Genomic DNA, 115,343 nt, shown 5'->3' on the forward strand with positions numbered 1-115,343 from the left:
TTCATCTTCGCTCAAATCTTGTCGCTGACTAACTAATTTCACCAAAGTATCGCGATCAAAGCGAGATAAACGCGCCCTAATTGCCGCCATTCCAGCTTGTGGATCTTCTAGAAGTCTCTTTAATTCGGCTCTAATGGCGTTGGGATTTAGCTCATCTTTGCCGGTATTACGCAGATATGACTCTAAATTTAACCACAGTGATTCTGCTTGATATTTTGCTTGATCTGCCAGTCCTTTCGATTCTACTAAGACGCGATCGCGCTGTCTTTCCAATTCGTCTAGAATTGCATCTGCTTCCTCTGGCTGAATATCATTGCGTGAAAGCAGTATCTCTCGCATCGATTGGCGATCAAATGCTGATAAGCGCCGGGAAAGAGTTTCATAATCTGCGTCAGCATCTTCCAATAAAGGTTTGAAACTCTGCGGAATTCCTTCTGGAGTTAATTCTGATTTGGGGGTGACGAGTAAATAGCTCTCTACGCGGCGTTGCAAGTCTAGTGTTATCTCTCTTTCTTCCTCGGCAGTAACTGTGACTAACACCGACTGGCGAACAGTTTCCAAATTATCAGCAATTCGCTGGATTTCTGCTTGAGTTAAAAGACCGCGTTGTTGCAGGATGTTAACAAAATCGCTACGAGAAAGCCTTTCTAACTCCCGCCGTACTGTTCCTGGATCGGCAGCAGGATCATAGATGACATCACGAAATTCTTGAGCAATTCTGTCCCCACTCAACTGCCAGGCATAGGTATTGAGCAGATAGTTTTCTACATCTGTACGAATAGGACTATAAGGTTGCTTTGGTGTAGGCAATCCTAGCTTATCTGCTTGTTCAGTGGCTTTGTCTTTAGCTGTAGTCAAAATACCTAAGATTTTTTCTACATCTAAATCTGACAAATCAGTGCGTCCTAAAACAATGCCAGTCAAAGCAGTTATCCCCTGTTGTAATGTCCGTTGGATCGGCCCTGGGGTTGCCTCCTGAGCTGCTTTTTCATCTGCTTGTTTTGCTGAACGCATTTCTGCCATCAACAAATCAACCTTACGGTTGAGTTCTTCTGTGTTTGTCTGTCCTGGCTGGAGAGACTTAATATAGTCAATCAATTCACCCATCCTGTCTTGGGGACGAGCCTGTCCTGCTACTGTCTGCTGCCAAACACTATATAAGGTATCAGCAATCCGCTTCACTTCTCGCTTAGAAAGGTCGGTACGGCTACTGACTAAGTTGATAAATGTTTCGCGATCAATGTTGCGAAGATCGCCGCTAGCAGCTATTTCCCTAACTTGAGGATCACTAAGTAGATTTTCAAAGTCTTTGCGAATTTTTGAAAAATCTAGCTCTGGAGGGCGCACCATTTCTAGATAATCTTCTATTTGATCGCGCACACTACCAGGGTCGATCGCACTACCTAGCTCTCGACGTACCGCAGCCGCAGCAGCTTCGGCGGTTGCTACAACTTGCTGGTTCACAGCTTTTGCACCTAATGCGGCGGTAGCTGTACCCATAATCGCCTGCAAGCCAGAAGTTGCAGTGTTAATAATGTTACCAAGAAAAGAGCCTACAGTTGTGGAACTTACCCACACTAGCAACAAAAAGTAAGCACCCCAAATTACCAAACCTAGAATTGCTCCTAGCCCTGGACTAAAGATCACTAAACTAAGCTTGACCGCCAAAAAACAAGCGATCGCTAAAGCAATAGTCACCGTTACTAATGTCCAAAGTCCCACAGCAGTGCCTATTTTGCGGATCGTTCCGCCAAAACTACCAACTTCTGAACTGTCTGAATCCGAGCCGGATGGACGTCCCAAGTAAGAAATACCTGCTGCAACGGAAAGGTTCGTTAATACTAGCTGAATCGCAAAAGCCAGGATCACGCCAGAGAGTAAAGCGGTAAAAAAGCGTGGCCCCGCAGTCAGAACAGATGTTTGTGCTGGCGATACTGGTGCTGGCGGGTCTACTATAACTTGTGCTAGCCAAAACAGTGGTTTATTAAGTCCTAGCGTTATTTCCATACTCTGAAACATTTTATTTCCTTCCTCTAAGCCTTATGCTAGGTATAAAAAGTTACTAATTTTGCCAATCAACTTTTACCTCTTTATCTGTAGCTATACCCAACTCTTTAGCTCAGAATCGTTGAAATTAGGCTCATAAGGCATCCATCGTAGGTCTGATACCTACATCCGGCATTGGATATAAGTTTTTCTCGCTAATGCACTAGCTTTGTATCTGCTGTATTTGCTCAGTAATTTCACTTAAAATATAGTTAAAATTAATATTTGTTTAGTATTTTATATTTTTATCACTCTCTTAAGGTACATTGTGGGGTTTAAAAAATACTTTGAGAATCGGCCATTAGAAGTGCCTATATTTTGTACCCATAGGAATACAGCAACACAGTTATGGCTAGCTAAATTTAAGTTATGTAAAGAGCAGTTCCAAATAATAAGGTTTAGTTATTAGCAAACTCAAACTGACTAATAACTAATAGCGACTAAAAAAGAGTCAGAAAATCTATTTTTGGGGGAACAATGGAATCTCGTCCTTCTACTAATTTGCCACCCATTGCTACAGAGTATAACGGCAAAGACCGCAATGCTTTTCTGTTTGGCTGGAATCCTCAAGCTGAATTGTGGAATGGCCGTTTAGCAATGATTGGTTTTCTTGCTTATTTGCTGTGGGATTTAGCTGGTTATAGCGTCCTACGTGATGTTTTGCACCTAATTGGTTATTAGATAACTTTTTTAGGTTAAACGTGAGGAAATTACACTCTTAACTCACATACATACAGACAAGATTAACTTTGCTTAGGTTGATCAATAAGAATTAGATTCTGGAGACAAAAATGCAATCTAAAGAAACTCGTCCTTCTACTGATATACCACCAGTTGCTCAGGCTTACAACGGTGTTGACCGCAATGCTTTTCTGTTTGGTTTGAATCCTCAAGCCGAGTTGTGGAATGGCCGTTTAGCAATGATTGGTTTTCTGGCTTATTTACTGTGGGATTTAGCTGGTTATAGTGTTCTGCGCGATGTATTACACATTGTTGGTTACTAACTCTCAGTAAATACAAGACAGTTGATTTTGAAGGAGAAAAACAATGCAATCTAATGAGACTCGTCCTTCTACTGATATACCACCAGTAGCAAAAGCTTACAACGGTGTTGACCGTAATGCATTTATCTTTGGCTTTAATCCCCAAGCCGAGTTATGGAATGGGCGTTTAGCAATGATTGGCTTCCTAGCTTATTTGCTATGGGATTTAGCTGGTTACAGTGTTTTGCGTGACGTACTGCACTTCATTGGGTATTAATTCTTAAATAATAAGTGAGGAATGGTGAGTTTAACTCATTGTTCTTCACTTTTTGTATCACTCTCGTTACCAGGTTAAACCTGGTAACGAAAATTAAGACAGATATCAGTAGTTTTTTAAGGTTAAGCGATCATATATCCAGCGTTGGCGATCGCATTCTTAATTTCTGTTTCTGGTGCATTAGTTTCCACTAACACAATTTTGGTTTTAGTATCTGCTTGCACAGTAGCGCTAGCATCTATTGCTTGAACTGCTTTAGTAATAGTATCAGCACAAGCAGAACAAGCCATATCAGGAACTTTTAGTTGCAGTGTCATAAGCTAAAATGATTTATCTATTACAGATTGAATTTTTAGCATTGCAGTTTTAAAATAATCATAAAATCTCCACTTAACTGGAGAGTCAAGAACAAATTTATAATTTGGTAGGGTGTATTAGGACGAAGTCCGTAACGCACCAAAATATTCTGAAGATGTGTTGCGCTTCGCTAACACATCCTACGCATATTTCAAAATATAAGATACAGAACCCCAACTTTTCTCAAAATTCAGGCTTCTTATAAGGCGCATATTAGGTTTAATTTGGTGTCTGTGCTTTTGGTTTTGGCAGACGAAACCAAAATGACGAACCCCCCTGTGGACGAGGTGAATAATGAATTTCACCACCCCAGCGTTCTAGAGTAATACGGCAAAAATAAAGCCCAAGACCAATCCTACCTGGTTTAGTTTTACCTTGAGAAAACTTTTCAAATAAAGTCTCAACCATTTGTGGAGGTACACCGCTACCTTCATCATCTACTCTCACGAAAATATACTCACCATCTTGTTGTAAATCAATAATCACTACAGATTCTGGGGGACTGTAACGAAAGGCATTTTCTACTAAATTAGTAATTACTCTGTCTAGGCGCGATTTGTCACCAACTACTCTCCAATCTGCTGTCCAATCAATATCAGGAGCGAGTCGCAGTTGCATTTTGTGAAGAGCAAAAGTGGGAGTTAAAAGTTGAATTACCTCCTGGGTACAAGTGAGTACATTTGGTGCTTGCTCGGCATCAACTGTAAAAGAATCTAGTGAATCTACTTCAGCAGAAAATGCATCCAATATTTCCCGAATCAGCATTTCTTGTTTAATAGTTTGTATTTTACCAATCTCTAAATGTTCTCTTCCTTTTGAAGTTAAGTTTTCAAAATCTAACAGTGCTAGACAGCAGTTTATCGCACTTAATTGTCCAGCTATATCATGTATAATACAGTGAATTAAAATTTCTTTTTTTTGATTTTCTTTTAATAGATATTGATAGTCTAATGTATTTTCTCTAGCTTTTTGGATAAGGCTATGTTTCTCTTCATATTCTTCATCTAATAACTCAATCAAAAGTATCTTTTTATTATTTACAGAAAGCACAGTAGCTTCAAAATGATATTCTTGATTCAATAAATCTTGCTGATGCCATATACCAGATTTTAATTTTTTACTGTCATTTTTTAACCATACTTCTTCAGCATCAATTAAAAAGTTTTCTAAAAAAGGAAAATCTTCTTGAGGTATTAGTACTTCCATGTCCGGATGAACAGGACGACGACAAAATTGTTGCAACCACTCTGGGGGAGTTCCAGTAAGTTTAAAACGTCCGGTATGTATCTGCTCTAATACCAGAATATTCAAGGTGGCAAAAAGATTTGACGTAATCAAGTCACTCATAATTTCTAGGCACCGTAATACTTGAGTCCATACTAAAAATTATTGATTTAAAACTCTCGTTACTTTTTCTGGATTCAAAATAAAATCATTTACTTGTTGTTGAATAATTGAGAGTTGCATTTCGTCTAAAGTTGCATCTAAAAGTAAAACCCAATCTCCTTCCTCTGAAGGGAAAATATGTACATCTGCACAAATTCCATATTCAGTTTTCATACGTGGTAAAAATAATGGGAAATCATCAAGTGGGAGCAGCCCTTCTAGAAAAAAAATCTGTTGGCCAACATCCTCACCTTTTTGAAGATTAGTAATACCGTATGCTGATAGTTTTCCGCCCCATGAGGACAAACAACCATCTTTTGTGACTAAAAGATAAGCTAGAGAACGAGTCTCTATCATTAAATTGATAAGATAATCATTAACAGATGCAGGGACATCTTGCATTTATCCCTCCAAGATTTTATGAGCAAGATTTTGAAAAGCTTCTTCTACACCTAAACCAGTTTTAGCACTAGTTTTAATTACATTCCAACCTTTTTGAAGTATTTTTTCAATTTCGGTATCTGTAATTTCCCATTCATGTGTTAAATCCCATTTATTTAGTACAAGAATAAAAGGTACTTTCCCAATAGCATCTTCTACTCTTTTTTGTAAATATAAAGCTTTTTCTAAGGTATCTTTTCTAGTTCCATCTACCACTAATAAATAACCAGATGAACCTCGCAGATATGATATTTTTATTTTTTGAAATTCATCTTCTCCATATAAATCCCATAAAATAAAGTTTATATTTTTATCTTGAATATTTATAAGTTTTTTATCAATTTTTACACCAACAGTAGTTTGATATTTTTCTGAAAATATACTGTAAACAAACCTCGACACTAAACTAGTTTTACCTGTAGCAAACGCACCCACCATACAAATTTTTTTCTGAAGCATATGTGAATAAGCCTTCAATTCCGAGTATCAGTCAAGTTTATATTAAATGATACCCTGGGTCGAACTTGTTTATCTTGTTGTGTAAATCCTTGTTTAAAAGGTTGACTAGAACCCACACCTACAGCAGTCAAATTGCTTGTATTTATTCCTTGGGAGACGAGATAAGATAATATTTTATTAGCTCTGTCTTGACTCAAGACTATATTTCTTGATTCTATACCAGTCGTATTGGCATGCCCTATAATTTCAATACGTACACTCTTGTCTAAATATTTAGCAGCCTCTAAAAGTTTTTGTATTTCTTTGGCTAAATTTGTAAGTTTATTGTTTTCACCTGGTATAAACTCTATAGTACCTTCTACAAAAAAGAGCATTTTTTGTTCTATTTGCTTTTTGTATGATTCCAACTCACTAAGTTCTAGCTCAACTAAATTTTTATCTACATATTGGGTAACACCAGGAATAAAGCGCCACAATTTTCTTGTTGAGATAATCCAGTTCCTGGGTGCAGTTCCTGTGGCATAAAGAATGCCATTTGCATCTAAGTTTAAAGATACGGTTTTTGGTACTTGTAGAAATTCTTCAGCCCTTTTTATAATAAATGGAGCATCAAAGGAAAGATAAGGCTCCCATTTAGCGATCGCTTGTTTCGGGTTCAGTTTTGCTTGTTTCATCAACATCTGGGGATCTGCTGCTAATGGATCGCGCATTCCAGTGATGAAATATTTCCCATGTCTCTTCTGTGCTTTGATCACGACTATTCCTGGCTGAGAGTTGAGTTTTTGCAAATATGCATTCCAACGTAGTTGTTCTCTAACTGCAAAAAAACCCAAAATTCCCAGGGCGATCGCACTCGTAGCCAACACACTCCATACATAAGTATAATTTTTTTTGATTGGAGATTTATATCGAGCCGACAAGCAAACTTGAAGATAAGGTTTACTAGCTACAAATGGCTCAGTCTCCCCTTCAAAAGTATTAAGTTCTTTGCCTAACCTTAAATGAATTTTTTCTAGTACTTCTTGAAATACTAATCTTAATTCTTGAGGAGCATTTCCCCGGATAATTCCTGCTAATATAGCTTGTGGCCCTTCTTCAACCCAAATAAATAGTTCTCCAAACTCTAAACTTTGCAACGTTTCACTTTTTTTTACATTAAAAGAATCTTTGATAAAATCTTGGATAGCTGTTAACATTGCGGAAATTAAATCTGGATCTTGAGCCGTCACCAACGGGGCAATGATATGTTGCAGCAACAATCCAGTTTTTTTGTGGATTAAAAAAACCTGTTCTACTCGATAAATCAGCGTGCGTAGCAGTACAACTTCAGCGAATGATTTTCCTGTTTGTCGCGCTTCCAATCTCCATTTAAAACTTTGTGGTGACAAACTATGTTCTAGAGTTTGATTCAAAGATTGAATCATCTCATCTAAAGCTGTGGCGATCGCCTTGCGAGTAGCAGGCCCTATAATAGGAAAAAATGCCTCAGAAAGTACATTTAAGTCTTTTTTTACCGAAGATTGAATAGCTTGCTCAATTGTAGGCACCATTGCTTCAGCCAGTAGTTTATCTTTGATTGTTCGTAAAATCACAGCTTCTGGAAGTAAGCTGCTGATATCTTCTGCCTGAATTTGTGGATTATTTAATCGCTCATATAATTTTTGTAATTGTGTTGGCTCTACACCTAAAAGCAAACTGCGGAGTTCGCTTAGTTCATCACTAGATATGTCATCATAGTTATTTGCAAAGTTCTGTGGACTACTCCCGCCATTAGAGAATTCGGGAGACTTTGGTGCAAATTCGTTTTGAGAATAGTCAGTCATTACCAATAATCCCCCATAATGAAGAGGAAACAGGGACACGGAGATACGGGTATAGGGCAGCAGGAAGGCCAAGGGGACGAGACAAGGTGAGTAAACGTGACTCACCTTTCTTCCTCCACTCTCCACTTTTCCAATGCCCAATTCCCCACTTTGCGTCTGATAAAACTAGTGTCACCGCATCTTTCCTTCTGGGCATCTTTATTTCCAGCAACTTTTTAGGATTTATGGTTTGGAGTTTAGACGCATTGCTAACTCTGTAAACATAGCTGCAAGGGCAGAGCGATCAGTTTTTTCTGCACGGATTTCTTGGGCTTCCCGTTGTAGCAGTGCCAATATTTCTTCGTACTTTTGTCGGATGTCGTCGTGTAGTGTTTGAGATTGATTCAGAATTTGTTGACGTAACTCCCGCGCTTTTGTGGTAGTTTGTTCCTCAAATTGAGCTAGTTTTTTATCTACAGAAGCGGTGAGATTTTTTTGTTCTTCACTTAATGCGTTCACTGCTTCATCACGTTTTGCTTGCTCGCCTGTTAGTTGTTCTGCTAATGCTTCAATTTCTGTTTTAATATAGTTCTCCAGGGAATCTAAACGTTTTTTTGTTTCATCCCGCAAGTTTCCACATTCTTTTACAAGTCGGTCTTCTAAACGCGCAAATCTTTTTTCAAATTCTCGTATTTGGTTACCAAAAAGAATAGTTCTAACTTTATCTAAACTGGTACTTTCACCAAAATGATTATTACTAAACGAGGTTGGATATCTTTCTTGCGCTGATAGACCGGAGGAGGTGTCTGTAAAGTTATTATTATGTTATTCTTCTGGCAAATTCATAAATTTAGTCCTCTGTAAACTTAAATTGACTTTATGTATTTTTTGCTATTTATTTAGTAAGATAAAATGTAAAACTGTCGGTTTAGAACTTTGATTAAGACAATACCTTACTAATTTGTGGTTTTGTTTTTAAATAGTATTAAATTCTAGCACTTTAGATCTATGAGCTTATCACTCTTTTGGTAGAATCAATGAATTAAACAGCAAATTGCATCTACCATAAGATAGAAATATATTTAAAGAATGAAAAATTTTTCGACATCCCACAAACGTGAGTTCGACCGATTGATTGACGTATAACAAAGGTACTCGTCTGTAATAGAAGCAAATGTCTGAGCAATGTCTAAGCTGAAAACATTTAGTCTGCATATTGAAATGAGACTCAACTCTAGTGGGGTAATCCAGAAAGCTTGTCCATGTTAGGCAAGTTAAATGCGGAACAACTTCAATTATCCCTGTGCTTCAATTTTTGGTGTAAACAATAGCGACTAATGCAATATCGAGGGTTAATAAAACAGGACTTGAGGCACTCAAAAATATTGATATATTCTAATGACAACTGCTAAATGTATAGACTTGACGAATGAAGGGCATAATGAACAAGCTGGAGTCTAATCATTACAGTTAGTCTAAATTTTGCCACACCTTAGCTGACTGCGAATAATGAGTTATAAAATCCATTCTGCTGCCCTTTCGCCCAAATCTAGAGGAATACTAACAGCTTTACCAAGGCGTGGGCGCTCTCGTGTTTCCCTAATGTATTTTTGTACTTGAGTTGTTCCACCCAAGTAATTCAGATAATTGGCGATGCTATCTAGATGTTCTTGGTATTCTGCCTCACTGAGGGGAAAAGAAGCTTGCTCCAGGTATTTCCACATAATTTGTACAAATATCTTGCCCTGTGTCCGGCGTAGTTGGACATCATATGAGCGTCCCCACTTCTCAAGCAGCAGCTGGCGTAATTCCTGTCCTGTCATAGCTCTTCTCAATTATATTTTACATTTGGTGATGATGTTAAGTTCGGTAACTCAAGTATGATAGGAATATAAAGAAATGTAATGCTATATAGATGAAAGATGCGAGACATTTCTTTGAAGAGATAATCTGGCATCTTCAGAAGAGGCATGGGCATCTCGCCTCAGACAAGAGTTTCTCAGATACTAGAACTCAAGTCAAAAAAAAGTTAACAAAATACCCAAGAACGCGTAGATTATGGCTCAATTTTCGGAATCAATGGACGTACCCGATATGGGGCGTCGTCAGTTCATGAATCTTCTCACTTTTGGGACTGTAACCGGAGTAGCCCTGGGGGCGTTGTATCCTGTTGTCAAATATTTCATTCCTCCTTCTGCTGGTGGAGTCGGCGGTGGTACAACTGCAAAAGACGAACTGGGTAACAATGTTAGCGTCAGCAAGTTTTTAGACAGCCATAATGTGGGCGATCGCGTTCTGGTTCAGGGACTTAAGGGCGATCCTACCTATATCGTGGTAGAAAGCAAAGAGGCAATAACTGATTACGGTATCAATGCCGTTTGCACTCACTTAGGTTGTGTTGTACCCTGGAACGCTGCTGAGAACAAATTCAAGTGTCCTTGTCACGGTTCCCAGTATGATGCAACAGGTAAAGTAGTTAGAGGCCCAGCGCCGCTTTCTTTGGCTTTGTCTCACGCAACAACACAAGATGACAATATTGTCCTCACCCCTTGGACTGAAACTGACTTCCGTACTGGTGAAGAACCTTGGTGGGCTTAAAAGTTTTGGTTTTTGAATTTTTACATTCACTCCAAAATCAGTAAATTTTGCTCCACTCTCTAGTAATATTTGACGTTGCTCCTAGAATCCTAGTCCTTAAGAGATGAGAAAATCTTGTACAACAGCGAGATTAAATCGCACTGCTAGAGCAATTGTAAGAACATTGCTCATAGCGATCGCTACGATGACATTTTTCTTCACTAGCGATGTAGCCGTTCCCCAGTCTGCAGCAGCTTATCCATTTTGGGCGCAGCAAACCTATCCAGAAACACCCCGCGAACCGACTGGAAGGATTGTGTGTGCTAACTGCCACCTAGCAGCAAAGCCTGCTGAAGTAGAAGTTCCCCAATCAGTTTTGCCTGACACGGTATTTAAGGCCGTGGTAAAAATTCCCTATGACACCAAAGTGCAGCAAGTAGGTGCTGATGGCTCCAAAGTTGGCTTGAATGTTGGTGCTGTGTTAATGCTGCCAGAAGGCTTCAAGATTGCTCCTGAGGATCGCATTCCTGAGGAACTTAAGGAAGAAGTTGGTGATGTTTATTTCCAACCCTACAAAGAAGGACAAGACAACGTCCTGCTTGTAGGGCCAATTCCTGGCGAACAGTATCAAGAAATAGTCTTCCCAGTTCTTTCTCCCAGCCCCGCCACCGACAAGAACATTCACTTCGGCAAATATGCTGTTCACTTAGGTGCGAACCGGGGACGCGGACAAGTTTATCCTACTGGTGAAAAGAGCAACAACGGTGTTTTTACCGCTTCTGCTGCTGGCACAATTACTAAAATTGCCAAAGAAGAAGACGAATACGGTAACGCCAAATATCAAGTCACTATCCAAAGCGACTCCGGGGAAACAGTTGTTGATACAATTCCAGCTGGGCCAGAGTTGATTGTTTCTGAAGGACAAACACTCAAAGCTGGTGACGCATTGACCGATAACCCCAACGTTGGTGGCTTTGGTCAAGATGATACAGAAATTGTGCTACAAGACCCTAACAGAGTTGTATGGATGATAGCATTCGTCTGTTTGGTGATGTTAGCTCAAGTGATGCTGATTCTGAAGAAGAAGCAAGTTGAGAAAGTCCAAGAAGCCGAGATGAATTTCTAAATTTTCTTTGGAATTATCAACTTATTTTGCGACAGGTATATTGCCTGTCTTTTTTTGTTATTGGCAACTTGCTTGGAAAATTTTAGATTTGTAGGGTGCGTTATGGATATGAGTCCTAACGTACCAGAAATTTTGGTGCGTTATGCTACGCAACAATACACCCTACAACTGCCAATGTTATCAAGTTTTTTATAAAAAAGTTACCAATAGTGATTTTCCTAAAAGTTTAGATCAACTGATTGCTGAAACTGAAGTAGAAGATGCTCACAAAAAACAACAAGATTAACTAGAGTGAATTTTAATTGCTATAAAATTATTAGTGAAGCTTATTTGATTCTGTCAAAATTCAGATGGTTATCAGGAGAATATAAATGCAAAAACTACTAACATTAGTATTAGTTATATTCTTGCTGTTAACAAGTATTTTGACTCCAAGTGCTAGTGCAGCAGATACAGCCAATGGCGCACAAGTTTTTAGTATTCATTGTGTTGGTTGTCATATCAATGGTGGCAACATCGTCAGGCGGGGTAAGACATTGAAAGCAAAAGCACTCAAGAAAAATGGTATGGATTCAATTGAGGCGATCGCATCTATTGTAACTAATGGTAAAAATAATATGTCAGCCTACAAAGACCGCCTAACTGTACAAGAAATTCAAGATGTTTCTGCTTACGTTCTCGAACAAGCTCAAAAAGACTGGCACTAAAAAATTAAAAATTAAAAATGGTTTTACCAACAACAAGTTACCTACAATTCACTCCTGAATTAAACATTTGCCGCATATTAAACGGAATGTGGCAGGTTTCTGGCGGACATGGGCGCATAGATCCTAAAGCCGCAATTCAGTCTATGTTCAAATATGTTGATGCAGGTTTTACTACTTGGGATTTAGCAGATCATTATGGTTCCGCCGAAGATTTGATTGGTGAATTTCGCCGTCAAATCATTGCCACCCGTGGAGAAGAAGGTTTATCTAACATTCGAGCCTTCACAAAATGGGTACCTCGTCCCGGTAAAATGACTAGAAAAATTGTTGAGGAAAATATTAATATTTCCCTGAGAAGAATGGATGTTGAATCTTTAGACTTGATGCAATTTCACTGGTGGGAATATCGAGATCAAAACTACCTAGACGCTCTCAAATATATGGCAGAACTTCAAACCGAGGGCAAAATTAAGCATTTAGCTTTGACAAATTTTGATACCGAACACTTAGAAATCATTATTAAAGCAGGTATTAATATAGTTTCTAACCAAGTGCAATTTTCTTTGGTTGATCGCCGTCCGGAAGTTAATATGATTCATTTTTGTCAGCAGCACAATATTAAGCTTTTTACTTATGGCACCCTTTGCGGTGGTTTTTTATCAGAAAAGTATTTGGGCAAGCCCGAACCACGAGGCTTTGATTTGGCTACCGTGAGTCTGAGAAAATATAAGAATATGATTGATGCTTGGGGTGGTTGGGGATTATTTCAACAGTTGCTTTCTACCCTCAAACAAATTGCCGATAAGCATGGGGCAAGTATCTCTAATGTCGCAGTTCGTTATATTTTAGATAAACCCGCCGTAGGTGGTGTAATTGTTGGTGCTAGACTTGGCATATCTGAACATCTAGAAGATAACGCCAAAGTATTTGATTTGACTCTAGATACTGAAGATTTGCAGTTGATAGATAGTGTATCTAGTCAAGAAAGGGATTTGTATCAGTTAATCGGCGATTGTGGTGACGAATATCGTCGATAACAGATAATTGCTCACGCTCCCAGGAGTAGCGATCGCATTTCTGGGTTATTATCTCTAAGCCCCCAAACTATCTAAAATTTTGTTAAATTGGTAAACTGAATTTTCTAGTTCATCTGTTTTTATTGCTCCTGTTTTTCTGGCTTTAGGAAAAGGTTGAAAGCATGAGTTGATCCCATCTCTTACTTCTGCTTCACACGTGGTTAAAGGCAGTCCAAAATATAGTTGTGCTGCTGCAAGCTGTGCCTGTTCTTCGTATATTTCTTTAATATCAAAGCTATTGTGCATTTTTCTTTCCCAATGGCTATACAGTTTTTACCAACCTAGTTGGGTGAAATGAGCTATTATTCGGCTAATTACCTTATTTTCAGATATAGAAAGAGTCCACTATGTAGTCTACTACACAAATTTTTGTCATCCTTGGTAATCTTCCCAAGTTAATTTTTCTTTACAATGATTAGCAAAGAAACTGCCGAATATTATGTCTGGGGTAACAACAGCAATGGTGATTTCTCAGCCTCCCAGTCACGGCGATCGGATTGAATCCATCGACTAGGATGATATTAGGCTGTTGACGAAAATACTCTGTCATTTCAAACTGAGAATTGGATAGTCGAGTTTCTTGTCTTCAATCCATTGGCAGATTGAGATTTAAGTCAAGAGTGACTGGTTATCAATTTTGATATTCTGGCTTGCTTCCTTTTAACTTTTGTTTCATTAGTTCCTGTAATTCAGTTGCTTTTTTCATAATTCAGGATCATCTATCTCATTTGCAACTTGCATAAGCTGATTAATGCATTCAAACAGGACTTAATGCACTAAAAATTCGGCGCGTTACGGCTAGTTCTCACCCTCTTATACCAAGTTCAGTTAATTACTTATAAATCTTTAAGCACCCCACCCACCTAACGGTACCCTCCCCTTACCAAGGGGAGGGTTAGGGAGGGGTAACACCAAGATGGTAATCATAACTAATCATGCGAACTGATATTAAACTCTCAAATCCTTACATAGCCGTAACACAACGGCAATAAAGCGGGAGGAACATCCACTCCGCTTTTTGCCTCCCCTACTTAATTTTTACTATGAATTGTGATACACCAATTTAGCTGTGTCACACCACTACTTACTTCTATTTGCCGACACTACTGGCGGATAATGCTGCAACACCTGCTTCAAATACTGTCCAGTATAAGACTTAGGATTCTCTGCTACTTCTTCTGGCGTACCTATAGCAATTATTTCTCCACCTTTATCGCCACCTTCTGGCCCCAAATCTATCACCCAATCGGCGCAACGAATTACATCTAAATTATGTTCAATTACCAAAATTGAATTACCTTTATCTACCAATCTTTGCAACACATCTAACAATTTATGGACATCATAAAAAGATAAACCTGTTGTTGGTTCATCAATTAAATAAAGTGTTTTTCCTGTGGCGCGGCGCGATAGTTCTGTTGCTAGTTTTACGCGCTGCGCTTCTCCACCAGATAACGTAGTCGCGGGTTGTCCGAGGTGAATATAACCCAATCCGACATCTACTAAAGTTTGCAAACGAGTGACAGCTTTAGGAATGTTTTGAAAAAATTCCAAAGCTTCTTCAACAGTCATATTGAGAACGTCAGCAATAGATTTATCTTTATACTTCACCTGCAAAGTTTCGCGGTTATATCTTGCACCTTTACAAACTTCACATTGCACATAAACATCAGGCAGAAAATTCATTTCAATGACGTTTACACCTTGCCCGCTACAAGCTTCACAACGCCCACCTTTGACATTAAAAGAAAATTGTCCCGGTTTGTAACCCCTGGCTTTTGCTTCAATGGTTGCAGAAAACACATCGCGAATTACATCAAAAACGCCTGTGTAAGTTGCTGGGTTAGAACGGGGTGTTCTACCGATAGGAGATTGATCGATGACAATTGCTTTATCAATCGTATTTAGTCCCTTAATCCCATCCATTTCTTTGGGAAAAGGCACTTTGCGGAAAAGGTGGTGTTGCAGTGCTGGATAGAGTAATTCGTTAATTAAGGTAGATTTACCAGAACCAGAAACACCGGTGACAGTGACGAGTTTACCTAGTGGGATTTCTACATCTATATTTCTTAAATTATTGCGATGGGCATTTTTAATCACTAAACTTAGCCCATTTCCTTCCCTTCTTTGAGCAGGTGTTTGAATTACCTGTCGCCCCGATAAATATGCACCTGTCAATGAAGCTTCAGCTTCTAATAACGCCTTTAAGTCGCCTTGAGCAATAATATTTCCACCGCGAACACCCGCACCAGGGCCAATATCAACTATATAATCGGCAGCACGAATTGTTTCTTCATCATGCTCCACCACAATTAATGTATTGCCCAAATCGCGCAATTTGGTTAAAGTTCGCAGCAAGCGCCCATTATCTCGTTGATGCAATCCAATACTTGGCTCATCTAAAACGTATAAAACTCCAGTCAAGCCAGAGCCAATCTGAGTTGCCAAACGAATACGCTGTGCCTCACCACCCGAAAGCGTCATTGCCGGGCGATCTAATGTTAAATAATCCAACCCCACATCTAAGAGAAATTGCAACCTAGCTCTAATCTCTCTCAATACCAAATCGGCAATGCGATAGGCACGATCGCTTAATTTTAAATTATCAATCCTCTCCCGACACTGGGCGATCGATACTCCTGTCAAATCTAAAATTCGATACTGCCCCAATCGTACCGCCAATGCTTCTGGTTTCAAGCGCTTTCCATTACACACTGGACATGGTTGATCTATTAAATACTGCTCTAACTTTTGCTTAACTAGTTCTGAACCACCCTCATATTGCCTTTGTAAAATTGGAATTACTCCTCTAAAAACCTGGTTTTTCTGTGTTTCTGACGTAGTTTCTTCTCCATGCAAAATTATCTGTTGTTGTTCCTTCGTTAGCTTATTCCAGGATGTCTGCAATTCAAATCCATAAGCTTGTGCCAAACTATAAAGCAATTCTAAATAATAAGAATTATCTTTTTCTGACCAAGGTGCGATCGCTGCATAGACTGGTGCTTCCGGATCGGGTACTACCAATTCCACAGAAAATCTTCTTAAACTGCCAATGCCATGACAATTAGGACAAGCACCATAGGGAGAGTTAAACGAGAACAATCGCGGCGATAATTCTTCCATCACCGCGCCGTGTTCTGGACAAGCAAAATTCTCTGAAAATACTAATTCTTGTTCCTCAGTTGATGGTTGGCTACTATCCGACGCAGGAGTAAATAAAATTACTGCTATTCCCTCTGATAATTTCAAACAAGTAGCGAGCGAATCGACTAAACGCTCTTGAATACCGTCTTTTTTCATTAAACGGTCAATTACTACTTCAATAGTGTGAGTAGTGTTTTTATCTAACTCAATCGAGTCTGATAATTCGCGCACCTCACCATCAATGCGGACGCGGACAAAACCACCAGATGCCAAACTCGATAATAACTTTTTATGAGTGCCTTTTTTACCCCGCACCACAGGCGCAAGAATTTGAAAGCGGGTACGATCGCCTAATTCCATAATGCGATCAACCATTTCATCAATAGTTTGTGGAGCAATACAGCGATCGCAAATCGGACAATGGGGTTCACCCGCCCGCCCAAACAATAAGCGCAAATAGTCGTAAATTTCTGTTACCGTCCCCACTGTGGAACGGGGGTTATGGGAAGTAGACTTTTGGTCGATGGAAATTGCCGGACTTAACCCTTCAATTGACTCTACATCTGGTTTGTCCATCTGACCTAAAAATTGCCGTGCATAAGCACTGAGAGATTCGACATAGCGGCGCTGTCCCTCGGCAAAGATTGTGTCAAAAGCTAAAGAAGACTTGCCCGAACCAGAAACACCTGTAAAGACGATCAAGCGATCGCGCGGTAAGTCCAAGTCAATATTTTTCAGGTTATGCTGCCTAGCACCCCGAATACGGATAGTGTTTTGGTGATTTTGATGGGGATAGGGAAGATGCCCATTTATAGATGCAGCTAATTGAGTTTCTGACATATCGGCAGGCTAATCAATGTAAGGCAGCACGTAACAGTCCTTAATAATACTACCGTTGTTATGGTAGAACAACAGTACTGTTATAGGTGTTAATTTCACTCCTATTTATAGAGCGATCGCCGTTTGTTTCACTCATTTTCTATTAGGCGAGGTGTAAAATATGAGCGCTCAAAGGACACAAGCACTATTACAGGCGCGCAAAGACAAAAAGTAAAGTCTTCTGTTTTCTTTCCTTCTGCCTCTGGGCAGTCGCCACCCTTACGGGAAGCCGCTGCGCGTCTACAACGGAGGGGAACCTTCCGAAGTCGCCACCCTACGGGAAGCCGCCCTCCGGGCGTCTACAACGGGGGGCTTTGGGGCCCCCACGGAGTGGGGTTGGGGGGAAACCCCCGCACGGCGCTGCTCTCTGCCCTCTGCCTTAATTATTGAGAGTTTGGCTTGACTATTGACCAATGACTAATAACTATTGACTAATGACCAAATCATTGTTGTTAGGCTAGAAATAGCTGGCTCAGAACAGCGATTGCGATCTAAAAAAGAGGGGAAATCTATGCCACACACTATTGTTACAGAGGTTTGTGAAGGCGTCGCAGATTGTGTAGACGCTTGTCCAGTTGCTTGTATTCACCCAGGGCCAGGTAAAAATGTCAAGGGAACCGATTGGTTTTGGATTGATTTTGCCACCTGTATTGACTGTGGTATATGTCTCCAAGTTTGCCCTGTAGAAGGAGCGATCGTCCCAGAAGAAAGGACTGATTTGCAAAAAACGCCATCATAGTTTATTCGGGACTGGGGGTTAGGGGCTAGAGGCTAGGAAGAGAACAAGGAGAGGAATTGTACAGACGCTTCGGTTCCGAAGCGTCTGTACCCAGTCGCCGATACCCTGTCCCCAATTTTTACTTGAGTAGGAAATATTGATTAATATTATTAACTACTAACTACTGTATGGGCGGGTTTATGTAAATTATGGGTTTGAGTCGAATACCATCAAAAAAACCACCCCTACTAACCACTATCTATTAGCTACTAATCACTAACCAATGACTAATGACTATTTACTAGAAGTTAAAAATGTTCATGCTGGATACATCAAAGATGTAGATATTTTGCAAGGTATAAATTTTTGCGTTCATTCTAGGGAAATGGTGACTGTAATTGGCCCTAATGGTGCAGGTAAATCAACCCTAGCGAAAACTATTTTTGGACTATTAACACCCCATAAAGGCACAATTACCTTCAAAGGTGAGGATATCACTGGGCTAAAGTCAAATCAAATTGTTCAAAAGGGAATGTGTTATGTACCACAAATTTCCAATGTTTTCTCTTCACTAAGTGTTGAAGAAAACTTAGAAATGGGTGCTTTTGTCCGTAATGTCAATTTAAAACCACTCAAAGATAAAATATTTACGATGTTTCCCAGGCTTGCCGATCGCTGTCGTCAACGTGCTGGTACTCTTTCAGGAGGAGAACGGCAGATGCTAGCGATGGGTAAAGCTTTGATGTTGGAACCCAACTTATTACTTTTGGATGAACCTTCGGCTGCTTTGTCTCCGATTTTAGTAACTCAAGTGTTTGAGCAAATTAAAGAAATAAACCGGGCAGGTACAGCGATCGTTTTGGTTGAACAAAACGCTCGTAAAGCTTTGGAGATGGCACACCGGGGTTATGTACTAGAATCGGGACGAGATGCAATTCAAGGCCCCGGTTTAGAATTGTTGAACGATCCCAAAGTGGGTGAACTATATTTAGGAGCTGGAAAGGCGCATTAATTTAGGCATGAGAACTGCCAGCCAAATTAGCAATGATGCCAATCAAATTCAAGTTACTCAAAATGTCTGTAGCTTGAATCATCTGAGTTTGAGTCACTTTACCAATACGTGCCACCATCACAATGCTATTACAAAAGGTCGCTAAAATTCTGGCATCAACCATAGTCAAAATAGCAGGAGCATCTATTAACACAAGATCATAGTTTTGCTCAAACAACTCTACCAATTCTTTCATTCGTCGAGAACTAAGCAACTTCACCGTGTTTTCGGTGGTAGATCCAGCAGTCAAAACATCTATGGAGGGGTGAATGGGTTGGATGTAATCCTCAAAAGAAGTATTTTCTTCATCGACTAATAATAGGGATAGTCCCCAATCATTAGAAAGTTCTAGGGTTTTATGCAAATTTGGTTGATGTAAGTTAGCATCTACTAGCAATACCCGTCGATGCATCCGGGCAGCACTCACCGCTAATTCCAAAGCTAAGGTTGTTTTGCCTTCTTTAGGTACTGCCGAAGTTACCATGAGAGACTTGAAGGAAAAGGGAGATTTGATGATTTGGATATTTTGATACGCCATATCCAGGGTTTGCTGGAAAGGCTTTTCGTCAAAAATTTCTGCTGCTTTGAAGTCAGCTTTGGTTTGCCCCCACTTCCAAGGTAAGCGCCATCCTTGCCTGTGGTGAAAGAATGGTTTTAGTTTTGGAACTGTAGCTAGTATCCGTAGATTGGTTAGCTTTTTTAATTCTTGTGGAGAATAAATAACTTTATTAGATAATCCCCCCATTAAGGCAGCAGCAAAACCTAAAATTGGTGCAGCGATCGCTCCTCCAATAATAAATAACAATCTGTTGCTACCCACATCGATTCCCCGTTGGGGTTCTTCTAAAACTTGCCAGTCAAAGTTTGTTTGAGACATTTTCAGCCCCAAAGATTGTTGTGCCTGGGTAAGTTGCTCAACTTGCTTGCGCTTCACTTCTACCTCTGGCAACAAGCGATTATACTCTGATATTAGTTTTGGATATTTACTTAACTCCGAGGAAATTTTTTGTTCTGACTCGGCTAAACTCTTTTCATTAGCACGCAGTCCCTTGGTAGTTGTTTCTACTTCAATTAATTGTTGCGCTAGCCTCAGTTCAACCTCTTTTAATTGCTCTTTTGTCAATAATGGTTGTCTTGCACCTTCTGGCACAGGTGTTTTTTCGGCTAGCCATCGCCTGAGTACTTCCCAGTTAATTGGCTGGGCTACTTTGGCGTTTGTTCTGTCAATAGCTTGCAGTAGGGAAGCTTGTATGTTTTTATCTAATGTTGGAAGTGATTGCTGAATCTCTTTCCTGAATAATTCAACTTGGCTTTGGCGCTGCTCGATCAGTTTTTGTACAGCAGGAAAATCATCTGTATAGCGTTGGCGTTCCTGTGCTAAAGCTAGTTCAGTTTTTTGAATGTCATCAATTAGCTCTTGAGAACGCAAGGATTGATTCAAGGGAGAAGAAAAGTCTGCGCTTCGAGAAGACGAAGCTAGCTCGTTCTCAATGTTTTTATGGCGAGCTTGTAAATCTTGTAGTTGAGCGCGAGTAGATTGTAGCTGTTTTTTAATATCTACCAGCGACTCTAGCAGAAATTTACCTTGGATCTCAGGATCGAATACATTGTATTTTTTGCGAAACTTTTCTAACTTTTCCTCAGAGACTTGTAATTGTCGTTGCATCGTCGGTAGGCGATCATTAACCAAAGTCAGTACTTTACCAACTCTGTATTTTTGTTGCTCAATGTTGTAGTCTCGAAATGCTTTTTGAAGAGCTTGCAATACTTTTTGGGCTTTCACTGGATCCCTACTTTCAAAGGAAAGCTCAAATACATGATCATAAGTAGGATCATTTACTGTGTCTTGCTCTACTTCCTTTACAACTAAAGGTTTGCGATAATAATTGTGACCTTTAACCTCTTCTACAGTAATATTGGGATATTCAGTACGAAGTGAATTTACAGCTTTTTGGATAATTTTAGAACTGACTATTAACCTCATTTGAGGAGTGTAGTTAAATGCTTCTAATTTAGGCTCAATTAAATCTTTTAATGCACCTTCTTGAGTATTAGTTAGCAGTTCTCTTTCATCAAAGTTGGAATTTACTAATAACTGCATAGAGCTTCGGTAAACAGGTTTTGCACTAAAAGCCATGAAACTCGCAGCTGACATGACTACGCAAGAAACACCCACAATCAAAAAGCGGCGTTGCCACAGAATTGAAGAGATTGGAGAGGCTTGAGAAATATTTCTAATATTAATAACCTCTTTTTGAGAGGTAGTAACCAGCTTACCTTGTTCCAGTTCAGTGTTAATCACTATTAAAATCCTCTAAATTGAAACACTATTTTTCCCTAGAAAAATCAATTAATTTGGTATATTAATATTGTTCTTATTGAAAAATAGGCAAAACGCCACACTTAATCGTTACTACATCAAATCACCATATCTAAATCTAAATTTTATAAAGCAACCAATAATTCATAGCTATACGGTTCTGATGTAATCGCGTATTTTAGTATTTATCAAATATCAACCTATCAATCAACTCTTATGCAACAATCAAGTTGATATTTACTAGCAGTTTTTGATATATACACAGATATACATTCAGCTTAGTTTTTCAAATAGATCACCAGGATAAATTTGTTCATACAAAGCTAAAGTGCCAATTTAGAAATGTCAATGCTCTGTGTTAATCTTTAATTTTTCTTACCAATAAAGATTAATAGACCTAAAAGTTAAATATTCAGGTTTTTATACATTATTATGTTTGACAATTTTTGTGTAATATTTTTAGCCAGTAATTTCTATTACCAAGTACGATAAGTGTATGTATATACTTGTTTTATATGTGTTAATAAAATCACTATATTTAGAATAAATTTAGGCATTATATTTTAACAACGTTGCTAAATAATCGATGCTATGGGCTATACAGGCAAAATTTAAATCAGAGTAATTAGTAAAAATAAGTAATTAAATTGTTAAATACTTATTCAGTACACTTTTTATACTCATCTTAAACTAACTACCTACTAGCAAAGTTGGTTTGTATAGTATAGCTACCAGTAAAGTTATAAAAATTTCATTACACTATACTAAAATGTGTTACATGTGTATAAAATTTTCAAAAAGTCTTAAATACTATTACTTAAAAATCTTGCTTGCTTTGCTAGCTTCAATTAAAGATTTGGTAAAGTGAGCGATATTTTAGCGATCGCAAATTGGTTTAATTTTACAACTAAATTGTCTATTGTCAGTCCAGTAGGGTGCTTGAAAGCAGTGCGTTACGCATCGCATGATTTTGGTGTACGGCTAATTTTCATTCTCTTCAACTCTCAAATCTTTGCATAGCCGTAACCCATTCAGAATTCTAAGTTCCCGCTCAACCTGATTTTGATAAAGTCATTTCATTTAACTCAACATCACGTCGTCTAGGAATTTCATAACTCATAAAATCGTAAGCCATATTTGTATTGGGAAAGATAGCACGGGCTTCCTGAAGTAGATCCCCTAACTCTATAGAATTTCCAGGAGCATAGCGGGGACTAAAATGAGTCATGAGCAAATGATGCGCTCCTGCGGCTAAAGCTGTTTGCGCTGCCATTGTAGATGTAGAGTGCAGACGCTGAAAAGCTAGTTCTGCGTCTTGATGAGAAAAAGTTGCTTCGTGAATTAATACATCTGCATCCTGTGCTAATTCCACTGCATTCTCACAATAAATTGTGTCTGTGCAATAAGCGATTTTACGTCCGATTTCGGTAGGCCCACAAAATTGAGCACCATGAAAAACCCGCCCATCAGGTAGCGTTACCGTTTCACCACGTTTGAGTTGACCGTAAACACGACCGGGTGGAATTTGCATTTCCTTGGCTTTTTCGATATCAAAGCGTCCTGGACGATCCTTTTCAGCCACACGATAACCGAAGGTTGTAACGCGGTGATGTAAAGGAGCGCAGGTAACAATAAATTCATCGTCTTCGTAAACTACCCCAGGACGAATAGCGTGAACTTTTACAGGGTAGGAGAAGTGGGTGTGAGAATAACGTAGAGATGACTGTAAGTATTCGTTTAGTCCAGGCGGCCCATAAATGTCAATGCGTTCCACATTACCTGCCAAGCCGCAACTTGCAAGCAAACCCATCAAGCCAAAGATGTGATCGCCGTGCATATGGGTGATAAAAATTCGGGAGAGTTGGCTACTTTTAAGATCGCTTCGTAAAAGCTGGTGCTGAGTACCTTCGCCACAATCAAATAACCACACCTCTGCTCGTTGTGGTAATCTCAGGGCGACACTAGAAACATTGCGTGATCGCGTTGGTACACCGGAACTCGTCCCTAAGAATGTTATCTGCACAGCGTTAAGTTTGCCTCCGTCTCACTTAAAAAATTGCGCTCTATTTTATATAGTGGCACGGAAGCTAGAAAAATACTCTCTCGGCGAATGGGGGAACAGGGAACGGGGAACAGTAATTTTCGCTAGTCTTTAGTGAAACCAACGATTTCATCACTCGGTTCATCAAGCATTTCTGGTACTACAGCCTGATTATTTTTAAGTTCATCTGGCGGCAAATCTCGTAATACATCATCCATTTTCGGAGGATGTTTAATCTTGTCCAGCATTTCGGGGCTAAGTTGAGTTTCATCACCCTGTGGATTAGTCTTTTCGGCTTGATTGGGAACAGTTTCCTTATTCATGGCTATTTCTCCAACTAACAAGCCAAGCTTAAAAAATACTATTCTTTGCTACACACTATCTTAGGACTGAGATAATCATCAAAGGCAGTAGACCAACTGGTGACACACTACTAATAATGAACAGCATGGAAGAATATTTGCAAGCAACTGAAGTGATTGACTGGCAACATCCTACTGTTTTGGAACTTGCGAAAAAAATTGCATTCAAACATCAAACATTGGAAGCGATCGCCAAAGCTTGTTTTGAGTGGGTGCGAGATGAAATTTACCATAGCTGCGACTACCAAATGAATCCTGTAACTTGTCGAGCGTCCGATGTACTCAAATACAAAACAGGTTATTGCTTCGCCAAAAGTCATTTGTTAGCGGCACTACTCAGAGCAAATAACATTCCAACAGGCTTTTGCTATCAGAGATTGAGCATCTATGATAACGGTGAACCCTATTGTTTACATGGTTTTAATGCAGTTTATTTACCTGAAATCGGTTGGTATCGTGTTGATGCTAGAGGGAATCGTAGCGGTATTGATGCTCAATTTATTCCCCCGAAAGAACAGCTTGCTTATAAAACTCAATTGCCAGGAGAAGCTGAATTTAAAAATATTTTATCAGAGCCACTCCCACTAGTTGTAGCGGCTTTAAAAGGTTCTGCTATCTGGGATGATTTGCTGTTAAATCTGCCAGATATTTCTGTGGAATTGTTTAAAACTATGGTCTAGTTTTGTAATTGTAGATATTTATTTATCCAAAATTTACTTAAGCAATAGTAGTTAGTAGTCAGCATATTTTACATTCTGTATTTTAGCTTCTGTATCTTGATGATTCTCTTTTTTGTAATATTCTGTATTCTCAATAATAAGTTCTTCAACAGAAATAATTTGTTTTTATTAACTTAATTTTTATAGTTATTTATGACCTCTTTAAAAACAACTTTTTTGAAGAGATTTATTAGTTATTCTTTTTCAGGCACTTGACAAAGTTTTAGACTTTTCAATGTCACCCAGAAAAAGACAAGATGTGCTAAAATCGTAACAAATTATGGCAATTATTCAGGATTATTTGGGAATAATTTTGCTTGTTTTCGCTTTAATTGCTGAAACTAATCGTTCTTGGAGTATTTTAGGTTATGGCAACCTCTCAGGAGAGGATTATCCCCACGGATATACGGAACGAAATGTCCAGGTCTTATCTGGAATACGCGATGAGCGTAATTGTGGGTCGGGCGCTGCCAGATGCCAGGGATGGTCTGAAACCTGTACATAGGCGGATTCTCTACGCTATGCACGAGTTGGGGTTGACCTCAGACCGCCCCTTCCGTAAATGCGCGCGTGTAGTAGGGGAAGTTCTTGGTAAATATCATCCTCACGGCGACACGGCTGTGTACGATGCCTTGGTGCGGATGGCGCAGAATTTTTCTATGCGATCGCCCTTAATCGCAGGACATGGCAACTTTGGCTCCGTAGATAACGATCCACCTGCGGCAATGCGTTACACCGAATGCCGCTTGGAAGCTTTGACTAGCGACGCTCTTCTGCAAGATATCGAGTCGGAAACCGTAGACTTTGTTAATAACTTCGACGGTTCTCAGCAAGAACCAACTGTCCTACCAGCAAGGGTTCCGCAGTTATTGTTAAACGGTTCTTCTGGAATTGCCGTGGGGATGGCAACCAACATTCCACCCCACAATTTAGGCGAATTGATAGATGGGTTGGTAGCACTGATTGGTAATCCGGAAATAACCGATACCCAATTAATGCAGTATGTTCACGGGCCAGACTTTCCCACCGGCGGACAAATTCTTGGTACTGCGGCAATTAGAGAAGCTTTCACCACAGGGCGCGGCTCCATCACCATGCGTGGTGTCGCAAACATTGAAACAATCCAACAGCGAGGACGCCCGGAACGAGAAGCGATCATAATTACCGAATTACCTTATCAAACTAACAAGGCAGCGTTGATTGAGAAAATTGCCGAGTTAGTAAATGAAAAGAGAATTGAAGGCATAGCAGATATTCGGGATGAAAGCGATCGCGATGGGATGCGAATAGTCATTGAACTCAAGCGCGATGCCTATCCCAAAGTAGTGCTCAACAACCTTTATAAACAAACACCACTACAAGCCAACTTTGGGGCGAATATGCTGGCGTTGGTAAATGGCGAACCCCAAATACTGACGCTGAAAAACTTTTTACAAGTGTTTCTGGATTTTCGGATCGAATCGATTACCAGACGCACGCAGTATGAGTTGCGCAAAGCTGAGGAACGCGATCATATTTTGCAAGGATTATTGATTGCCCTTGCCCATCTTGATGCAATTATTGCCCTCATTCGTCATGCCGCCGACACACCCTCGGCAAAGGGAGAGTTAATCACGACTTACGGACTTTCAGAAGCACAAGCTGATGCCATCTTACAGATGCAACTGCGACGGTTAACTGCCCTAGAAGCTGATAAAATTCGTCACGAACACGAAGAATTACAAGCGCAGATTGCTGACTTAAACGATATTTTGGCGCGGCGGGAACGGGTGCTGCATATTATCGAAACCGAAGTCAAGCAAATTAGAGAAAAACACGCTACTCCACGCCGCACCGTAATCATGCATGGCGAAGGAGAGTTAGAAGACACAGATTTAATTGCCAATGAAAAAGCTGTAATTTTGTTGACTGAGCAAGGTTACATTAAACGTATGCCAGTTAACACCTTTGAGGCACAAAGCCGTGCGACTAGAGGTAAAGCCGCAGCCAAGGTAAAAGAGGATGATGGTGTTGAGCATTTCTTGACTTGCTGCGATCACGACAGCCTACTATTTTTTAGTGAACGTGGCGTTGTCTACTGTCTGAAAGCTTATCAACTTCCCATTGGTTCCCGTACCAGTCGTGGTACGCCAATTGTACAGATGCTACCCATTCCTAAAGAGGAAAAAATCACTTCGATCGTACCCGTGAGTGAGTTTACTAGCGATGAATATCTAGTTATGCTCACCAAAGGCGGTAACATCAAGAAAACTGACTTAACAGCTTTTAGTCATATTCGTGCCAATGGGTTAATTGCCATTTCTCTAGAAGAAGGCGATCAACTGCGCTGGGTAAGGCGGGCAAGAGTGGAAGATAGTGTACTGATTGGTTCGCGGCAAGGTATGGCAATTCATTTTCGCTGCGATCATGAACAATTGCGTCCTTTAGGTCGCGCTACCCGTGGTGTAAAATCCATGAAACTACGGGCTGGTGATGAACTAGTGGGTATGGATATTCTCCCTGCTGCTGTTCTTGACAATTTAGCCCCAATTTCAGAAGCAGAAATCGAAGAAATCGAAACCGAAGAAATCGAAAATGAGGAATCCGCAGAAGTACCAGGCAATGGTTATCACGGCCCTTGGGTGCTAGTAATTACAATGGGAGGATACGGTAAGCGTGTACCAGTAGCTCAGTTCCGCTTGCAAAATCGTGCCGGTCAAGGTTTAATGGCAACCAAGTTCAAAAACAGGAAAATCAAAGACCAACTAGCTACATTACACATCGTCAATAACGATGATGAAATCATGATGGTCACTAGTCGCGGTATTATCATTCGGCAGGCAGTTAATGCCATTTCTGTCCAATCGCGTTCTGCGACTGGGGTACGCGTACAACGTTTAGACGAAGATGACGTAATTACAGGAGTTGCAATAGTTCCTCCTGATTCTGGTGATGCGGCAGAAGCAGAGTAAAAAAGGACAGGGGGAAATAAGAGGACGCGGAGACGCGGAGACAAACAGACGCGGAGAAAGAAGTCTCCGCGTTATGATTGTCTTTGCAAGCGGTATTTTAATGGGGCTTACCGTTGCACCTGTAAACGCCTGGTTTCTAGCTTGGTTTGCCCTTGCTCCCTTGTGGGTGTTAGTTGTTAGTTCTGCACAAAGAAAAAACCAATCTCCTCCCCTCTCCCCCTCTCCCCACGCCAGGTGCTACAACGGAGGGAACCTCCGCAACGCACTGGCTCCTCTCCCCCTCCTTTCCCTTGCCTGGGGTATTGCTTATCACGGTATGGCCTTATCTTGGATTACGGGCATTCACCCGATGACGTGGATGGGGGTTCCTTGGTTGGCAAGCCTGGGAATTGCCCTTTTCTGCTGGATATTTATTACTCTTTGGGGAGCAGTATTAGTTACACTATGGGCTACTTGTTTCTCATGGATTGTGTCACAAGAAGGCAGAAGGCAGAATGCAGAGAGAAGTTTGATCGGAGGAAACCTCCGTTCAAAGCTTCGGAGAGACAGAAGGAATATTCTAAATTTTCCTCTCATGCGCGTTCTCATTGGCACAGCCCTTTGGTGCGGTTTAGAAGCGCTTTGGAGTGCCGGGCCATTGTGGTGGAGTTCTATTTCTTACACACAAAGTCCGCATAATCTTGTAATTTTACATCTTGGTCAACTTGCCGGGCCTAGTGCTGTCACAGCAGCAATTGTCGCAGTGAATGGCTTGATTGCAGAAGCTTGGATAAACCGCAAAGACGCGAAGAATTCTTTGTGTTCTTCGTGTCCTTTGTGGTTCGTTTATTTAGGATCTGCCACTACACTACTAATTACCTTGCACCTCATTGGTTTTAGCTTATACACTCGCCCTCTGATTCAACCGCCACAAGCAGCATTGCAAGTGGGGATTATTCAAGGCAACATTCCCAACCAAATCAAGCTTTACCCAGAAGGATTGCGTCGCGCGATCGCAGGCTACACTAGCGGATATCTGACTTTAGCAGATAAGGGTGTGGATGCAGTGCTAACGCCAGAAGGAGCTTTGCCTTTTTTTCAGCGTGAGATTATGCGTGGCTCTTTGGTAGCAGCAGTGCAAGAAAAAGGTATTGTGGCTTGGATTGGTGGCTTTGGAGAACGGGGAAGTAGCTATACAAATAGTTTATTTACTGTCACAGGTGACGGTAAGATTTTTAGCCGTTATGACAAGTCAAAGTTAGTACCAATTGGCGAATATGTCCCGTTTGAGGAATTCTTAGGCAGTATAATTAGTCGATTATCACCCCTAGATGAACATCAGGTTCCAGGTTCACCAAATCAAGTATTTGACACGCCTTTTGGTAGAGCGATCGTTGGTATTTGTTACGAATCTGCTTTTTCTGATTTATTCCGTCGTCAAGCTGCTGCGGGTGGACAGTTTATACTCAGTCCTTCTAACGATGCTCACTACAGCGCCTCCATGCCAGCCCAACATCATGCTCAAGATATCATGCGGGCAATTGAAACTGATAGGTGGGCGGTTCGAGCGACAAATACAGGGTATTCGGCTTTTGTAGATCCCCACGGCAGAACTTTGTGGATATCTGGACATAATACCTATGAAATTCATGCCGAGACAATTTACCGACGACAAACACAAACTTTGTACGTGCGTTGGGGTGACTGGCTGACACCATTACTATTGGTATTGGCTGGAGGAATTTGGTTAGTCAATTTGCTAATTTGAGTTAATCATTAGCTATGGATCGTTTTGGATCTCTCACGCAAGAAGTAGGGCCACCAGAATCAGGGTAAATTGCTAAAGTGTGATATTCTGGAACACCATCACTGTAAAGAATTCGGAAGGTATACAATTTGTTTTGCCCTTGCTGTTCAGTAACTACTGTTAAAAGTGTATTTTCAGCGCTAGGGATGCCAGGAATTTTTAGTTTTTTAATCCGCCTGAGTTGAATAACATTTGCTCCTGAATTCTTGCAGTCTCCTACATTAGCGTTGGGTTGTGAACCGAACTGCATACACATCGGCCCATCAAAATCCATAATTACTTGTGTTGGATCGTTTAACCAAACTTTTTTAATTACTTCTCTAGCAGGAATAAAGCTTAAATTTGTTCCTTGCTGATAGGAAACAGTGATTGTAGGCACTGCTCCTCCCAAACCCTGTGCTTGGCAAGAAAACATCGAACGCAGAACGGCGTTATTAGCTAAAGCACGACTTGCCAGTAGTAAGATTGCTGCCGAGAAACTCAGGGAAGCTAAATGTAGAAAATAAGAGCTACCTGGAATACGAGCTATGAAGTTGATCTTATGTTTCATGGCGGCAGATTTTATAGCTGCATGGTTTGATTGATGTACACTTCAACTTCTGTGCCAGCTGGTAAAAACCAAACATTAGTACGTTGCATCATTTGGGACATTGCCTGTTGATTGCGCTGGGTAATTTGGGGAACTACTGTTCTCACACCACCTTCTAAAACTCCAGCCCAAAGGTTACGTCGAGGATTTCTGTTAGAAACAACAGTGCCTGTGGGAGTTGTGATCACTTCTGATTCTGTACGATTAAATAATTCTGCTGCTTTACCAATACCTCCCAAAACAAATTGTCCGGCATCCCTGCCCATCAGAGATCCTTTTTTGGAGAATTGATTGGCAACTAGAGGTTTACCTTGAGAACCGTTAATGAGCATTGCATTTTCTGGTAAGCTTCTCTCCGTCAGGTTGCCATTATTTTGAATAATTGCTTTAACGACATTTAGCTGCAATAAACCTTGATCGGAAAGAGAACGGATTTCAGTTAATAACTCAGTTTTTGCAGGTAATATAACAGAACCATCGGCGGCTTTTAATGGTTCTTTCAAGCGCACTACAAATACGTTTTTTCTGCTTTCGTTCCTGCTATTATTTCCTGCTCTGGAGGTTTCTCCAAATACACCTGTTGCCAAAACGGCTTTAGCACTAGTTCCTACTGGTATAGATTTCGAGCTTCCCGATGACGATGAGGCTTGGCTCACCACAGGAGTTTCTGGTTCCTCTGTTGGCTCGGTTCTGGGATTTATTCTTGGCTGCTGTCTTCTAGTATTTACTACAGGTTCTGGAGTATCATCTTGAACAGTACTAGTATTAACGCCATTCGGTTTAGCAGCAACTACTACTTGACCGTAGCTACCTAATTTTGCTAACCTTGCCCATTCTTGAAGTGGATCTGGTGTGGGGGTTGGGGTGGCTTGCGTATTCACCACTGGGGGTGGGGATGGTGGTAATTGGGGAATCACTGGTTGCTGTGGGGTTTGCGGTACTGGAACAGGGCGTTCTACTACCCTGCTGACGTAAACTGTTCGTTCGGGTGTTGGTGTTCGTAGCGCTACACTCTGTCTAGCTCTGGGAGTTGGTTGAGCTGCTACTGGTGTTGTTGATGCTAGTTTGGCATTTCTGAGTTGTTGTTGTGCTAACTTGACTGCCTGTGCTTGTTCAGCAAGAGCTAATTTAGTTTTGAGAGTTTCCACTTCTCCTTCTAGTTGTTCTAGCCGAGATTCTGTTGTAGGTAGCGATCGCGTTTGGGGAGCAACAATATTATTTTTGATTGGTTTTTTAGTACTACCATTCATTAACTGGGTTAAGAATATTCCGGCAAATAGCACCAAAACAAAGGTAGCAGTTCCTACTAAGGCTAACTTAGCAAAAGGATTGGATGAGAGGGGTTGCTCGGTAGGAGCGGCTTGTGCTGGTTTTACAGGAGCAGGAGGAGTTGGCTGTAAGTTAACTGGATCTTCTAATTGTTCGCGATCGCGAGCAGGAAGTTCTTCTTCAAAACCAACTAATCTTGCCATGCGTAATTCCCAATCAGAAAAATCTATTTCTGATTGATAATTTTCGGTGTTGGAAGTAACGAGATTTTCTGAGTGAGTGTCTGAAGGAATTGAATATCGAGTCATAGTCAAGTGCGCTTGGATTCAAGAACAATTTTGAGCTTTGATGTCACAGATATTGTAAATTTCTAGTCTAGCTTCGCCAAGACGATAAGTTGCTAGGTGCCAAGGAAGTGGTAAATCTGGAAGTGAAGTTGTTTGTGTTTCTGTTGATTGGACTAAAATTTGCTTATTAAAGGGAATTGATTTTCCTAGTCTGTCAGAATTACTAAAAATTACTTGATTAGCCAACATCTCAACTTTCCATTTCCCATCCGCAATTTTTGTTGGTTGAGAAATGCGTTGCACAATCAATACGCTCTCAGCACCTCTATTTTCAAATTGGTTACCTGAATTTAAATTGACAATTTCTGACTGAATTTTTTGTTTGGCATCAGCAGCTAATAATTCAGAACTAATTTCCCATACAGTTTCTGGTGGTTGTTGCTTTGACCAGGTTAACATTAAGGTCATGCTTTGACCGACAAAGCGCCGAATTGTTTCAGAATAACGCTCTAAATTCTGATTTGGATCTACTGTAATTGCTCGTCCGTCGGCAAGTTGTACTAAGCTTTGAGGTGTTAAACGCCGACTTAGCTGCTGCAATAGCGAGCCGTGGAACATCAGTAACAGTAAAGTCAAAATATGTAAACTAAAAGTTCCGACAGCAAACAGTGGCAAAATACTTTTCTGGTTATTTTCTCGTTTGAGTAACTGCATTAATAATTAACTCGATAAATTTATATAGATTTAAGTAACCGAGATTTTACCTTGTAAAGTTTTCTGTATTTTGGCTACTTATACACCCTTGTGATTGTTCGGAATTAAGCTTGCTATAGTCATCCAGTAAACATAAATTTCGCATTTCATAAATCTCTAGCCTCTCATTACGAACGCCATAAATTGCTTTTTGGAGAACGCTGCTATTGCTGTCTATGGGATAAGTAAAATAATCTACCGCACGAACAAGTAAATCTTTATTAAACGGAGTGATGATTTTTCTATTATCTGCTCTTTTTTGTTGAATTAGATCAGCGACTATCCCAACTCGCCATTTTCCATCCGCTATTTTTTGGGGAGGATAAACCCGTTTAATATTTATCTGTGCGGACATGGCTTGCTGAGAATTTCTGGCGAAGACTTCTGGTGGTGTCATCGCTGCGATTTCGCTTAGGAAACCTTTGCGAAAATCTTCTGAGAGAGCAAAGCTGGCTATCCAACTACTGGTGGTAACTCTTTGACTGTTGCCTTGTGGTGTTTTAATTAGTATTCCTAAATCTGGTTTGGGTTTTGTTACGTCTTCTATATTTTGTGCTGGCAGCGTTCCCGACCAGTTAAACATAGATGTAATTGTCTTACTGACAAATTGGCGAATAGCTTCTGGATCTCTTTCGGTATCATCTACCGCAGCTACTGGTTGACCATCTACTAATTGTACGAAGGAAGGGGATTTTCTCAAACTGAGTTGGCGAATGGTTAAACCTTGCCAGATCAAAAAAAACAAAGCCAATGCGTGCAAACTGAAGGTAGCGATCGCAAAGGTTGTCAAAAGACTGACTGTTCGTTGTTGTTTTTGTAATAAACGCACCATTTACCAATCTCTCCTGCTACTAGTTATATCCTCTCCCTTGTCCAGGAAGTCGTGTTACTGACTGCATTAAATACTGCAAATCCCCCCGCACCAGCTAAAAGCAAAGATACAATTGGTGCCAAAATTCCCATAAAAATCATGAACCACATTAAGTCGGGATCGGCACTCGCATTTTCTCCAGGCCCGTTTACAATCACTGTAGCTGTTAAGGAGGCAATGATGTTGAAGGAAATTTTGGCGATCGCCAGCGACAAAAACCCTGTCAGCCAAGCAAAAATTGGTTTTCCTGCGATCGGTAACAAAGAACCACCTACAGCCAAAGGTCCTAAAGCTGCTATTAGCAACATCGTAGCTTCAATTAAATTTTGAAATGCATATTGTAAGGAAACTAAAAAGTTTTTGATACTGGTTTGAACGGTAGAACCCAGTAAGGAGTTAAATGTATTTTCTGATATACTCCCAGTACCGTAAGCAATCTGATTTACCTTATTTTCTAATCTGTTAATCCAAGTTTTGTCTCCGTATAAATTTCTATACTCCTGCCAAAGAATTTCAGTTTTTTCCCTAGCTTTGACAAGGCATTGATTTTGCTGTTCACCTGTTAGTGATTGGCAAGGGCGCAGTGCAGAACCAGCTACTTCTTCGGCTACACCCATATTCAATGCTTGCTGATAATTTTGATTGGCATCTGCTGTAGTCACTACTTGTTGATTAACTGTATTGAGGAAATTTCGCACTCCCAGTGTTAGATTTGCCAATACACTGCCATTTCCTGTATTAGTTAATAGAAGGACTACTATAAAAGGCCAAATCAAAGCCGAGATGGGGCGAGAATAATCTTCGTGGATTACATCTCTTAGCCATTGCACCATAAAAAACAGCAGAGTTCCTACAGCAAAAAATATACCTAAATTTGTCAGCGCTGCATACAAATTTTCACTATTATTGTTTTGTAATAAATCTATCCATTGCTGATCCCAACTCTCGGTTATACTTTGAGCAGTAGTAACACCATTATCGAGAATATCGGTTATCCCAACTTGAGCGAAAATAATTAAATTATCAAGCTGCATTTTTCATCCACTGGCTTGATTGTATCTGGTGACAAAAAATTTTATAATTGATGGTTAATCATGCATTTTATTGAGCTTCATTTTCTTGCGATCGCCCAAATAAATCGACTTGAGAAGCATTTCGCAACAGCCGTGCTGCCTCTGTGGATGTATCTACTCTACGAGCGCGGTTTGCTTCTTCCATTTGTTGAGAAATGTTAGCTAAGTTTAAGTTAGAGTATTGCATAAATTGGTTCATCTGCATTGTTTGCCCTAGATTTTCACCTGTGATTTTTAATTGATCACGTTGAATTCTGATACTTTGTTGTTGTAGTGTAGATTGGTTGAGACCAAGAAGTGCTGATATTTGACCTAGAGGATTAGTATTAGCAATAGAAGTAGCAATACTTCTTGCTTGTTGGAGAAAGTCTTCACTTATTTTGTCAGTTTCCTCAGAAAAATCGTCAATCTCTTTGAGAGTTCTTTCTGTTTCTTCTAATTTGGTTTTTAACCTGATTTGTCCTTCTTCACCCATAACACTAGCAACTGCACCACGAGTAATTAAGCGATTCACTTCATTACTAGCTAAATTTGCTCTGACAGTCGCGTTATTATCAAACTTGTCTGAAATATAATACCAAACCATGCCATCGCGAACACTTTTTCCTGCCGCGATCGGATTAGGTACATTTAATGCTCCTGTGGCATTATTGATGGCACTTTGAGCTTCTGGTTCTATCGGTTTTAATGTGTCTGTAATATTATTTGTCAAATAAGTTTGTAAATCTCCCGCATAAGATTGAAAATCAGTCCAAACTGCTCCTAGTTGTGCCGTTGCTGGTAAGACAACCAAAAATGTTAGGGAAATAGTTAGAAAAGTTGTTTTGCGCATAATAGTTGTACCTTCAAAGGTAAACAATTTTCTTTATTAACCACGTAGCGAAGCAATTAACTGACGTGCAAACTTAGAAATTGCCTCATATTTATCGCTGTATTGCAACATGGCTTTTTGACGTGCAGTTTGTTCTTGGGGATTATTAGCAACTACTGCTAGTTGTTCGTAACCTGGATAATAGCGACAGAATGTGTAGATACCGTTGTCATCTAATAACCATTGGCTATAAATACCTTCTTTGCGGGGGAAAAAACTTTCTGAAGCGTTGCGAGCAATAATTTCGCGGGGATATTTTAAAATTTCTTCAAAACTATCGACTGCAACTGGTTGAATACGGCCGATTAAGCGTGTAGTTAAGTTCTGTAAAATCTTAGATGCTGCTTTGGATCTGGCGATTGTATCAGGGTCTTGTGCTGATAATATGACTCTAATTCCAGCTTTGGCACCGTTAGCACAAATTCTGCCAACTAAGTCAGAAATTTGGTCAAATTCAAATAAAATTGGTGCTTCATCAATAAAGAATATGGAAGCTGGGCTACTTAATGCACGTCGCAGTGCTGCTGAATAGGCACTTAAGGATAATACCGCAGCGTCTTCGTTATCTGAAAGGTTGCGCAGAGCAAATACTAAAAGCTGGGCATCGGTAGGAAAGCTTGAGGGAGCAGAAATAGCTTTACCTACTCGGCTAGAAAGCCAAAATCGCAAGCGTAGCTGAATTTGATTTAAGGCATCCTCAACTCTACCTCCGATAGATTCCAACTGCAAATGTTCTGATGAGCAGAAATAAAGGAAATCTTGTAAAGTAGGAGTTCTTTGCCAAGCGAGACTACCAAATCCTCCTGTCATGGCTTCTCGATATCGCTCTTTGATGCTTTCATCGCTAAAGAAAGCTCCTAAAGCTAAGTTGAGAAGCGATCGCACGGTTTGGGAGAGCAGTTGATTTTCGCTCGATGAGCCTAAAACCATTGTCATTAAGGCAGATTCGAGGAAAGAGACATAATCGAGCATCCGATCGCGCTGTTGTTCTGGGCTTAAAAAGCGCAAATCTGGCTGCTCAAACAAGTTATTCGATTGTTTAGAAATATCAAAATAGGCTCCATTACCTTCCATAAACTCTGTATAGTCGGTGAAGGTAGATGTGCCATCAGGTTTAGGAAAGTCCAACGCCACAACAGGAATTTTATGTGCTAAAGCTTGAGTTAAAATCCCCGATACCAATACTGATTTACCTGCACGAGTTGTGGCAAACAGTGCTAAATTTTTGTGCTGGTTAAATAAATCTAGGTGTATGGGTGTTCCACCTTCTTCAGCAATTAACTCAAACCCTTGGCGATCGCCTTCTCTAGTTAGTACCAAAGGCATCAATCCCGGCACTTCACTTGTCAAATACAATTGGCGGCGGTTGAAAGGCTTTGCTAACAAACCTTCCCAAACAATCGGCAGAGTTTGCAACCAAATTTTCCAAGCATATTCTGTTTCCCTAATTACACTTGCTGGGCGTTGAAAACAGTTTTCTATGTATCTTGTCGCTTCATCTAATTTCTCTACACTAGGACGATGTACCAGAATCACAATACCCGCATAAATAGGTACTGCTCCTTCATATATTTGCTCTTGTGCCGCTACTGATTTTTTCAGCTTCAATTGAGCACCGACATCTATCGTTCTACTTTTTTCTTGCGCCAACAAAGCTGTAACATTCGACTGCTTCAGTACTCGTTGCAGAGTAGTTTTCACTATCGCCGGATTCGCCGCACTCAGCTGACAAAAAATTTCTGTATCTACTACGCTTTCTCTTGCTAGCAGTTCCCATAAGTAACGCAACTGACTAGATTTATTTAGCCAACCACCGGGCTTCTCCAAAAATGTCAGCGCTCCAACATAGTTGTCATTAACGTTGATCCAACGGCGATCGGCACGAGGTACACCAGACTCCACTAATAAAGTCGTACTGTGGATATTTTCTACGAGTAATTTGGTACTCGCTAAATCTGAATAAACTTGTTCATGCAGCCCATTCTCATCTAAAGTCATTAATTGTGGGATTTCTATTGGCTGCGTATCATTAAATCTCCTCCAGACTTCCCCCCATAGTTCTTCCGCACCCAGAGGCTTAATATCTAATCCCATTTTGTTAGATAAAAGTTGCTCCCAACGACAAAAGCCATTTTTATATGCGTTGGCAACAATTGTTTCGATTCGCTGGTTTTCAATTTCTGCAAAATCACCTTTAAATTTTGACCACCACAACTCACCTTTAGACAACATTTTCTCGATCCAATCATCTGTGTTTGTGGTGTCTGGTTCAATGGTGTAAGTTACATAAATCCGCAGAAATTTTGGCTTGCGAATACCAGAACGAGTTAACTCTTGTGCTCTTGCTCGTTCTGACATTAATAGATATTTAATATCGGGAGAACCTGTGCTTTTTACTAAAGCAGCTAGTTCTTTTTGTCGCTGTCTATCCGAACTAAAAGACCCCAAATGTAACGTCATTCTTTCGCCGTTTGGGATATCTTTTAATCCAGCTTCAATATTATTAAAAATAGTGTTGATTTGTTCTGGTCTTAAAGTAGTATGGATACCTCGACAGTCAAAACCAAAGACAAAGCAGAACCTATCTTTTTGGGTTCCTTTTGTTAAAATGTAAGCGCCAATATCACGCCCGTTGAGCGAGACACGTAGCATTGTTGCTAAGTGTAAAGCATCTTCAAACGGTGTTAATCTAGTTTCACTTCCTGCGATACCGACGCTTTTTTTTCCGATTTTTTGTTTCATGGTTAACTTCCAGCAAGCTTTGATAACGAGCAAAGCCTCTAGTCCAAGTGGGTACTCCAATAAATTTACTTAAAAAGCGCCAACTCCTACCACCTGTTAATATCCACCAAGTTGCCATCCCCCAAGCAGCAATTAATAATGTCCAAAGCCATTTTTTAAACTCATCCGTGAAAAAACCGCCAAAAACCCCATTGATGATAAAGTAGGATGTTAAAGCAATTATCGTCCAAGGTAGAACTTGGTCGGCTGGTATTGGCCCTAATGAAGGTTGAGTTCCTAGAATTTGATTTACAGGCCTAAATTCTTTTTCTGGCTCTTGAGACATAACACAAATCTCGATTTTTCATCTTTCAATTAAGATGTTTAATTAGTACTACTATCACCAATAACAAAGCCTGTGAGTACATCAGCAATCGTGACAGCGACTACTACCAATAAGGGAGTCCGAGCTACACTTTGCCAATCTTCATCTTTACGAACTGCGTTAATTACACCAATTAGAGAAACAGCTATATAAAGTAAGTAAAGAGCGCGTAAAACATTAAATATTAAACTAACTGCTGCTTGAGTATTGCTATCTGCTGTCGATGCTTGTGTTAAATTATTTTTAAAAAAATCTTCAGCTTTCCTAAAAAATTGTGCTTGTGCTGGGTCTGCAAAATAATCTAACCAAAATGCACACAGAATAACAGCTGCTGCAAATACTTGTAACAAGATAAGATGGCGCTTCGGTAAATTCACTTGCTGCCCAATTTGCTGCATCACCACTGCTATCAAGCTGCCAAACAGCAAACAAAACAGCAGTATGGGGCTTTTCAAACAGATGGTACCTAAAAATACTGCACAAGCGATTAAAAATGGTGCCGTTGTTAACAGGCTACGCCACAAATACTCTAGTATGTTCATCAAGCTATAAGATACTTTCGCTACCTTGTTAGTTATAGACCATAACAAGCTCATTTGACAGGAAGAACGCCGAGACATTGGTAAAATTCCTTATAGTTTATTCCCACTTAGTTTAGTTGGCTAATGTATCATAAATTTAACACACGTTAACAATTAATTTTATAGATTAATAGTAAAACATATTACATATCATATCTAGGTCAGTCTCTTAGAAATATTGCTTTTTATTAAATGAGTTTTTGATAAAATTACCAATTTATACAAATGTATATATTTTCACACTAGCTATTGCTTGTTGTAACGCTACTTTACTACATCAATCGAGTGTAAATACAAGAATAATTTTTGAGATTTCAATTGCATCTGGTCAGAAACTTTATTCTTGATGACAATATATTGTTTTTATTGACTCCATGTGTCCAAAGAAAATTTTCTAGCAAGTATGTCTTCAAAGTCAAGTTAAAAGGATATGGACTGTAATCAAGCAATCCAAAATAGTGCCATATTCTTGTTCATGAATAAATCAAGAATCGCTCATGACAGTTTAACAGAATTCTGAACCACTACACCAAATTCCGTTAGATAGTAAGTAATTTACGAAATAATTTTAATCTCAATGATAAAAGTGAGATATTAGATAAAATCCTGGTTTTACAGTGATTTTTAGGCAATTAACGTATAAATCTTCATCTCAAAGTATAAGATTTATACCTGATTTATTCCTGTAATCTAACTTCTGATTTCTCAATTCTGCTGTATTTTATCAGGTTAAGGGTTTGACACATTTATCAATAAAGAACTCAAAACAAACAGGCTACTAAACAACTGGATAACAAGTTATATGAAATAAATGGAATGTATTACGCTTATTATTTAGTTTTTAAGAAATATAAATAGATATCTTTTTATAAAAAGGTCATTCTCAGAAAAAACAAATAAATATCTCAAAAAATAGTTTTTATTTAACTGCCTCTTCACCTGAAGTTAACCGTGTATTGATAGGTTCTGGGGGAACAGAGTGAATAGGATAAAAGCACGTGTCTTTTTCGCGACGTAAGTTTTTAACCATAGCTGGTGTCTCCGCTGCTAGTGTCACGATGGTTTCTCCTCTTGAAGCCTTTTACACAAGAGTTGCTCGCGGTCAAGCTGTAAGGAGTACTGGCTTTGGGCGACTAGAACCAAAACTACCTTTGAATGCACCTGAACTCACGAATACCTACGTGGGTGATTTAAGCCAAAAACCCTTGCTGGAGCTTCCTCCTGGCTTTAACTACCGTGCTTTCTCTATTACTGGTCAAACCATGAGCGATGGCTCCCTTGTTCCGGAAAGGCACGATGGGATGGCTGCATTTCCGGGGTCTCGAAACACGACAATCTTGGTTCGGAACCATGAAGCAGGAACCTCTTCTCCATATCCAGTTTCTGGCTCACCAAGATACTCAGCAGGTGCTCAAGGTGGAACAACCACATTGGTAATTGGGCCTAACCGCGAAGTCATTAAGGACTTTGCTTCTCTTGCCGGCACAATTCGTAACTGCGCAGGCGGGCCAACACCTTGGGGTAGCTGGATTAGCTGTGAAGAAACTTTTTCTGTTAGTACCAACGTTCTCAAAGATGACACTAAACATGGCTATAACTTTGAGGTGATTGCAAATCCTAACAGTGGTTTAGTGACTCCTGTCCCCCTCAAAGATATGGGACGTTTTAGTCATGAAGCGATTGCGGTAGACCCCAAAACGGGCTATGTCTATGAGACGGAAGACCGTACCGATAGCTGCTTTTATCGGTTTGTGCCTAATGTCAAGGGTGAATTAGCTGAAGGTGGTACTCTCTATGCTTTAAAGGTTAAGGGTACAGAAAACTTCGCCTTAAATACAACCAACAACCCAAACTTTGGTGGTCAGATCGAAAAAATAAAAGTTGGTCAGACCTTTGATGTAGAGTGGGTCAAGATTGATAACCCAGATCCAGAACAAGAGAGCATACAGAATCGTCTTGGAGTCCGCTACGAAGCACAATCAAAAGGAGCAGCAATTTTTTTCCGGGGTGAGGGAGCTTGGTATGGTAATGGTGTAATTTACTTTGTCGCTACCCAAGCTGGTGCTCCGGCTGTTGATGCTACTAATGGTAGGGGTAATGGTCAGGTTTGGATTTACGATCCTCGCAAAGAAAAACTGACATTGTATGTTGAGGCAGATTCTAGTGGAGAACTGCTAGATGAACCAGACAATGTTACAGTTACTCCCTTTGGAGACATCTTTTTGTGTGAAGACGGTGGCGGTGTTCAATATGTTGTAGGAGTTAACAAACAGGGTGAACTTTATCAGTTTGCAAAGAATGTTATTTCTGATGCTGAATTTGCTGGTGGCTGCTTCTCACCAGACGGTAGAACGTTCTTTGTGAATATTTATAATCCCGGTATCACGTGTGCCATCTGGGGCCCTTGGGAACGTCATCGCTCCTAGAGATAAATAAATTTTGATTTGGAAAGCTGGCGAGAATACTAATGGAAGTTCAAAGACAATTTAGACGCTTTCATTTAATCGCATGAATTCATTGCCAAGAATTAGAGTTCTCGTCATCTAGAATCCTTATTACCTGGAGGAAGAATATGAAAACTCGGTTAAGTAGGCGTTTATTTTTGGCTCTGAGTACGATTAGTGCCAGCTTAATTCTGGGATCTAAATGGCTTGAACCAGCTTTTGCAAGATTCTCTTCCGGGCAAAGTGATCCAGTTCAGTCGGGAGATGTGACTGACACCAGTGCTGTCATCTGGGCGCGGAACGATGACCAGAAAGATGCTCGTTTTGTAGTTAAAATTTCTAAATCGCCTAATTTCCAAGGAGCAGTGCAGATAATCAGAGGTTCTGTGATAAGTACAGCCACAGACTACACTGGCAAAGTCAATATTACAGGACTACGTCCACATCAAACCTACTATTATCAGGTGTTTTGGGAATACAATCTGTTTAGAATTCGCCCAGGTGGAACTGGTAGTTTTCGCACTGCACCTGCTCCAGAACAAGCACGTCCTGTTCGTTTTGTTTGGGGAGCAGATTTAGCTGGACAAGGCTGGGGTCGCAATCCTAATTTAGAGATTACTGCCTATGATGGTGATGTGATTCGGGGAGGATACGTCATCTTCGATGTGATGCGAAAGTTCAAGCCTGACTTTGCTATCTTTGCTGGAGACATTATCTATGCTGATAATGAGATTCCACCTGAAAAAGAAATCCCGGCAGAAGTAGGCGGTGGAAAGTGGATAAACAACCCAACAAAAGATTTTAAGGCAGTTACCATAGAAGAATTTCGGGAGAACTGGAAATATAACCTGGGAGACGACAAGTTCCGACGTTTTCTAGCAGATACTCCTATTTATTCTCAGTGGGACGATCATGAAGTGGTCAATAACTGGTATCCAGGCGAGATTTTAACAGAAGCACCTTACAATGGATTGTCTGCTGATGTTTTAGCAGCAACAGCCAAGCAAGCATTATTTGAATATAATCCAATTCGGGGAGATAAGATTTATCGCCGATATCAATACGGTAAGCATATAGATTTGTTTCTACTAGATGAGCGATCCTATAGAGGGCCAAATCCTGATAATAGTAATCCCAATGGTCTAGAAATGCTAGGTCACGAGCAGTTCGAGTGGCTGAAACGAAGTCTGAAAAATTCCCAAGCCACCTGGAAGGTAATTTCATCGCATGATCCCCTGTCTATAGTCACAGGAGGAGAAAGCGATCGCGATGCTTGGAGTCAGGGTTCACCAGAAGTCTTAGGTCGTGAAGTCCAACTTAGCCAATTGCTGCAATTTATCAAATATCAGGGTATCAAGAATGTCGTCATCATTACAGCAGACGTACACTATCCGGCGGCAATTTCTTATGAGCCAGAAAGGGCATTCTTTAAGGACTTCAATCCTTTTTGGGAATTTGTAATTGGGCCTATCCATGCGGGAGCTTTCGGCCCTAACGATCTCGATCCTAGCTTTGGCCCCAAGTATGAATTTATTCAGGCTCCAGGCACCCAAACACCAAAACTTCCCCAAAATTCACCACCGCCAAATATTCATTCCTTCGGCTCAGTAGAAGTGAATGCTCAAGGCGAATTGACAGTTTATATTCACGATATCACTGGAAAGGTTTTGTACAAGAAAGTATTGAATCCAGAAAAGTAAGTAGAAGGCAGGTGGCAGAAGGGAAAAGACTAGCAGTTTGAGTTGAATTGTGTTTACTTAACTTAGAAATAAAAAATCCTCTACCTGCTCGCTGAGGGAATCTATTCTTTCCCTCAGTTTTTCTTGTTTTTCAACTGGGTACACTAGGAACTAGGAACGAAGAAGAGGACAAGGGGGGGGAGACAAGGAGACAAGGGACAAGTGCCTGGGGCGGTTTTATTCTTCCATGACTCGTACATAAGTTCTATTTACGATCGCTCCTACTAATGTAATGATTTTCGTATAGTCAGATCTTGTATCTGTGCTCTTGTCCGCCAAGAAATAAATTTCTTGGCTTAAAGCTAAAGTCTGATAAAGCAGACTAAGTAAGATTTTCAGTCAGTTTTAACTGACTTGAACTATAAGAGAGAAACTTCAGTTCTAGGCGATTTGATGTATAGTCATTTCTAAAAAATTCCCAGTTATGAGTGTGATCGTCTTTGGCAGCATTAACATAGATTTGGTGACAACAGTATCTCGGTTACCACTTCCTGGAGAAACGTTGCTAGGACGTAATTTTTTTCAAGCACCAGGCGGTAAAGGTGCAAATCAAGCGGTAGCATTAGCACGACTGGGAATTCCTACCCAAATGGTGGGACGTGTTGGAGCAGATAGTTTTGGTGAAGAATTACTTAAAAGTTTGCAGGCATCTGGCGTACAAACTGAAAATGTGTTTGTGGATGAAACAATTAGTTCTGGTGTCGCCGCGATCGCTGTTGATGATGCTGGTGAAAATCAAATTATTGTTGTACCCGGTGCTAACGGACGCGTAAATCAAGACGATGTAGAACGCTTGTCACGTTTACTACCACAAGCTTCAGCCCTGCTTTTACAATTGGAAATTCCTATGTCTGCGGTTATTGCTGCTAGTGCAGCCGCAACAGAAGCGGGAGTCAGAGTAATTCTCGATCCCGCACCAGCACAATCTCATCTACCAGATGAACTTTATCAATTGGTTGACATTATTACTCCCAACGAACGAGAAGTAAGCCAATTAGTTGGTTTTTCTGTCAGTGGAGAAGAATCGGCAAAAAAAGCAGCTGGGCAATTGCGGCAAAAGGGAGTAAAAAATGCGATTGTTAAATTAGGCGCACAAGGAGTTGTTTGTGCCACCTCCAGCGAAACTTTCTTTGTGCCTGCATTTGCAGTAGATGCAGTTGACACAGTTGCTGCGGGAGATGCATTCAACGGTGGTTTAGCAGCTGCACTCTCAGAAGGACTTTCTTTAGAACAAGCAGCCAGATGGGGTGCGGCAGCTGGTGCTTTAGCAGCAACTAAACCAGGCGCTCAACCTTCACTACCAGATAGATTAACGTTCGATGCGTTTCTGAAAGAAAGGGGAGTGATGAGAAGGCTAAAGTATGAAAGATAAAGGATGAAATATTTTATTATTAATTCAGACTTTATTTCCCAATATCCTCGTTCCACAAATCAGGTTTTTCCTCGATAAATTGTGTCATCATTTGTTTACATTCATCTGAGTTTAAATCTATTACTTCTACGCCGTGAGACTCCATAAATTCTTTTGCGCCAGAGAAAGTTGCTGATTCTCCAGCAATAACTTTTTTAATACCGAATTGTACTACTGCCCCTGCGCACAAATAGCATGGCATTAAGGTTGAATAGAGTGTTGTACCTCTGTAGCTGCCGATTCTACCAGCATTGCGAAGGCAATCAATCTCGGCGTGAGTGACTGGATCGGCGTCTTGTACACGCTTGTTGTGTCCTCTGCCGATAATTTTGCCATCCTTAACAAGCACGGAACCAATGGGAATTCCACCTTCTTGTCTACCTTGTTTTGCTTCGTCTATAGCAGCCTGCATAAATTCGTCCATTTATTAAATCTCCTCTTATGTCTAAACAACTCGTATTAATGGATCACGACGGTGGTGTAGATGATTATCTTGCAACTATGCTGCTGGTGACGATGGATCATATCGAAATTCTCGGTGTCGTCGTCACTCCTGCTGATTGTTATGCACAACCTGCTGTTAGCGCTACACGCAAAATTCTCGACTTGATGGGAGTTTCACATATCCCTGTTGCCGAAAGTACAGTGCGTGGCATAAACCCGTTCCCCCGTCTTTATCGCCGTGATTCTTTTGTGGTGGATCATTTCCCCATTCTCAATCAAAGCGAAACTATTCGCACGCTTTTGGTTTCAGAACCTGGTCAAGATTTTATGGTTAAAGTGCTGCGAGAAGCCCCAGAACCAGTAACTTTGCTGGTAACTGGGCCATTAACAAACATTGCATATGCACTAGATAAAGCACCAGATATCGAAGCAAAAATTCAAAAAATTATCTGGATGGGAGGTGCATTGAATGTTCCCGGAAATGTTGAGAAAAATTGGGAACCAGGGCAAGATGGTTCGGCAGAATGGAATGCTTATTGGGATGCCATATCTGTAGCGCGGGTGTGGCAAAGTCAGATAGAGATAGTTATGTGTTCTTTAGATTTAACTAACAATGTTCCTGTGACATCTGAAATAGTAAGAAAAATGGGAAGACAACGCCACGATCCAATTTCTGATTTGGCTGGACAGTGTTATGCACTAGTTATTCCTCAAGATTATTATTTCTGGGATGTACTGGCAACAGCTTATCTCGCTCGTCCAGAATTATATCAATTACGGGAGTGGGAAACAGAAATTATTACTACTGGTTCCAGCCAGGGACGTACAAAAATAGTTTCTGGAGGTCGTAAGATTTACGCTATGGATCAGGTAGATAAAGAGGCTTTTTATACTTATATTTTGCAGCAATGGGCGAGATAGATTTTAGATTAAAGCTTTGAAAAACAAATCCCTGACGATGTGAAAAGTCGGGGATTTGTATAGAAGTAAGCGATCGCAAAAATTCTCTAACGCTACAAGTTTAAAAATGGATAGAACCCAATAGCAATTTGTAGCTTACCATTTGTAGTAGCACCGAATTGATAGAGAGATTGAAAATGCCTCTCCTCAAAGGAAATGATGACGCTATGCGTGAGGTGTTAGCTCAGTCTAAAGTCATAGCAGTTGTTGGTCATTCTAATAAACCAGAGCGCACCAGTTATCAAATCGCCCAATTTTTACGGAGTGTGGGCTATACCGTTTACCCGGTTAACCCAACTGTCAATAAAATCGACAGTCAACTCAGTTATTCTTCCCTGAAAGAGATTCCAGAAACGGTAGATATTGTCAATGTATTTCGTCGTTTTGAGTACTTAGATGAAGTTGTTGATGAGGTAATTGCCATCAAAGCTAAAACTGTATGGGCGCAACTGGGTATTTACAACCAACAAGCAGCACAAAAAGCTTTAGATGCAGGGCTTAATGTGATTATGGATGCTTGCATTAAAGTTGAGTATTTGCGATTGAGAATTGGTTAAATAGGTAGTACTAGCCAAAGAACGTGGACAATTTCAGCTTGTAGTTTTTCACAGGTACTCTAACTTGACGCCTGGTACTTCTAACATCACCGTAGTAATCGGCACCAGTTGTCCCACAGTCGTGTAGTGGTTGTTTCCCACTGGTGTTGTAGTAGAGCGTTCCCGGAAGCGCCGCATCGTAATCAAAAACCACTCCCGCGTTTTGGGCATGGGTAGTCTATACAACTGACGGGTGTTAACGAAATAGTAAAAGACAAAGTGCGCTTCCGTGTACATGAAGCAGCCAAGGGTGCCTTTCTCTAGGTTACTATGTGTTTCAAAAAAGAAATTTTTAGTTTGGTTCCACCTGTCATACCATTTCACTTTTTGAGTGATTCATATTCAACCCCTCCCAACCTCCCCTTAGTAAGGGGAGGTGCCGTAGGCGGTGGGGTACATCCATATCAGCCTTTTCATGAATGAGTATCACCCTTCAGCTCCACTAAAATTTCCCCTGCCTGCGTTGTCCAGATGAGATCAATATCTCTGCGTTGGTAGTCTAACTTATTCTCTACATTGGTGACACAGATAGTTTCTGGTTTTGCCCACAACCATGCCTCTATATCACAAGCTGTCTGTTTGGCTACTTGCACCACGTCATCCATGCTGTAGGCGTAAGTCATAGCTCCACATTACAATTATTAGTACACTTGTATTATAGATTAGATATAGAAAATAGAATTATGCACCTTCTATGGTTTCGGCGAGATTTAGAGTTAACTATAAGGAGCACACAAAATTCAAAAAATTAGAAGTACAACTGAAGTAGTCATATTGATGTCCGCCAAATCGCCCATAATAAACAGTTTGTAGTAAGGACTTCAGTCCTGGGTTGAGGGCTAAAGTCCTGACTACGAGCAAAAATTTTTATTCAGTTTAATTAACCGGACATGATATCAGAAAAATTCTCCCTAAATAGTTTCTCAAATAGAAAGATGCTTCTAGCTAAAAATAAGAAGCATCCTAATACATGAGTGTTTTGACTTTGGCGATTTCACCGTTTACAGTACAAGTGTACTATAAATTAATAGTTTCTGCTGAGTGAGATTAGAAGGTAAGTACATCTTAGTTAAGTACTTTTGAAGAGGCGTATGATAGCGGCTATATAGACTTGAGAGGCACATCTGTGTAGAAAGTATGATCGCCATTATGAACTTTGTACACCTGGACGACCATCCTCAACAACAAACGAAGCCAAAGTATAGACAGGGGCATCTGGACGACTTACTGTTGTGACGATACGTAAATCAGTCTGCCAGCGTTGGTGGTTAAGGTTAACCCGGAAGTAGCCACGGCGATCGCCATCGAAGAATTTAATGTGTGGATTCTCTGGAATCATCGGGCCATAATAAGGGCCGTAAACATTTGCATCACCATTGCTTGTCAGTGAGGGAGTGACGAATTCTGTGGCGACAGTAGGAGAGTTGGAGTCTTTGAAGTTCAGCTTTAAGTCATTGACAAACGTAGAGTGCCAATCTCCAGTAATCACAACTGGATTGCTTATTTGCTTACTTACAATGTGACTTAAGACGCGATCGCGTGCAAGAGGATATCCGTCCCAGGAGTCGTTCCAAAACACCTCCCCTGAACCGATTTTGTGATCTAGCTCTGCCATCAATACCTGTTGAGCAAGCACATTCCAACGTGTTTGGGAGCGATCAAGACCGTCGAGTAGCCAGCGCTCCTGCTGTTTGCCAAGCATAGTCTTTGATGGATCTAAAGCAGCCGAGCAACGGGGTGTCTCACCATCTCCACAGGGGTGATCGCTGCGGTACTGGCGTGTGTCAAGTACGCTGAACTCAGCCAAATTGCCAAAGGTCAGCCGCCGAAAGAGTTGCAAATTCGATCCTTGTGGTAAGGAAAAATCCCGCAAGGGCATATGTTCGTAGTAAGCCTTATAAGCTGCTGCACGTCTTTTGAGAAACAACTCAACGGGATCATTTTTTTCAGATATCTCGTTAGTGTAGTCGTTGTCCACTTCATGGTCGTCCCAAGTCACCACAAAAGGGAATAAGGCGTGAGCTTTTTGCAAGTCTGGGTCGGTTTTATATAAGGCGTAGCGAAGGCGATACTGTTCAAGCGTCTGCGTCTCTTGAGAGAACTGCTCTGGTAAAGACACATTACGCGCACCACCTGTGGCAGGAATGCCATATTCGTAAATGTAGTCGCCCAGGTGGAAGACCAAATCTAAATTTTCTTCGGCTAGGCGGCGGTAAGCACTATAGTAACCATCCTCCCACTTCTGACAGGTAACGAACGCAAAGTTAAGCTGATCAACTGGAGCGCCAATAGCAGGAGCAGTACGGGTGCGGCCAATTTGGCTAACTTCATTACCTACCTTGAACTGATACCAATACCAAGACTCAGGCTGTAAACCACGTACGTCTACATGAATAGAGTGTGCAAATTCGGGAGTTGCCATTGCCACGCCCCGCCGCACAACTTTTCTCATGTTTTCATCGGAAGCAACTTGCCACTGCACAGGCACATTCACCTGTGGCATACCACCGCTATTTAAAGGATCTGGAGCCAACCGCGTCCATAGCACTACACTATCTGGTAGAGGATCACCAGAAGCAACACCAAGGCTAAAAGGATTAGTAGAAAATCTTGGTTGTGCAACCACTTTATGAGTCCAACTGGCGATCGCAGTTGCTGTTACTGTCCCAGCACCAATTAGAAAGTGCCGCCGTTTTGCTTTGGTGGATAACAAGCGCTCGAAATGAAAACGCTCCATAAATATCCTTTTTGAAATTTTTAGAATAGAAGGAAAATAAAAAGCCAACTAAACAGTTGCTAAAATAATTGATTACCAAATTGGGTTTAAATAAAGTCTAAGAATTGATTAATAGTAGAGTTTGTGTCGGGCTAATAGACAATTCATGACAGGCAACCAAAATGACAGAAAATAAGGGAAGTGTTATTCAAACCTTGAGGAGTAAATTCAGAATGTCTCGTCTGCCAACAGCGATCGCCCAACGACTTCTGTGGAGTATCGCTCTGACAATATTTCTAACCCTAACAATACTTCCTGCTGCTAGTTGGGCTTCTGGCTTGGGAGTTAATAATGGTCATCTTAGTTCTTGCCCAGCTTCAAATAACTGTGTTATGAGTCAAGAGTCTGACCCTAAACATGCCATTGATCCGATTGCTTATCATGTAAACCGGGACACAGCACTCCAAACCTTACTCAAAGTTCTCAGCGTTGTTCCTCGTACAGAAGTTTTAGAACAGACTCCTAATTATATCCATGCTATTTCTAAAAGCCGCATCTTCAAATTTGTTGATGATGTAGAGTTTTATTTCCCTGCCAATGAGTCAGTAATTCATGTGCGATCGGCATCTCGCGTGGGAGAGTCGGATCTCGGTGTCAACCGCAGACGAGTTGAGCAAATTCGTCTGGCTTTACGTGATTTAAATATTTGATTTTACGCAATTAGTTGAATTCGTAGGGTGCGTTAACGCAGTGTAACGCACTACGTATAAGTTTTTTATAACAACAATATCTAACAAGTTAATTAGGTTTCGCTTTGTACCCCTACAAGGAAGCAACTACAACTCAATCTACCACTACAGAATAGGTAATTGCCAAGTGACAAGAGAGGAGATAGATTTTTTTATTGCTTTTAGCACTTACTTTATTCTACTTTCACATCATACTTCTGGTTCCAACCCATTTTGAGAATAGTAATTTGGGTTGAACTTTAATATAATTTTCTTTTCCAAATCATAATTACAATTAAGATATCTATCTTCATCCAAAAAATAAGCATTTTGTTTATAGCACTCAGCAACTATTAAAAGAAAATCTTTAATACTTTGACAGATTATAGTTATACCAGGCTCTCCTTTAAAAAGCAGTACAACTGATTGATTATCTGGTAAAGTTCTAACACAATAATAATCGCCTGCACTGTCTTCTAAAAAAGGAATCATATCTGGTTGCCAAGGGCATTCTTCTAAATATTTACTGTATATATCCTGCCAAGTTTTTATTACTTCTTCTATTTTGTCAATTTCAATAAAATAATATCCAGGAATAAAGTCATTATAATATGTAGGAATAAAGTCAATGGAATCATTAAAATCATTAAGAGATTCAAAATAGACTCCTCCTCTGATACAGGAATAGATAGCAATAAAACCTTCTGGAAGAAGATGAATGTTGATGTACTTTTGAATTTCTTCATCAGGTAAGCCTTTTCCAAGTATAGAAATAAAGCCTGGTCTTTCCTGTTCTATTATTTCCAATAATTTTCTGAAATCTTGCTTAATTTTTTCTCTCATTCATTTTACTCAACTTTCATTTGTATAGAAGGTGTATTACGATGAAAAAGATAAATATACTTGTTGATAAGTTCTAATTTTATGAATTAAACGCACCCTACCTCAGAAAATTTAATCCTAAAAAAAGAGCAGCAACAGTACCTGCAACAGAAATTTCTCCTTGGGTAACTTTATCTAAAACTGATTCTATAGGAATCAAAATAATTTCTATCTCTTCTGTAATATCTAGTTCTTGACCGCCTACCTTTACCACATTTTCTGCTAAGAATAAATGTATTTGATTAGTTTCTTTACTAGGCTTGTCATATAAAGTGGCAATTTTTGTGATTTGATCGGCAATATATCCTGTTTCTTCTTGCAATTCTCTTTTTGCTGCTGTCTCTGCGCTTTCTTGATTTGGATCGAAACTTCCGGCTGGTAGCTCTATGAAAAACTCTCCAATCGCATGGCGATATTGACGAACAAAAACAATTTCCCTGCTGCTAGTAATCGGTAAAACTAAGGCTACTTCTGGCTTAATATAAACGAAATAATCATCTATGATACTTCCATTTGGTAATTTGATTTCATCTTGCCTCACTTTGCACCAATGATGGTCTATAACTAACTTGGATTGCAGCAGTTGCCATTTTTCTAAGTTTCTCATAGATAAATTGGATGCTCCAGTCAGTGACAAAGCAATAATTAAAATTAAAGGGTGTGAAAAAGTATAACAAAGGAATAATCTCGACTCAACGTTGAGATTAAACTTAAACTTGCTTTAGACCATCTCAAGTATACTTATGCAAATTGAGGCGGAAATCTTTACAGTTAACAAGCGATTTCCCTTGACAATTAGTCGTGGCACGATCGCACAGACAAAAAATGTGTGGGTAAGGATCGTCCATGATGAGATTGAAGGCTGGGGAGAAGCTTCTCCGTTTAGTGTGGGTAGTTATCCGCAATCGACGGAGCTGATCAAAGATTCTTTGCAGCAAATCACACCTGCATTACAAGGATTCAGCCCGTTACAACGACAGCAGATAGAAGCCATTTTCACAAAAACCCAAATTCCATCTGCGGTAAAAGCAGCTTTGGATATGGCGATGTATGACTGGTTAGGAAAGCGTGTGGGGTTACCGTTATGGCAAATATGGGGGCTGGATAGAGACGCCATTGTGCCAACTTCGGTGACTATTGGGATTAATTCGCCAGAAGGGGCAAGGACAAGGACGCGAGATTGGTTAAAATTTATGGATGTCCGTGTATTAAAGGTGAAATTGGGTAGCCCAGATGGGATTGGGGCAGATCGAAAAATGTTAATGGCAGTGCGAGAAGAAGCACCAACGCAAGATATATATATTGATGCCAATGGGGGTTGGAGTTTGGAGGATGCAATCAACATGTGCAGTTGGCTGGCACAGTTGGGTGTGAAGTATGTAGAGCAACCGCTACTACGAGGCGAGGAAAAAAATTTAGCACAATTAAAGACGCGATCGCCTTTACCCATTTTTGTAGACGAAAGTTGTTTTACGAGCAGCGATATTCCTCAATTGGCAAACTTGGTTGATGGCATTAATATCAAGCTAATGAAATCAGGAGGGTTAACCGAGGCAATGCGGATGGTACATACAGCTCGTGCCTGTGGATTGCAAGTTATGTTCGGTTGCTATTCCGATAGCACGCTTTTGAATACAGCAGCAGCACAGCTTGCACCACTAGCTGACTATTTAGATTTAGATAGTCACTTGAATTTAATTGATGATCCCTTTACAGGAGCATTCGTGCAAGAGGGAAGAGTTTTGCCAAACAATTTACCAGGCTTGGGGGTACAACGCAGTGCGTTTGCTGCTTGATCGACGAATAGCGATTTTATTACACGAAGGTATTCGCGGAACTCATGGTAAAACTGGGTTGTCACTTCTACGTTACAGTGAATCTCCCATCGTAGCTGTAATTGATCGCGAGTGTGCAGGACAATCTTTGTCAGAATTAACAGGTATTAAGCGTGATGTGCCGATAGTTGCCTCAATGGCAGCAGCGTTAGACTACAAACCAGAAGTCTTGGTAATTGGTATTGCTACGAAGGGAGGTGTTGTACCAGATGATTATTGGCGTGACATCAAGGATGCCCTGACGGCAGGAATGTCGCTAGTCAACGGTTTGCACGTACCAATGTCAACAATGCCAGATTTAAAAGCATTGCTGAAATCAGGACAATTAATTTGGGATGTGCGCCAAGAACCACCAAATTTGGGAATTGGTACTGGCATGGCACATACTCTTTCCTGTCGGCGGGTGCTAACTGTGGGAACTGATATGTCAGTTGGCAAAATGTCTACTAGCCTGGAGTTGAATTCGGCTTCAAAATCACGGGGCTGGCGTTCTAAGTTTATCGCAACGGGACAAACAGGTTTGATGTTAAAAGGGGATGGTGTCGCATTGGATGCGGTACGAGTAGACTTTGCGGCTGGCGCTGTGGAAAAAATGGTTATGGAATATGGTCAAAACCACGATATTCTTCATATTGAAGGACAAGGTTCATTACTACATCCCGGTTCCACAGCAACCCTACCATTGATTCGTGGTTCCCAACCAACGCAGCTGATACTTGTACATCGTTTTGGGCAAACTGAAGTCATCGAGGGAGTACCTATTCCGCCCTTGCCTGATGTAGTCAAGCTTTATGAAATGGTTGCCAGTGCTGCTGGTGCTTTTGCACGAGTACCTGTTGTGGGTATTGCACTTAATACTTGGCATCTAGATGAGGAAGCTGCTAAAGGCGTGATCGCTCAAGTTGAGGACGAAACTGGCTTGCCCTGTACCGATGCAGTTCGTTTTGATGCTCAAAAGTTGTTAGATGCGATTATTCAGGGATAATACGGAAGTGCATGGCGTTGTCACTGCTGTAATCTACAAGTTGAAAATTCTCTAGCTATTTTTTAGAAAATCTAAACTGAGTTATTCTCTATTTTTTCCATCTTAGAGGAGGACTAAATTCACCTAAAGGAGTAGGAGGAATCTGTTCTCTAAGATGCTACTACACAGTAATCTCTGTTTCCCTGTTTCATCATCAGAAGTCATCTCAAAGAGAATCGTTATGATGCGTATTTTAAATATTATTTATGCAATAGTTGCATTTAATACAAGCAATGCGCGTGTAAACCGGGATATAGCTTCGGATTTGAAATATTTTTGTTACTTAATAATGGCGTGTATATTTTATTCGGCCATGTTTGAAGATTATACGGTTTCTACTTTGTAGAAAATAACTAATATTATTCTACTAAAAAGCACGCAGCTACTATTAGAGCAAAAGTAATAACTTATACATTTTTAAGTTGCATATGTTTTGAGTATTAGCAGTAAAAAATTGGATATTAATAGCTGTTTATATGTAATGCCTAGCTTTTACGAGCATATATACGTACGTAAACTGAAAGTATTGTATTTACATTAAGTCATGAATATATTACTTAAGTATCTTCAAATTATGCTAATTTCTTACGCAAACCAAAAGATTTTAGAGTTATCATATATACTCATATGCTGTATATATGATTTGTGTAGAACATATAGTAAATTCCTATCTGCTGTATATTTGATGTATATAAGCCATATAATTGCTTTAATTGAAAGTATATGGATACAGGTTGATGAAAAAATAGTAACTTAATTTATTTAAGTGTGATGTAAATTACATCATATCCTGAGCAGTCAAACTAAAATAAAACCACGGATTGGATTGCTTTGAGATATTTTGATACTAATTAAACATAGTTTCTGCAAGCCCAGTTGCATCTGTTGCAGCACTTATTTGCAAGGCTCAAATCAGTATAATTATTGTTATGAGGCTCTGGCAGTGAATTACATTAGACACGAATTAAATTGAAATGATGTGAGCATATATCAATCGTGTGGTTATGAAGGCTGAATTCTCAGATTCTTCTTTTGAACTTTTTCTGAAACTATTTGTGAGTTGCTCGATTGAAAGGAGAATTCAATACAATTAAATTCGACTATTTTGAATTGATGGAGTAGAGCTTTGATGGTCTTTTGATCTCAGTTCCTCCACCGTAACCATCTTTTGGACTGCTACGTACTTGTAGTTAGAGATGGTCGCACAGTAGAGAAATTGTCACTAAAATTCAGTATTTTTTCAAGCAAGCAACAATTAGTTTCTAAATATTCCTAAATAATATTATTACCACGTCTGTGACAAATCAAGATAGGTAAGGCTTAACAACTGTTGTGATTACAGATGTATTAAGCTTTCAAGCATTACCCGTATTTACTATTTATTAATTGGCTTAATCTTCGCATCCTCCTAAGGGATGAAACCTTGACCTGTAGGGGAGTCAGTGTATTACGTTAAAGCGGTGCTTATGGCTAATTCTGATTTTTTTAGGCTCTCAAATCCTGACATAGCCGGAACACATACTACTAAAAAAATATCAACTTTGACTCTAGTTGCTGTATTACCTGTGCATTTACTTATTTCAAAGGAGGTTTAATTGCAAAGAAGATGTGATAGAAATCGCAAACGTTCAAAGCGACGGGCTATCTACTGTCCGGTTCATGGATGCTATCTTGACAGCGTAAGTCAAAAATATCCGTTATTTGCAGATCGCCCAGGACAACTCCAGCAGCGAGGAATGGGACGGCAGAGTGCTTTACTTTTGTTAGCAAGCAAAACAGCAGTTTCTTTAGAAGGTGAATGGTTAGAAGCTTTTTGGTGTGACGAGTGTCAAGAAACGAAATGGTATTACGTCCAATGCCACATTAGTAAAGATACTCCTCAGCAGATTCGTACCTACAAAGCATCAGTAGCATCTCCAGAACTTTGGCAGCAGGCGATCGGAGTACTTCATCCTGACGGAAATCCTTCCGTGAGCGAATTTACTCGCAGACATGCAAGGATGGTTAGCCATAAAAGTAGCAAAGATTTTAGAGTTGTCACCTAAGTGACACCAAATAATTTGAATAATGATTCCAACAGATGCATTGATACAACTCAAATGCACCAAAGCGATTCTTAATCAAAAATCTAAAATCCAAAATTGTATGACTTGCGATCGCGCGTAGATATATGACGGCACCTCAGAATACATTCGCATTCATAAACTATGGACTCAATCAACAATACTCATCCTTTTGAAGAGATAGATTTCCAAAAGTACTGGCTAGTGTTGCAACGACGCTGGCTACCAGCAGTAGGAATTTTTGGAACTATCTTAACCTTGGCTTCAGTGTATGCATTTTCACTCAAACCTTACTATCAAGCACAAGCAAGCCTGTTAATTAAAACGAATCGTACTTCCTCTCTGACAGGATTGGGTGAAGATTTAGGAAGACTGGAAGCTTTAGTCAGTCAGAGCAGCCCAGTTGACACTCAAGTCAAAATCGTTACTTCTGTTCCTGTTTTGCAGGAAACCGTGAGATCTCTCGATCTCAGAGATAGTTTAGGCAATCCCTTGAGGATTGAAGATTTAGCTGCGGCATTAAGCGTAGTGAGTGTTAAAGGCACAGACCTTTTGGAAATTTATTATGCAGACTCCGATCCTTTAATGGCGGCACAAGTAGTTAATAAATTAGTTGAAATTTATATCAAGCAGAATATCCAAACGAACAGAGCAGAGGCAGTTTCAGCTCGGAAGTTTATGTGGGAACAAGTACCTAAAACCGAGCAAGCTGTCAAGCAAGCAGAGTCAAACCTACGCAAATTTAAAGAAGCAAACAAAATAGTGGTTCTGCAACAGGAAGCTGCAGAAGCAGTTAGTACTATTTCTAAGTTAGAAGATAATATTGCCACAGCACAAGCTCAATTAGTTAACGTCACAGCGCAATCGCAAAAGTTAAAAGAGCAGATAGATGTTGAATCCCAAAAAGCCATTACCTACGCTGAGTTGAGCCAAATACCTGGAACTCAGCAGTTACTCAGTCAGCTTCAAAAAACACAAGCAGATTTAGAGGTGGCACGAACTCGCTTTCAGCCTGAACATCCTCAAATTGTTAATTTAGAAGAACAAGCTTCTGCTCTAAGTCAGGTATTGCAACAACGGGTAGAGCAAGTAGCTGGCAAAAATCAGCAAGTTTCTCTCAAGAATTTGCAAATTGGAGGGGTGCGACAAGCCTTGATTCAAGATTTGGCTAATACAGAAAAAGCACGTCTCGGTTTAGAGAAACAAATTGCTAATCTAAGCAATACTCTGTCTGTATATAAAGAACGAGCAAATATTTTGCCTAAGTTAGAAGAAACTCAGCGAGAGTTAGAACGAAAGGTAAAAGCAGCGCAAACTACCTATGAAAATCTCTTAACAAGGATACAAGAGGTAGATGTAGCAGAAAATCAAAATGTAGGTAATGCCAGTATCATCTCCCCAGCATTGATACCAGATCAACCGAGTGGCCCTCGTAAGACATTGATTATTGCTGCTGGCGGCATTTTAGGTATCTTGTTAGGAGTAGTTGCTGCCTTTAGCTTAGAACTGGTAGACCAATCTGTGAAAACGCTTAAAGAAGCTAAAGAGTTATTTCAATATACTCTGTTGGGAGTTATTCCTAATTTGAGTCGGTATGGCAAAACTTTGACAGGAAAGCTAGATCGACCAATACCTAGAGTGGTAGGTAGGGATATCCATCTGTTTGCGATTCGCGATGCATATCAAATGCTGCAAGCAAACTTAAGGTTCCTTTCAGATAAGCAACTAAAAGCGATCGCCGTCACCAGTTCTGTTGCTAAGGAAGGAAAGTCTGAGGTTTCTGCTAATTTAGCCATTGTCATGGCACAAGTTGGACGTAGAGTGCTGTTAGTAGATGCTGATATGCGTCGTCCATGCCAGCATCACATCTGGGAATTAACAAACGCTCAAGGTTTAAGTAATGCGATCGTTGACGATCAAATTCCTTTGAATACAGTAGTACAGGAAGTGATGCCTAATCTTCATGTACTTCCCTCTGGAGTGATACCTCCTAATCCACTCGCGCTGCTAGATTCTCAACGCATGACGGCATTAGTCACTATCTTTGCGAGAAGCTATGATTGCGTCATTTTTGATACGCCTCCTCTAGCGGGAACAGCAGATGTTTCGGTTCTAGGTAAGCTAGTTGATGGTCTTTTACTGGTAGTACGTCCAGGCATTGTTAACGCTGCTAATGCGAATGCCGCGAAAGAATTCTTGACACAATCAGGTCAAAAAGTGTTGGGAATGGTAATTAATGGTGTGAATGTGAAAAACGAACCTGACAGCTACTTCTATTACACTCAAGAATCACCTGAGTCATTTAGTATTTCTCAAAATTCTGCACGTGTTCGGCAAAAACGAGAAAGGGGTACTGGGTACTAGGGGTTGGGTACAGAAGAGGACAAACCGGACACGGGGAAAAGACATGAGTCATAATACTTCCCTTTGTCCTAACGAAGGACGCCTCAACACCCTGCCTTCTACCTCAGTTTACGGTTATGGCTTTGACTCATTAAAACTTCCTCTCATGCAATCATCTAAAGAATCATCAAATTTGCGACAAAAGGCAGTAAAAGGTGTAGTTTGGTCTGCTATTCAGAGCTGGGGTAGCCAAGTAATTTCCTTTGCTGTCTTTTCTCTACTTGCTCGCCTACTTAGCCCTCAAGATTTTGGATTAGTAGCAACAGCTGGTGTTGTTGTTACTTTCATGCAGATTTTTCTAGAGCAGGGATTTAGTGAGGCGATCGTACAACGGGATAATCTAGAATCAGAACACCTAGACACTGCTTTTTGGACAATTCTTGGCATCGGCACATCACTAACAATTATTGGCTTTTCAGTCGCAGATATCGTAGCTAACTTCTTTAATCAACCACAGCTAACATTAATTGTTCGTTGTTTATCTTTTAACTTCTTATTTAGTGCTCTAAATAGTGTTCAAGCGGCAATTCTCTCACGTCAACTTTTTTTTAAAGCTTTGGCTATACGTTCCCTATTAGCTACATTAGCTAGTGGTACGGTTGGTATTGTAATGGCATTTCAAGGCTTTGGAGTATGGAGTCTTGTCTGTCAGCAATTAAGTTTTGGGTTAGTCGCAGTTATAACTTTATGGCGAGTTAGCGATTGGCGACCTGGGTTTAGATTTTCTAAAAAGCATTTTCTAGAAATGTTTTCCTTTGGTGTCAATATTGTAGGTTTTAATTTTCTCAATTTTTTTAGTCGTCATGGTGATGACTTATTAATTGGATATTTTCTCGGTGCGATCGCTCTAGGATACTACAATGTCGCCTACCGCATATTATTGGTAATGACACAGCTTTTGGTTCGTATCTTGACTCAGGTTGCATTACCTACCTTTTCAAGGTTGAAGCAAGAGCCAGAGAAATTAAGAAATGCATTTTATAGTGCTACTCAGCTATCAAGTTTAATCTCTTTTCCTATTTTTATTAGCGTAGCTGTGTTAGCACCTGAAATAGTCAGAGTTGTTTTTGGAAATAAATGGGAATCAAGTATTCCTGTTATGCAGGCTCTATCCCTTGTTGGCCCTCTTCATTGCATTTTTTTCTTCAACGGTTCGTTGATGATAGCTATGGGTAAACCCTCTTGGAGATTATGGGTAACTTTTATAAATAGTGTGAGTAACTTTATTGCTTTTTTTCTAGTAGTTAAATGGGGAATTTTAGCTGTGGCAATGGTATATTTAATTCGCAGTTACCTACTTGCACCGATACCATTACTGTTACTCCGTAAATTAATTAAACTTGATTTGCTTATTTATTTACGTCAATATTTCACACAAGTATGTGGTTGTCTGGCTATAGTTGCAATTGTCTTAACTTTTAAATACTTTTTTGCAGCATCAATAAGTGCAAATATCATGCTTACTATTTGTATACCACTGGCTGCTTTAACGTATATAGCTGTAATTGCTTTATTAGACAAACAACTTTTTAAGAAATTAAATGAATTAGCAAAGTTAGCTTTATATAAGCAACAAGGTATTCGGAAAAAAGGTGTGTAATGGGTACTGCTTATATAGGTACTAAGGCACGTTTTCAAACTCTTATATTCTTCTAGCCCTCTTCAAAATCGGGTAAACAATCATCTCAAAGTCCAAAATCGAAAACTTGGGAATAAATAACAGTAATTAAAATAGGGAAAAATATATGAAAATCGGAATCTTGACTTATCATCACACCCTTAATTATGGTGCAACACTTCAAGCCTATGCTTTGTATAAAGCACTTGAACAACTCGGACATGATGTTGAGATTATTGATTATCGTCCACGTGTAGCAATTAAGTTTTATGCAAAACAGTTATACCCCATTTGGCGCTCAAGATATAAATTTTGCTTCAATCAACACTTTATACAAAATATCATCAAATTTTGGAAAATGAGATATTTTTTATTTTCTAAAATGAAATTAAGTAGTAATAAATTCTATTCTAGAAAGGAATTAAAATCATTTCATAATCGATATAATGCCGTTATTTGTGGAAGTGATGAATTATGGAATCTCAACTCCTTTCGTGGTTTTGATCCATCATTCTTTCTAGACTTTGTTGATAATAAGAATACTTTGAAATTAAGTTATGCAGCTAGTTTTGGTAATACTGAGTCATTAATGGAACTCAAAAATGATATCTATAAATTGATTAATGATTTTGATGTAATTTCAGTTCGAGATTCAAATAGCTTACGTCTAGTCTCAGAATGCGATCGCCAAGCTGTAAAAGTCCTCGATCCAACTTTTCTTGCTAGATATAATGATATTCTCGTGCCTCCAAATATTAAGAAAAAATATTTACTTATTTATGCTACTAACCTTTCAGTTAAGCAAGAAAATTTTGTTAAATCAGTAGCTAATACTAAAAATTTAATACCAATTTCCATTGGTTATTACAACAAAGTGGCGCACTACAATTTCATAGGAGTTAGTCCAGAAGAATGGCTCGGTTATTTTTCTCAAGCAGAATATGTAGTTACAAGCTTTTATCATGGAACTATATTTTCTTTGATATTTAGAAAACCTTTTACTGTATTTACCAAAACATATAAGGCACATAAAGTTCAAGACTTACTCAGTCATCTAGGTTTGGAAAAGCGGATTTTTACAGATACAGATAATGCAGAATTTAGAAAAGAATATTTATTTTCTAACATTTACTCGGATACGTTTAACGATAAACTACAAAAAGCTATAGCAGCATCCAAAAAATATTTATTTGAAGTTCTAAGTAATCAATCAACTTTATCTGTATAGACTAGAAAATTATCAGTTCATGTTTACACAAACACAAAATCTTTTAGTCTCTGTGATAATTCCAGTTTTTAACGATTCTCAACGACTAAGACTTTGTTTAGATGCTTTGGAAAAACAAACATACCCAAAACATTGCTATGAAGTGATAGTAGTTGATAATGCTTCAGAAGAAAATACTGAGAATGTGACTAGTCAGTTCAGTCAAGTAATTGTCGCATATGAAAGTAATCCTGGTTCATATGCTGCCAGAAATAAAGGGATATCTCTTGCTAAGGGTGAAATTATTGCTTTTACAGATTCAGACTGTATTCCAGCCCAAGATTGGATTGAAAAAGGAGTAGCACATCTACTTGAAGCACCAGACTGTGGATTAATCGGTGGAAAAATACAGCTTTTTTTTAAAAGCCCAGATAAATTAACCCTTGTAGAACTGTATGAGAGTGTAGTTGCTTTTCCACAAAAGCAATATATTCAAGAACTTAGGTTTGCAGTTACAGCAAATCTCTTTACTTTTAAAAGTGTGCTGGAAAAAGTAGGCTATTTTGACAGCAATCTGAAATCTAGAGGAGACTTAGAGTGGGGGCAACGTGTTTTTCGTGCAGGTTATAAGCAAATTTATGCAGATGATGTTTGTGTTCTGCACCCTGCTAGACATACATTCTCTCAATTACATCAAAAAATTCAAAGAGTAGCTGGTGGAATTTATGATTTAAAAACAGAAAAGAGTTTGTTGAAAAATTTTAAAGAAGTTTATAGGGATTTAAGACCACCTATAGAATTCATTTTTAAATATTTACCAGATGATAAGCTTCGTAGAGTAAATAAAAAGATACAGTTTACTTTGGTGATTTTATTTATTCATTATCTTCGGGCTTGGGAGAATATGCAATTACGATTAGGTGCCAATTCTAAAAGATAATTGTTGAAAATAAATCATGCATTTATTTATGAAATATCCTGTAGTATTTATCATTTTTAAGCGACCTCATACAACAGAGAAAGTATTTGAAATTATTCGCCACGCAAAACCACCAAAGCTTTTTGTCGTTGCAGATGGGCCGCGTAGCGATCGCCCTGATGAAGCCGAAAAGTGTGAGGCTACTCGTGCAATTATTGAGCAAGTTGACTGGAACTGCGAGGTATTAAAGAACTACTCTCATACAAACTTAGGATGTGCAAAACGTGTATCTAGTGGTCTAGATTGGGTTTTCAGCAATGTTGAAGAAGCAATTATTTTAGAAGACGATTGTATTCCTCATTCTAGCTTTTTTCCGTTCTGTGAAGAATTACTAGAAAAATATAGATATGATACCAGAATTGGCTCAATATCTGGACAGAATGTGCAATTTGGACGGAGACGAACCAATTATAGTTACTACTTTTCACGCTACAACCACTGCTGGGGTTGGGCAACATGGAGAAGAGCTTGGCAGTACTTTGATTTTCAAATGCAATTATGGACTGAAGTAAAAAAGAACAACCTTTTAGAAGATATCTTACAAAGTACAGAGGCAGTTAACTATTGGCATAACATCCTACAATCGACATATGAAGGAAAGATAGATAGTTGGGCGTTAAGGTGGACACTTGCTTGCTGGTTACAAAGTAGTCTTTGCATAATTTCTAATCACAATTTAGTTTCAAACATTGGTTTTGGTGAAGAAGGAACTCATACTTTAAGCAAAAAAAGTAAGTTTGCTAACATACCAGCTCAGGAAATAAGTTTTCCTCTCCAACATCCTCCGTTTTTACTCCAGAATCGCCAAGCAGATATTTTTACACAGCGTACTTTGTACAGTAAACCTCTAATTGTGTCTTTAAAAAAGAAAGTTAAACAGATGATAAGTGTAGGGTAATTATGAATGTTCTACATATTAATATATCTGACATTAATGGTGGTGCGGCTCGTGCTACGTATCGCTTGCACAAAGGTTTAGAAAATATCGGTGTCAAATCACAGCTACTGGTGCAGGAAAAATACAGTGATGACACAATGGTAATTGCACCTACAATTAAATTATCTCAAGGCATAGTAAGAGCAAAGCAGACAATAGATGCTTTACCACTAAAGTTTTATCACAAACGAATTGGAAGTACGTTTTCGCTTCAATGGTTGCCAGATAAAGTAGTTCCCAAGGTTGCTCAAATTGCTCCAGATATTATCAATATGCACTGGACTAATGGAGCATTTATGCAAATAGAAACAATTGCCAAGCTAAAGCGCCCTTTGGTTTGGACACTTCATGATATGTGGGCGTTGACTGGAGGGTGTCACTATAGCGGAGATTGCGATCGCTACACTTTATCCTGTGGTGCCTGCCCTCAACTTGGTAGTCATAACAATTGGGATTTATCCCGTTGGATATGGCAGCGCAAAACCAAAGCATGGAAGAATCTCAATTTAACAATAGTTGCCCTCAGTTCCTGGATGGTTCAATGTATTAGCTCTAGTTCTTTATTTAAGGAATCACGAATTGAGCTAATTCCCAATGGACTTGATATCGAAAAATACAAACCAATTAATAAACAATTGGCACGAAAATTACTCCACTTACCTCAAGATAAGCAACTCATTCTATTTGGAGCATTAAAAGCAACTAGTGACAAAAGAAAAGGTTTTCATCTATTGCAAACAGCACTACAAGAGTTAAGTAAATCAGAGTGGCGAGATTGCTTAGAGCTAGTTGTTTTCGGAGCTTCTCAACCTACAAGCTCTGTTGATTTTGGTTTGAGAACTCATTATCTAGGGCATTTACACGACGATATTTCATTAGCACTTGTCTATTCATCGGCAGATGTCATGGTTATTCCCTCACTTCAAGAATCTTTTGGACAAACTGCTTCTGAATCTCTTGCTTGTGGTAAACCAGTCGTTGCCTTCAATATAACTGGATTAAAAGATATTGTTGAACATCAACGAAATGGCTACCTAGCTCAACCTTTTAAAATTGAAGATTTGGCTCAAGGAATAATTTGGGTGCTGGAAAATCAAAAGCGGTATCAAAAGTTGTCACATCGCGCCCGTGAAAAAGTAGAACAAGAATTCACTACAGAAATACAAGCCAATCGTTACTTATCTGTTTATAACGAAATTATTAGTAGAGGCGATCGCTAAAAATATGGCTCTTGAGTATAGTAGAGTGCGTTATAGCGAAGCACAACGCACCATTAATCAGAAATATGTTACAGCAAAAATATTATTGTCACTATTTTATGTTATTAGACACCGTAAAACATGAAAAATCAATCGTTTCTGCGTTTGGCAGTTTATGTGGAAATATGGCTCACTGGATTATTACTTTTTTATTTCGTCAGTCCTAGTTTTTTTCCTTACACTCTAGCCAAGCTGTTTGATGTATTCAGTTATTTAATAGTAGCACTTTTAATTCTTTTACACTGGAAAAAATTTATTTATGTAGCGACAACAGATATAACCATACTCATTTTATTGGGAATGATTGCAATCTCTGGTTTATGGTCTGTTCTTCCAGATATAACCTCAATCACTTCCAAAGCTATGTTACGCACAATCTTATTTGGAATGTATTTAGCAACACGCTATAGCATTAGAGAGCAGATGAGGTTATTCGGGTGGGTATTTGGGACTGTAGCTATTCTCAGCTTGATACTTCCTCTAGCTATCCCAGGTTTTGGTACATACAGTAATGGTGCATGGAGAGGCATCTTCCCTTACAAAAATTATCTAGCTATCTACATGATTCTAGCAGCCATGCTTTCTCTACTAGCTGCTCTCAACAGCCGCAGACAACATTGGATCGCTTGGATTAAATTCGCTATTGCAACTACTCTTGTTTTTCTTAGTCAAGGTAAAGGAGGTTATGTAATCTTTGTCGCTTCATTGTGTTTGCTTCCCCTCCATAAGTTTGTCAAGCAGAATTATAAGTTGCGTTCCGTGCTTCTTACAGGTGCATTAATAATCAGCTGTATTGTGGCTTTCCTAATTTTGATTAATGAAAAAACTATATTAGTTAATATCTTGGGAAAAGATACCACCTTTAACGGACGAGTACCAATCTGGACATTATGCATTGAGCAAGCATTAAAGCGACCTTGGCTGGGTTATGGTATTTCAGGATTTTGGGGTTCTAATGAATCTATTGTTATCCTGCGTACTACATGGGCGAAAAATTCTCTATCAATAGACAATTTCCAACTTTTCAATTCCCATAACAGCTACATAGAAGTTCTTCTACAATTAGGATTTTTGGGTCTTTTTGTATATACAGTTAACTTTTTATCTACCTTGAGTAGAATAATTTTTTTATGGATGTCAAATCCAGTAACAGAAAATTTTTGGATGTTACAAACCATAATAATTATGTTTTTATTTAATTTTACAGACAATGGTGGAATTATATCAAGAGGAACAATTTGGATAGCATATATTTCTATTTCCCTATCATCTGCTATATCGGTAAAAAGAATAAGAAGAAATCGCCAACTCAAGGTGAATTATAGTCAGGAAATTTTCAGCTCCATATGAATGAAATTTTTATGACATATCACTTGAGGATTTTAATTTCAATTTAGTTAATTTGAGGAAATGATAAAAATGCAAAATATTCAGTTAAATAAAAATAGTTTGTTAAAATCTGATCGCTCAACAGAACTTCCATCTATTTCCATTGTTGTACCCAACTACAATGGAGGTGCAACTATTGGAGCAACTCTACAAAGTCTAATCGAGCAAAATTATCCGAAACTCGAAATTATTGTCATTGATGGAGGTTCGACAGACAAAAGTATCGAGGTAATCAAGCAATTTGAGCCATATATTGCTTGCTGGGTGAGTGAAAAGGATAGTGGACAATCTAATGCTATTAATAAAGGTTTTGCTAAGTGCAATGGTGAGATAGTTAACTGGTTATGCAGCGATGATCTGCTCATACCAGGCGCTTTACATAAAGTTGGGAAAATATTTATAGATTCACCTGAAATTGATGTTCTTGTGGGTCGCTGCCACATGGAATTTATAACCGAGAATGTTAAGCAGCCACTAAAAGGAGTTAACTTTTGGATGGTTTTGTTTAATCAGTTCTTAAAGACAGGAGAGCGCTCAATTATTCAGGATGAAAGCAATAATCGAGTGTATGTTAAAGCTCCTACACTCAAACAAATTACCTTGATGCCTGCTCATAATCCAATCCCTCAACCGAGCTGCTTTTATCGACGCAGATTATTAGATAGAAATAAACCTATAGATGAAAGTTACAAGTATGCAATGGATTTCGAGCTATGGAATTATTTTCTATCTCGTGGAGTATGCTGGAAAGTTATCGACGAAGTTCTGAGTATCAATCCAATTAGCGGTGAAAACAAAACAAGTATCGCTGGTGTCGAAGCTACATATGAAATAGAAAGAATTTACAAAACCTATATTAAAGAATGGATTCCATTAACCTACTGGCACAGACATCTGCGTTACCCTCTAGAGCAATTTATCAAACTTCATCGCGGTGGTATTTGGCTATATATACTAGGGCCATTTTGGGTTGCAATCACATTGATTTTAGCTCCATTTTATGGATTGGAGAGAGTTTGGATTCTGAGGTGGACAAGGTAAACTCAAGTCAGAAAGTAAAAAAATTAATTAATAACAATAAAGGTAAGAAATGAAAAAAAACGTGAGAGAAGTTGGTATATACCGAAAACGATTTCCTCGTGTATCAGAGACATTTATAACAGAACCAGCTCTAAACTTATCTAAATACGACCCTATATTTATTGCGTGTACGCTTTTAAAAGAAGTAACCTTTCGTAATATTTCAATTAATCAAAGCGACTTTTTGAATATTAAACAATTAATTTATCTAATTACACGTTCTCCTCATCTATTTGGGCGTTCTGATTTATTCAAGAATTTAGACCTAATCCACGCTCATTTTGGCCCTGATGGAGTTTATGCAATGGCACTAGCTAAAAAGCTCAAAATACCTTTAATTGTTTCATTTTGGGGATATGATATTACAATTAACCGTAGCAAAATATGGAGCTATGGTGCTCCTTTGTACTATCAACTTATTTTGCATGAAAAAGAACTAAAAGAAAAAGCATCTGTATTTCTTGTTCTTTCTAACTTCTTGCGTAAAAAGCTGATTGAACAAGGATACCCTGAAAAAAAAATTATCTTATACAATCCTGGCATCAATATTAGAAAATTTTCACCTAGAACAGAAGAAACTGACGAACGTTTTATTCTCTGTGTAGGTAGGCATACAGAAAAGAAAGGAATTGATACACTTTTGCGAGCTTTTGCAAGGATTTGCAAAAAGCATCCAAATGTCTCACTTATCCAGGTAGGTGCAGGCGATTTGACAGCAGAACTTTATGCATTAAGTCAGAAACTTGGTATTTCTCAATACGTACGTTTTTTGGGAGCTAAACCTCACGATGAAGTACAAAAACTGATGCGGAATGCAGAAATATTCGCCTTACCTAGTCAGATGGCAGAAAATGGGGATTGTGAAGGTATGCCTTTTGCTATTCTGGAAGCTTGCGCTAGTGGTATTCCTGTTGTTTCTACATGGCATAGTGGTATTCCTGAAGCAGTTTTAGATGGTGAGACAGGATTTTTGGTGTCAGAGAAAGATGATGTTGCATTGGCTGAGAAGCTTGATATTTTGTTATCTGACCGTGCTTTAGGTAAGCAAATGGGACTACGGGGGCGAGAGTATGTTTGTGAGTTTTTTGATATTCATAAGCAAACTGTCAAATTGGAAGCTATTTATGATTCTGTGCTAGGAATAAAATAAAATCTTTACAGAAGTTTGTAATCTTTTGATTGATTGGTAGCTCACAGCAGAAAAAATAGGGATTATTAAATTTAAAAAATAGCTTCATATTCAGGGATTTCTTGACTATTAAATATACCATTAAGCAAGAATCAACATAGCTGAATTATTCTTTAATACTCCCATCCATAATTTTTGATTTGAACCTAATTTTCTATCACTCACGAGTACACTTACAAAAATTTACCCTGACACTTCATTTATCTGCAAAACACTGTAAAAAATAATAATGAACGCTCATAGTAAGTTAGATAAAATCCTCATCATTGTCGAAAATCTTCCCATTCCTTTTGACCGACGAGTATGGATGGAAGCTACTACTCTACAAAAAGCAGGATACCAAGTCTCTACTATATCTCCGAAAGGAAACGGCTTTGAAAAGGATTATGAAGAAATCGAAGGAATTCATATCTATCGCCATCCTCTTCCCACGGAAGAAAGTTCTGTTACTGGCTATCTTCGAGAATATGGCTGGGCTGTTTATTGGCAGTTTCGTCTAGCACAAAGAGTCTGGCAAGAACAGGGCTTTGATGTGATTCATATTTGCAATCCTCCAGACTTACTCTTCTTGGTAGCAGGATGGTACAAAATTTTCCATGGCATAAAAGTCATCTTCGATCACCACGATCTCAGTCCGGAAATGTATATAGCTAAATACAATCGCCGAGATGTTTTCTATTATGGTTTACGTTTGGCTGAACGTTTGACTTATGCCACAGCAGATTTAGCGATCGCAACGAACGAGTCACACCGAAAGATAGCTTTGACTAGGGGAGGTAAGAACCCAAAGCAAGTTTTTGTAGTTAGAAGTGCGCCTGACCTTTCACGCTTTCATTTCATATCTCCAAATCCCAGCTACCGCAAAGGTAAAAAATACTTGGTTGGTTACATGGGAGTGATGGGAGAACCAGAGGGAATTGACTATCTGCTGAGAATGGTACGTTATCTAGTCACAGAAAAGAAACGCAAAGATATTCACTTCATGCTGATTGGGAATGGCCCTGCTGCTGAAAAGCTTAAAGCTCTATCTAAGAAGTTAGAAGTGACTGAGTTTGTGGAGTTTACAGGATTTAAAACAGGTAAGGAACTTTTAGAACGGTTATCTAGCTGTGACGTTTGTGTAGAACCATCTCCAAAATCTGCTTACAACGAAAACTGTACCATGAACAAAATCCTAGAGTACATGGCACTAGGAAAACCTATTGTTCAGTTTGATCTGCGAGAGGGAAGACGTTCGGCAGAAGGAGCATCTTTGTATGCCAGACCTAATGATGAGATAGAGTTTGCCCATAAAATCATCGAACTTCTTGATTCTCCTCAACTTCGAGAAAAAATGGGAGCTGAAGGACGACACAGGATGGAAGACATTCTTGAATGGCGACATCAAGCCCCTAAATTACTGGAGGCTTATGCTGAAGTTTTGCAATTTTTGTAGGCTCTAGTAAGGAAGATTTTTGACTAATTAGGTAATTTAATTGAGGTTAAAACAATATATGCTCAGTCAAGTGATAGAAAAAATTTACGACAACCGTAGATCTGATTCATTAGCAAGTGATTTAAGAAGAAAGCGTTTTGCTTTGTTCAGCTCGCTAATTAAATCAACAAGAACTCCCTTGAAAATTCTCGATGTTGGAGGTAGACCTAGTTTTTGGGAAAATACAGGTCTTTTCAATCAAGAGGGTTTAGAGCTAGAAATTACCCTACTCAACATAGAGCAAATCAATCATCCAAAGTTTAAATGTGTTGTGGGTGATGCCAGAAATATGTATCAGTTTAAAGATTTAGAATTTGACATAGTTTTTTCTAATTCTGTTATTGAGCATGTGGGAGACTATAACGACCAACTTCAGATGGCTAATGAAGTCAAGAGAGTAGGAAAAAAATACTTTATTCAAACACCAAATCTCTATTTTCCTATTGAACCTCATTTTGTTTTTCCGTTCTTTCAGTTTCTTCCCATTGCAGTAAGAGTTTGGTTATTAACTCACTTTAATTTAGGATGGAGGGAAAAGACACCTGATAGGCAACAAGCTCTAAGTTCAGTGACTTCAATTAAATTGTTGAGTAAGCAAAAATTGATGAATCTCTTCCCCAAAGGTAAGCTTTACGAAGAAAAATTTGGGTACCTTACTAAGTCTTTTATAGTTTACGGTGGTTGGTAGAAATAATGTTATCAATTCTCAAAATTTTTATTCAACTACAGCTAAATATAATTTGTTTTAGTTTTAAAAATTGATATATTAATTACTTAAACTATGAAAATTCTATTTTTAACAACTATTCTTCTTAGTAAAAACTGTAATGGTGGTGAAGTTGCTTCACAGTGTTTTATTGATGCCCTCAAGAAACTTGGTCATCAGGTTACAGTTGTTGGTTATCTTCGCAAAGGTGATAGATTTGAACATAATTCCAAGGAAACATTCATAGTTGATGAGCGACATACAGAAACAAAAAAGTCAAAGTTTTATGCTTTGCTGTGGTTGGCTTTGAGCTTTTGGAAAGGTTTGCCATATTCATCAGCTAAATATTATTCTCATGTATACATTAATATACTTAATAAACTTCTCTTCAGTGAAAAGTATGACAGCATAATTATTGAACACGCTCAGATTGGTTGGATTGAAGCTTATATCCAAGAGAAAAGCCAAATAATTTTTATTAGTCAGAATGTTGAACATGAGATGTATGAGGAACAATTTAAAAGAGTTAAGAATTTGATAGCAAAATTGCTTTACAAGCGAGAAGCTAGATTAATGAAATTGCAAGAAGCAAGATTATCCAATTTATCTCAGCAAGTTTGGACTTTAACAGACCATGATAATAAATCTTTTTCTCGCCTTGCTAATGTAAATATAATTAGAACGTTTGGGATAGCACCTAGTTTTAAAAATTTACAAGAAAAAATAGTTAAGAAGCACTTTGATATTGGTATTTTAGGTAGTTGGACATGGAAGCCAAATATAGAGGGACTGAAATGGTTTATTGAAAATGTTTATCCTTATTTACCAGTTGAACTTTCAATTCATGTAGCTGGTAAAGATGCTGATTGGCTCAATGGTAAATATCCAAATATTTATTATTGTGGAGTTGTACCTGATGCTCAAGAATTCATGGCTCAAGCAAAGGTGGTTGCTATTCCGACATTAAGTGGAGGTGGCATACAAATCAAAACTTTGGATGCGATCGCTTCTGGTTCTTTGATAGTAGCAACTCCAGTTGCCTTGCGAGGAATTACTCACCCACCATCAACGGTTAGAGTTGCTGAAACACCACAGGAGTTTGCTAATCTAATAGTTTCAGTGGTGACTTCAACATTCACGTCAACTACTTTCGATGACGCTAAAAATTGGTATCGTAGCAGACATGAACAATTTCTCAATGATCTAGCTAGTGCAGTTTCAAGTCCGTAGGGAAAATAAAAAACGGTCAGATGTTCTGCCCACCGAACTTCAGAAGTTCCCTCCGGGATGTTGCATTAACACACCATGCCATTTAGAGTTTATTTAGTTGAGTTATTGAAGAATAATTTAATAATAAAGAGATGAAAATATCCATTATTACTCCGGTATATAATGCAGTTAGTTCAATTGAAAAAACAATACTAAGTGTTATTAAACAAGAAATAACGTCAGAATTAGAATACATCATTATTGATGGCGGCTCTAATGATGGAACTTTAGAGGTAATTCATCGTTATGCAGATAAAATCGGTATTTTAATTTCGGAAAAAGATAATGGTATTTATGATGCTATGAATAAAGGTATATCTCGTGCTACCGGAGATATTATTGGTATTATCAATGCTGATGACTGGTATAATGACAAAGCTTTACAAGTTATAGAAAATCTTTTTTTAAAAGAGTCAAAAGTTGATATTATTTATTCTTCTCTGCACAACTATTTCAATGGACAATATTTAAATACGTTTATTCCAGGAGATTTAGATAATTTATTATTTAAATTTACTTTAAATCATCCCGGCTGTTTTGTGAAAAAAACAGTTTATGAAAAAATAGGATTATTTGATTTAAACTACTTGATAGCAGCTGATTATGATTTTATCTTTCGAGCTTATATATATGGGTTTTGTTTCCATTATGTTGAAACACCTCTAGCTTCTTATTCACTCAACGGTTTTACCGGACAATCTTGGAATAAATTTATGGAAATTAGTGAAAGTTGGAGAGTAGCCTCTAGCTTTGCTAAAAAAACATCAAAGGATTTAGTTAGTAAACGGCAACGATTTTACTTAGTTTGGATTGCAAAAGAATTATTGACCTTCGTACCTAAACAATTTATTAAGCCATCAATAGCCAGATGTATAAAAGATAAATTTAGAAAAGCAATTGGAAATTTACCATCAGATCAGTATGGCGTATGGTAAATATTTATTAGAAAATACTGAGTAAGTCAACATCAATAAACTAAAAATTTAGATCCCCAACTTCTCTAAGAAGTCGGGGATCTAATAGAACGTATTTTACGTTTAATTTAGTTATTATAATTAACAATACCTAAAACTAAGGCATAAATAGAAGTCACTCATGGAATAGTCTATAGTAGTGACTAATTAAAAAATTATGAGTTTAATAAGCAGTAAACAAGAATTTGACGAAATTATATTATTAGGTATTAGATTCCATAAGTTAAAAGTCTACCAACTTATAGATTATATTATTAAGTCGGCAAAACTTAAAAAAAAACTGTTGTGGGAAATGTGAATATTCGAGCTATGAATTTTGCATATGATTTACCTTGGTATAGAAAATTTTTGAATGAATCAGATTTAGTATTTTGTGATGGTTTTGGTGTTTTATGGGGAGCAAAACTTTGTGGATATTGTCTTAAATCCGAATATCGGATGACTTGTCCAGATTATATAGAAACTTTGGCACTAGCTTGCGAAAGAGAAAATGTATCCTTATTTCTTCTTGCAGGCAAGCCAGGTACAGTAGACAAAGCGATCGCAAAACTCAAAGCGATCGCACCAAATTTAAAAGTTAAAGGGCATCACGGTTATTTTGAAAAACTCGGTGAAGAAAATGAAGCCATTATTAGTGAAATTAATAAATTTCGACCAGATATTTTGTATGTTGGTTTTGGTATGCCATTGCAAGAACGTTGGATACTTGACAATTTAACTCGAATAAATGCAAAAGTTTTTTTACCTTTAGGAGCCTGTCTTGATTATTATACTGATGCTGTATGCAGAGGGCCGCGTTGGATGACTGATCGCGGTTTTGAGTGGTTAACTAGATTAGTTATGGAACCTCAACGTTTATGGCAGCGCTATCTCCTTGGTAACCCGTTGTTTTTCTACCGTGTCTTTCGAGCATTGATAGCAAATTCTTCAAGAACTTTAGAATTTACCTACGAGTCACGGAAGAATAAAATCACAGAGGCACAGAGCGCACGGGGTAATAAGAGTTAGAGAGGTATTTTAAGTAAGTTCATGCAGTTTTGCTGAGTAAAGTGCCGATTTAAAATGTTTAATCACCAATCAATAGCTAGGCGGCATGCTATCAAACTGGGTTTGGCTGGTTTGCTAGGCATGACGACTGTGACAACAACAGAAGCAATCAATCGAGGAAAGCAAACTCCAGTACGTTCTCATCCAAAAAGAGACTTTACATTGGTTGGGCAAGCTTCTTTAAAACAGCGTGCCGCAGCTAAGGGGTTAATTTTTGGAGCTGCAACTGAGCAACGCATACTACTATCAAACACCCAATTCGCAAATACTTTTGCTAAAGATTGTGGAATGTTGGTGGCAGAAAATGATTTGAAGTGGTTTACTATTCGTTCCAATCCCCATACCTTTGACTTTACCAAAGGTGATTGGTTAGCAAAGTTTGCTCGCACTCACGGTATGTTATTTCGAGGAACTCCTTTAGTTTGGGAGTTGGGATTGCCTAGATGGTTTAAGAGAAAGGTTAACCATAAAAATGCAGAGCGATTCTTAGTAGAACATATTACGAAAGTTGCCAAGCATTACGCCGGAATTGTTCATTCATGGGATGTTGTCAATGAAGCGATCGCTGTTTCACGTAGCAAGCGTTCTGATGGTTTAAGCCGCTCACCTTGGTTGGAATTTCTTGGTGAGGGCTATATTGAGCTTGCTTTTCGCACGGCGGCAAAAGCAGATCCAAAGGCGATGCTTGTTTATAACGATCGCTGGCTCGACTATGACACTCCTGTTGGCAATGCTCAAAGAGCAGCTGTATTAAAGTTGCTAGAACGTTTAAAGTCCAAAAAAACTCCTGTACATGCTCTTGGGATTCAAGCCCATTTAAAAGCGAGGGAAACTCGCTTCAATGCTGAGAAAATGAGAGGCTTTCTCAAAGATGTTGCTAGCCTTGGCTTAAAAATTCTCATTACCGAGTTAGATGTGCAGGATGAAGGATTACCTGCTGATAGTATGGTACGCGATCGCATTATTGCTGCCGCTTATGAAGACTATCTTTCAGTAGTATTAGATGAAAAAGCAGTAATTGCAGTCTTAACTTGGGGATTAAGCGATCGCTATACCTGGCTTTCAAGAACTAGTAGACGTCCTTTGTTATATGACTCATATTTTCAACGTAAGTTGGCATGGAATGCTATTGCGAGAGCTTTTGAGCAAGCTCCTAAACGCTAAATCTAAGTAAATTAAGTAGATGGACATAATTAAATATAAAATGGCAAGTTCTAGAAAGCAGGTGAAAAAGCCTTTTACCTACCAACGGATACGCCGTACCTACGCTCTTGCGCGTTCGCCGTCAGGCGTTGCGTTAGCTAGCGACTTCTGTAGACGGGCTTTGCCCGGCTTCCCGTCGGGTAAGTAGCTGCTCCGCATCTACCGCGTCTACTGCCCTCTGCCATCTACCTTCTACTTATTATTTGAGTAAGTCATAGGAAATTACTTTATAAATAAATTTATTTCTATATCTTTCATTTTAGTTGTATCAGTCCAGTAGGGTGGGTTAGCGATAGCGTAACCCACCTTTCTTCGAGAGTTAATGATGCGTTACGGACTATCGTCATAACGCACCCTACAACTTGAAGTTTTTTTTTTAATTGGAAGTTCTTGACTCATAGAGAATTATTTGTCATGAAGTTTAGCAAATGTTCACTTTTATCTCGTGTGAATGAATCTACATAAATATCAGGAGCATCTAAATTATGACTGTTAAATCTATGCCCGTTGTCAGCTTAAAACCTGACTTAAGATCCGCTCAAGGTACAAGAGTACAAAAAGGAATAATTATCAGGTTCCTCAGGATAATCTCACTGATATTCTTAGATATTACTTGTCTTATTTTAGCATGGGATCTAGCAATCATATATGGCGAAGAATCAGATTATCCTTGGGTAGGAAAAAAATCATTATTAGCACTAACTATTGCTTTACAGATAGGAATAATTGCTATCAAAGGTTTATATAAGGGAGGAATTAATCGTCGTAATTATTCAAGTTTATTCAAAGCAATATCTACATCGCAAATCTTTCTATTAATCATTGCTTTCCTTTACGAATCAAATAGCTATATTTCTCGTTCAAGTTTTATAATTTTCTGGATATTATCTGTCATATTTCTATGTTTTCAGCGCTATATATTTGACGTTGTTACTAAACATTTACGTAGAAAAGGAGTAATGCGCCATTCTGTATTTTTGATTACCGATCCAGCAGAAAAAGAGAATCACATTAAAATCATAGAACAGGAAAATTGCTACACTGTACAAGGAATTGCCGATTCTAGTTGTTTGGATTTACGTAACCGAGATAAAACTTTTGAATATCTTCGTCGACAGGGAATTGTAGAGGCTTTTGTTTCTTGGAGTGCAATCAAAAATCGTCTGTATTTATGCTGGCATTTCTACACAGCTGGTATTACCTTGCGTATACTGCCAATAAAAAGTGAAAATTACCATCCAAAATCCACATTTTGGGTAATTGGTGGAGTTCCCTGTATGACAATTTCAGCACCATTTATTATTGGTACTGACTTTTTGGTAAAACGGTGTTTTGACCTTTTTTGTTCTATTATTTTGCTATTGCTATTGTCTCCCATTTATTTATTGATTGCTCTATTAATTAAGTTTGATTCTTCTGGCCCAATCTTCTTTAGACAAGAAAGAATTGGTTTACACGGTCGAAAGTTTAAAATTTGGAAATTTCGTACTATGGTTGCAAATGCAGAGAAATTACAAGCTTCCTTAGAAGCAAAAAATGAGATTAAAGATGGTGTTTTATTTAAAATGAAAGATGACCCTCGTGTCACTCGAATTGGCAAAATTTTACGTCTTTATAGTTTGGATGAATTACCACAATTATTTAATGTTTTTTTGGGAGAAATGAGTCTTGTCGGCCCACGTCCCCTCCCTCGCAGAGATGTAGAAAAGTTTACAACTCATCACTTTGTCAGACAAGAAGTTCTTCCGGGTATCACTGGATTATGGCAAGTTTCGGGACGCTCTAATATTGATAATTTTGAGGATGCTGTCAAACTAGATATTACTTACATTGAAAATTGGTCATTGTGGCTTGACCTAACAATCTTACTTAAAACTGTGAGGGTTGTTTTGCAAAAAACAGGTGCATACTAAAAATATAGATTCCCGACTTCTCTAAAAGGATGTCGCATATGCCCTATTGTTACTTTTTTCAAGGAGACTCTAATTCTATTTTCCCCCCTAAAAAAGGGGGGTTAGGGGGGATCTCATAGTTTAGCTATTATCTTGATTAAAACTGTTGTTCTTCTTCATAAAAGAAAAGTTCTGCTAGAAGTGCTAAACCAATAATCCAAAGAAAGCACAAAAATAACCAAAGTATTCCTATCATAGCGCTTACCTCTAACAAAATCTTGAGTTGACTTTGCGCGATCGCTTCAGAAAAACTTGTTAAATACAATAGCAATAACGGCAGCTAGTTCTATAGCCAATAGCACGCTTCATCTCAAAAAGAGATTAGCTCTGTTAATGTACTCCAATTATTCGTTGATACCCAGTTGCACTTGCAATCCGTCATTGCCATTAATAGATTGAGCAGGTTGAAGGATAATGGGTGAAGTATTAGTCGGTAATAGTGGCTCATCAACTCTTTGCACTCTAACTTTGTTGCTGATTTGCCATATACCTAAGTAAGGATCTACTACATTTTCTCTATTTTCTCTAATGTTAGTACCAGCTTGATTTACGAAATTGCTTTCTTTGATAAAAAAATTCGCAAAGTCTTCGTTGGCTGTCCTATTATTGATTCCCATTAGGGACTCACCAGATAAAGTATATTGTTGTCTTGGATTGGAGATTGGAACTGAGGGTGACTGAGCTTGAACCCTGCTACTTAAGCCAGCGATAACTGTCACGATAACCAGTGCAGCAACAGATTTGGCGTTCATTTTGATTATCCAAACTCTATATATACTTATAATGTAGCTATATTTACTATTGTTAAACTTTCAACTTCTTTTTAGCTTATTCTAATACACTCTTCTCTAAAAAAAGTCTTTTAATATACGTATCTTAATTAAGTATTGATTCTCTGACCAAAAATAATTATCTGTTATGGATGCAATTTCCACTGCCCAGACGCGACATATCTATCGTGTCTCTATATCTGGATTCATACCGCGATTCAGTCATACCCTTATTCATTATTTATTTGTCATTTAGATAACGAAAGAGAAAGGACAATTAACCAATGATGTTCATAAGGTAGACCAAGTTGTAGTTAGAAAAGAACTGCCATACTGAGCAATAAAGATTGCACTTAAGCATCTTAATAAAAATTTATGGCTATATCCAAATTCACTTTTGGCTATTAGCCAAACTGCTCAGAATGACATGATTAGTCTCGTACACGAGAAAATATCTTTTCAAGCTGCCCAGAGTTTGATTAAGGTACTTAATTCTGCGGTGCTTCTGGAGTGGTTTGTTCAGGTACAGCTGGGGTAGTCTGAGTATCTGGAGTGGTTTGTTCAGGTACAGCTGGGGTAGTCTGAGTATCTGGAGTGGTTTGCCCAGGTACAGTTGGGGTAGTCTGAGTATCTGGAGTGGTTTGCCCAGGTGCTGTTTGGGATGGCTGCTGTTCTAGTCGAGAGGCGATCGTTTGGCGCAACTCTGATGGAAGTAGTACACGATTGATTGCATGGATGACTCCGTTGCTAGCCTCGATATTGGGTTCAACGACGCTAGCGTCATTTATAATCACTCGTTGAGGAGTAACACGAACAGCTAAACCACCACCAAGGGTTTTCACTGTTCCAGTTTTTAGCTGGTTGGAAGTTACTTCACGGGGTACAACATGATAGGTGAGGACTTGACGTAACAGATCCTTATTTTCTGGTTGAAGGAGAAATTCCACCGCACCAGCAGGCAAGGAAGCATTGAAGGCTTGATCTGTGGGTGCAAAAAGGGTGTATTCTCCACTGGAGAGCTTTTCTGCTAATCCAGCCTCTTGTACTGCTTGTGTTAGGGTGCTAAAGGAACCGCTTGATTGTGCAACTTCTACCAAATTACCTGTAGTAGCAGCACCAGGAGATGGTGTCGCTTCTGGAGTTGGGGTAGTAGCTGGTGTTGTTGCGGGTTCTGTAGGAGATTCTGTTGTATTTTCGGGTGTTTGGTTAGACTGAGCCATGATTGGAGTGCCAACCAAAGCACTCACACCAATCATGCCAGCAATCACAGCCACTTTTTTAGTTAATCTATTAAGGTAGTTAATGTTCATGACAAAATGTTTGCGAGCAATTTTGAATTATTTTTTAGCCTATTGAAGTTTTGTAAATATTCCCTCTTGTCTAAGATATAGATATTTAGACATACAAAAAGTTTTTGTCTCACCAAGATTATCTAGCCAATGCAATTTGATACTCATTTACTACCCAGAAACTGTGGTAAATCATTACGGGAGCATAGTCAACAATATTACATAGATGATACAGGGAATCGCTTTCCTAGCGTTACCACAATACTTAACGCCACCAAATCACAAGTAGATCGTGAGAGATTATCAAATTGGAAAGCGCGTATTGGCACAGAAGAAGCGACTCGTATTTCCACAACTGCTAGTCGTAGGGGAACACAAACTCACAAACAAATTGAACGCTACTTACTTGGTGAAAATCCTGTTTGTTCTGAGGCGAGTCGTCCTTATTGGGAAAGTATCAAACCTATTTTAGAAAAAATGGATGCAGTCAGACTGGTTGAGGGTTCTGTTTTTCACTATGATTTGAGGTATTCAGGAAAAGTTGATTGTGTTGCTAGCTATAAAGGTATTCCCTGTATATGCGAGTGGAAAACAGCAGATCAACCTAAAGGTACGGTAGAGCGTTTATATGAATATCCATTACAGTTAACTGCCTACTTGGGCGCAGTGAATGAATACTATCGAGATTATAGTATTGATTTGAATCATGCTTTATTGGTGATAGCAATACCAGACACAAAAGCGGAGATATTTTGGTTTGAACCAGAAGCTATAAATTTATTTTGGCAAAAGTGGGAACAGAGAGTAACCGAGTATTGGAATAGACGCTATTGGAGTTGGTAATGGAAAATCAAAATTTCCAATTCTGTAGGCGATCGCTGTGATTAAGCATGAAGCTCTATCTCAAGGTAAACTAACGCAACGATGAAAAGAGTGTAATTTAATTTTGTATATTTTAAGAGTATTTGTCTGAAAAACAGTCTGGGGAAAGCTTTGACAGATGTTTAAATTCGATTTTCAAGAGTTTTTCTTGTCATTCTTCCAGTTTCTCAAAAAACTACTCCTTGCTCACTGGGGTTCTCTTGTGCTGTTATTAATTGGAGTATATTTACCTTTGCAAATCTTTGGACTACTTGCATTAGATCTCCGGGAAAATGAAGGCGGCTTTCCTTTTGATTTACCCATTTTGGTAACTATTCATACATCAGCCCAACCATATCTTGATGCGATCGCGCTCAGACTAACTAAGCTGGGATCGGTTTGGACTGCATCGCCCATTGTAGCGACAATTGGACTAATTTTATTATTCTTGAAACGATGGCGATCACTTATTTATTTACTCACTACTACAATTGGCAGTGCGATCATCAACTACACTGCGAAAGTCATTATGCATAGAGTTCGTCCTCAACTTTGGCTCTCACCAGCCCCAGAGTTTGATTATTCATTTCCGAGTGGTCATGCCATGACAAGTATGACGTTAGTGGCTGTTTTGGTAATTTTAATTTGGGGAAGTGTATGGAGTTGGATCGCAATAATTTTGGGAGGCATATTTGTGGTAGTTATTGCTTGGACACGATTATACTTAGGAGTTCACTTTCCTAGCGATATTATTGCTGGCTGGCTGGTTTCAATTGCTTGGGCAATAGGTGTGAGTTTGATTATTAAGCCTAATTTGACTAAGGTAATTCCCATTCCAGAAATTGCACCTGTGGAAGAAACTTCGCTTCTTCCTGAAGAAACACAGCTAGTAGGCGAAGATTAAAATTGCCCCTTCCCTGTATTCGGGAAAGGGCTTATTTAGGAATTGTGAGAATCAAACAGAATTTAGAGGCTAATAGCTAGCTGTTTTCATCCTACCTAAAGCGCGATCGCTATTTTTATGAAAAATTTAATCCTAAAGAGTTTGATCCCGCTTATCAATGCGCTTATCAACAACTTCGACTACATTGGGATCTGTAGTAGTAGTGGTTGTAGTTCTCTCTTGATACCTCTGTGTAGTGCGATCAACACCTGAAGTATTACTAGGTATATTACCAGAGACATCGTAAACAGCCCAATTACGAATACCTTGATTACTTAAAACAGATGCAGCACGCTGAATTTCACTGTCGGTGCCATCTACGATTACCAAGTATTCCCCTTGAGATACCCGCTCACTGTAACCTCTAGCTTCTTCTTCTGGAATACCTAAACCAGTCAATGCTCCTACCAATCCACCTGCTGCTGCACCAATACCTGCTCCAGCCAAAGTGGTTGCGATCGTTCCGGCTGCGAGAAAAGGGCCTACTCCTGGGATAATTAAGGCTTCTAAACCTACGAGTAAACCACCAACACCACCTAAAACAGTGCCTGTAACCGCACCAACTCCAGCACCTTCCTGAGCCTCGGTGTCACCGCGATCACTGAGATCGGATCTATCTGTGACATTAGCCCCACCAATTTGCTCGTTGCGATCTGCGTCTTTTGCCAATACAGAAACCCGATCCATGGGGAAACCCGAATCTCTAAGTCTATTTAGCGCATCTTCGGCTGCTTGGCGGTTGGAGAATGTACCAACTGCCCGCTTATATCCTTGAATTGCCATTTTTCCCTCCTGGATAAACAACAAATATGTTTGCACATATGTAACTCTAGTTTCTCTATTGGCATCTAGGTATTCATCAGCCCATAGGTTTAGCTGTTTATCCACCATAAGAGAGGAAAACTCTGTTGTGAATCTTCAAAATACACCACAAAACTGCCTATACAATACGGCTGTTTGATATCTTGCATCCTTCTTGATCACTGGCTTGGGCATTACCCACTTTGTCATACTATTTCACGAAAAGGCTGATATGGATCTACCCCACCGCCTACGGCACCTCCCCTTATTAAGGGGAGGTTGGGAGGGGTTGAATACGAATCACTCAAAAAGTGAAATGGTATCAGTTGTTTGAAAATTAGTTGGCTATGAGTTTTGGCAGGTATTGATTCCCCCTTGCCTCTCTTCAAAATGGCGAACTAGAATCAAAGCCCTATTTATTTAAGGGGAATGTAGGGGATCTAAGTAAAACGACTTGAAAAAACCAAACTATGTGAAGTAATGTGAAAATATTGGCAGCCATTTCGTAAGATGGACTTTAGTCCTTCCTACGGGAAGTCACTTTTAAGAGCGTCTACACTGCAAACCTTTAATTATTTACCTTGTTCTACTTAAAACTTTTCGCTACCCACAAGAGAACTTTCAAAACATTCTCTTACAAAAATCGCAATCAACAGCTAGTGCAAGAAGTGAGTTACTCAACTTTTGAGAGCAGATTTTGCAACTTTTGCACTAAACGTTCGGCTGGCATTAAATTCTCGCTTCGCTCTTCTTCAATTCGTCCTATAAGTTGACCATTTTTAAATAGTAACATTGTTGGTAAAGGATGAACTTGGAAGCGAGAAGCCAACTCAGAATCTTTTTCACTATCAATTCTAATAATCTCAAGTTGTTGTTTCAGTTGAGTATTTACTTGCTTCAAAATTGCATCCATAAGGTGAGAAGGGCCACACCAAGGAGCATTAAAAACTACTAATAATGGTAGCTCCGAGCTAGATAATAACTCTTCAAAGTTTTGAAAACGGTTTTTGACTAACATAAAGACTCCTATTAAATATTAATTAGTTGCTGGTGGCGGCATTATCGCTATGGTTAACTAATTTAAAATTCAAATCTAAGCTAATACTTTTTCTATACTTTGTTGCTAAATAAAATTATTCTGCTCACCTCTAAGCTTCAAGAACAGACAAGTAATCTTAAATCTAAATTAATTAATTTTTAATCCCAGTATATCTAAGGTAACAAATTATGATTTCCTACTGATAAATTAAGTATAACGCTTTCTCTATAGCGGGATAAAGTTTATATCTCACCTGAAAATAGGGTGCTTAGGCATTTAGATTCGGGAAGAGAAGTTTTTACCATTAAAATGTTAAATCTCAGAGAAATTTTTGTTCGTAGTTAGCGATATTATCACTGTGCATAAGACTTTTAAGCGGCTCAAGCCCTGACTACGAACTTTTTAGGTTGAGTCTTTCTACTTAGTCAATATTTAGTGGATGCGATCGCACTTCATCTTGCAGCCAAAAGTGAAGCCTGCCTATGTCATCTCTGACTTTTCTTCAAAAAACTGATTATTTTGTTGTGCTGCTTTGTCACCTAAGGTTGTTAAAACAGATGGTGAGACTGAAGATGTACTGTCTTTTCCTTGAGCATGATCGCTGCCAATACCACCCACCTCTGGCAAAAATCTGTTTACCCAACTGAGAATTATAGAGGTAAGTCCGGGAAATAGAGCGTGAAACTTAACACCAATCTGTGCTGGAATTGATAGCACAACTTCTGCATCTCCTCGTTTGATAGCTGAGATAATCTGATTTGCGGCACTTTCAGCACTCATAGAAAGTAAGGGCAGGGAATCACTAATGCTAAACCAGGCATATTCTTGACGGTTGTTGCCTTTAAAGTAAGCATTATATGCACTGCCTGTACGCATCAAGCCAGGACAAACAGTAGTGACAACAATCCCATCTTTTGCTAATTCTGCTCGCATTCCTTCCGACAGTCCTACTAAAGCAAACTTACTGGCACTGTAGGGTAATAGATGCGGTACACTCACCTTCCCGCCAATCGAAGAAATATTAACTATATGTCCTTCGCCGCGTTGACGCATTTGCGGCAAAACGGCAAAAGTTGTGTATAGCGGCGCCCAAAAATGAGTTTTAATAGCTTCTTCATAGTCATCAAGAGTCATCTCTGCGATCGGCCCTACCTGGATAATACCTGCATTATTAATCAGTACATCAATTTCACCAAAGCGATCGCGTACTATCCGGATCGTTTGCTTAACTTCAAATTCATCAGTCACATCGCAAGGTACAGCTAGTACTTCTCCACCACGCTGTTCCAAATCCATACGTGCTTTTTGCAATTCTTTTGCATCACGCGCACAAATCGCTAACCTTGCTCCTTGCTTTACCAACAGGCGTGCCATGACTAAACCTAGTCCCCGTGAGCCACCTGTAATTAGCACTGTTTTGCCGTTAAAACTATATTGCTGTTCACGCCACCATCGCCCAATTGCTTGGATACCCAAAAATATAGCTGTAGCAATGACAGCTAGAACAAGTGGATTTTGATATTTAATATCCATAGTTGCATCTCCTTTGATTAGTGATAAGGAACTAAAAACAGGAAGCATATGTCTGTGGTGCCTCAGTTCTACCCTTTGTCTATATTGATGACAAGGAAAGAAGTAGTGATTGAAAAGCTCTGTCAAATCTAAATTGGTAGCATAGCTATGGGCTTATATACCTTCGCCAAAGCTTTCAAAGCATGGGTAGTGATCGCGTTATTAGTATCCGAACTGGGCATGAATGTCTGATTCAAAACAGACACAAGCTATTCAATTTTGGATATGAGGTTGGGTAATTCTTGTGTATGAATATCTATCTCAAACATCAAGAAACCACAATCTAAAATTAGCAGCCAACTAAGATTAATCAAGGTTTATTAATAATGTTGACGATATTTAGGCTTAAGTTTTTACTATAGTTGGGGTCTCTAGCACAATGGTTTATACATAATTTCTTCAGTGTCTAAAAATTAGTTATGATATAAAGCTATGTTAAAAATTTAAAAGTCTTTTCTCCTCTTTCTATGGTGGTGTTACTTTAATTACTTCCCTATCAAAAGGTTGAAACCATTCATACCACGAATGGTAAGAACCCCAACTTCTTTAAAAAGTCAGGGTTCTGATTTATCGATTTTTACAAATCAAGTATTGTAGTGACTTTATTCACAATCAAGCGATCGCTGTGAAATGTCGTACATAATTCATTTTCATAGCTAAAAATTTTTGAATCTCAAATTGGTATAAGTTAGTCAACACAAATAAACTAAAAACACAGATCCTCGACTTCTCACCAGAAGTCGAGGATCTTAACAAGGCAAATTTTACGTTTCATTTCTCGTTACCAGGTTGAGCCTAGTAACGAGGATTAATCTTTATTTCTTCTGTCTGTTTGCAGTCGCGACAACGGGGGAACCCCACGCCAGTTGCTCTGTGCCTCCAGCAAAGCCGCCTTATTTTCAAGATATGCATTACCAAAGCACTGGCTATTGTGTCACTCGTTTAGCAGTTACAGGAGTTAGTAAGCCATTCGTTTCTCCTAAATGGGATTGAGCAACAACAACGCGATCGCGCCCAGCTTTTTTTGCAAGGTATAGTGCGGCGTCAGCAGCCTCTATCACTGCTGCACCAGTCGAGCCATGAGCTGGGAACATTGCTACTCCCACTGACAATGTGATGTTGCCAAGTTTCTGACGTTGATGATGAACATCTAGATGCTTAACACATTGCCGTATGCGCTCGGCTCTTTCTTGACAAACTTCTAAGCCAGCTTCCGGCAGAATCAACAATAATTCTTCTCCCCCATAGCGACAGGCAATATCAGCTTTACGAATATGTTTTCTTAAAAATATACCGAGTTCTCGCAACACGATATCACCCGCCTCATGACCGTAGGTATCATTGAAGCGTTTAAAGTGGTCTACGTCAATCATGATAATCCCTACAGATTGTTGATTGCGCTCGGCTCGGCTGACTTCTCGTTCTAAAGATTCTTCTAGATAGCGGCGATTGAATAAACTAGTTAGCGGATCGCGGATACTTTGCTGTTGTAAAGCTTCATTTAGTCTTAAGTTTGCCAATGCGAGGGCAATGCGTTCGGCAACGGCAGAGGCTAGCCTTTGTTTGGTAATTGTCAATTGTTCTTTATCTTGGGAATGCAAGTGCAGCATTCCTAAGGCTTCTCCTTGTGCCATCATCGGTACGCAAAGAGCTTCTCCTTTTTCCTCAATATGGCTACACTGCAAACCATGAGCATCAGCTACTGTAAAATGCGATCGCCCACGTCGTAATGCCCAGCATTGTTTAGGAGAAAAGACTGTCTTAAAACCAGCACTGGCATCACCCCAGGTTGTCACAGCTTCAACCAAGTGTTTTGATGCACTGATAATAAATACTCCACCAGATGTATTGGGAAACAGGGGTTGGACTAATTGAGCTATTACATTATATGCTTCTTCAACTGTTAAGCACGCTTGCAGAATATCGCTCATCTCACTCAGTAAGGCAATTTCACGATTGCGCTGTTCTAGTTCTTGTACCCAACCAGTTAGCTGCTGATTTGCTTGCTGTAAAGCGGCTTCTGCTTGCTTACGTTCTGTAATATTGCGGTTGACTCCAATCGTTGCACTAGGCTGGCCATGTTCATTGTACAAGGGTACAACTACTGTTTCGCATACACCTTCTGTTCCATCTTTGCGAATAAAGTTAATTTCCCCACTCCACCGACCATTATTAAGCAACTCATCTAATATTTGCTGGGTTAATACAGTAGCTTGTTGCGGTTTGTGCAAAATTCCTAATTTTTTACCCAATACCTCTGCTTTGCTATAGTAAAACATTTTTTCTGCGGCTTTGTTCCAGTCTAGGATTTGACCTAATAAATCCGTTACAATCACACCGTCAGAGATATTTTCAAAAATACAAGCTTGTTGTTGTAGGGTTGTTTCTACTTCTTTACGCTCGGTAATATCTTGAATTTGCGCGATCCAGTACAAGGGTTGACCGTGAACATTGCGTACTAGCGATATACTTAATAATATCCAGACAATATGTCCAAACTTGTGTATGTAGCGCTTCTCTATGTGGTAACAACGAATCTCACCATTGAGCAGTTGGGATATATAGCTAAGGTCTATATCTCGGTCGTCTGGATGGGTGATTTCTTCACAGGTTATAGATCGCAATTCTTGTTCTGAATAACCGACAATCTCGCACAAAGACTGGTTCACTTGCAACCATTTGCCATCTAATCCCACCAATGCCATGCCAATTGCAGCATAGTCAAAGGCATTATGGAAGCGTTCTTTACTTTCGCGTAATGCTTCTTCTGTAAAATGGCGTTCGGCAATTTCTATTTCTAGTTGTTGATTGGCTTTTTTCAGTTCTGTAAGATTAGGAGTTGTGAGAATTTGAGGAAGCGATCGCATCAGTAATACAGCCGTACCCAACGAGCCAAAAGCTGTGATGGCTTTAATAGTTCCCAATAACCAAGAAACTGGATGCCACAGCGTCCAAATTTCTACTATATGGAATGTTCCAGCAGCTATAATCCATACCGTAATTAACCGGAATATCCAGTTTAAGGGAAAATCCTGCCACTTACGAACAAAATAAACCAACACTATGGGAATTAAATAATAGGCGAGAGCGATCGCAGAGTCGGATAGAATATTTAACCACACCAATTCTGGCTGACATTGATAGCAATGTCCGTATTGCTGATACACCGAACGCACCTTTGTTTAGCTAGTAAGTGAAAACACGTAAATAATTATCTATTTCCTTGGATAGATGTGTAAATTTTATACCTGGTGTATCTACATAAACGAAATTTTAACTTTTTCTTTAGGCAGAATGTAGTACTTGCAACTTCAGAAACTAAAGGTTGGTGCTGATTTAGCGGATTGGGGATTGGGTATCGGGTATCGGAGATTGGGAGTCCCCTGTCACCTGTCCCCTGTCCCTTGTAACCTATAACCTATATACCCTATTCCCCGTATATTTAATAAACCATGAATCAGGGACAAAAAACGGCAATAGCAGGCATATATGAAGTGTGTATTGGCGTACCAGAGCCGCTTTATGCAATTCAATATTGGGAGCAATTTGGCTATCGCCTTGGTCAAGAGGGAGAATTACCACCAGCTACAGCCAGACAATTATATGGTGTAGACTCATCTTTACGCTCAATTCGCCTTTACCACCAAGATGCGGATCATGGTTTGATCAGACTGATGATTTGGCAAAATCCCACCAATCAGGGATTAGGCATGGAGTCAATGAAGGTGAGGGGAAATCGCTGGGCAACGACATTAACAACTGATATTTTAAATGTCCTCAACCATGTAGAAGAAGCAAAAGTTGCTGGTTGGGCGATCGCATATACTCATCCCCACTGGGAAATTATCTACAACAAGGAGAGAAAAAATCGTCCGTTTGTTGATCCCACAGTAGGGGTGCGAGAAATGCTGTTATTGCAACCACTGACGCGACAAGTTTTATTTCAAAGGTTTGGCTATACACTTGCCGATTATGGAAAGATTAATAGCAATTCTCTGCTCAAGACAAGCCAGTTTACCCATATGGGGATGGTAATTCAAGATGACAGCAAAGAAACACTGAAATTTTATGACGAAGTTATGGGTTTGTTGCGGGTGCGTGATGATGTAGAGACTAGCTACGAATCATCGCTTGCAGGGCGAGAAATTTTTGGACTTCAACCTGGTGAAAAATTTTTTGTCACTGCCTTTGACGATCCGCGTTCCTCCACAACCGATTTGATGGCGGCACGGAGTGGCAGACTTTATATTATTCGCTTTCCTAGTTCTATGAGTATAGAATCGCGATTTGAAGCAGCTAAACCAGGTAGTTTGGGAATGTGTTTGTACACCTACCGAGTGCAGCAACTTGAGCAATTTTGCGATCGCATCAAAGCCAGTGGAGTGCAAAAGTTTACAAATATCGTGGAGAATGAGTTTGGAGAACCGAGTTTCTCTTTTGTCGCACCTGATGGGTACTTCTGGACTTTAATTGGACAGTATTGATATAACTGCCATGATTAAAGTTGCCACTATCAACATCTTGTATGAAATGAAATTCTGGCAGCAGCGGCGCGAGTTGCTGGTAGAAGGTTTAGCCGCAGTTGGGGCAGATTTGATTGGATTGCAAGAAACCAATTTGCAAGCAAATACTGGTTTGTGGTTGGCTGAACAGCTTGATATGCCCTATGTCCACTTAGTTGCTGCTCAAGAGCGATCCTATGTATTGAGAACCGAGTACGGAACTGCAATTCTCAGCCGCCATCCGTTTATTCAACAAGCTGAACTCGATCTGCAATCCCAGGGGCGGATCGCACAATACGTACAGGTAAAAATAGGCGATCGCTCATTAGTATTTTGCAACGGACATTATTACTGCCAACCCGGTTCTTCTTCTTTGCGGATGAGACAAATACAGTCGTTAGTCAACTGGCTCAGTGCCTTAGCTCCAGATCTACCTGTAGTAGTTGTGGGAGATTTTAACGCTACACCTGAAACTCCAGAAATTGCATTTATGCAGGAGCAATTTACTTCCGCATACGCCGCCCAGCATGGTTGCGAACCAGAGTATACTTGTCCTACACCCTTATTGCAAGCCCACAGTAAGTTATGGCGTCCATTCGGGCTGCGATTGATGAACTTGTGGACTCACCGCAAATTCACACCTTGGCACGGTACACTTGACTACATATTTCTCAACAAGTACTTGAGCGTCCGTGATTGCCAGCTGATTCTGACTGAACCTGCACCTGATCGCAAAAATATTTATCCATCAGATCATTTCGGCATTGCTGCTGAACTAGATATAGTACAAGTATGAACCAAAGAGCGATCGCTCTGCCGAGAACTTTCCTTCAGTATTTGAGTAATTGTACTAACAGGAACGGGGTTACTAAAGTAATATCCTTGACCTTCGTCACATCCCCGTATTTGCAGATAGTCAAGCTGGTCTTGAGTTTCCAGGCCTTCTGCTGTAATATTCAACCGTAAGCTTTTCGCTTCCACACTATTTTTAGCGAACTTAATTCTGGTTTGCGTCTGGGAGTGGTATCGAAATTACTATCAAAATGGGTAGTTGCACCTCCTGTTCGTGAAGACACCTATCAAACCGATTGGGTGTGTGGAGCAGCGATGATTATCCGCCATCAGCGTACCTGCTTCATCAGTGAATTGGGTAGGTAGTTCGGGTAAGGTTTTGGTATTTAGATAGTTGTGTAATGCAGCAGATGTCAAAATCACTGGAGCGAGGAGATGGCGTAATGCATAGAGAGTGGCTGCCGTACCTGCCAATGTAGCCACCAGAGAAATAAGTAGAACTCGTACTGCTATCTCGAAAGAATAGGAATTTGAAATGACGAAGCTAAAGAGTAATGTCAACAGTGGTACATGAGTGCCTAAAAATGCCACTAACATGATTTTGGCGGTGTAACTTTTCTTGAGCAATCCAAAATGAGCTAGTGATGAGTACAGGGAAAGTTTGCGATCGAGGTTCATAAATTCTGTTAAAAATTGGCAATTTTAGTTATCAGGTATTTTGTACAGTCATGTTTTTAATTCATAATCCAAGAGAATGCATTCCATTAGGAAATGACATAAAGTAATATATTACACTTATCACTATTGCCATTCGCAGTATAGATATTTCTATGTAGTTTTTATAAAAATTTCTTTCCAGCCTGTTTAGCAAGCAAAAATTTTTATCGTATATTTATTGGTTTAAATGTAAAATTTGTATTAATTACTTACTCATTAGATAAACTTAGGTGAGGAAAGGCGATCGGAATTTCTCATTACCATGCTCTGCATAGTGATGAAAACTGAGGCTCCGCCTCATGAAGAGGAGACAGAGCCTCAATCAATGATTTCCTGGGCTGCCAGCCTGGGAAAGAGAAAATTAGCGGTTGCTGAAGCTAAAGATTTTTAGATATAAACGTAAAAAAGCTAACAGCAGCAACGCTATATATGACTAGAGAATTTTTAGGCGATCTCTGGCAAGAAGATGTTTTTCGTCTACGCTATAAAATACAGCAGTAATTAGGGAAAAAAGCAGGAAGACGAACACTTTTAGCTCGTGATTTGCAAGCTCAGGAATTAGTTGTAATCAAATTACTAACTTTTAACCATGACTTTGAATGGAGCGATCTGAAATTATTTGAACGTGAAGCTGAAACTTTAAAATCTTTATCTCATCCCTCCATCCCACGCTATTTGGATTACTTTGAGGTCAATTCACCACAACTAAAAGGATTTGCTCTAGTACAAACTTATCTGCCAGTAAAAACTTTAGAAGAATACGTAAAAGCAGGATGCTCTTTTACAGAAACAGAATTAAAAGATATAGCTAAAGCACTTTTAGAAATTCTGATTTACTTGCACAATCAAAAACCTCCTGTTATCCACCGCGATATTAAGCCCAGTAATATTTTATTAGGAGATAGGTCAGGTAATCATGTTGGAAAAGTTTATTTAGTTGATTTTGGTTCAGTACAAAATATCGCTGCCACTGAAGGTGGAACAATTACCATTGTGGGAACCTATGGTTATATGCCACCAGAACAATTTGTTGGACGTGGTGTGCCAGCGTCTGATATATACAGCTTGGGTGCGACATTGATTTACTTGGCGACAGGTACGCATCCAGCAGATTTACCGCAAAAAGATTTACGACTTGAATTTGAGTTATTAGTTAATTTCAATTCTGGCTTTACTAACTGGTTAAAATGGGCGACTGAACCTAGTTTAGAAAAGCGTTTGGCATCTAGTCATAAAGCATTACAAGTTTTGAAAGAAGAGCAGCCAACAGATGCAAGCAATTTTGTTACCGCCCAATTAATTGATAGCAAAATTAAACTCATTAAAGATACAAATTCTCTCAAAATTATATTTCCATCAATGGGATTTCGTAAATATACCAAAATTGCAAATTGGTCTGTTATTGGCTGGAATTCATTTGTGATTTTATTTTGTATAATCACTGCTATCTATTCTTCTTATCCTGTCAACATCAATTTTTTTGTATTAGCTCTTCCTTTTTTGGTGATTGGCTTGTTCATGTTATATGGATTTATCTATGCTTTATTTGGAAATATCAAACTAGAGATTAACTCCGAACAGATTACTTTAATGTGGCAATTATTTGGTTTAAAATTCCATTGCCAACATCCATCAGCAAGAAAAGATATAACTAAACTGATCTATATTCCACAACACTTGACTACTACTTCCAAAGGTCGCAGTTTTGACGTACCACCTCAAATCATCTTATGGGCGGGAGTGCGTAAGTATCAACTGACTGGTATTGGTGGCGCTATACAATCTGAAACAGAAGTTCAATGGCTAGCTCAAGAATTGAGTGAATGGCTGGGTTTGCCAATTAGGCGAGATCAATAAGGTAAGGTGGGCATTGTTCACCCTACTATGATTTAAGGAAGAGTTTTACAGGAGACACTAATGTTTGGACTGGGATGGACGGAAGTTGGTGTAATCGCGATCGTTGCGCTTCTGATTTTTGGCCCAAAAAAAATTCCCGAATTGGGAAGTTCACTGGGCAAAACCTTACGGGGTTTTAAAGAAGAATTGAATAAAAACTCTAGTGATGAGAACAGTTCAGAATCAGAAAAAGGAGAAGAAATTAATAGCTAGTGGCTCATGTCATTAATTTTGCTTATTAACAGAATCCCCACTTCTTGTAGACACCCAGAGGGTGACTGCCCAAAGGGTAGAAGTTGGGGATCTGAATCTCTTTGATTTACAACATAGTATTTACCGTATTTACTACAGAAGGAGTTACTCCTATCTGAGAGTCTACGGTGTTTGAGGTGGTAGTTTGTTGGGTGATCTCTTCTTTGACTACACCACGTCCCCTAATTAATTGGATAGCACGGCTGACACTTTCTGGCAAAATCACCACCAGACTGTTTTCAGGGGCAAGATCCAAGGCTTTATTAATCGCTTCTGTTTCATCCAGAATCGATTCATATTTATAATTAGGATTTACTTCCCTAATACCTTGAATAATCAAATCTGCTGCTGATCCCCGCATTCGTCCGCGAGTATCATCATCTTCTTTGACAATTACATAGTCAAAAATCTCCGCCGCTAGCTTGCCCAATGCGATAAAATCTTGATCGCGGCGATCGCCAGGTCCACCAACCACACCAATACGTTCTCCATTTGTCCAGTTGCGGACAAAAGAACCTAAAGCTTCGTAACTGTGGGGATTATGTGCATAGTCTACCAAAGCGTGGTAGTTGCCCAAATTAAACAAATTCATCCTTCCTGGCGTTTGGCTAACGGAAGCGCGGAATGTATTTAAGCCAATACGAATTTGTTCAATCGAAACGTTTTGGACAAAAGCCGCTAGTGAAGCTGCCAAAGCATTAGCAATCATAAATGGCGCACGTCCACCCATTGTCAAGGGAATGTTTTCGGCGCGTTCAATCCGGTGTGTCCAATCTCCCTTCAAAATAGACAGAAAGCCATTTTCATATACTGCCGCCACTCCTCCTTTTTGGATGTGGTTTCGCACCAATTCTGAATTTGGGTTCATGGTAAAGTAGGCAATATTAGCTTTTGTCCTCTCTGCCATCGCTGCCACGCGTAGATCGTCGGCATTGAGGACAGCGTAGCCATCAGGAAAAACCGCTTCAGCTACCACACTCTTGAGATGTGCCAATTGGTCTATTGTATCAATGTCACTAAGTCCCAAGTGATCGGCGGCAACATTTAATACTACACCAACATTTGCAGCTTCAAACGCTAATCCAGAACGGACAATTCCACCTCTAGCCGTTTCCAAAACTGCTACTTCTACAGTCGGATCTTGCAAGATTAATTGAGCACTTTGAGGGCCAGTGTTATCCCCTGCTTCTACTAAGTAATCTCCGATATAAGTTCCATCGGTAGTTGTATATCCTATTACTCTTCCTGTCTGTTTAAAAATATGTGCCAACAGGCGGGTAGTAGTAGTTTTACCGTTAGTGCCTGTCACCGACAAAATTGGAATGCGGCTAGATTGTTCACTGGGGAACATCATCTCAATCACGGCTCCGGCAACATTGCGCGAAGTACCTTGACTTGGGGCAACGTGCATCCGGAATCCTGGGGCTGCATTGACTTCTACAATTACACCATCAACTTCCCGTAAGGGACGACTAATATCCGATGTGACAACATCAATCCCTGCAATATCCAGACCTACGATTTTAACTATCCGTTGTGCTAACCAAACGTTTTCAGGGTGAATTTCGTCTGTGCGGTCTACAGCAATGCCTCCTGTACTTAAATTTGCCGTTGCCCGCAGGTAACAAATTTCATCCTTAGATAGCACACTATCGAGAGTGTAACCTTGCCTTTCCAATAATTGGTAGCTAGTGCGATCTAACTCAATTTTGGTCAGGATGTTATCATGTCCTTCACCACGATTAGGGTCTTTATTGGTTTCCTCAATCAGTTCGGCAATACTGGATCTACCATCACCAATCACATGAGCTGGCACGCGTTCTGCCACCGCTACGACTTTACCATCTACAACCAGTACCCGATGATCGCGCCCTTGATAATATCGCTCGACAATAATTGACCGAGAAACCTGTCTGGCTGCATCATAAGCTGCCTCTGCTTCTTCCCAGTTTTGGATGTCAATGGTGATGCCGCGTCCGTGATTGCCATCTAAGGGTTTAAGCACAATCGGATAGCCACCAACGTATTCTATTGCTTCTTCCAAATCATCCAAAAAGTTGATAACCGTACCCTTGGGAACTGGCACACCCGCATTAGCAAGGACGCGTTTTGTAGCTTCTTTATCACAAGCTAGTTCTACTCCCAAAATGCCGGTTCTGTCTGTCATCGTAGCTTGGATTCGCTTTTGGTTGACGCCATAGCCTAGCTGGATCAAGAAGCGTGCTCCTAGCTGCATCCAGGGGATACCTTTTTTTTCGGCTTCTTTGATAATCGACTCTGTAGAAGGGCCAAGCGCAGCATCACGCCATAAGTCTTTGAGGTCTTGTAAGTCTTGTTCTAATTCGGCTTTTGGATAACGACCCCGATCAACAATACTTTGGCACAATCGCACCGCCGCCCTGCCAGCATAGCGTCCCGCTTCCTCATTCAAATACTCGAACACTACTTGATAAACACCCGACGTAGAAGTTTCGCGGGTGCGCCCAAAGCCGACATGCATTCCGACCAATTCTTGCAGTTCTAAGGCTACGTGTTCCACAATGTGACCCATCATGGTGCCTTCACGCACACGCATTAGAAAACCACCACGACAGCCAGGCGAGCAATAATGACCCTCCAGACTAGGCAGAGCCTCAACTAATCCTTCATAAAAGCCAGGGATCTCGTTTGAAGGCGTCTCGGCGAGGTTTTCTAAATCGAGGCGCATGACGATCAGTTTGTGGCGTCGAATGCTCCAGTAGTTGGGGCCGCGTAAGGTCTGGATCTTGAGGATTCTCATGGGAATAGGTAGATGGAGATTCGGAACCAAAATACTAGTTTCTTACTGTAATTGACCGCTAAACTGTTCATTAGGAACAGTTTTTATTCTTAAGTTCGTATTAATCGTACTTTTTGTGCTGCAACTTTAAGTTTAGCGGCCAAATCAGTGTAACTCCAGATACTTGATTGCGTCAGCTGGAAACACGGTAAACAGAAGGTAAAACCGTGCGCTGATAGAGGTGAAAGCGATCGCCGTGGCTGAGAATATGCAGGCGTAAATTGTGAAGATTCAAAGGTTCTGTTGCTCCCACATGAGGTTCGTTGGTATGGGTAACTTCAGTCGGATCGACAATTGTCACGGAACCTTTACCTAAAACTTGCAGCCAACCATCGCGCTCAAACAAGGCACAAGTATCTTCATCAATGCCAATACCAAGGCGATCGGGATGAGAGGCGATCGCGCTCATCAGTCGCCCCATGCGATTGCGATTGTTAAAATGCTGATCTACAATCACCTCCGGTATAAATCCCAAACCTGTTGCCATATCTACAAGGGAACGATTCGGAGACTCGCCACTACCACCTCCTGCAATCATGTGATGTCCCATTACAGCCGCTCCCGCACTAGTACCTGCCAAGGTTAGTTGCCCTGTTCTGACTCGCTGCCGAATGATATCCATCGTTGGTGTGTCAGCTAACACACCACACAATCTCAATTGGTCGCCTCCCGTTAAAAAAACCCCTGTACAAGCTTCCAGGGTTTGTTGGTAATCGCGGTATTCACACTGTTCTCGTTCGCGAATATCTAAAATCTCAACCTTTTTAGCACCCATATCCTCAAAGATACGAATATACCGGCCACCAATAATTGAGGGTTCGCGAGAGGCAGAGGGGATAATGGCAATATGAGCATCGCTACCGCCAGCACGACCAAAAAAAGTCCGCAGAATTTCACGGCCGTGAACTTTGTCTTCTGCGCCTCCGATAACCAGAACAGCGGTTTTAGTTGCTTGGGGTGTCCTCATTTCCAGCGATTTAGCTTGTAATTCCGGCATTGTGTTTCTCCTGTCAACAACTTCAGGTGAAAATTACAAGGTCAGCAGCCTAATTGTTTTTGCGCTTCGCCTCTTTCAAGGACAGTGCTTAACGCCCAATATGCCTCAGTTTGTGGAGTATACATTGCCGTTTCTCGAAGCTAGTACCTTGTTTTTCATCTGTCCCATTTTTCTAAAGTGGCAAAATGTCAATTGGGAACCAGTGAAAGACACTTGCAAGGTTTTTGTGCTATCCCTAGCATTGTGTCCGTGGTACTCTTTGCTTTTAGGAAACAGAAGCAAGTATTGACACACTTTTGTTTTGAGGCTGGCTTGATGCATCCTGGAAGTTGTTAACTCAGTCAAAATAATAAATTTAAATGTAGATGTGACAATATTTAAACATAAATTAAGTAATTAGAAAAATTTTTGTCTCACCCATAAAATCTACAATTTTCAGTACTCTTAGATAATTTTGAACAAGGGTATATGTGTCTTATGCAACATCGGCTGATTGTCAGTTAAACATTTCAAATTTAAGATTAGTGTTCTTCAATACGAATTACTGTGCGCTTTGATATAGTTACGCTATTTCCTGATTGTTTTACCTCTGTTCTCAGTTCGGGGCTGATCGGCAAAGCTCTGGCAAAACAGATTGCCCAAGTGAATTTAGTGAATCCACGAGATTTTACCACCGACAAACACCGGAAAGTTGATGATGAACCATACGGTGGCGGTGTGGGAATGCTGATGAAGCCAGAACCTATCTTTGCTGCTGTAGAGTCACTGCCTGTATTGTCCAGAAGAGAAGTGATTTTGATGAGTCCTCAGGGGCAAACCATCAATCAGCCTCTCCTACGAGAATTGGCAAGCAATTATGACCAATTGGTAGTAATTTGCGGTCACTATGAAGGTGTGGATGAGCGAGTATTACATCTAGTTACTCGTGAAATATCTTTGGGTGACTTTATTCTGACTGGAGGAGAAATTCCGGCAATGGCTCTAATTAACGGTGTGGTACGGCTACTACCAGGAACTGTCGGAAAAGTCGAATCTCTGACCTTAGAAAGTTTTGAGGAAGGCTTGTTGGATTATCCTCAGTACACTCGTCCAGCTAATTTTCGCGGTTGGAAGGTGCCGGATGTGCTTTTGTCTGGCAATCATGCCGAAATTGCCAAGTGGCGGTTACAACAACAAATCAAAAGAACACGCGATCGCCGTCCGGATTTGCTCAAAGCCTGGGAAGAGGCAAAGGGAGGTGGGGATAAAAAGAAGGAGAGCAGAGGAGCAGAGGAACAGACGGGCAGAGGAGATTAATTAACCACTAACACATACCACTTGACTTTTGACCCTTAACCAATGACTAATGACTAATGACTAATGACTAATGACTAAAACATGAACTTTCGTATTGGTAACGGCTACGACATCCACCAACTAGTGAGCGATCGCCCTCTGATTTTGGGCGGAGTTAATATACCTCACTCTTTGGGTTTATTAGGGCATAGCGATGCTGATGTCATCACGCACGCGATTATGGATGCCATGCTTGGAGCGCTGTCTTTAGGGGACATTGGGCATTATTTTCCTCCTAGCGATCCACAATGGGCAGGGGCAGATAGTTTGGTGCTATTAAGTAAGGTAAACCAATTGATTCAACAACAAGGTTGGCAAATAGGGAATATTGACTCAGTAATAGTGGCAGAACGCCCAAAATTAAAACCCCATATTGGGAAAATGCGGGAAAATATAGCAACTGTTTTGCAATTATTGCCAAATCAGGTAGGAATAAAAGCCACGACCAATGAAAAATTAGGCCCCGTTGGCAGAGAAGAAGGTATTTGTGCTTATGCTGTTGTCTTATTAGTAGCTTCCTAGTAACTTTTGTTTACTTGAGCGGGAAGCAATTTCACAATAGCTAGTATGGGGTAATAGGGAACAGGCAACCAACCTTAACTGAGTTGAAAATGAGAGCCATGCAAACAACGAATTTAGAAGAGATAGACCGTCCAAATGTTGTTGTTTTAGATAAAGATGGTCAAGTTGTTCTTATTGCCGAAGTTAAAAGTTTTCCATTCAACTTTCAAGCTCATAGAAATCAAGAATATGCTATCTTGCGGCTAATTGACTGCTTAAAAGTAGCAAAATTTTTAATTCCCTTTGCGATGCTTGTAGACACACAAAATATTTTAATTTTTCGCTAGAAGGGTGAGAATTTATCAGAACTTATTCTCTGCCTTAATACTGCTGAAATACTAAGTTAGTATGAACCAAAATTTAGCAGTAAACAAATATTTATATTGATGGGAATACATAGCTACCCTCCGCCTACCTACTTCTGCCTTATTTAAAAGCTCAGTAAAATTAATTCACTATATACATTTTAAAATGATGATATTTGTTCGTACCTTTACCACAATTAAGCATTTTCGTTTACCAGTAATTTTGGCTTTAATCACAGCATTTACTGTTGCTGCTTGCAACCCAGCTAGTTTTCAAACCCAAGCTGCTTCAGTACCGCAATTGGTAACAAGCGTTCTTAGCGATCCCAAAACTTTTAACTATGCTCTCAATTCCGAGGCTCCCAATGTTTTTGGTCTTATTTATGAGGGGTTAATTACTGAAAATCCAATCACTGGTGAAGTCGAGCCTGCTTTAGCAGAATCTTGGCAAATTTCCGATGATAAGTTGGGAATTGTATTTACCCTGCGCAACGGCTTGAAATGGTCTGATGGTAAACCTTTAACTGTAGACGATATAGTGTTTACCTATAAAGACATCTACCTGAATGAAGCCATTCCTACAGATGCTAGAGATATTCTCCGAATAGGTGAAAGCAGACAATTACCTTCTGTACGAAAATTGGATGAGCGTCGAGTTGAGTTTACGACAGCTGAACCTTTTAGACCTTTTTTGCGTGTTCTAGGACTGCCTATTCTACCTGCTCATTCATTACAAGAATACGTGAAACAAAAAGATGGTGAGGGTAAACCAATCTTTTTACAAAAATTAGGTGTTGATACTCCTCCTGCACAAATTATTGTTAATGGCCCATATAAACTAGAACGCTACGATACTAGCCAACGTGTTATATTCCGGCGTAACCCTTATTACTGGCGTAAAGACGCTCAAGGTAATTCTCAACCTTATATTGATCGCATTATTTGGCAAATTGTAGAATCGACAGATACTGCTTTGTTGCAATTTCGTTCTGGCGGGTTGGATTCTATTAGCATATCCCCAGACTATTTTTCTTTATTAAAACGGCAAGAAAAACAAGGTAATTTCAATACTTATAATGGTGGCCCGGCGACAGGTACTTCGTTTGTTTTATTTAATCTTAATAAAGGTCAAAGAAATGGCAAGCCGCTCGTCAATCCAGTTAAATCACGTTGGTTTAATACAGTCGAATTTCGCCAAGCAGTAGCCTATGCAATTGACCGTCAAACAATGATTAACAACACTTTTCGTGGTTTAGGTCAACCGCAAGATTCACCTATTTCTGTGCAAAGTCCTTACTATCTTTCGGCGAAAGAAGGCTTAAAAGTTTACGATTATAATCCAGAAAAAGCCAGGCAATTGCTGATCAAAGCGGGATTTAAGTATAATGATAGAGGCTTGCTATTAGATGCTCAAGGCAATCACGTCCGCTTCACTTTACTTACTAATGCTGGTAATAAAATTCGCGAAGCAATGGGTTCTCAAATTAAAAGAGACTTAAGCAAAATTGGTATGACAGTAGATTTTACTCCCATTGCTTGGAATACTTATACGGATAAGCTGTCTAACACTTTAGACTGGGAAGCTGCTCTACTAGGTTTGACAGGTGGCGTAGAACCAAACGATGGCGCTAATGTTTGGTCTCCGGAAGGCGGGTTGCATATGTTTAATCAGAAACCCCAACCAGGACAAAAACCAATTGAAGGTTGGCAGGTGGCTCCTTGGGAGGCACAAATTGGCAAACTTTACATTAAAGGCGCACAGGAATTTGATGAAGCCAAGGTGAAGGAGATTTATGCTGAAACTCAACGTATAACTCAAGAATATTTACCTTTTATTTACCTAGTTAATCAATACTCAATGGCAGCAGTACGCGATCGCTTTGCAGGCATTCAATACTCTGCTCTTGGTGGTGCTTTCTGGAATATTCATGAAATTAAAGTCACGGATCAGTGATTAGTTAGTGGATAGTAGGGACGGGTTTTGTAGATTATCTTTGGGTTACAACCGATAATTTATCTTTGAAACCCGCATGGCAGTCGCTACAACGCTCTTCTTAACCCGACGCCAGGTGCTTTATGCCGGAGAACCCGTCCACCCTCCGGGTACCCAAAGGGAACGCCAAGGGCGTGCAGCAGTCCCCCATCGCCGGGAACCGCCAAGACGGGGGCTGCTTCACCGCACTGGCTCCGCAAGGGCGCGCTGCCTCCCGTACAGTAGTTAGTAGATAGTTAGGAAATGAAGTTAAAAATCAACAATTAATAAACAAAAATCTACCACTAACAACTAACGACTAACCCTTCTTAGCAATGACTGATGAAACTACTTTGCGATCGCTCTTAGAAAATGTTGCCAATGGTAATATTGCCCCAGATGCGGCACTAGACAAACTCAAGCATTTCGCATATGAACCTGTAGGTGAGTTTGCCAAAATTGATAATCATCGTGCTTTAAGAACTGGTTTCCCAGAAGTAATTTGGAGTCCAGGCAAAACTCCCGATCAGATTGCTCAAATTATGGAGGTGATGCGCCTCCAAAACCCAGTGGTGATGGCAACTCGCGTTGAAGGGGCAGTATATGCGGCACTACAATCTAGGGTTAGAGGTTTGCGGTATTACGAAGCGGCGCGAATTTGTGCGATTACACCTCCTGAAATCGAACCACGCTATCCAGGTGCAATAGGTATTATTTCTGCTGGTACTGCCGATTTACCTGTAGCTGAAGAAGCTGCTGTCACAGCAGAACTTTCTGGTTTTTACGTTCAGCGCCTCTGGGATGTGGGTGTTGCTGGCATTCACCGCTTGCTAAATAACCGTCATGTCCTTGCATCAGCATCGGTTTTAATTGTTGTAGCAGGTATGGAAGGCGCTCTACCTAGCGTGGTTGCCGGTTTGGCAGATTGTCCGGTGATTGCTGTTCCTACTAGCATTGGTTATGGTGCAAGCTTTGGAGGTTTAGCACCACTGTTGACAATGCTAAATTCTTGTGCAGCCGGAGTAGGCGTAGTAAATATTGATAATGGTTTTGGCGCGGCAATTTTAGCAGGACAAATTTTGCGAACAGCCGAGAAATTGCGGTTGGCATCTCCTAATTCTTAAGTTATGACGGTGATGTTAATTTAATACGTAAGTAAAAAATGAAATCCTGGGTAACATTGGCTGCATTTACCTTAAGCCTTTTACTGACAATTTGTATATCAACAAATGGTTAATAGCTAATTGTTCATACCCATTAGCCATTGGCTATTACCTAACTGCCTTCTAATTATTGAGATTTATTAAAAGATATGAACTTTTGTAGTGATATGGTATCTCAGTTAACTGGACATTTACCTATTGATTGGCCAGTTTTGGCTCAAAATATTACCGATCCAGATATATTAGGTCAAATGCAAAGAGCCTTTACTCATTTTCTAAAAACGGGCCAAGCTTGGGCGCTATTGATTGGATTAGCGATTGGTTATATGATTCGGAGTCTGACAAGCTACGGCTAAAAAATTATGAATGATTAATAATGAATTATGAAAAATTTTATCATTCATAATTCATAATTTAGAATTCATCATTTCCCGATTTATGACTAAACAGCAAACTTGGAGCCAGCGATTTGAATCAGCATTGCATCCTGCGATCGCTCGCTTTAATGCGAGTATCAATTTTGATATTGAATTAATAGAATATGATTTGACTGGCTCTGTTGCTCATGCCAAAATGCTGAGTAAGTGCGGCATCATTTCTCCAGAAGAAGAAGAGCAATTAGTTACTGGTTTAGAGCAAATTCGCCAAGAATATCGGCAAGGCAAATTTAATCCTGGTATCGATGCAGAAGATGTTCATTTTGCCGTCGAGCGCCGTCTTGTGGAGATTATCGGCGATGTGGGTAAAAAACTGCACACTGCTCGTTCCCGAAACGATCAAGTTGGCACAGATACTAGATTGTATTTGCGCGAGCAGATTAAACAAATTCAGAAGCAATTGCGAGAATTTCAAAGCGTTCTCCTAGATATTGCTGAAAATAACGTTGAAACCCTAATTCCTGGCTATACTCATCTACAACGCGCCCAACCCCTAAGTTTAGCCCATCACTTATTAGCATATTTTCAGATGGCACAACGCGACTGGGAACGCTTGAGCGATGTTTATCGCCGGGTAAATATTTCGCCTCTGGGTTGTGGTGCTTTAGCAGGAACTACTTTCCCGATTGACCGTCATTACACAGCCGAACTCTTGCATTTTGATGAAATTTATGCTAACAGTCTGGATGGAGTGAGCGATCGCGACTTTGCGATCGAATTTTTATGTGCTGCTAGTTTAATCATGGTTCACCTCAGCCGCCTTTCAGAAGAAATCATTCTTTGGGCATCGGAAGAATTTGCTTTTGTCACTCTTCAAGATAACTGTGCCACTGGCTCTAGCATCATGCCTCAAAAGAAAAACCCAGATGTACCAGAATTGGTGAGAGGCAAAACAGGTCGTGTCTTTGGTCATCTTCAAGCTTTATTGGTGATTATGAAGGGATTACCCTTGGCATACAATAAAGATCTACAAGAAGATAAAGAAGGCCTTTTTGACACTGTCAATACCGTCAAAGCCTGCTTAGAAGCAATGACCATTTTACTAGGAGAAGGCTTAAAGTTTCGCATTCAGCGTTTAGCACAAGCGGTGACAGAAGACTTTTCTAATGCTACAGATGTGGCAGATTATCTAGCAGCACGAGGTGTACCTTTTCGAGAAGCCTATAATCTTGTAGGTAAAGTAGTCAAAACCAGCCTTGCAGCTGGCAAACTACTGAAAGATTTGACTTTAGAGGAATGGAAACAACTTCATCCAGCTTTTGCAGCCGATATTTACGAAGCGATTTCACCCCAGCAAGTAGTAGCTGCCCGTAACAGCTATGGTGGTACGGGCTTTGAGCAAGTTAGAAAGGAACTACTTGCTGCCCGTAGCCAAATTAATCTCTAAACTGTTGAATCAAACATTCACAAGGACGATGAAGGCGTACTTTTTGTACGCCAACCTCATTAAAAAGCTTAAAGAGTGAGCATTCCAACAGGCAAACTATTCAGCATCAACAGCTGCTGCTCCCTCATCTTCTTCACTCTTCGGCGGTCTTTGTTGGAACCTTCTTTGGAAACGTCCTGTTGTAGTTCGTTTACGAAACTTTCTGGCATATGCCTGGTTCCGTAGCGCCTTTTCTTTTTTTGGATTGCGGCGCTTAGCCATGTTCACCTCATAAATAAACAACAAAGAGCTTTAGCTAGGCATAATATAGGCAATATCAGCTACCAATGTTTTTGATATGGTTTCAGCCTAGTTTTAGCTATGAAAATATTTTAAACAGCAATCTAGATTATCGCATTCTCGTTTATTGTGTCAACGACAATTTAGTATAATTACTTGATTCGCTATTGCGTAAGTATAAATTTTAGAATATATGTATTTATAGTTACTTGTATCCCAGATAAATATATTTTACATTTTGGGGTAACACTATTGTTGAATCTTACAATTGCAATTCAAAATACACATATTTCTTATTTAGCTATCAAAATTTAGCTATCAAAAATAAATCTAAGCTAGATTTTTAGGTAATTAACCTTTATTTATTAAGTATTAGGAAGTTTAAATCTTACTTAACAGGACACAAATACATAAGTTAGAATTAAACAGAAATACTTCTTCTGGTTGTTGACAAAAATCATATATACTTGTATCGAAAAACTAATTTTTGGAATAATTGAGGAGACCTAAATAGAAATCTGCTTTAAAGTAAAGTAAAACGTACATATTTACTAAGATTAAAAGATTGAATATTCTAGCTTTTTTTACTGTGGCTATCCAATCCACACGTAACTTATGGCGATATGGACAAACTGTACTGGGGATTATTTTCCGTCATCCAATCCCTGGCACAAGCATTATTCCGATTTTGCCTGATGGGCGGATTGTATTGATCCGACGGCGAGATAATGGTCGTTGGGCATTACCAGGAGGCATGGTGGATTGGGGGGAAGATATACCTAATGCAGTTCGACGGGAGTTGATGGAGGAAACAGGGCTGGAGTTAGCGAAGATAAAGCGTTTAGTTGGAGTTTACTCCGCTCCAGATCGCGATCCTAGAATCCATTCGATTTGTGTTGTTGTAGAAGCAGAAGTACAAGGAGAAATGGAAATTCAAGACACACTAGAAGTTCTGGAAATTAAGGCTTTTCATCTCAATTCTCTACCCCCAGAACAAATGTCTCACGATCATAGTCGCCAGTTAGAAGATTACTTGCAAGGCTTGACAACTTTGGCATAAATTATATTGAATTAATTGTTTATTGCTATTAGCTATTAACTCTTAACCATTACTAGATTTAAAAATTAATTACTCAACAGTATGAATAATTTATTTCGTAATTCCCGGAGAAAGACTTCTCAAGGGTTAATCTTCTGGTGTGAAGCAGGTGAGGGAATTCCCATAATTTTCCTACATGGTACTTGGAATGATAGTAGCCAATGGGTAGCAGCAATGGAATTACTCTCACAAGATTTTCATTGTTTGTCAGTAGATTTACTTGGATTTGGTGAATCAGATTATCCTAATATCCACTACTCAATAGATTTACAAGTCGAGTGTCTTGCTGAACTTCTGCAAGCTTTGAAGATAGGGAAAGTTTACTTAATAGGACATTCGCTCGGAGGTTGGATTGCTGCTAGCTATGCTTTGAAGTATCCAGAACAAATTTATGGCTTGGTACTTTTAGCACCAGAGGGTGTAGATGTTGAAGGATTAGAACAGTGTTGGCAGACAAAACAGGATTTGATGAAACGCCCTCTTTGGTTATTTAAAGTATTGCGGTTACTTCGCCCATTAACCAAGAAACTACGTTTAAATTCTAAATTAGAAGAAGAGTGGCAACAACGACAAATGATGTTGCGGTACACTACAAGTAGTCAGTTATTATTCCTGCGTCAACTGCCAGAAATTCGTGCCGAGTTACTGCAAGATAAATTAAATTTTCTTACAGTTCCAGTGTTAATTTTGCAAGGTGGAAAAGATTCGCCAGATGCTTTAGCTAAAAGCGAAATTTATGCTAGAGAAACTCCAAAGACTGAGTTAAAAATTATTGATCACGCCGGAAATAATTTACCAGAAAATTGTACTAAGGTCGTGGTTGAAGATATTAAGAATTTTGTCAAAAGAGTTAGTGGTTAGTGGTGAGCCAGTACTGGCTCCGCAACGCACTGCCCCCCCGTGCAGTGGTTAGTAGGTAGAGGCTTACCAATAACTAATGACCATTGACTAATGACTAATGACTATTTCCCGTATTCCCCAAAATATCAAATTTGGTTCTACCATCAAACGATTGGCAATCTCTGGAAATTGGGATTGAAGATAGTTTACTAACAAAGTGCGATCGCCCCCAGTAATCGCAATCTTACTTTCAGGATGTGAGCGCCACCATGCTTCTACAAAATCTTTGATTCCAGCTAATAGAGTGTAAATCACTCCACTTTGCATTGCCTCTGGAGTAGTTAAAGCAAATCGTTGCGGAAGTTGCTGGGGTAACTCCACATTTGGTAATTGCCCAGTTCTATTAGCAAGAGTTCCCAGCTGTAAAACTAATCCCGGAAGAATCGCACCCCCGACAAGATTTTGATTACCATTTGCACCAGTAAAAGTCAATGCTGTGCCTGCATCTATTATCAACATAGGAAAACCCCAAGTTTTCCCTGCACCCCACAGCCCTAAGGCACGGTCAATTCCAAGAGTCGGATACAATCCCTGGAGGGGTACTTGCTCTAAGGTGATAATCCGAACATTTGGATAAATTTGCCACAGTGCAGTTTGGCTGGGTACTACTGAGGCGAGGATTAGGGGAGGAAGGGGAGAGGGGGAGAGGGGGAGAGGGGGAGAGGGGGAGAGATTTTTTAGCAAGTCGTCAAGGGTTTGACATTTAGCTGGTTCCTGTACAGAAGATTCAGATAGATGATTTGTATCCCAAGTGTAGCAAAGAGTTTCGCCTTCAAACCAACCCCAGTGCAACCGGGAATTGCCAATCATTAAAGCTAACCACATTTTCGATATATTGACGCAGCCAATTTCCAAAGATGAGAAAGAAAACAATAGCAATACTATCGTTGCTGGCGACATTCAGAGTGTCGCTAAATCAATGCCAGAAGAATATAACGTATATAAAAGGCATTCGAGTCAATGCCGTGGCCCCCGGCCCTATTATGAAACTTGCTGTACTAGAAGAATATAGCATTGTCTCAATGGGGTGAAACAAACCAATCACCATTGATCATGGGTACAGCACCATTGCTTGGATACCAGAGGATGCTGGTATTTGGGCATTACCCAAATGCCTATCAAGCTAAATTAATCAAAGATTTGCAGATATAGCAGATATAACATTAAAATTTCGATAGAAAACTCGCCATTTATCTTGAGCGTGTAGCTGTTCCCACACTTCTTTTAAATGCTTACCTTGCCATTCCAAAGCAGGGTTATCAGTATCGGGATTTAGCCAAGGTAGATTTAATGGATTATCAATGACAATCCCGATATATTCTTCTTTACCCTCTGCATCAAATTCAATACCATCTTCATAGAGTATTGCATCCTGTTGAGGTATTAAGATAGATTTCTCTAATAGTTGATAACTAGGAGCAAAAGCCTGAGAAGGAGTAACTAAATATTTGGTAATATTTCCTTGCTTATCTTGTCCGCGATTAAACAATAGTAGATAACTTCCTGGACAATCGAGATTTATTTTCAAGCTTAACGGAGTATTAATCGGAATAGTTTCTTTAGGTAAGATTTGAGGAATTTTCATTCCTTTAGAAGTATATCCAGCAGGGCGATCGCAAAACTGTATCCACACTTGACTGCGTGAATGTATTGGTTCAGTGCGATCGCGCAAAAAGACACCACGACGCTTTGTCAATACAGCTTGAATTTCAGCAATGATCGATAAGGCGATCGCTTTTGGTGTCTCGGCTCCAATATCCATGCCCACAGGAGTATACAATTTTTACATCTGTTCTCTCTCAGCTTTCCGAATGAAGTGACGAACAACTGAAACGGAATATTTTAACTCTCTTCAGTGGACAGAACCTATTAATGTTGTCCTTAGTAGATGACGAAGCTCAAGCACGCCCTCCTGCCGATTCTGAACCAGCGTGCCTATAGAGTCTCAAATATGTTCAAATTTATACTTTGAGATTTTTTAACTAATCTATAAATTATTTAATAAATATTTACATTCTCGTCGTGTCACAATAGAAAGAGAGGAAGAAATACTCATTCGCTAGGGAGGGGAGTAATGGTAGCACTCGCCGAAAATCCAAAGAAAAGACTGACTGTTCAGGTTGCTGAAATTGCGCCGGAAACAACAACAATTCGTTCTCTAGATTGGGATCGCGATCGCTTCGACATTGAATTCGGTTTGCAAAACGGTACTACCTACAACTCGTTCATCATTCGCGGTGAGCAGACGGCATTAGTCGATACTTCCCACGAAAAGTTTCGTCAGTTATTTTTAGATACTCTCAAAAATCAGATTAATCCAGTAGATATAGATTATTTAATTATCAGCCACACCGAGCCAGACCACAGTGGCTTAGTTAAAGATGTCCTGCAACTTGCGCCTGATGTTACTGTTGTTGGTTCTAAGGTAGCAATCCAGTTTTTGGAGGACTTGGTACATCAGCCCTTCAAACGGCGAATTGTTAAAAATGGCGATCGCCTAGATTTGGGTAATGGACACGAACTAGAATTCGTGATTGCACCAAACTTACATTGGCCTGATACTATCTTTACCTACGACCACAAAACCCAAATCCTGTTTACCTGTGATGCTTTTGGGTTGCACTATTGCTCGGATGCTACTTTTGACGAAGATCTAGAAGCAATATCACCAGATTTTCAGTTCTACTATGAATGCCTGATGGCTCCTAATGCCCGCTCGGTGCTGTCTGCAATGAAGCGTATGGGTGAATTGGAAAAAATCGGCATGATTGCAACAGGTCACGGCCCTTTACTCTACCACAACGTTGAAGAACTGACCGGACGCTATCGCAAGTGGAGCCAATCTCAAACCAAAGCAGAAACTGTGGTTGGCATATTTTACGTTTCAGAATACGGCTTTAGCGATCGCCTTGCCCAAAGCATCACTAATGGCATTGCCAAAACTGGTGTGGCAGTAGAATGGGTGGATCTCAAGTCAGCAGATTTGCAAGAACTCCAAGAAATTGTCGGTAGGTGTACAGGAATTGTCGTGGGGACACCACCAACGTCTGATACTGCTGCTCAGACTGCTTTGAGTGCGGTTTTAGGCGCTGTCAAAGAAAAGCAAGCTGTAGGGATATTTGAGACAGGTGGTGGCGATGATGAGCCAATCGATCCACTTTTAAGTAAATTCCGGGATTTAGGTTTAACACCAGTCTTCCCGGCAATTCGGATCAAAGAAATGCCCACAGACAATATTTATAAGCTGTGTGAAGAGGCAGGAACAGACTTAGGACAGTGGGTGACACGCGATAAAAGCATCAAAGCGATGAAATCTCTTGGTGCTGATTTAGACAAAGCTTTAGGCAAACTTAGTGGTGGACTATATATCATTACTGCTAAAAAAGGCGATGTGAAAAGTGCAATGCTTGCATCTTGGGTAAGTCAAGCCAGCTTCAAGCCTATAGGAATATCAATTGCAGTGGCAAAAGACAGGGCGATTGAATCACTCATGCAAGTAGGTGATAAGTTTGTACTTAACGTCCTCGAAGAAGGAAATTACCAAGGCTTAATGAAGCATTTCCTCAAACGTTTTGCCCCTGGTGCTGATCGCTTTGAAGGAGTTAGAACCCAGGCAGCCGAAAACGGTGCGCCTATTCTTACTGATGCATTGGCTTACATGGAGTGTGAAGTTCTGAGCAGAATGGATGGTGGCGATCATTGGATTGTCTACAGTACTGTATATGCTGGACGGGTAAGTAAGCCAGATGCACTGACTGCCGTACATCATCGTAAAGTTGGAAATCATTATTAAGAGGGACTAGGGACTAGGGACTAGGGACTAGGAATAAAGAAATCTTAATACCCAATCCCCAGTCCCCAATCACCAATACCCAATACCCATAAGCCATGACATCTACAAAACCCCGTGACGTTCAAGTTCTCCCTATTGCTACCGATACGACAATACTGCGATCGCGCAGTTGGACAAGACTCCGATTTGAAATTGAATACGCCCTTGCTAAAGGTACAACTGCAAATTCTTATTTAATTCAAGGGGACAAAGTTGCCCTCATTGATCCTCCCGGAGAAACTTTTACGGAAATTTACTTAGATACATTACGACAAAGGTTTGATTTAAAACAAATTGATTATGTGATTCTTGGGCATGTCAATCCTAACCGCGCCGCAACTCTAAAAGTATTACTAGAACGTGCGCCACAGATAACTTTTGTTTGTTCTAATCCTGGGGCGATCAATTTGCGAGGGGCATTAGAGAACCCAGATTTGCCTATTCTTGTTAAACGTGGGGAAGAAACCCTAGATTTAGGCAAAGGTCATCACTTACAATTCATTCCAACCCCTAACCCACGCTATCCCGATCAGCTTTGCACTTACGATCCGCAAACAGAAATTTTATACACAGATAAACTCTTTGGAGCGCATATATGCAGTGATCAAGTATTTGATGAAGGTTGGCAAATTTTTCTCGAAGACCGACGCTATTATTTTGAGTGTCTAATGGCTCCCCATGCGCGTCAGGTCGAAACATCCCTAGAAAAGCTTGCTGATTTGCAAGTCAGAATGTATGCACCCAATCACGGGCCTCTGGTGCGTTATGGCTTAATTGAACTCACCAAAGCATATCGGGAGTGGAGCCAACAGCAAACCTCCCAAGATACTACAGTGGCATTAATTTATGCTTCGGCTTACGGGAATACCGCAACCTTAGCACAAGCGATCGCCCACGGTATTACTAAGGCTGGTATCAGCGTCGAATCTATTAACTGCGAAGTCGCCGCTCCTGAGGAAATTCAAACTGCTGTGGAAAAAGCAGCAGGTTTCATTATTGGTTCTCCAACTCTTGGCGGTCATGCACCCACACCAGTGCAAACTGCTTTAGGTATTGTACTTTCCAGTGCTGCCAAAAACAAACTCGCTGGTGTATTTGGTTCCTATGGTTGGAGTGGCGAGGCGGTTGATTTACTTGAAGGTAAACTCAAAGATGCTGGCTATCAGTTTGGTTTTGATACCATCAGAGTCAAATTTAAACCAAATGATGCCACCCTGCAAATGTGCGAAGAAGCAGGAACCGACTTTGCTCAAGCTCTGAAAAAAGCCAAAAAAGTACGCACTCCCAGCCAACCAGCGACTACAGTTGAACAAGCTGTTGGGCGAGTAGTTGGTTCTTTGTGCGTTCTCACTGCCAAACAGGGCGATATCTCTAGTGCAATGTTGGCTTCTTGGGTATCGCAAGCCAGTTTTAGTCCTCCTGGTTTTACTGTTGCCGTTGCGAAAGATCGTGCAGTAGAACCACTGACACATTCAGGTAATAAATTTGTCCTCAATATTCTTAAAGAAGGCGAGCACATAGGTTTGATGAAGCACTTCCTCAAGCCTTTTAGCCCGGCACAAGATCGTTTTGCTGGAGTAGCTACTCAAGAAGCCGAAAATGGTAACCCTGTCCTTGCAGATGCCTTAGCATACTTGGAATGCACCGTACAAAGCCGAATGGAAGCTGGCGATCATTGGCTTGTGTATGCAACTGTAGATGACGGCAAAGTGCTAAATCCTGATGGTGTAACTGCTGTGCATCATCGCAAATCAGGGAATCATTATTAAGTGGTTAGGCAAAATTAAAGTTACGGGTAGATTTTCAAACAAATCGACCACAGATAAACACAGATGACACAGATTTTATCAGTGTTTATCGGCGTCCATTTGTGGTCGTAATTAACTTAGATCCTAATTTTTGTAAGAAGTTTAATCTCTGTTTACCTATATATTCACTATCGGTTTTGACCACTTGTATGGCTGAAATTCCTTATCTAGAGGGGTTTGAGCAATGTGATTTGTATAGTTATGTATGATTTTGATGGCAATGCCCAAAATTACTTCCAGCACTTGTCTGTTGCTATAGCCAGCCGCGATAAACTCTTCAATCTTACTATCTTCAATCCAACCACGAGTTTGAATCATGCGCTGGGTAAAATGACGCAAAGTCTGTAGTTTGGGATTATTTAACGGTGTACCGTTGCGAAGCGCTTGAATATCACTGACTGGCATTCCAATCATTTTTGCCAAGCCAGAATGTGCCGCCATGCAATAATGACATTCATGCTCATAATTTGCAGTCAAATAAATCACTTGTTGTTCAATTGGGCTGAAACTTGTGGTTGCGAACAAATCCCATAGCGTTATTGAACCTTTAAGCAAAGCAGGAGCTTCAGCAAAAACACCTTCCAAATTTGGGATAAAACCAAACGTCTTTTGAGCGTGAACTAAAGCTTCTTTGGAGTCTTCTGGAGCTGTTTCAATTGTGTGAATCGTAAATTCCATTGGTGAAAACCTCCAACTATCACTATGTAGACAGACTTGTCTACCCAAGATAGGTGCTAGTATATCTCTAAGGAGACAAACTTGTCTACCCCAAAGTTTATGACTCACGAATCTAGTCACACTCGACAACAAATCTTAGAAACAGCTTCTGAACTTTTCTATCAGAAGGGTATTCAGTATGTAGGCATTAATGAAGTGATTGCCGCTTCAGGTGTTGCTAAACGAACGCTCTATCGTTGGTTTCCTTCCAAAGACAAGCTCATTGAAGAAGTGATGAAATATCGGGCATCTCAATGGTTGTGTTGGTTTGAAAATGCTGTCAAAGAACGAGGCAATACACCTAAAGAGCGTTTATTGGCAACCTTTGATGTGTTGCGTGACTGGTATGCTAGTCCTAATTTTCGTGGATGTCCTTTTATTAATGCTGTTCTAGAAATTGCTGATGCATCTCACAAAGCTCATCAGGTTTCCATTGACTTGCGTGAATCTATTCGACAAATCATTATGCGGTTAGCGGCTGAAGCTGGCGTGCAAAATCCAGAATTCTTTTCGCAACAGTATCTTCTTTTAATTGGTGGTGCAAGTCTGATGGCAACAATTGAAAAGTCGCCTAATGGAGCAACTTTTGCTCAAAGTGCGCTTTCGGTGTTAATTGATGCTAGCTTGTAGAAGGTTTGTAGTAAGCACTTTAGTCCTACAAAAAATTAAAAGATGAACTTTACAAAACTTGACTATTATCAGTATTGATTGAGTAGCCAAGTCTAATCATACTCTGACGAATTATTTGCTGATTGACAAAGGCTACGCCCCACCGTCACTTGTCATACTTGCGTAAGTCCTGGAGTATTATTTGAGTAATTTAGCGACTTGCCCAGATCAATAAATTATTAATCAGGTGATTTCATGTAATAGTTATCGATATAGTCAATTGTTGAATCTTTTTCAGCGTTTTCTAAATTTTTTTGTTCTTCATTGATTAAATCTATATAAAAGCGTTCATACATTTTGATATCCGAACCACCTTCATAATCTTTTTCATGTTGAGTATAAGCTGCAATAGAGTGGCCAAAATCTTCTAGCATTACACTTTCATAACCACCAACTTTACTCATCATATAAAGTAATTCTGATAACTCTATTTCAACTTTTACTTTCTTCATCTTTGCACCATATTGAATAAAATCTCTAAAATCTCTTATAGAAACAGCTTCTCTTGCGGTAATTTTATTTAGAAAGTTATCAGAGCAATTGTAGTGAATTCTCATTTTAATTATCCTTTGTACGATTAATAATATTTGCCTAGATTAAGTCTCTACTTGAGTTATTAGCTGGGATTTACTAACTTAACACCCAGTTTTTATAGATTATAAATATCTGTATAATATTATGACAAGTATTTTATTTAACAAGTAAAAATAAATTACGAGTATGTCTACTAGTTAATAGTTGTTAACTATTCTTAAACAATTATGTTGTAATGTAGATAAAAAATACAATCAAAAGTTCTATGACAGTAGAATTAATTAACAAAAAAGCTTGGAATAGCTAAGAATTTGGTGAATTATTTCAGTTCATTTAGAAGAAATTGAAAATGTTTCCTTAGGATCGAGTTGCCAACTTTAACTCTGAACTGATGACTTACTCTTATAAAATTTATGAAAAATAAAAAATAACCTAAGTGGATGGAATTTTCAAACTCAAGTTACTAAATACTAGATTTTGCAGATATAGAGCGTAGGTAAGCATTAGCTTCAGAGGAACGCAAAAAATTCTCACTACTGATGCCTGATTTGTGATTGAACTCCGTTGTGAATCTGATCGCCCCCAACATTTGTAAGAGAAAATGCAGGATTACCTAGAAAATGATTTGCGCTTGGGTTGGCTGATTAATTTTCAAGACGAACAAGTGGAGATTTACCGATCAGGGCAACCTGTAGAAGTTGTTCAAATCCCGGCTGTACTTTCTGGTAAAGAGGTTTTACCTGAGTTTGAGCTATAGTTGTAAATGGTTTGTAGTAAGTGCTTTAGCGCCAAAAACTAAAAATCGTGTTAACGATTGTTAGAATCATTTCTGTGCCTGCTTTCTAGCCTTGCGTTAGTTCTCGCACGGATGCTATTTAAACGTCTAAATTTTAGTTTAAAAACCTGTTTGATTTTGACTTTTAGCTCTTGCCTAATTTTTTGCCTTTCTGTTTCTAAGGCTATTAATTCCTGTGCGCGTTTCTCGATTTTTTCTTGGCGCTCTATCGGTAGTTCGTTTATTTTTTCTCTCAGACTTTTACCCATTATCTTTACCGTCTGTTTTTAATTTCGAGAGATGAGCTTCATACCGCATATCAGCAGTTTTTATGAGTCGCTTGTAAAAACGTTTTTGACTAACACTGGACTTATCACCTGCTACCAGTAAGATGGCTTGTCTTTTAGGATCAAAGGCAAATGCTACACGCCAAACTCCATCACAAGCATCAAAACGCAACTCTTTCATATTGCTGTACTTAGACCCATTAAGGGTATCAACATGAGGACGTTTTAGTGTTGGGCCAAATTCTTCTAGTAACTTTGCTGTAGCAAGTAACTCATCTTGTACATCTTTAGGCAAATCATTAAATTCTGGCTCAAAATCATCATGAAGTTCAACTGTCCATTCCACTAACTTATTATGCTAAAAAATTTGTATGTTTTCAAGTTTATGTCATCACATATATTTTCTTATTTCTGAATATATGCCATTACCTTACAATAAGCATGAGCGGTTGTGGCTCCTATAATTTATCTCCGCGTCTAGTTATCTCCATGTCCCCGCGTCCTCATTTTTTGCTTCACGGTGGTTCATTATGTGTCCTCCACTGATTAATTTCACCAGCTTGTTGATTATTCAATAGTTTGCAACTAATCGAAGGGTAAATATAAAGTATTGCGATCGCAACTACTACAAAGAACCAAGTAATACAAACCATCCAAGACTTTACGCGAGATGGCTTTGCTCCCATAACAATTACAATAGAACTATTTAAATCCTTTTTTCCAAATACTGGCCAATCATTAATTGTTCGCCTGCACGGGAGATAATTGACTGGCGCGTTCTATATTTACTACCAACAAGCTTTAATTCTTCCTCAAATACGGAACCATTATACTCAGTTCGCAAACAGAGAGTTGTAGGGTTGGGAAAGAAATACTGGGCAGTGACTGGTTTGGCTGTAGCGAAACCACGATCGCGATACAGTATGTTTCCCTTTGCCCCAAATAAGGTTTTTCCCTTAGATTCCTTCCTTCCGGAGATAGAATCAGTGCTTTCCCAGATCACTTCGGCACCACATACTAAACTCACCGCGTCAGGCAAATTGTGCATTTGAGCTAGCTGTTGCAATTCATCACACCTCTGCTCTAAGTACCGGATAGTAATGATACTAACCATTTCTTTTGTTTCTCCCTCCGGCAACGTATAGTAGCGCCGTTCTGAGCGCCACTTGCCCACTGATGCTTGGAAAAATTCTATAAGCAGGGATTCGTTAGTTGTTTGTACAAGTTGTTGCGGTGATGTCACTGGTAGCCTTCCTTGCGCAAAGTTAATTCACACTGAGTTTTGATCGGAAATACATGATGTGTATCCTTCATTTCTAAAACTTTATTTTTCTTAATATAAACTAAATACTTCAAGAATTACTGATAGTTTTGCTACAGTGCGGTAAATGGTTCTTGTTTATTAGATCTCATGCCACTGCGATCGCGTCACCCTATTCTTGAGATGTCGTCTAAAATATAGGCTTTTAATATTAGCCTCAAATTTGTCATAGTAAAAACATGACTTTAGTCACTGCTACATACGTGACTTTCTTGCCATGTGTCTTCCAAGCTTCAGTCTATAGGATAGTAATAGAGAAACAAGCTAGCGGTAAAAGGCTGATTTTGGTTGTTAAAAGCCTTATACCAACAAGCAGATGGAAAGTTAGTTAAAAACATTTATACTTTCTTTTTAGAATTACTAAGATTTCCATCGGTTACTCAGATTTTTCTGTATGTGACCAAATTCAATAGTATTGATCATTTTGTCTATTGATATAATTATATGTCTTTATTTATACAAGTATTTTGCATGAATATTGCTAGTATATTTTTCATTTTGCAGAGGATTCTCTAGTGTCTATGCCGCAGGTTACCTTAGTTGAAATTACTTGTTATATAGACGGGCTTTATAGCTA

At 39.6% G+C, this 115,343-nt stretch carries 104 protein-coding genes and 3 pseudogenes (1 of these 107 cut by a window edge); 60 read left to right on the forward strand and 47 right to left on the reverse strand.

The features are described from left to right. Positions 1-2,019 carry the 5' portion of an MFS transporter gene (locus QUB80_RS13525; protein WP_289790026.1) on the reverse strand. Its footprint begins 1,119 nt before the window's first position, so the window shows 2,019 of its 3,138 coding nt (coding positions 1-2,019); it begins with the start codon at positions 2,017-2,019; the stop codon falls past the left edge of the window. A 504-nt stretch (positions 2,020-2,523) separates the two neighbouring features. On the opposite strand from QUB80_RS13525, the gene QUB80_RS13530 reads away from it, so the two are divergent. The 3 genes from QUB80_RS13530 (at position 2,524) to QUB80_RS13540 (ending at position 3,306) form a co-directional block, all read left to right on the forward strand. Further along, on the forward strand, positions 2,524-2,727 hold the full coding sequence (locus tag QUB80_RS13530; protein ID WP_016875083.1) for a chlorophyll a/b-binding protein: 204 nt from the start codon (positions 2,524-2,526) through the stop codon (positions 2,725-2,727). 110 nt (positions 2,728-2,837) lie between these two features. Further along, entirely contained in the window at positions 2,838-3,050 is a 213-nt protein-coding gene (locus QUB80_RS13535; protein ID WP_289790027.1) for a chlorophyll a/b-binding protein, read from the forward strand. A 43-nt stretch (positions 3,051-3,093) separates the two neighbouring features. Beyond that, positions 3,094-3,306 carry a chlorophyll a/b-binding protein gene (locus tag QUB80_RS13540; RefSeq protein WP_289790028.1) on the forward strand — a complete coding sequence of 71 codons (213 nt, stop codon included), beginning with the start codon at positions 3,094-3,096 and terminating at the stop codon, positions 3,304-3,306. A 122-nt stretch (positions 3,307-3,428) separates the two neighbouring features. Here the strand turns inward: QUB80_RS13540 and QUB80_RS13545 are convergent, their stop codons facing one another. The 7 genes and pseudogenes from QUB80_RS13545 to QUB80_RS13575 form a co-directional block, all read right to left on the reverse strand. Continuing rightward, on the reverse strand, positions 3,429-3,623 hold the full coding sequence (locus QUB80_RS13545) for a heavy-metal-associated domain-containing protein (protein WP_289790029.1): 195 nt from the start codon (positions 3,621-3,623) through the stop codon (positions 3,429-3,431). Between the two features lie 259 nt (positions 3,624-3,882). Then, positions 3,883-5,010: a sensor histidine kinase gene (locus QUB80_RS13550; protein ID WP_289790030.1), complete on the reverse strand. Its 1,128-nt coding sequence runs from the start codon at positions 5,008-5,010 to the stop codon at positions 3,883-3,885. 39 nt (positions 5,011-5,049) lie between these two features. Continuing rightward, a complete protein-coding gene (locus tag QUB80_RS13555; RefSeq protein ID WP_289790031.1) occupies positions 5,050-5,451 on the reverse strand; it encodes a hypothetical protein in 402 nt (133 codons plus the stop codon). Continuing rightward, positions 5,452-5,949, reverse strand: a complete 498-nt coding sequence (locus QUB80_RS13560) for a Rab family GTPase (protein WP_289790032.1) — start codon at positions 5,947-5,949, stop codon at positions 5,452-5,454. Between the two features lie 14 nt (positions 5,950-5,963). Beyond that, positions 5,964-7,772 (reverse strand): OmpA family protein, encoded by a 1,809-nt coding sequence (locus QUB80_RS13565; RefSeq protein WP_289790033.1) that lies wholly within the window; start codon positions 7,770-7,772, stop codon positions 5,964-5,966. A 222-nt stretch (positions 7,773-7,994) separates the two neighbouring features. Next, a pseudogene (locus QUB80_RS13570) lies at positions 7,995-8,597 on the reverse strand (hypothetical protein). A gap of 668 nt (positions 8,598-9,265) precedes the next feature. Next, positions 9,266-9,574, reverse strand: a complete 309-nt coding sequence (locus QUB80_RS13575; protein WP_289790034.1) for a DUF3067 family protein — start codon at positions 9,572-9,574, stop codon at positions 9,266-9,268. Positions 9,575-9,809: 235 nt separating this feature from the next. On the opposite strand from QUB80_RS13575, the gene petC reads away from it, so the two are divergent. The 5 genes from petC (at position 9,810) to QUB80_RS13600 (ending at position 13,198) form a co-directional block, all read left to right on the forward strand. Next, entirely contained in the window at positions 9,810-10,349 is a 540-nt protein-coding gene (gene petC, locus QUB80_RS13580; RefSeq protein WP_289790035.1) for a cytochrome b6-f complex iron-sulfur subunit, read from the forward strand. A 103-nt stretch (positions 10,350-10,452) separates the two neighbouring features. Beyond that, the gene (gene petA, locus QUB80_RS13585; RefSeq protein ID WP_289790036.1) at positions 10,453-11,454 is read left to right on the forward strand and encodes a cytochrome f; all 1,002 of its coding nucleotides are present in this window, start codon (positions 10,453-10,455) and stop codon (positions 11,452-11,454) included. A gap of 142 nt (positions 11,455-11,596) precedes the next feature. Beyond that, a complete protein-coding gene (locus QUB80_RS13590) occupies positions 11,597-11,740 on the forward strand; it encodes a hypothetical protein (protein ID WP_289790037.1) in 144 nt (47 codons plus the stop codon). Between the two features lie 85 nt (positions 11,741-11,825). Then, a complete protein-coding gene (petJ, locus tag QUB80_RS13595) occupies positions 11,826-12,161 on the forward strand; it encodes a cytochrome c6 PetJ (protein ID WP_289790038.1) in 336 nt (111 codons plus the stop codon). A 17-nt stretch (positions 12,162-12,178) separates the two neighbouring features. Next, positions 12,179-13,198 (forward strand): aldo/keto reductase, encoded by a 1,020-nt coding sequence (locus QUB80_RS13600; protein WP_289790039.1) that lies wholly within the window; start codon positions 12,179-12,181, stop codon positions 13,196-13,198. A gap of 54 nt (positions 13,199-13,252) precedes the next feature. Here the strand turns inward: QUB80_RS13600 and QUB80_RS13605 are convergent, their stop codons facing one another. After that, entirely contained in the window at positions 13,253-13,483 is a 231-nt protein-coding gene (locus QUB80_RS13605; protein ID WP_289790040.1) for a hypothetical protein, read from the reverse strand. A gap of 834 nt (positions 13,484-14,317) precedes the next feature. Further along, entirely contained in the window at positions 14,318-17,221 is a 2,904-nt protein-coding gene (gene uvrA / locus QUB80_RS13610; protein ID WP_289790041.1) for an excinuclease ABC subunit UvrA, read from the reverse strand. Positions 17,222-17,771: 550 nt separating this feature from the next. Here uvrA and QUB80_RS13615 point away from each other — a divergent pair. Both QUB80_RS13615 and QUB80_RS13620 read left to right on the forward strand, forming a co-directional pair. Beyond that, positions 17,772-17,999 carry a ferredoxin family protein gene (locus QUB80_RS13615; protein ID WP_289790272.1) on the forward strand — a complete coding sequence of 76 codons (228 nt, stop codon included), beginning with the start codon at positions 17,772-17,774 and terminating at the stop codon, positions 17,997-17,999. 262 nt (positions 18,000-18,261) lie between these two features. After that, on the forward strand, positions 18,262-18,990 hold the full coding sequence (locus tag QUB80_RS13620; RefSeq protein WP_289790042.1) for an ABC transporter ATP-binding protein: 729 nt from the start codon (positions 18,262-18,264) through the stop codon (positions 18,988-18,990). Between the two features lies 1 nt (position 18,991). On the opposite strand, the gene QUB80_RS13625 is transcribed toward QUB80_RS13620, so the two are convergent. Then, positions 18,992-21,331 (reverse strand): GumC family protein, encoded by a 2,340-nt coding sequence (locus QUB80_RS13625; RefSeq protein WP_289790043.1) that lies wholly within the window; start codon positions 21,329-21,331, stop codon positions 18,992-18,994. A gap of 882 nt (positions 21,332-22,213) precedes the next feature. Between QUB80_RS13625 and QUB80_RS13630 the strand changes: the two genes are divergently transcribed. Beyond that, positions 22,214-22,369, forward strand: a complete 156-nt coding sequence (locus tag QUB80_RS13630; protein ID WP_289790044.1) for a hypothetical protein — start codon at positions 22,214-22,216, stop codon at positions 22,367-22,369. A 31-nt stretch (positions 22,370-22,400) separates the two neighbouring features. Here the strand turns inward: QUB80_RS13630 and QUB80_RS13635 are convergent, their stop codons facing one another. Continuing rightward, positions 22,401-23,372: a ribonuclease Z gene (locus QUB80_RS13635; RefSeq protein ID WP_289790045.1), complete on the reverse strand. Its 972-nt coding sequence runs from the start codon at positions 23,370-23,372 to the stop codon at positions 22,401-22,403. Between the two features lie 122 nt (positions 23,373-23,494). Then, complete coding sequence (locus tag QUB80_RS13640) at positions 23,495-23,713, reverse strand: hypothetical protein (protein WP_289790046.1); 219 nt, start codon at positions 23,711-23,713, stop codon at positions 23,495-23,497. 125 nt (positions 23,714-23,838) lie between these two features. On the opposite strand from QUB80_RS13640, the gene QUB80_RS13645 reads away from it, so the two are divergent. The 4 genes from QUB80_RS13645 (at position 23,839) to lnt (ending at position 29,169) form a co-directional block, all read left to right on the forward strand. Beyond that, a complete protein-coding gene (locus QUB80_RS13645; protein ID WP_289790273.1) occupies positions 23,839-24,432 on the forward strand; it encodes a transglutaminase-like domain-containing protein in 594 nt (197 codons plus the stop codon). A 319-nt stretch (positions 24,433-24,751) separates the two neighbouring features. Further along, positions 24,752-24,976, forward strand: a complete 225-nt coding sequence (locus QUB80_RS13650) for a hypothetical protein (RefSeq protein ID WP_289790047.1) — start codon at positions 24,752-24,754, stop codon at positions 24,974-24,976. Beyond that, a complete protein-coding gene (gene gyrA / locus QUB80_RS13655) occupies positions 24,915-27,422 on the forward strand; it encodes a DNA topoisomerase (ATP-hydrolyzing) subunit A (RefSeq protein ID WP_289790048.1) in 2,508 nt (835 codons plus the stop codon). The genes QUB80_RS13650 and gyrA overlap by 62 nt, the downstream gene beginning before the upstream one ends. A 73-nt stretch (positions 27,423-27,495) precedes the next feature. Next, positions 27,496-29,169 carry an apolipoprotein N-acyltransferase gene (gene lnt / locus QUB80_RS13660; RefSeq protein WP_502875297.1) on the forward strand — a complete coding sequence of 558 codons (1,674 nt, stop codon included), beginning with the start codon at positions 27,496-27,498 and terminating at the stop codon, positions 29,167-29,169. 1 nt (position 29,170) lies between these two features. Here lnt and QUB80_RS13665 read toward each other — a convergent pair whose 3' ends face one another. The 9 genes from QUB80_RS13665 to QUB80_RS13705 all read right to left on the reverse strand — a co-directional run bounded on the left by QUB80_RS13665 (position 29,171) and on the right by QUB80_RS13705 (position 38,569). Further along, positions 29,171-29,758: a hypothetical protein gene (locus QUB80_RS13665; RefSeq protein ID WP_289790050.1), complete on the reverse strand. Its 588-nt coding sequence runs from the start codon at positions 29,756-29,758 to the stop codon at positions 29,171-29,173. Positions 29,759-29,769: 11 nt separating this feature from the next. Beyond that, positions 29,770-31,374, reverse strand: coding sequence for a TrbI/VirB10 family protein (locus QUB80_RS13670; RefSeq protein WP_289790051.1), 1,605 nt, complete (start codon positions 31,372-31,374; stop codon positions 29,770-29,772). 18 nt (positions 31,375-31,392) lie between these two features. Then, positions 31,393-32,067, reverse strand: a complete 675-nt coding sequence (locus tag QUB80_RS13675; protein WP_289790052.1) for a hypothetical protein — start codon at positions 32,065-32,067, stop codon at positions 31,393-31,395. 46 nt (positions 32,068-32,113) lie between these two features. Then, positions 32,114-32,938 (reverse strand): hypothetical protein, encoded by an 825-nt coding sequence (locus QUB80_RS13680; protein ID WP_289790053.1) that lies wholly within the window; start codon positions 32,936-32,938, stop codon positions 32,114-32,116. Positions 32,939-32,961: 23 nt separating this feature from the next. Continuing rightward, positions 32,962-34,011 (reverse strand): hypothetical protein, encoded by a 1,050-nt coding sequence (locus tag QUB80_RS13685; protein WP_289790054.1) that lies wholly within the window; start codon positions 34,009-34,011, stop codon positions 32,962-32,964. Positions 34,012-34,078: 67 nt separating this feature from the next. Then, on the reverse strand, positions 34,079-34,882 hold the full coding sequence (locus QUB80_RS13690; protein ID WP_289790055.1) for a hypothetical protein: 804 nt from the start codon (positions 34,880-34,882) through the stop codon (positions 34,079-34,081). A gap of 36 nt (positions 34,883-34,918) precedes the next feature. Beyond that, positions 34,919-37,663, reverse strand: a complete 2,745-nt coding sequence (locus QUB80_RS13695; protein ID WP_289790056.1) for a putative type IV secretion/conjugal transfer ATPase — start codon at positions 37,661-37,663, stop codon at positions 34,919-34,921. Then, positions 37,617-37,988: a hypothetical protein gene (locus tag QUB80_RS13700; protein WP_289790057.1), complete on the reverse strand. Its 372-nt coding sequence runs from the start codon at positions 37,986-37,988 to the stop codon at positions 37,617-37,619. Before QUB80_RS13700 ends, QUB80_RS13695 begins: the two co-directional genes overlap by 47 nt. 38 nt (positions 37,989-38,026) lie before the next feature. Then, complete coding sequence (locus QUB80_RS13705; RefSeq protein ID WP_289790274.1) at positions 38,027-38,569, reverse strand: hypothetical protein; 543 nt, start codon at positions 38,567-38,569, stop codon at positions 38,027-38,029. A 1,037-nt stretch (positions 38,570-39,606) separates the two neighbouring features. Between QUB80_RS13705 and QUB80_RS13710 the strand changes: the two genes are divergently transcribed. From QUB80_RS13710 to rbsK, 3 genes are all read left to right on the forward strand, one after another. Then, on the forward strand, positions 39,607-41,034 hold the full coding sequence (locus QUB80_RS13710; protein WP_289790058.1) for an alkaline phosphatase PhoX: 1,428 nt from the start codon (positions 39,607-39,609) through the stop codon (positions 41,032-41,034). A 146-nt stretch (positions 41,035-41,180) separates the two neighbouring features. Beyond that, positions 41,181-42,752 carry an alkaline phosphatase D family protein gene (locus QUB80_RS13715; RefSeq protein ID WP_289790059.1) on the forward strand — a complete coding sequence of 524 codons (1,572 nt, stop codon included), beginning with the start codon at positions 41,181-41,183 and terminating at the stop codon, positions 42,750-42,752. Between the two features lie 463 nt (positions 42,753-43,215). Then, positions 43,216-44,163 (forward strand): ribokinase, encoded by a 948-nt coding sequence (gene rbsK, locus QUB80_RS13720; protein WP_289790060.1) that lies wholly within the window; start codon positions 43,216-43,218, stop codon positions 44,161-44,163. A gap of 31 nt (positions 44,164-44,194) precedes the next feature. Here the strand turns inward: rbsK and QUB80_RS13725 are convergent, their stop codons facing one another. Then, on the reverse strand, positions 44,195-44,626 hold the full coding sequence (locus QUB80_RS13725; protein WP_289790061.1) for a nucleoside deaminase: 432 nt from the start codon (positions 44,624-44,626) through the stop codon (positions 44,195-44,197). A gap of 17 nt (positions 44,627-44,643) precedes the next feature. Here QUB80_RS13725 and QUB80_RS13730 point away from each other — a divergent pair, with 17 nt between their 5' ends. Both QUB80_RS13730 and QUB80_RS13735 read left to right on the forward strand, forming a co-directional pair. Continuing rightward, positions 44,644-45,567, forward strand: a complete 924-nt coding sequence (locus tag QUB80_RS13730) for a nucleoside hydrolase (protein WP_289790062.1) — start codon at positions 44,644-44,646, stop codon at positions 45,565-45,567. Positions 45,568-45,743: 176 nt separating this feature from the next. After that, on the forward strand, positions 45,744-46,163 hold the full coding sequence (locus QUB80_RS13735; RefSeq protein ID WP_289790063.1) for a CoA-binding protein: 420 nt from the start codon (positions 45,744-45,746) through the stop codon (positions 46,161-46,163). A gap of 48 nt (positions 46,164-46,211) precedes the next feature. Here QUB80_RS13735 and QUB80_RS13740 read toward each other — a convergent pair whose 3' ends face one another. From QUB80_RS13740 to QUB80_RS13750, 3 genes are all read right to left on the reverse strand, one after another. Beyond that, entirely contained in the window at positions 46,212-46,373 is a 162-nt protein-coding gene (locus QUB80_RS13740) for a hypothetical protein (RefSeq protein ID WP_289790064.1), read from the reverse strand. Between the two features lie 242 nt (positions 46,374-46,615). Next, complete coding sequence (locus QUB80_RS13745) at positions 46,616-46,825, reverse strand: hypothetical protein (RefSeq protein WP_289790065.1); 210 nt, start codon at positions 46,823-46,825, stop codon at positions 46,616-46,618. Between the two features lie 524 nt (positions 46,826-47,349). Further along, a complete protein-coding gene (locus QUB80_RS13750; RefSeq protein WP_289790066.1) occupies positions 47,350-48,939 on the reverse strand; it encodes an alkaline phosphatase D family protein in 1,590 nt (529 codons plus the stop codon). A gap of 212 nt (positions 48,940-49,151) precedes the next feature. Here QUB80_RS13750 and QUB80_RS13755 point away from each other — a divergent pair, with 212 nt between their 5' ends. Further along, entirely contained in the window at positions 49,152-49,628 is a 477-nt protein-coding gene (locus QUB80_RS13755) for a DUF1499 domain-containing protein (protein ID WP_289790067.1), read from the forward strand. Between the two features lie 228 nt (positions 49,629-49,856). Here the strand turns inward: QUB80_RS13755 and QUB80_RS13760 are convergent, their stop codons facing one another. Together QUB80_RS13760 and QUB80_RS13765 are read right to left on the reverse strand one after the other, a co-directional pair. After that, entirely contained in the window at positions 49,857-50,489 is a 633-nt protein-coding gene (locus QUB80_RS13760) for an SMI1/KNR4 family protein (RefSeq protein ID WP_289790068.1), read from the reverse strand. A gap of 97 nt (positions 50,490-50,586) precedes the next feature. Then, complete coding sequence (locus QUB80_RS13765) at positions 50,587-51,135, reverse strand: NUDIX hydrolase (protein ID WP_289790069.1); 549 nt, start codon at positions 51,133-51,135, stop codon at positions 50,587-50,589. A 136-nt stretch (positions 51,136-51,271) separates the two neighbouring features. Between QUB80_RS13765 and QUB80_RS13770 the strand changes: the two genes are divergently transcribed. The 19 genes from QUB80_RS13770 to QUB80_RS13860 all read left to right on the forward strand — a co-directional run bounded on the left by QUB80_RS13770 (position 51,272) and on the right by QUB80_RS13860 (position 76,097). Then, positions 51,272-52,324: a dipeptide epimerase gene (locus tag QUB80_RS13770; RefSeq protein WP_289790070.1), complete on the forward strand. Its 1,053-nt coding sequence runs from the start codon at positions 51,272-51,274 to the stop codon at positions 52,322-52,324. Continuing rightward, positions 52,308-53,348 carry an N-acetyltransferase DgcN family protein gene (locus QUB80_RS13775; protein WP_289790071.1) on the forward strand — a complete coding sequence of 347 codons (1,041 nt, stop codon included), beginning with the start codon at positions 52,308-52,310 and terminating at the stop codon, positions 53,346-53,348. Before QUB80_RS13770 ends, QUB80_RS13775 begins: the two co-directional genes overlap by 17 nt. 1,634 nt (positions 53,349-54,982) lie before the next feature. After that, positions 54,983-55,432 (forward strand): hypothetical protein, encoded by a 450-nt coding sequence (locus tag QUB80_RS13780; RefSeq protein WP_289790072.1) that lies wholly within the window; start codon positions 54,983-54,985, stop codon positions 55,430-55,432. A 162-nt stretch (positions 55,433-55,594) separates the two neighbouring features. Further along, positions 55,595-57,814: a GumC family protein gene (locus QUB80_RS13785; protein ID WP_289790073.1), complete on the forward strand. Its 2,220-nt coding sequence runs from the start codon at positions 55,595-55,597 to the stop codon at positions 57,812-57,814. Between the two features lie 43 nt (positions 57,815-57,857). Continuing rightward, positions 57,858-59,453 carry an oligosaccharide flippase family protein gene (locus QUB80_RS13790; RefSeq protein ID WP_289790074.1) on the forward strand — a complete coding sequence of 532 codons (1,596 nt, stop codon included), beginning with the start codon at positions 57,858-57,860 and terminating at the stop codon, positions 59,451-59,453. Between the two features lie 145 nt (positions 59,454-59,598). Next, positions 59,599-60,699 carry a polysaccharide pyruvyl transferase family protein gene (locus QUB80_RS13795; RefSeq protein ID WP_289790075.1) on the forward strand — a complete coding sequence of 367 codons (1,101 nt, stop codon included), beginning with the start codon at positions 59,599-59,601 and terminating at the stop codon, positions 60,697-60,699. Positions 60,700-60,718: 19 nt separating this feature from the next. Further along, positions 60,719-61,618 carry a glycosyltransferase family 2 protein gene (locus tag QUB80_RS13800; protein WP_289790076.1) on the forward strand — a complete coding sequence of 300 codons (900 nt, stop codon included), beginning with the start codon at positions 60,719-60,721 and terminating at the stop codon, positions 61,616-61,618. Positions 61,619-61,646: 28 nt separating this feature from the next. Next, positions 61,647-62,555, forward strand: coding sequence for a glycosyltransferase family 2 protein (locus QUB80_RS13805; RefSeq protein ID WP_289790077.1), 909 nt, complete (start codon positions 61,647-61,649; stop codon positions 62,553-62,555). A gap of 2 nt (positions 62,556-62,557) precedes the next feature. Next, positions 62,558-63,814 carry a glycosyltransferase family 4 protein gene (locus tag QUB80_RS13810; protein WP_289790078.1) on the forward strand — a complete coding sequence of 419 codons (1,257 nt, stop codon included), beginning with the start codon at positions 62,558-62,560 and terminating at the stop codon, positions 63,812-63,814. Between the two features lie 120 nt (positions 63,815-63,934). Continuing rightward, complete coding sequence (locus QUB80_RS13815; protein ID WP_289790079.1) at positions 63,935-65,203, forward strand: O-antigen ligase family protein; 1,269 nt, start codon at positions 63,935-63,937, stop codon at positions 65,201-65,203. A gap of 69 nt (positions 65,204-65,272) precedes the next feature. Further along, positions 65,273-66,283, forward strand: a complete 1,011-nt coding sequence (locus tag QUB80_RS13820) for a glycosyltransferase family 2 protein (protein ID WP_289790080.1) — start codon at positions 65,273-65,275, stop codon at positions 66,281-66,283. A gap of 49 nt (positions 66,284-66,332) precedes the next feature. Beyond that, positions 66,333-67,472 carry a glycosyltransferase gene (locus QUB80_RS13825; RefSeq protein WP_289790081.1) on the forward strand — a complete coding sequence of 380 codons (1,140 nt, stop codon included), beginning with the start codon at positions 66,333-66,335 and terminating at the stop codon, positions 67,470-67,472. Between the two features lie 268 nt (positions 67,473-67,740). Then, positions 67,741-68,946: a glycosyltransferase family 4 protein gene (locus QUB80_RS13830; protein ID WP_289790082.1), complete on the forward strand. Its 1,206-nt coding sequence runs from the start codon at positions 67,741-67,743 to the stop codon at positions 68,944-68,946. 40 nt (positions 68,947-68,986) lie between these two features. Next, positions 68,987-69,673: a methyltransferase domain-containing protein gene (locus QUB80_RS13835; RefSeq protein ID WP_289790083.1), complete on the forward strand. Its 687-nt coding sequence runs from the start codon at positions 68,987-68,989 to the stop codon at positions 69,671-69,673. 93 nt (positions 69,674-69,766) lie between these two features. Beyond that, positions 69,767-70,921 (forward strand): glycosyltransferase, encoded by a 1,155-nt coding sequence (locus QUB80_RS13840; protein ID WP_289790084.1) that lies wholly within the window; start codon positions 69,767-69,769, stop codon positions 70,919-70,921. Between the two features lie 131 nt (positions 70,922-71,052). Next, positions 71,053-71,895: a glycosyltransferase family 2 protein gene (locus QUB80_RS13845; protein WP_289790085.1), complete on the forward strand. Its 843-nt coding sequence runs from the start codon at positions 71,053-71,055 to the stop codon at positions 71,893-71,895. A 348-nt stretch (positions 71,896-72,243) separates the two neighbouring features. After that, a complete protein-coding gene (locus tag QUB80_RS13850) occupies positions 72,244-72,942 on the forward strand; it encodes a WecB/TagA/CpsF family glycosyltransferase (RefSeq protein ID WP_289790086.1) in 699 nt (232 codons plus the stop codon). A 54-nt stretch (positions 72,943-72,996) separates the two neighbouring features. Beyond that, entirely contained in the window at positions 72,997-74,145 is a 1,149-nt protein-coding gene (locus QUB80_RS13855; protein WP_289790087.1) for an endo-1,4-beta-xylanase, read from the forward strand. A gap of 524 nt (positions 74,146-74,669) precedes the next feature. Continuing rightward, positions 74,670-76,097: a sugar transferase gene (locus tag QUB80_RS13860; protein WP_289790088.1), complete on the forward strand. Its 1,428-nt coding sequence runs from the start codon at positions 74,670-74,672 to the stop codon at positions 76,095-76,097. Between the two features lie 383 nt (positions 76,098-76,480). Here QUB80_RS13860 and QUB80_RS13865 read toward each other — a convergent pair whose 3' ends face one another. Then, on the reverse strand, positions 76,481-76,888 hold the full coding sequence (locus tag QUB80_RS13865) for a hypothetical protein (protein WP_289790089.1): 408 nt from the start codon (positions 76,886-76,888) through the stop codon (positions 76,481-76,483). A 506-nt stretch (positions 76,889-77,394) separates the two neighbouring features. After that, positions 77,395-78,216, reverse strand: a complete 822-nt coding sequence (locus tag QUB80_RS13870; protein WP_289790090.1) for a fasciclin domain-containing protein — start codon at positions 78,214-78,216, stop codon at positions 77,395-77,397. Between the two features lie 129 nt (positions 78,217-78,345). Here QUB80_RS13870 and QUB80_RS13875 point away from each other — a divergent pair, with 129 nt between their 5' ends. Together QUB80_RS13875 and QUB80_RS13880 are read left to right on the forward strand one after the other, a co-directional pair. Further along, the gene (locus QUB80_RS13875) at positions 78,346-79,038 is read left to right on the forward strand and encodes a PD-(D/E)XK nuclease family protein (protein WP_289790091.1); all 693 of its coding nucleotides are present in this window, start codon (positions 78,346-78,348) and stop codon (positions 79,036-79,038) included. A gap of 157 nt (positions 79,039-79,195) precedes the next feature. After that, positions 79,196-79,960, forward strand: coding sequence for a phosphatase PAP2 family protein (locus QUB80_RS13880; protein WP_289790092.1), 765 nt, complete (start codon positions 79,196-79,198; stop codon positions 79,958-79,960). 132 nt (positions 79,961-80,092) lie between these two features. Here the strand turns inward: QUB80_RS13880 and QUB80_RS13885 are convergent, their stop codons facing one another. The 4 genes from QUB80_RS13885 to QUB80_RS13900 form a co-directional block, all read right to left on the reverse strand. Beyond that, entirely contained in the window at positions 80,093-80,782 is a 690-nt protein-coding gene (locus tag QUB80_RS13885; RefSeq protein WP_289790275.1) for a general stress protein, read from the reverse strand. Between the two features lie 691 nt (positions 80,783-81,473). Next, positions 81,474-81,818, reverse strand: coding sequence for a thioredoxin family protein (locus QUB80_RS13890; protein ID WP_289790093.1), 345 nt, complete (start codon positions 81,816-81,818; stop codon positions 81,474-81,476). 501 nt (positions 81,819-82,319) lie between these two features. Continuing rightward, entirely contained in the window at positions 82,320-83,372 is a 1,053-nt protein-coding gene (locus tag QUB80_RS13895; RefSeq protein WP_289790094.1) for an SDR family NAD(P)-dependent oxidoreductase, read from the reverse strand. A 965-nt stretch (positions 83,373-84,337) separates the two neighbouring features. Further along, positions 84,338-86,578: a diguanylate cyclase gene (locus tag QUB80_RS13900; protein WP_289790095.1), complete on the reverse strand. Its 2,241-nt coding sequence runs from the start codon at positions 86,576-86,578 to the stop codon at positions 84,338-84,340. A 285-nt stretch (positions 86,579-86,863) separates the two neighbouring features. Here QUB80_RS13900 and QUB80_RS13905 point away from each other — a divergent pair, with 285 nt between their 5' ends. Together QUB80_RS13905 and QUB80_RS13910 are read left to right on the forward strand one after the other, a co-directional pair. Continuing rightward, positions 86,864-87,895 carry a VOC family protein gene (locus tag QUB80_RS13905; protein WP_289790096.1) on the forward strand — a complete coding sequence of 344 codons (1,032 nt, stop codon included), beginning with the start codon at positions 86,864-86,866 and terminating at the stop codon, positions 87,893-87,895. A gap of 10 nt (positions 87,896-87,905) precedes the next feature. After that, complete coding sequence (locus tag QUB80_RS13910; protein WP_289790097.1) at positions 87,906-88,709, forward strand: endonuclease/exonuclease/phosphatase family protein; 804 nt, start codon at positions 87,906-87,908, stop codon at positions 88,707-88,709. Here QUB80_RS13910 and QUB80_RS13915 read toward each other — a convergent pair. After that, positions 88,667-88,894, reverse strand: a complete 228-nt coding sequence (locus tag QUB80_RS13915; RefSeq protein WP_289790098.1) for an EAL domain-containing protein — start codon at positions 88,892-88,894, stop codon at positions 88,667-88,669. The two genes, QUB80_RS13910 and QUB80_RS13915, sit on opposite strands and share 43 nt — an antisense overlap. A 132-nt stretch (positions 88,895-89,026) precedes the next feature. Continuing rightward, positions 89,027-89,383 (reverse strand): annotated as a pseudogene (locus tag QUB80_RS13920) (GGDEF-domain containing protein); the annotation flags it as partial. Positions 89,384-89,965: 582 nt separating this feature from the next. Between QUB80_RS13920 and QUB80_RS13925 the strand changes: the two are divergent. Both QUB80_RS13925 and tatA read left to right on the forward strand, forming a co-directional pair. Then, the gene (locus QUB80_RS13925) at positions 89,966-91,279 is read left to right on the forward strand and encodes a serine/threonine protein kinase (RefSeq protein ID WP_336622323.1); all 1,314 of its coding nucleotides are present in this window, start codon (positions 89,966-89,968) and stop codon (positions 91,277-91,279) included. 60 nt (positions 91,280-91,339) lie between these two features. Then, entirely contained in the window at positions 91,340-91,531 is a 192-nt protein-coding gene (gene tatA / locus QUB80_RS13930) for a twin-arginine translocase TatA/TatE family subunit (protein ID WP_289790099.1), read from the forward strand. Between the two features lie 106 nt (positions 91,532-91,637). On the opposite strand, the gene cphA is transcribed toward tatA, so the two are convergent. Continuing rightward, positions 91,638-94,349, reverse strand: a complete 2,712-nt coding sequence (gene cphA / locus QUB80_RS13935; protein ID WP_289790100.1) for a cyanophycin synthetase — start codon at positions 94,347-94,349, stop codon at positions 91,638-91,640. A 172-nt stretch (positions 94,350-94,521) separates the two neighbouring features. Beyond that, entirely contained in the window at positions 94,522-95,385 is an 864-nt protein-coding gene (locus QUB80_RS13940; protein ID WP_289790101.1) for a cyanophycinase, read from the reverse strand. A gap of 546 nt (positions 95,386-95,931) precedes the next feature. On the opposite strand from QUB80_RS13940, the gene trmD reads away from it, so the two are divergent. The 8 genes from trmD (at position 95,932) to argH (ending at position 102,545) form a co-directional block, all read left to right on the forward strand. Further along, positions 95,932-96,681: a tRNA (guanosine(37)-N1)-methyltransferase TrmD gene (gene trmD, locus QUB80_RS13945; protein ID WP_289790102.1), complete on the forward strand. Its 750-nt coding sequence runs from the start codon at positions 95,932-95,934 to the stop codon at positions 96,679-96,681. An 81-nt stretch (positions 96,682-96,762) separates the two neighbouring features. Continuing rightward, positions 96,763-97,242 carry a 2-C-methyl-D-erythritol 2,4-cyclodiphosphate synthase gene (gene ispF, locus QUB80_RS13950; RefSeq protein ID WP_289790103.1) on the forward strand — a complete coding sequence of 160 codons (480 nt, stop codon included), beginning with the start codon at positions 96,763-96,765 and terminating at the stop codon, positions 97,240-97,242. 98 nt (positions 97,243-97,340) lie between these two features. Further along, positions 97,341-97,568 carry a hypothetical protein gene (locus QUB80_RS13955; RefSeq protein ID WP_289790104.1) on the forward strand — a complete coding sequence of 76 codons (228 nt, stop codon included), beginning with the start codon at positions 97,341-97,343 and terminating at the stop codon, positions 97,566-97,568. Positions 97,569-97,755: 187 nt separating this feature from the next. Beyond that, entirely contained in the window at positions 97,756-99,540 is a 1,785-nt protein-coding gene (locus tag QUB80_RS13960; RefSeq protein WP_289790276.1) for an ABC transporter substrate-binding protein, read from the forward strand. A 76-nt stretch (positions 99,541-99,616) separates the two neighbouring features. Further along, positions 99,617-99,808 carry a hypothetical protein gene (locus QUB80_RS13965; protein WP_289790105.1) on the forward strand — a complete coding sequence of 64 codons (192 nt, stop codon included), beginning with the start codon at positions 99,617-99,619 and terminating at the stop codon, positions 99,806-99,808. An 85-nt stretch (positions 99,809-99,893) separates the two neighbouring features. Then, the gene (gene larB / locus QUB80_RS13970) at positions 99,894-100,682 is read left to right on the forward strand and encodes a nickel pincer cofactor biosynthesis protein LarB (protein ID WP_289790106.1); all 789 of its coding nucleotides are present in this window, start codon (positions 99,894-99,896) and stop codon (positions 100,680-100,682) included. 188 nt (positions 100,683-100,870) lie between these two features. Beyond that, a complete protein-coding gene (locus tag QUB80_RS13975; protein WP_289790107.1) occupies positions 100,871-101,077 on the forward strand; it encodes a hypothetical protein in 207 nt (68 codons plus the stop codon). 82 nt (positions 101,078-101,159) lie between these two features. Further along, on the forward strand, positions 101,160-102,545 hold the full coding sequence (gene argH / locus QUB80_RS13980) for an argininosuccinate lyase (RefSeq protein ID WP_289790108.1): 1,386 nt from the start codon (positions 101,160-101,162) through the stop codon (positions 102,543-102,545). A gap of 96 nt (positions 102,546-102,641) precedes the next feature. Here argH and QUB80_RS13985 read toward each other — a convergent pair whose 3' ends face one another. After that, a complete protein-coding gene (locus QUB80_RS13985) occupies positions 102,642-102,806 on the reverse strand; it encodes an Asl3888 family RNA-binding protein (protein WP_016875490.1) in 165 nt (54 codons plus the stop codon). A 583-nt stretch (positions 102,807-103,389) separates the two neighbouring features. On the opposite strand from QUB80_RS13985, the gene QUB80_RS13990 reads away from it, so the two are divergent. Beyond that, positions 103,390-103,884 carry an NUDIX hydrolase gene (locus tag QUB80_RS13990; RefSeq protein WP_289790109.1) on the forward strand — a complete coding sequence of 165 codons (495 nt, stop codon included), beginning with the start codon at positions 103,390-103,392 and terminating at the stop codon, positions 103,882-103,884. 81 nt (positions 103,885-103,965) lie between these two features. Next, on the forward strand, positions 103,966-104,784 hold the full coding sequence (locus QUB80_RS13995; RefSeq protein ID WP_289790110.1) for an alpha/beta fold hydrolase: 819 nt from the start codon (positions 103,966-103,968) through the stop codon (positions 104,782-104,784). Positions 104,785-104,871: 87 nt separating this feature from the next. Here QUB80_RS13995 and QUB80_RS14000 read toward each other — a convergent pair whose 3' ends face one another. Together QUB80_RS14000 and QUB80_RS35235 are read right to left on the reverse strand one after the other, a co-directional pair. Further along, positions 104,872-105,648, reverse strand: coding sequence for a pantothenate kinase (locus tag QUB80_RS14000; protein WP_289790277.1), 777 nt, complete (start codon positions 105,646-105,648; stop codon positions 104,872-104,874). Between the two features lie 817 nt (positions 105,649-106,465). Beyond that, positions 106,466-106,606: pseudogene (locus tag QUB80_RS35235) on the reverse strand (XdhC family protein); the annotation flags it as partial. Between the two features lie 291 nt (positions 106,607-106,897). Here QUB80_RS35235 and QUB80_RS14010 point away from each other — a divergent pair. Together QUB80_RS14010 and QUB80_RS14015 are read left to right on the forward strand one after the other, a co-directional pair. Beyond that, positions 106,898-108,616 carry a diflavin flavoprotein gene (locus QUB80_RS14010; RefSeq protein WP_289790111.1) on the forward strand — a complete coding sequence of 573 codons (1,719 nt, stop codon included), beginning with the start codon at positions 106,898-106,900 and terminating at the stop codon, positions 108,614-108,616. A 95-nt stretch (positions 108,617-108,711) separates the two neighbouring features. Next, positions 108,712-110,424, forward strand: a complete 1,713-nt coding sequence (locus QUB80_RS14015; RefSeq protein WP_289790112.1) for a diflavin flavoprotein — start codon at positions 108,712-108,714, stop codon at positions 110,422-110,424. A 156-nt stretch (positions 110,425-110,580) separates the two neighbouring features. Here the strand turns inward: QUB80_RS14015 and QUB80_RS14020 are convergent, their stop codons facing one another. Beyond that, positions 110,581-111,141 (reverse strand): carboxymuconolactone decarboxylase family protein, encoded by a 561-nt coding sequence (locus tag QUB80_RS14020; protein ID WP_289790113.1) that lies wholly within the window; start codon positions 111,139-111,141, stop codon positions 110,581-110,583. A gap of 99 nt (positions 111,142-111,240) precedes the next feature. On the opposite strand from QUB80_RS14020, the gene QUB80_RS14025 reads away from it, so the two are divergent. Then, complete coding sequence (locus QUB80_RS14025; RefSeq protein ID WP_289790114.1) at positions 111,241-111,810, forward strand: TetR/AcrR family transcriptional regulator; 570 nt, start codon at positions 111,241-111,243, stop codon at positions 111,808-111,810. Positions 111,811-112,028: 218 nt separating this feature from the next. Here the strand turns inward: QUB80_RS14025 and QUB80_RS14030 are convergent, their stop codons facing one another. Further along, the gene (locus QUB80_RS14030) at positions 112,029-112,406 is read right to left on the reverse strand and encodes a hypothetical protein (RefSeq protein ID WP_289790115.1); all 378 of its coding nucleotides are present in this window, start codon (positions 112,404-112,406) and stop codon (positions 112,029-112,031) included. Between the two features lie 578 nt (positions 112,407-112,984). Between QUB80_RS14030 and QUB80_RS34905 the strand changes: the two genes are divergently transcribed. Continuing rightward, positions 112,985-113,140 (forward strand): Uma2 family endonuclease, encoded by a 156-nt coding sequence (locus QUB80_RS34905; protein ID WP_336622325.1) that lies wholly within the window; start codon positions 112,985-112,987, stop codon positions 113,138-113,140. Between the two features lie 50 nt (positions 113,141-113,190). Here the strand turns inward: QUB80_RS34905 and QUB80_RS14040 are convergent, their stop codons facing one another. From QUB80_RS14040 to QUB80_RS14055, 4 genes are all read right to left on the reverse strand, one after another. After that, positions 113,191-113,427, reverse strand: a complete 237-nt coding sequence (locus tag QUB80_RS14040) for a hypothetical protein (protein WP_289790116.1) — start codon at positions 113,425-113,427, stop codon at positions 113,191-113,193. Beyond that, positions 113,420-113,791, reverse strand: a complete 372-nt coding sequence (locus tag QUB80_RS14045) for a type II toxin-antitoxin system RelE/ParE family toxin (RefSeq protein ID WP_289790117.1) — start codon at positions 113,789-113,791, stop codon at positions 113,420-113,422. The genes QUB80_RS14040 and QUB80_RS14045 overlap by 8 nt, the downstream gene beginning before the upstream one ends. A 169-nt stretch (positions 113,792-113,960) precedes the next feature. Further along, complete coding sequence (locus QUB80_RS14050; RefSeq protein ID WP_289790118.1) at positions 113,961-114,131, reverse strand: hypothetical protein; 171 nt, start codon at positions 114,129-114,131, stop codon at positions 113,961-113,963. A gap of 20 nt (positions 114,132-114,151) precedes the next feature. Beyond that, positions 114,152-114,688 carry a phycobiliprotein lyase gene (locus QUB80_RS14055; RefSeq protein ID WP_289790119.1) on the reverse strand — a complete coding sequence of 179 codons (537 nt, stop codon included), beginning with the start codon at positions 114,686-114,688 and terminating at the stop codon, positions 114,152-114,154. Positions 114,689-115,343: the final 655 nt, after the last annotated feature.

It is taken from the genome of Chlorogloeopsis sp. ULAP01 (genome assembly GCF_030381805.1).
GTDB lineage: Bacteria > Cyanobacteriota > Cyanobacteriia > Cyanobacteriales > Nostocaceae > Chlorogloeopsis.

Bases quoted from the DNA above. Each gene is read 5' to 3' on its own strand.
- QUB80_RS13575 (WP_289790034.1), bottom strand. From the start codon at position 9,574: ATGACAGGACAGGAATTACGCCAGCTGCTGCTTGAGAAGTGGGGACGC.
- QUB80_RS14010 (WP_289790111.1), top strand. From the start codon at position 106,898: ATGGTAGCACTCGCCGAAAATCCAAAGAAAAGACTGACTGTTCAGGTT.
- QUB80_RS13590 (WP_289790037.1), top strand. From the start codon at position 11,597: ATGCTACGCAACAATACACCCTACAACTGCCAATGTTATCAAGTTTTT.
- QUB80_RS13675 (WP_289790052.1), bottom strand. From the start codon at position 32,067: ATGCAGTTACTCAAACGAGAAAATAACCAGAAAAGTATTTTGCCACTG.
- QUB80_RS13725 (WP_289790061.1), bottom strand. From the start codon at position 44,626: ATGGACGAATTTATGCAGGCTGCTATAGACGAAGCAAAACAAGGTAGA.
- QUB80_RS13890 (WP_289790093.1), bottom strand. From the start codon at position 81,818: ATGTTAGTCAAAAACCGTTTTCAAAACTTTGAAGAGTTATTATCTAGC.
- QUB80_RS13650 (WP_289790047.1), top strand. From the start codon at position 24,752: ATGGCAATTATTCAGGATTATTTGGGAATAATTTTGCTTGTTTTCGCT.
- ispF (WP_289790103.1), top strand. From the start codon at position 96,763: ATGAACTTTCGTATTGGTAACGGCTACGACATCCACCAACTAGTGAGC.
- QUB80_RS13695 (WP_289790056.1), bottom strand. From the start codon at position 37,663: ATGAAACAAAAAATCGGAAAAAAAAGCGTCGGTATCGCAGGAAGTGAA.
- QUB80_RS13795 (WP_289790075.1), top strand. From the start codon at position 59,599: ATGAAAATCGGAATCTTGACTTATCATCACACCCTTAATTATGGTGCA.
- QUB80_RS13600 (WP_289790039.1), top strand. From the start codon at position 12,179: ATGGTTTTACCAACAACAAGTTACCTACAATTCACTCCTGAATTAAAC.
- QUB80_RS14020 (WP_289790113.1), bottom strand. From the start codon at position 111,141: ATGGAATTTACGATTCACACAATTGAAACAGCTCCAGAAGACTCCAAA.
- QUB80_RS13785 (WP_289790073.1), top strand. From the start codon at position 55,595: ATGGACTCAATCAACAATACTCATCCTTTTGAAGAGATAGATTTCCAA.
- QUB80_RS13825 (WP_289790081.1), top strand. From the start codon at position 66,333: ATGAAAAAAAACGTGAGAGAAGTTGGTATATACCGAAAACGATTTCCT.
- cphA (WP_289790100.1), bottom strand. From the start codon at position 94,349: ATGAGAATCCTCAAGATCCAGACCTTACGCGGCCCCAACTACTGGAGC.
- QUB80_RS13535 (WP_289790027.1), top strand. From the start codon at position 2,838: ATGCAATCTAAAGAAACTCGTCCTTCTACTGATATACCACCAGTTGCT.
- petA (WP_289790036.1), top strand. From the start codon at position 10,453: ATGAGAAAATCTTGTACAACAGCGAGATTAAATCGCACTGCTAGAGCA.
- QUB80_RS13815 (WP_289790079.1), top strand. From the start codon at position 63,935: ATGAAAAATCAATCGTTTCTGCGTTTGGCAGTTTATGTGGAAATATGG.
- QUB80_RS13820 (WP_289790080.1), top strand. From the start codon at position 65,273: ATGCAAAATATTCAGTTAAATAAAAATAGTTTGTTAAAATCTGATCGC.
- QUB80_RS13975 (WP_289790107.1), top strand. From the start codon at position 100,871: ATGAACTTTTGTAGTGATATGGTATCTCAGTTAACTGGACATTTACCT.
- QUB80_RS13755 (WP_289790067.1), top strand. From the start codon at position 49,152: ATGTCTCGTCTGCCAACAGCGATCGCCCAACGACTTCTGTGGAGTATC.
- QUB80_RS13955 (WP_289790104.1), top strand. From the start codon at position 97,341: ATGCAAACAACGAATTTAGAAGAGATAGACCGTCCAAATGTTGTTGTT.
- QUB80_RS13740 (WP_289790064.1), bottom strand. From the start codon at position 46,373: ATGCCCAAAACGCGGGAGTGGTTTTTGATTACGATGCGGCGCTTCCGG.
- QUB80_RS13845 (WP_289790085.1), top strand. From the start codon at position 71,053: ATGAAAATATCCATTATTACTCCGGTATATAATGCAGTTAGTTCAATT.
- QUB80_RS13810 (WP_289790078.1), top strand. From the start codon at position 62,558: ATGAATGTTCTACATATTAATATATCTGACATTAATGGTGGTGCGGCT.
- QUB80_RS13840 (WP_289790084.1), top strand. From the start codon at position 69,767: ATGAAAATTCTATTTTTAACAACTATTCTTCTTAGTAAAAACTGTAAT.
- QUB80_RS13565 (WP_289790033.1), bottom strand. From the start codon at position 7,772: ATGACTGACTATTCTCAAAACGAATTTGCACCAAAGTCTCCCGAATTC.
- QUB80_RS14025 (WP_289790114.1), top strand. From the start codon at position 111,241: ATGACTCACGAATCTAGTCACACTCGACAACAAATCTTAGAAACAGCT.
- QUB80_RS14040 (WP_289790116.1), bottom strand. From the start codon at position 113,427: ATGGGTAAAAGTCTGAGAGAAAAAATAAACGAACTACCGATAGAGCGC.
- QUB80_RS13910 (WP_289790097.1), top strand. From the start codon at position 87,906: ATGATTAAAGTTGCCACTATCAACATCTTGTATGAAATGAAATTCTGG.
- argH (WP_289790108.1), top strand. From the start codon at position 101,160: ATGACTAAACAGCAAACTTGGAGCCAGCGATTTGAATCAGCATTGCAT.
- QUB80_RS13995 (WP_289790110.1), top strand. From the start codon at position 103,966: ATGAATAATTTATTTCGTAATTCCCGGAGAAAGACTTCTCAAGGGTTA.
- QUB80_RS13705 (WP_289790274.1), bottom strand. From the start codon at position 38,569: ATGAACATACTAGAGTATTTGTGGCGTAGCCTGTTAACAACGGCACCA.
- QUB80_RS13805 (WP_289790077.1), top strand. From the start codon at position 61,647: ATGAAATATCCTGTAGTATTTATCATTTTTAAGCGACCTCATACAACA.
- QUB80_RS13940 (WP_289790101.1), bottom strand. From the start codon at position 95,385: ATGCCGGAATTACAAGCTAAATCGCTGGAAATGAGGACACCCCAAGCA.
- gyrA (WP_289790048.1), top strand. From the start codon at position 24,915: ATGAGCGTAATTGTGGGTCGGGCGCTGCCAGATGCCAGGGATGGTCTG.
- QUB80_RS13605 (WP_289790040.1), bottom strand. From the start codon at position 13,483: ATGCACAATAGCTTTGATATTAAAGAAATATACGAAGAACAGGCACAG.
- QUB80_RS13885 (WP_289790275.1), bottom strand. From the start codon at position 80,782: ATGGCAATTCAAGGATATAAGCGGGCAGTTGGTACATTCTCCAACCGC.
- QUB80_RS13615 (WP_289790272.1), top strand. From the start codon at position 17,772: ATGCCACACACTATTGTTACAGAGGTTTGTGAAGGCGTCGCAGATTGT.
- QUB80_RS13730 (WP_289790062.1), top strand. From the start codon at position 44,644: ATGTCTAAACAACTCGTATTAATGGATCACGACGGTGGTGTAGATGAT.
- petC (WP_289790035.1), top strand. From the start codon at position 9,810: ATGGCTCAATTTTCGGAATCAATGGACGTACCCGATATGGGGCGTCGT.
- QUB80_RS13620 (WP_289790042.1), top strand. From the start codon at position 18,262: ATGACTAATGACTATTTACTAGAAGTTAAAAATGTTCATGCTGGATAC.
- uvrA (WP_289790041.1), bottom strand. From the start codon at position 17,221: ATGTCAGAAACTCAATTAGCTGCATCTATAAATGGGCATCTTCCCTAT.
- QUB80_RS13750 (WP_289790066.1), bottom strand. From the start codon at position 48,939: ATGGAGCGTTTTCATTTCGAGCGCTTGTTATCCACCAAAGCAAAACGG.
- QUB80_RS13790 (WP_289790074.1), top strand. From the start codon at position 57,858: ATGAGTCATAATACTTCCCTTTGTCCTAACGAAGGACGCCTCAACACC.
- QUB80_RS13560 (WP_289790032.1), bottom strand. From the start codon at position 5,949: ATGCTTCAGAAAAAAATTTGTATGGTGGGTGCGTTTGCTACAGGTAAA.
- QUB80_RS14015 (WP_289790112.1), top strand. From the start codon at position 108,712: ATGACATCTACAAAACCCCGTGACGTTCAAGTTCTCCCTATTGCTACC.
- QUB80_RS13645 (WP_289790273.1), top strand. From the start codon at position 23,839: ATGGAAGAATATTTGCAAGCAACTGAAGTGATTGACTGGCAACATCCT.
- QUB80_RS13905 (WP_289790096.1), top strand. From the start codon at position 86,864: ATGAATCAGGGACAAAAAACGGCAATAGCAGGCATATATGAAGTGTGT.
- QUB80_RS13700 (WP_289790057.1), bottom strand. From the start codon at position 37,988: ATGTCTCAAGAGCCAGAAAAAGAATTTAGGCCTGTAAATCAAATTCTA.
- QUB80_RS13735 (WP_289790063.1), top strand. From the start codon at position 45,744: ATGCCTCTCCTCAAAGGAAATGATGACGCTATGCGTGAGGTGTTAGCT.
- QUB80_RS13690 (WP_289790055.1), bottom strand. From the start codon at position 34,882: ATGCGCAAAACAACTTTTCTAACTATTTCCCTAACATTTTTGGTTGTC.
- QUB80_RS13855 (WP_289790087.1), top strand. From the start codon at position 72,997: ATGTTTAATCACCAATCAATAGCTAGGCGGCATGCTATCAAACTGGGT.
- QUB80_RS13540 (WP_289790028.1), top strand. From the start codon at position 3,094: ATGCAATCTAATGAGACTCGTCCTTCTACTGATATACCACCAGTAGCA.
- QUB80_RS13800 (WP_289790076.1), top strand. From the start codon at position 60,719: ATGTTTACACAAACACAAAATCTTTTAGTCTCTGTGATAATTCCAGTT.
- QUB80_RS13965 (WP_289790105.1), top strand. From the start codon at position 99,617: ATGGCAGTCGCTACAACGCTCTTCTTAACCCGACGCCAGGTGCTTTAT.
- QUB80_RS13765 (WP_289790069.1), bottom strand. From the start codon at position 51,135: ATGAGAAACTTAGAAAAATGGCAACTGCTGCAATCCAAGTTAGTTATA.
- QUB80_RS14030 (WP_289790115.1), bottom strand. From the start codon at position 112,406: ATGAGAATTCACTACAATTGCTCTGATAACTTTCTAAATAAAATTACC.
- QUB80_RS13760 (WP_289790068.1), bottom strand. From the start codon at position 50,489: ATGAGAGAAAAAATTAAGCAAGATTTCAGAAAATTATTGGAAATAATA.
- QUB80_RS13715 (WP_289790059.1), top strand. From the start codon at position 41,181: ATGAAAACTCGGTTAAGTAGGCGTTTATTTTTGGCTCTGAGTACGATT.
- QUB80_RS13530 (WP_016875083.1), top strand. From the start codon at position 2,524: ATGGAATCTCGTCCTTCTACTAATTTGCCACCCATTGCTACAGAGTAT.
- rbsK (WP_289790060.1), top strand. From the start codon at position 43,216: ATGAGTGTGATCGTCTTTGGCAGCATTAACATAGATTTGGTGACAACA.
- QUB80_RS13850 (WP_289790086.1), top strand. From the start codon at position 72,244: ATGAATTTTGCATATGATTTACCTTGGTATAGAAAATTTTTGAATGAA.
- QUB80_RS13555 (WP_289790031.1), bottom strand. From the start codon at position 5,451: ATGCAAGATGTCCCTGCATCTGTTAATGATTATCTTATCAATTTAATG.
- QUB80_RS13985 (WP_016875490.1), bottom strand. From the start codon at position 102,806: ATGGCTAAGCGCCGCAATCCAAAAAAAGAAAAGGCGCTACGGAACCAG.
- QUB80_RS13670 (WP_289790051.1), bottom strand. From the start codon at position 31,374: ATGACTCGATATTCAATTCCTTCAGACACTCACTCAGAAAATCTCGTT.
- QUB80_RS13960 (WP_289790276.1), top strand. From the start codon at position 97,756: ATGATATTTGTTCGTACCTTTACCACAATTAAGCATTTTCGTTTACCA.
- QUB80_RS13870 (WP_289790090.1), bottom strand. From the start codon at position 78,216: ATGAACATTAACTACCTTAATAGATTAACTAAAAAAGTGGCTGTGATT.
- petJ (WP_289790038.1), top strand. From the start codon at position 11,826: ATGCAAAAACTACTAACATTAGTATTAGTTATATTCTTGCTGTTAACA.
- QUB80_RS13550 (WP_289790030.1), bottom strand. From the start codon at position 5,010: ATGAGTGACTTGATTACGTCAAATCTTTTTGCCACCTTGAATATTCTG.
- QUB80_RS13770 (WP_289790070.1), top strand. From the start codon at position 51,272: ATGCAAATTGAGGCGGAAATCTTTACAGTTAACAAGCGATTTCCCTTG.
- QUB80_RS13685 (WP_289790054.1), bottom strand. From the start codon at position 34,011: ATGCAGCTTGATAATTTAATTATTTTCGCTCAAGTTGGGATAACCGAT.
- QUB80_RS13865 (WP_289790089.1), bottom strand. From the start codon at position 76,888: ATGAACGCCAAATCTGTTGCTGCACTGGTTATCGTGACAGTTATCGCT.
- QUB80_RS13895 (WP_289790094.1), bottom strand. From the start codon at position 83,372: ATGGATATTAAATATCAAAATCCACTTGTTCTAGCTGTCATTGCTACA.
- QUB80_RS13860 (WP_289790088.1), top strand. From the start codon at position 74,670: ATGACTGTTAAATCTATGCCCGTTGTCAGCTTAAAACCTGACTTAAGA.
- lnt (WP_502875297.1), top strand. From the start codon at position 27,496: ATGATTGTCTTTGCAAGCGGTATTTTAATGGGGCTTACCGTTGCACCT.
- QUB80_RS13745 (WP_289790065.1), bottom strand. From the start codon at position 46,825: ATGACTTACGCCTACAGCATGGATGACGTGGTGCAAGTAGCCAAACAG.
- QUB80_RS14050 (WP_289790118.1), bottom strand. From the start codon at position 114,131: ATGGGAGCAAAGCCATCTCGCGTAAAGTCTTGGATGGTTTGTATTACT.
- QUB80_RS14000 (WP_289790277.1), bottom strand. From the start codon at position 105,648: ATGTGGTTAGCTTTAATGATTGGCAATTCCCGGTTGCACTGGGGTTGG.
- larB (WP_289790106.1), top strand. From the start codon at position 99,894: ATGACTGATGAAACTACTTTGCGATCGCTCTTAGAAAATGTTGCCAAT.
- QUB80_RS13680 (WP_289790053.1), bottom strand. From the start codon at position 32,938: ATGGTGCGTTTATTACAAAAACAACAACGAACAGTCAGTCTTTTGACA.
- QUB80_RS13665 (WP_289790050.1), bottom strand. From the start codon at position 29,758: ATGAAACATAAGATCAACTTCATAGCTCGTATTCCAGGTAGCTCTTAT.
- QUB80_RS13545 (WP_289790029.1), bottom strand. From the start codon at position 3,623: ATGACACTGCAACTAAAAGTTCCTGATATGGCTTGTTCTGCTTGTGCT.
- QUB80_RS13875 (WP_289790091.1), top strand. From the start codon at position 78,346: ATGCAATTTGATACTCATTTACTACCCAGAAACTGTGGTAAATCATTA.
- QUB80_RS13640 (WP_289790046.1), bottom strand. From the start codon at position 23,713: ATGAATAAGGAAACTGTTCCCAATCAAGCCGAAAAGACTAATCCACAG.
- QUB80_RS13880 (WP_289790092.1), top strand. From the start codon at position 79,196: ATGTTTAAATTCGATTTTCAAGAGTTTTTCTTGTCATTCTTCCAGTTT.
- tatA (WP_289790099.1), top strand. From the start codon at position 91,340: ATGTTTGGACTGGGATGGACGGAAGTTGGTGTAATCGCGATCGTTGCG.
- QUB80_RS34905 (WP_336622325.1), top strand. From the start codon at position 112,985: ATGCAGGATTACCTAGAAAATGATTTGCGCTTGGGTTGGCTGATTAAT.
- QUB80_RS13830 (WP_289790082.1), top strand. From the start codon at position 67,741: ATGAACGCTCATAGTAAGTTAGATAAAATCCTCATCATTGTCGAAAAT.